Annotated in this window: 97 protein-coding genes and 1 pseudogene (2 of these 98 only partly in view); 43 read left to right on the forward strand and 55 right to left on the reverse strand. The window is 74.9% G+C overall.

From position 1 onward, the window contains the following. The 8 genes from J5Y05_RS02185 to zapE all read right to left on the reverse strand — a co-directional run. On the reverse strand, positions 1–54 hold the start of the coding sequence (locus J5Y05_RS02185; RefSeq protein ID WP_210868012.1) for an MbnB/TglH/ChrH family RiPP precursor modification enzyme. 1,314 nt of this gene lie to the left of the window's left edge; 54 of the gene's 1,368 nt are visible here — the first part of the coding sequence; it begins with the start codon at positions 52–54; the stop codon falls past the left edge of the window. 153 nt (positions 55–207) lie between these two features. After that, positions 208–936 (reverse strand): aminoacyl-tRNA hydrolase, encoded by a 729-nt coding sequence (locus J5Y05_RS02190; RefSeq protein WP_210868013.1) that lies wholly within the window; start codon positions 934–936, stop codon positions 208–210. Positions 937–1,018: 82 nt separating this feature from the next. Beyond that, positions 1,019–1,906 carry a polysaccharide deacetylase family protein gene (locus tag J5Y05_RS02195; protein ID WP_210868014.1) on the reverse strand — a complete coding sequence of 296 codons (888 nt, stop codon included), beginning with the start codon at positions 1,904–1,906 and terminating at the stop codon, positions 1,019–1,021. A gap of 88 nt (positions 1,907–1,994) precedes the next feature. Further along, complete coding sequence (locus J5Y05_RS02200; RefSeq protein ID WP_210868015.1) at positions 1,995–3,521, reverse strand: FAD-dependent oxidoreductase; 1,527 nt, start codon at positions 3,519–3,521, stop codon at positions 1,995–1,997. Between the two features lie 268 nt (positions 3,522–3,789). Further along, positions 3,790–5,004, reverse strand: coding sequence for an IS110 family RNA-guided transposase (locus J5Y05_RS02205; RefSeq protein WP_210868016.1), 1,215 nt, complete (start codon positions 5,002–5,004; stop codon positions 3,790–3,792). Positions 5,005–5,415: 411 nt separating this feature from the next. Next, complete coding sequence (locus J5Y05_RS02210) at positions 5,416–6,807, reverse strand: alkaline phosphatase PhoX (protein WP_210868017.1); 1,392 nt, start codon at positions 6,805–6,807, stop codon at positions 5,416–5,418. A 101-nt stretch (positions 6,808–6,908) separates the two neighbouring features. Next, positions 6,909–7,766 (reverse strand): slipin family protein, encoded by an 858-nt coding sequence (locus J5Y05_RS02215; protein ID WP_247613999.1) that lies wholly within the window; start codon positions 7,764–7,766, stop codon positions 6,909–6,911. A 107-nt stretch (positions 7,767–7,873) separates the two neighbouring features. Next, positions 7,874–8,992: a cell division protein ZapE gene (zapE, locus tag J5Y05_RS02220; RefSeq protein ID WP_210869626.1), complete on the reverse strand. Its 1,119-nt coding sequence runs from the start codon at positions 8,990–8,992 to the stop codon at positions 7,874–7,876. A 235-nt stretch (positions 8,993–9,227) separates the two neighbouring features. On the opposite strand from zapE, the gene J5Y05_RS02225 reads away from it, so the two are divergent. The 8 genes from J5Y05_RS02225 to J5Y05_RS02260 all read left to right on the forward strand — a co-directional run bounded on the left by J5Y05_RS02225 (position 9,228) and on the right by J5Y05_RS02260 (position 16,504). Beyond that, positions 9,228–10,034, forward strand: coding sequence for a pyrimidine reductase family protein (locus J5Y05_RS02225; protein WP_210868018.1), 807 nt, complete (start codon positions 9,228–9,230; stop codon positions 10,032–10,034). Positions 10,035–10,274: 240 nt separating this feature from the next. Then, complete coding sequence (locus J5Y05_RS02230) at positions 10,275–10,748, forward strand: indole-3-glycerol phosphate synthase (RefSeq protein ID WP_210868019.1); 474 nt, start codon at positions 10,275–10,277, stop codon at positions 10,746–10,748. Between the two features lie 102 nt (positions 10,749–10,850). Further along, positions 10,851–12,242 (forward strand): UDP-N-acetylmuramate--L-alanine ligase, encoded by a 1,392-nt coding sequence (gene murC, locus J5Y05_RS02235; protein WP_210868020.1) that lies wholly within the window; start codon positions 10,851–10,853, stop codon positions 12,240–12,242. 37 nt (positions 12,243–12,279) lie between these two features. Next, the gene (msrB, locus tag J5Y05_RS02240; RefSeq protein ID WP_210868021.1) at positions 12,280–12,687 is read left to right on the forward strand and encodes a peptide-methionine (R)-S-oxide reductase MsrB; all 408 of its coding nucleotides are present in this window, start codon (positions 12,280–12,282) and stop codon (positions 12,685–12,687) included. Between the two features lie 278 nt (positions 12,688–12,965). Beyond that, positions 12,966–14,099, forward strand: a complete 1,134-nt coding sequence (locus J5Y05_RS02245; protein WP_210868022.1) for an ABC transporter ATP-binding protein — start codon at positions 12,966–12,968, stop codon at positions 14,097–14,099. Further along, positions 14,096–14,800, forward strand: a complete 705-nt coding sequence (locus J5Y05_RS02250) for an ABC transporter permease (protein WP_210868023.1) — start codon at positions 14,096–14,098, stop codon at positions 14,798–14,800. Before J5Y05_RS02245 ends, J5Y05_RS02250 begins: the two co-directional genes overlap by 4 nt. Next, on the forward strand, positions 14,797–15,462 hold the full coding sequence (locus J5Y05_RS02255; RefSeq protein ID WP_210868024.1) for an ABC transporter permease: 666 nt from the start codon (positions 14,797–14,799) through the stop codon (positions 15,460–15,462). The genes J5Y05_RS02250 and J5Y05_RS02255 overlap by 4 nt, the downstream gene beginning before the upstream one ends. A gap of 82 nt (positions 15,463–15,544) precedes the next feature. Continuing rightward, positions 15,545–16,504, forward strand: coding sequence for an ABC transporter substrate-binding protein (locus J5Y05_RS02260; RefSeq protein WP_210868025.1), 960 nt, complete (start codon positions 15,545–15,547; stop codon positions 16,502–16,504). A 22-nt stretch (positions 16,505–16,526) separates the two neighbouring features. On the opposite strand, the gene J5Y05_RS02265 is transcribed toward J5Y05_RS02260, so the two are convergent. The 7 genes from J5Y05_RS02265 to J5Y05_RS02295 all read right to left on the reverse strand — a co-directional run bounded on the left by J5Y05_RS02265 (position 16,527) and on the right by J5Y05_RS02295 (position 23,318). Beyond that, positions 16,527–17,117 (reverse strand): GTP-binding protein, encoded by a 591-nt coding sequence (locus tag J5Y05_RS02265; protein WP_210868026.1) that lies wholly within the window; start codon positions 17,115–17,117, stop codon positions 16,527–16,529. Then, positions 17,104–17,463, reverse strand: a complete 360-nt coding sequence (locus J5Y05_RS02270; RefSeq protein WP_210868027.1) for a DUF742 domain-containing protein — start codon at positions 17,461–17,463, stop codon at positions 17,104–17,106. Before J5Y05_RS02270 ends, J5Y05_RS02265 begins: the two co-directional genes overlap by 14 nt. Before the next feature lies 1 nt (position 17,464). Continuing rightward, entirely contained in the window at positions 17,465–17,884 is a 420-nt protein-coding gene (locus tag J5Y05_RS02275) for a roadblock/LC7 domain-containing protein (RefSeq protein WP_030420739.1), read from the reverse strand. 46 nt (positions 17,885–17,930) lie between these two features. Next, entirely contained in the window at positions 17,931–20,294 is a 2,364-nt protein-coding gene (locus J5Y05_RS02280; protein WP_210868028.1) for a sensor histidine kinase, read from the reverse strand. A 213-nt stretch (positions 20,295–20,507) separates the two neighbouring features. Beyond that, positions 20,508–21,515, reverse strand: a complete 1,008-nt coding sequence (locus J5Y05_RS02285) for a substrate-binding domain-containing protein (RefSeq protein ID WP_210868029.1) — start codon at positions 21,513–21,515, stop codon at positions 20,508–20,510. A 694-nt stretch (positions 21,516–22,209) separates the two neighbouring features. Further along, complete coding sequence (locus tag J5Y05_RS02290; protein ID WP_210868030.1) at positions 22,210–22,668, reverse strand: DUF6114 domain-containing protein; 459 nt, start codon at positions 22,666–22,668, stop codon at positions 22,210–22,212. After that, positions 22,668–23,318 carry a DUF6230 family protein gene (locus J5Y05_RS02295; protein WP_210868031.1) on the reverse strand — a complete coding sequence of 217 codons (651 nt, stop codon included), beginning with the start codon at positions 23,316–23,318 and terminating at the stop codon, positions 22,668–22,670. Before J5Y05_RS02295 ends, J5Y05_RS02290 begins: the two co-directional genes overlap by 1 nt. Before the next feature lie 535 nt (positions 23,319–23,853). Between J5Y05_RS02295 and J5Y05_RS02300 the strand changes: the two genes are divergently transcribed. The 7 genes from J5Y05_RS02300 (at position 23,854) to J5Y05_RS02330 (ending at position 32,036) form a co-directional block, all read left to right on the forward strand. Next, the gene (locus tag J5Y05_RS02300; RefSeq protein ID WP_210868032.1) at positions 23,854–24,507 is read left to right on the forward strand and encodes a Tat pathway signal sequence domain protein; all 654 of its coding nucleotides are present in this window, start codon (positions 23,854–23,856) and stop codon (positions 24,505–24,507) included. Between the two features lie 183 nt (positions 24,508–24,690). Next, positions 24,691–25,338 carry a ScbR family autoregulator-binding transcription factor gene (locus J5Y05_RS02305; RefSeq protein WP_210868033.1) on the forward strand — a complete coding sequence of 216 codons (648 nt, stop codon included), beginning with the start codon at positions 24,691–24,693 and terminating at the stop codon, positions 25,336–25,338. An 82-nt stretch (positions 25,339–25,420) separates the two neighbouring features. Continuing rightward, positions 25,421–26,653 carry a damage-control phosphatase ARMT1 family protein gene (locus J5Y05_RS02310; protein ID WP_210868034.1) on the forward strand — a complete coding sequence of 411 codons (1,233 nt, stop codon included), beginning with the start codon at positions 25,421–25,423 and terminating at the stop codon, positions 26,651–26,653. Between the two features lie 107 nt (positions 26,654–26,760). Next, positions 26,761–28,989, forward strand: a complete 2,229-nt coding sequence (cyc2, locus tag J5Y05_RS02315) for a germacradienol/geosmin synthase Cyc2 (protein WP_210868035.1) — start codon at positions 26,761–26,763, stop codon at positions 28,987–28,989. Positions 28,990–29,104: 115 nt separating this feature from the next. Further along, a complete protein-coding gene (locus J5Y05_RS02320; protein ID WP_210868036.1) occupies positions 29,105–29,707 on the forward strand; it encodes a PDZ domain-containing protein in 603 nt (200 codons plus the stop codon). Between the two features lie 125 nt (positions 29,708–29,832). Next, positions 29,833–30,960, forward strand: coding sequence for a M24 family metallopeptidase (locus J5Y05_RS02325; RefSeq protein WP_210868037.1), 1,128 nt, complete (start codon positions 29,833–29,835; stop codon positions 30,958–30,960). Between the two features lie 131 nt (positions 30,961–31,091). Further along, positions 31,092–32,036 (forward strand): aminoglycoside phosphotransferase family protein, encoded by a 945-nt coding sequence (locus J5Y05_RS02330; RefSeq protein WP_210868038.1) that lies wholly within the window; start codon positions 31,092–31,094, stop codon positions 32,034–32,036. A gap of 30 nt (positions 32,037–32,066) precedes the next feature. Here the strand turns inward: J5Y05_RS02330 and treZ are convergent, their stop codons facing one another. Continuing rightward, positions 32,067–33,812 (reverse strand): malto-oligosyltrehalose trehalohydrolase, encoded by a 1,746-nt coding sequence (gene treZ / locus J5Y05_RS02335; RefSeq protein WP_210868039.1) that lies wholly within the window; start codon positions 33,810–33,812, stop codon positions 32,067–32,069. A 208-nt stretch (positions 33,813–34,020) separates the two neighbouring features. Then, positions 34,021–35,082, reverse strand: a complete 1,062-nt coding sequence (locus J5Y05_RS02340; protein WP_210868040.1) for a peptidoglycan recognition protein family protein — start codon at positions 35,080–35,082, stop codon at positions 34,021–34,023. Between the two features lie 295 nt (positions 35,083–35,377). Between J5Y05_RS02340 and J5Y05_RS02345 the strand changes: the two genes are divergently transcribed. Next, positions 35,378–35,938 carry an FHA domain-containing protein gene (locus J5Y05_RS02345; protein ID WP_210869628.1) on the forward strand — a complete coding sequence of 187 codons (561 nt, stop codon included), beginning with the start codon at positions 35,378–35,380 and terminating at the stop codon, positions 35,936–35,938. Positions 35,939–36,192: 254 nt separating this feature from the next. Continuing rightward, entirely contained in the window at positions 36,193–37,476 is a 1,284-nt protein-coding gene (locus J5Y05_RS02350; protein WP_210868041.1) for a M14 family zinc carboxypeptidase, read from the forward strand. A 43-nt stretch (positions 37,477–37,519) separates the two neighbouring features. Here the strand turns inward: J5Y05_RS02350 and treY are convergent, their stop codons facing one another. Continuing rightward, positions 37,520–39,907: a malto-oligosyltrehalose synthase gene (gene treY / locus J5Y05_RS02355; RefSeq protein WP_210868042.1), complete on the reverse strand. Its 2,388-nt coding sequence runs from the start codon at positions 39,905–39,907 to the stop codon at positions 37,520–37,522. Positions 39,908–40,021: 114 nt separating this feature from the next. Beyond that, positions 40,022–42,205: a glycogen debranching protein GlgX gene (gene glgX, locus J5Y05_RS02360; RefSeq protein ID WP_210868043.1), complete on the reverse strand. Its 2,184-nt coding sequence runs from the start codon at positions 42,203–42,205 to the stop codon at positions 40,022–40,024. A 396-nt stretch (positions 42,206–42,601) separates the two neighbouring features. Here glgX and J5Y05_RS02365 point away from each other — a divergent pair, with 396 nt between their 5' ends. Together J5Y05_RS02365 and J5Y05_RS02370 are read left to right on the forward strand one after the other, a co-directional pair. Beyond that, the gene (locus tag J5Y05_RS02365) at positions 42,602–43,849 is read left to right on the forward strand and encodes a DUF5919 domain-containing protein (protein WP_210868044.1); all 1,248 of its coding nucleotides are present in this window, start codon (positions 42,602–42,604) and stop codon (positions 43,847–43,849) included. 106 nt (positions 43,850–43,955) lie between these two features. Then, the gene (locus J5Y05_RS02370) at positions 43,956–44,684 is read left to right on the forward strand and encodes a 3'-5' exonuclease (protein WP_210868045.1); all 729 of its coding nucleotides are present in this window, start codon (positions 43,956–43,958) and stop codon (positions 44,682–44,684) included. Between the two features lie 76 nt (positions 44,685–44,760). On the opposite strand, the gene J5Y05_RS02375 is transcribed toward J5Y05_RS02370, so the two are convergent. Next, a complete protein-coding gene (locus tag J5Y05_RS02375) occupies positions 44,761–45,624 on the reverse strand; it encodes a phosphotransferase enzyme family protein (RefSeq protein ID WP_210868046.1) in 864 nt (287 codons plus the stop codon). A 218-nt stretch (positions 45,625–45,842) separates the two neighbouring features. On the opposite strand from J5Y05_RS02375, the pseudogene mgt reads away from it, so the two are divergent. Continuing rightward, positions 45,843–47,082 (forward strand): annotated as a pseudogene (gene mgt / locus J5Y05_RS02380) (macrolide-inactivating glycosyltransferase). 222 nt (positions 47,083–47,304) lie between these two features. Then, entirely contained in the window at positions 47,305–47,853 is a 549-nt protein-coding gene (locus J5Y05_RS02385; RefSeq protein WP_210868048.1) for a DUF1697 domain-containing protein, read from the forward strand. Positions 47,854–47,920: 67 nt separating this feature from the next. Here J5Y05_RS02385 and J5Y05_RS02390 read toward each other — a convergent pair whose 3' ends face one another. The 15 genes from J5Y05_RS02390 to J5Y05_RS02460 all read right to left on the reverse strand — a co-directional run bounded on the left by J5Y05_RS02390 (position 47,921) and on the right by J5Y05_RS02460 (position 63,227). Further along, positions 47,921–48,664 carry a sirohydrochlorin chelatase gene (locus J5Y05_RS02390; protein ID WP_210868049.1) on the reverse strand — a complete coding sequence of 248 codons (744 nt, stop codon included), beginning with the start codon at positions 48,662–48,664 and terminating at the stop codon, positions 47,921–47,923. A gap of 6 nt (positions 48,665–48,670) precedes the next feature. Continuing rightward, entirely contained in the window at positions 48,671–49,567 is an 897-nt protein-coding gene (locus J5Y05_RS02395; protein WP_210868050.1) for an ABC transporter permease, read from the reverse strand. Then, the gene (locus tag J5Y05_RS02400) at positions 49,554–50,366 is read right to left on the reverse strand and encodes an ABC transporter ATP-binding protein (protein ID WP_210868051.1); all 813 of its coding nucleotides are present in this window, start codon (positions 50,364–50,366) and stop codon (positions 49,554–49,556) included. The genes J5Y05_RS02395 and J5Y05_RS02400 overlap by 14 nt, the downstream gene beginning before the upstream one ends. Positions 50,367–50,402: 36 nt before the next feature. Continuing rightward, positions 50,403–51,506, reverse strand: coding sequence for an aliphatic sulfonate ABC transporter substrate-binding protein (locus J5Y05_RS02405; protein WP_210868052.1), 1,104 nt, complete (start codon positions 51,504–51,506; stop codon positions 50,403–50,405). A 239-nt stretch (positions 51,507–51,745) separates the two neighbouring features. Next, on the reverse strand, positions 51,746–53,098 hold the full coding sequence (locus tag J5Y05_RS02415; protein WP_210868054.1) for a sulfate adenylyltransferase subunit 1: 1,353 nt from the start codon (positions 53,096–53,098) through the stop codon (positions 51,746–51,748). 2 nt (positions 53,099–53,100) lie between these two features. Next, a complete protein-coding gene (cysD, locus tag J5Y05_RS02420; RefSeq protein ID WP_210868055.1) occupies positions 53,101–54,048 on the reverse strand; it encodes a sulfate adenylyltransferase subunit CysD in 948 nt (315 codons plus the stop codon). Next, positions 54,045–54,581, reverse strand: coding sequence for an adenylyl-sulfate kinase (gene cysC / locus J5Y05_RS02425; protein WP_210869629.1), 537 nt, complete (start codon positions 54,579–54,581; stop codon positions 54,045–54,047). The genes cysD and cysC overlap by 4 nt, the downstream gene beginning before the upstream one ends. Positions 54,582–54,616: 35 nt before the next feature. After that, entirely contained in the window at positions 54,617–55,327 is a 711-nt protein-coding gene (locus tag J5Y05_RS02430) for a phosphoadenylyl-sulfate reductase (RefSeq protein WP_210868056.1), read from the reverse strand. Further along, positions 55,324–55,503 carry a hypothetical protein gene (locus J5Y05_RS02435; RefSeq protein ID WP_210868057.1) on the reverse strand — a complete coding sequence of 60 codons (180 nt, stop codon included), beginning with the start codon at positions 55,501–55,503 and terminating at the stop codon, positions 55,324–55,326. The genes J5Y05_RS02430 and J5Y05_RS02435 overlap by 4 nt, the downstream gene beginning before the upstream one ends. Beyond that, positions 55,500–57,197 (reverse strand): nitrite/sulfite reductase, encoded by a 1,698-nt coding sequence (locus J5Y05_RS02440; RefSeq protein WP_210868058.1) that lies wholly within the window; start codon positions 57,195–57,197, stop codon positions 55,500–55,502. Before J5Y05_RS02440 ends, J5Y05_RS02435 begins: the two co-directional genes overlap by 4 nt. A gap of 137 nt (positions 57,198–57,334) precedes the next feature. Then, positions 57,335–57,418, reverse strand: coding sequence for a putative leader peptide (locus tag J5Y05_RS32555; protein ID WP_349817346.1), 84 nt, complete (start codon positions 57,416–57,418; stop codon positions 57,335–57,337). A gap of 151 nt (positions 57,419–57,569) precedes the next feature. After that, positions 57,570–58,142 carry a GNAT family N-acetyltransferase gene (locus tag J5Y05_RS02445; protein WP_210868059.1) on the reverse strand — a complete coding sequence of 191 codons (573 nt, stop codon included), beginning with the start codon at positions 58,140–58,142 and terminating at the stop codon, positions 57,570–57,572. Positions 58,143–58,255: 113 nt separating this feature from the next. Next, complete coding sequence (locus tag J5Y05_RS02450) at positions 58,256–59,563, reverse strand: hypothetical protein (protein WP_210868060.1); 1,308 nt, start codon at positions 59,561–59,563, stop codon at positions 58,256–58,258. Between the two features lie 313 nt (positions 59,564–59,876). After that, positions 59,877–61,166, reverse strand: coding sequence for a GAF domain-containing protein (locus J5Y05_RS02455; RefSeq protein WP_210868061.1), 1,290 nt, complete (start codon positions 61,164–61,166; stop codon positions 59,877–59,879). 297 nt (positions 61,167–61,463) lie between these two features. Further along, the gene (locus tag J5Y05_RS02460; RefSeq protein ID WP_210868062.1) at positions 61,464–63,227 is read right to left on the reverse strand and encodes an acyl-CoA dehydrogenase family protein; all 1,764 of its coding nucleotides are present in this window, start codon (positions 63,225–63,227) and stop codon (positions 61,464–61,466) included. Between the two features lie 87 nt (positions 63,228–63,314). Between J5Y05_RS02460 and J5Y05_RS02465 the strand changes: the two genes are divergently transcribed. Then, positions 63,315–64,442 carry a YihY/virulence factor BrkB family protein gene (locus J5Y05_RS02465; protein WP_210868063.1) on the forward strand — a complete coding sequence of 376 codons (1,128 nt, stop codon included), beginning with the start codon at positions 63,315–63,317 and terminating at the stop codon, positions 64,440–64,442. Positions 64,443–64,484: 42 nt separating this feature from the next. Further along, positions 64,485–65,204 carry a helix-turn-helix transcriptional regulator gene (locus J5Y05_RS02470; protein ID WP_210868064.1) on the forward strand — a complete coding sequence of 240 codons (720 nt, stop codon included), beginning with the start codon at positions 64,485–64,487 and terminating at the stop codon, positions 65,202–65,204. A 192-nt stretch (positions 65,205–65,396) separates the two neighbouring features. On the opposite strand, the gene J5Y05_RS02475 is transcribed toward J5Y05_RS02470, so the two are convergent. Beyond that, a complete protein-coding gene (locus J5Y05_RS02475; RefSeq protein WP_210868065.1) occupies positions 65,397–65,801 on the reverse strand; it encodes a VOC family protein in 405 nt (134 codons plus the stop codon). Positions 65,802–65,957: 156 nt separating this feature from the next. On the opposite strand from J5Y05_RS02475, the gene J5Y05_RS02480 reads away from it, so the two are divergent. The 3 genes from J5Y05_RS02480 (at position 65,958) to J5Y05_RS02490 (ending at position 68,662) form a co-directional block, all read left to right on the forward strand. Beyond that, positions 65,958–66,320, forward strand: a complete 363-nt coding sequence (locus J5Y05_RS02480; RefSeq protein WP_210868066.1) for a hypothetical protein — start codon at positions 65,958–65,960, stop codon at positions 66,318–66,320. 10 nt (positions 66,321–66,330) lie between these two features. Beyond that, positions 66,331–66,978 (forward strand): ThuA domain-containing protein, encoded by a 648-nt coding sequence (locus J5Y05_RS02485; protein ID WP_210868067.1) that lies wholly within the window; start codon positions 66,331–66,333, stop codon positions 66,976–66,978. A 133-nt stretch (positions 66,979–67,111) separates the two neighbouring features. After that, positions 67,112–68,662, forward strand: coding sequence for a carboxylesterase/lipase family protein (locus J5Y05_RS02490; protein WP_210868068.1), 1,551 nt, complete (start codon positions 67,112–67,114; stop codon positions 68,660–68,662). A gap of 53 nt (positions 68,663–68,715) precedes the next feature. On the opposite strand, the gene J5Y05_RS02495 is transcribed toward J5Y05_RS02490, so the two are convergent. The 3 genes from J5Y05_RS02495 to J5Y05_RS02505 form a co-directional block, all read right to left on the reverse strand. Next, positions 68,716–70,374: a thiamine pyrophosphate-dependent enzyme gene (locus J5Y05_RS02495; RefSeq protein ID WP_210868069.1), complete on the reverse strand. Its 1,659-nt coding sequence runs from the start codon at positions 70,372–70,374 to the stop codon at positions 68,716–68,718. 197 nt (positions 70,375–70,571) lie between these two features. Beyond that, on the reverse strand, positions 70,572–72,071 hold the full coding sequence (locus tag J5Y05_RS02500; RefSeq protein WP_210868070.1) for an aldehyde dehydrogenase: 1,500 nt from the start codon (positions 72,069–72,071) through the stop codon (positions 70,572–70,574). An 830-nt stretch (positions 72,072–72,901) separates the two neighbouring features. Further along, positions 72,902–73,681: an IclR family transcriptional regulator gene (locus tag J5Y05_RS02505; RefSeq protein WP_210868071.1), complete on the reverse strand. Its 780-nt coding sequence runs from the start codon at positions 73,679–73,681 to the stop codon at positions 72,902–72,904. A 256-nt stretch (positions 73,682–73,937) separates the two neighbouring features. On the opposite strand from J5Y05_RS02505, the gene J5Y05_RS02510 reads away from it, so the two are divergent. The 4 genes from J5Y05_RS02510 (at position 73,938) to J5Y05_RS02525 (ending at position 78,970) form a co-directional block, all read left to right on the forward strand. Further along, positions 73,938–75,149, forward strand: a complete 1,212-nt coding sequence (locus tag J5Y05_RS02510; protein ID WP_210868072.1) for an FAD-dependent monooxygenase — start codon at positions 73,938–73,940, stop codon at positions 75,147–75,149. A 97-nt stretch (positions 75,150–75,246) separates the two neighbouring features. Then, positions 75,247–76,302 (forward strand): maleylacetate reductase, encoded by a 1,056-nt coding sequence (locus tag J5Y05_RS02515; protein WP_210868073.1) that lies wholly within the window; start codon positions 75,247–75,249, stop codon positions 76,300–76,302. Beyond that, complete coding sequence (locus J5Y05_RS02520; protein WP_210868074.1) at positions 76,299–77,237, forward strand: hydroxyquinol 1,2-dioxygenase; 939 nt, start codon at positions 76,299–76,301, stop codon at positions 77,235–77,237. Before J5Y05_RS02515 ends, J5Y05_RS02520 begins: the two co-directional genes overlap by 4 nt. Positions 77,238–77,575: 338 nt before the next feature. Continuing rightward, positions 77,576–78,970, forward strand: a complete 1,395-nt coding sequence (locus J5Y05_RS02525) for an MFS transporter (RefSeq protein ID WP_210868075.1) — start codon at positions 77,576–77,578, stop codon at positions 78,968–78,970. 98 nt (positions 78,971–79,068) lie between these two features. Here the strand turns inward: J5Y05_RS02525 and mmuM are convergent, their stop codons facing one another. From mmuM to J5Y05_RS02565, 8 genes are all read right to left on the reverse strand, one after another. Further along, positions 79,069–79,974, reverse strand: a complete 906-nt coding sequence (gene mmuM, locus J5Y05_RS02530) for a homocysteine S-methyltransferase (RefSeq protein WP_210868076.1) — start codon at positions 79,972–79,974, stop codon at positions 79,069–79,071. 96 nt (positions 79,975–80,070) lie between these two features. Further along, complete coding sequence (locus J5Y05_RS02535; RefSeq protein ID WP_210868077.1) at positions 80,071–81,489, reverse strand: condensation domain-containing protein; 1,419 nt, start codon at positions 81,487–81,489, stop codon at positions 80,071–80,073. Next, positions 81,486–85,730: a non-ribosomal peptide synthetase gene (locus J5Y05_RS02540; RefSeq protein WP_210868078.1), complete on the reverse strand. Its 4,245-nt coding sequence runs from the start codon at positions 85,728–85,730 to the stop codon at positions 81,486–81,488. Before J5Y05_RS02540 ends, J5Y05_RS02535 begins: the two co-directional genes overlap by 4 nt. Next, the gene (locus J5Y05_RS02545; RefSeq protein ID WP_210868079.1) at positions 85,727–87,925 is read right to left on the reverse strand and encodes an AMP-binding protein; all 2,199 of its coding nucleotides are present in this window, start codon (positions 87,923–87,925) and stop codon (positions 85,727–85,729) included. Before J5Y05_RS02545 ends, J5Y05_RS02540 begins: the two co-directional genes overlap by 4 nt. Before the next feature lie 98 nt (positions 87,926–88,023). Further along, positions 88,024–88,239, reverse strand: a complete 216-nt coding sequence (locus J5Y05_RS02550; RefSeq protein ID WP_210868080.1) for an MbtH family protein — start codon at positions 88,237–88,239, stop codon at positions 88,024–88,026. Beyond that, positions 88,236–89,006 (reverse strand): FkbM family methyltransferase, encoded by a 771-nt coding sequence (locus J5Y05_RS02555; RefSeq protein WP_210868081.1) that lies wholly within the window; start codon positions 89,004–89,006, stop codon positions 88,236–88,238. The genes J5Y05_RS02550 and J5Y05_RS02555 overlap by 4 nt, the downstream gene beginning before the upstream one ends. A gap of 44 nt (positions 89,007–89,050) precedes the next feature. Beyond that, positions 89,051–89,794: an FkbM family methyltransferase gene (locus J5Y05_RS02560; protein ID WP_210868082.1), complete on the reverse strand. Its 744-nt coding sequence runs from the start codon at positions 89,792–89,794 to the stop codon at positions 89,051–89,053. A gap of 356 nt (positions 89,795–90,150) precedes the next feature. Beyond that, on the reverse strand, positions 90,151–91,404 hold the full coding sequence (locus J5Y05_RS02565; protein WP_210868083.1) for a D-arabinono-1,4-lactone oxidase: 1,254 nt from the start codon (positions 91,402–91,404) through the stop codon (positions 90,151–90,153). A gap of 207 nt (positions 91,405–91,611) precedes the next feature. On the opposite strand from J5Y05_RS02565, the gene J5Y05_RS02570 reads away from it, so the two are divergent. The 5 genes from J5Y05_RS02570 to J5Y05_RS02590 all read left to right on the forward strand — a co-directional run bounded on the left by J5Y05_RS02570 (position 91,612) and on the right by J5Y05_RS02590 (position 98,483). Then, positions 91,612–92,931: a radical SAM protein gene (locus J5Y05_RS02570; protein ID WP_210868084.1), complete on the forward strand. Its 1,320-nt coding sequence runs from the start codon at positions 91,612–91,614 to the stop codon at positions 92,929–92,931. 163 nt (positions 92,932–93,094) lie between these two features. Further along, complete coding sequence (locus tag J5Y05_RS02575) at positions 93,095–94,597, forward strand: cellulose-binding domain-containing protein (RefSeq protein WP_210868085.1); 1,503 nt, start codon at positions 93,095–93,097, stop codon at positions 94,595–94,597. A 647-nt stretch (positions 94,598–95,244) separates the two neighbouring features. Continuing rightward, complete coding sequence (gene rsgA, locus J5Y05_RS02580) at positions 95,245–96,348, forward strand: ribosome small subunit-dependent GTPase A (RefSeq protein ID WP_210868086.1); 1,104 nt, start codon at positions 95,245–95,247, stop codon at positions 96,346–96,348. 129 nt (positions 96,349–96,477) lie between these two features. Continuing rightward, positions 96,478–97,896 carry a DNA-3-methyladenine glycosylase 2 family protein gene (locus J5Y05_RS02585; protein ID WP_210868087.1) on the forward strand — a complete coding sequence of 473 codons (1,419 nt, stop codon included), beginning with the start codon at positions 96,478–96,480 and terminating at the stop codon, positions 97,894–97,896. Between the two features lie 32 nt (positions 97,897–97,928). Continuing rightward, positions 97,929–98,483: a methylated-DNA--[protein]-cysteine S-methyltransferase gene (locus tag J5Y05_RS02590; RefSeq protein WP_210869631.1), complete on the forward strand. Its 555-nt coding sequence runs from the start codon at positions 97,929–97,931 to the stop codon at positions 98,481–98,483. On the opposite strand, the gene J5Y05_RS02595 is transcribed toward J5Y05_RS02590, so the two are convergent. Continuing rightward, on the reverse strand, positions 98,446–98,928 hold the full coding sequence (locus tag J5Y05_RS02595) for a DUF456 domain-containing protein (RefSeq protein ID WP_210868088.1): 483 nt from the start codon (positions 98,926–98,928) through the stop codon (positions 98,446–98,448). The two genes, J5Y05_RS02590 and J5Y05_RS02595, sit on opposite strands and share 38 nt — an antisense overlap. A 69-nt stretch (positions 98,929–98,997) precedes the next feature. After that, the gene (locus tag J5Y05_RS02600) at positions 98,998–99,981 is read right to left on the reverse strand and encodes a helix-turn-helix transcriptional regulator (protein ID WP_210868089.1); all 984 of its coding nucleotides are present in this window, start codon (positions 99,979–99,981) and stop codon (positions 98,998–99,000) included. Between the two features lie 1,350 nt (positions 99,982–101,331). Here J5Y05_RS02600 and J5Y05_RS32405 point away from each other — a divergent pair. The 3 genes from J5Y05_RS32405 (at position 101,332) to J5Y05_RS02615 (ending at position 104,742) form a co-directional block, all read left to right on the forward strand. Further along, a complete protein-coding gene (locus J5Y05_RS32405; protein ID WP_307853666.1) occupies positions 101,332–102,255 on the forward strand; it encodes a protein phosphatase 2C domain-containing protein in 924 nt (307 codons plus the stop codon). Between the two features lie 65 nt (positions 102,256–102,320). Then, positions 102,321–104,063 carry a pyruvate dehydrogenase gene (locus J5Y05_RS02610; protein WP_210868091.1) on the forward strand — a complete coding sequence of 581 codons (1,743 nt, stop codon included), beginning with the start codon at positions 102,321–102,323 and terminating at the stop codon, positions 104,061–104,063. 226 nt (positions 104,064–104,289) lie between these two features. Beyond that, positions 104,290–104,742 (forward strand): ATP-binding protein, encoded by a 453-nt coding sequence (locus J5Y05_RS02615; protein WP_210868092.1) that lies wholly within the window; start codon positions 104,290–104,292, stop codon positions 104,740–104,742. A gap of 87 nt (positions 104,743–104,829) precedes the next feature. Here J5Y05_RS02615 and J5Y05_RS02620 read toward each other — a convergent pair whose 3' ends face one another. Together J5Y05_RS02620 and J5Y05_RS02625 are read right to left on the reverse strand one after the other, a co-directional pair. Beyond that, complete coding sequence (locus J5Y05_RS02620) at positions 104,830–105,888, reverse strand: DUF2637 domain-containing protein (RefSeq protein WP_210868093.1); 1,059 nt, start codon at positions 105,886–105,888, stop codon at positions 104,830–104,832. Between the two features lie 281 nt (positions 105,889–106,169). Continuing rightward, positions 106,170–107,015, reverse strand: coding sequence for a (2Fe-2S)-binding protein (locus J5Y05_RS02625; RefSeq protein ID WP_210868094.1), 846 nt, complete (start codon positions 107,013–107,015; stop codon positions 106,170–106,172). Positions 107,016–107,208: 193 nt separating this feature from the next. Between J5Y05_RS02625 and J5Y05_RS02630 the strand changes: the two genes are divergently transcribed. After that, positions 107,209–108,036: a GntR family transcriptional regulator gene (locus J5Y05_RS02630; protein ID WP_210868095.1), complete on the forward strand. Its 828-nt coding sequence runs from the start codon at positions 107,209–107,211 to the stop codon at positions 108,034–108,036. Between the two features lie 92 nt (positions 108,037–108,128). Here the strand turns inward: J5Y05_RS02630 and secD are convergent, their stop codons facing one another. The 4 genes from secD to J5Y05_RS02650 form a co-directional block, all read right to left on the reverse strand. After that, positions 108,129–110,393, reverse strand: a complete 2,265-nt coding sequence (secD, locus tag J5Y05_RS02635; protein WP_247614003.1) for a protein translocase subunit SecD — start codon at positions 110,391–110,393, stop codon at positions 108,129–108,131. A 180-nt stretch (positions 110,394–110,573) separates the two neighbouring features. Further along, positions 110,574–111,038 (reverse strand): hypothetical protein, encoded by a 465-nt coding sequence (locus J5Y05_RS02640; RefSeq protein WP_210868097.1) that lies wholly within the window; start codon positions 111,036–111,038, stop codon positions 110,574–110,576. Between the two features lie 266 nt (positions 111,039–111,304). Then, positions 111,305–112,042 carry a response regulator gene (locus J5Y05_RS02645; RefSeq protein ID WP_210868098.1) on the reverse strand — a complete coding sequence of 246 codons (738 nt, stop codon included), beginning with the start codon at positions 112,040–112,042 and terminating at the stop codon, positions 111,305–111,307. A gap of 2 nt (positions 112,043–112,044) precedes the next feature. Continuing rightward, entirely contained in the window at positions 112,045–112,998 is a 954-nt protein-coding gene (locus tag J5Y05_RS02650; RefSeq protein WP_210868099.1) for a HAMP domain-containing sensor histidine kinase, read from the reverse strand. A 377-nt stretch (positions 112,999–113,375) separates the two neighbouring features. Here J5Y05_RS02650 and J5Y05_RS02655 point away from each other — a divergent pair, with 377 nt between their 5' ends. The 4 genes from J5Y05_RS02655 to J5Y05_RS02670 form a co-directional block, all read left to right on the forward strand. Continuing rightward, positions 113,376–113,708 carry a TraR/DksA family transcriptional regulator gene (locus tag J5Y05_RS02655; RefSeq protein ID WP_210868100.1) on the forward strand — a complete coding sequence of 111 codons (333 nt, stop codon included), beginning with the start codon at positions 113,376–113,378 and terminating at the stop codon, positions 113,706–113,708. Between the two features lie 56 nt (positions 113,709–113,764). After that, on the forward strand, positions 113,765–114,136 hold the full coding sequence (locus tag J5Y05_RS02660; protein ID WP_210868101.1) for a TraR/DksA family transcriptional regulator: 372 nt from the start codon (positions 113,765–113,767) through the stop codon (positions 114,134–114,136). Next, positions 114,133–114,960, forward strand: coding sequence for a rod shape-determining protein (locus J5Y05_RS02665; RefSeq protein WP_210868102.1), 828 nt, complete (start codon positions 114,133–114,135; stop codon positions 114,958–114,960). Before J5Y05_RS02660 ends, J5Y05_RS02665 begins: the two co-directional genes overlap by 4 nt. Positions 114,961–115,115: 155 nt before the next feature. Beyond that, positions 115,116–115,343, forward strand: partial view of an Rv1733c family protein gene (locus J5Y05_RS02670; RefSeq protein WP_210868103.1) — the start only. Its footprint extends 405 nt past the window's final position; only the first 228 of its 633 coding nucleotides appear in the window; the start codon lies at positions 115,116–115,118; its stop codon lies off the right edge, out of view.

Raw genomic sequence — 115,343 nt, forward strand, 5'->3', positions numbered from 1 at the left:
CACGACCCCCGCGATCTCCGGCCGCCACCCGATCCCCGTCCCGAGCCGCACCATGCCGTTCCCCCCGTTCCCGTCCCTGATCCCGTCACCGTCCCGGCCCCCGGAGCCGTCCCCGTACGCCGTGCCCCGCCCCCCGGTACGAGGGCTATGTCCCGGATCTCCCGGCCGGAACCCCGAGGAGGGTGTCTTCAGAGCAACATCTGAGCTTCACGCGGGGCGGCGGCGCAGTGCCGGGTGGTCCGCGATCACCGTGCAGGAGCCGGGGGCGATCTCCGTGAAACCGGCGTCCCGGACCATGGGCAGGCCGGCCTCGGTGAGGGCGGGCCAGCCGGCGGGGTCCGCGGCGCGCACGGCGAGCGGGAAACCGGCGTCCTGCCAGGCGGTGCGCTCCGCCGGGGACAGGGCCCACCAGGCGAGCTGGGCGCCGTGCCCGGCCTGGGCCATCGCCTTGCCCGCCGTCATGTCCAGTCCGGGGTTGAGCCACAGCACGGGCACCGACGGACCGGCGGCGGCCGGGGGTTCGGGGTCGTCTAGGTCGGTGCCGGAGACCTGGAGGCGGGCCAGGTCCTTCGGCCAGCCGTCGAGCGGCACGGGCGGGAAGACCCGCACTCGCGCCGACCCCCCGGTGACGGTGATGCCGGGCAGCGCCTCGGCCCGCCGCCACTCGGCGCCCCGTGCCCGCCGCACCACCTTGCGGATGCGGGCGTCCTCCCAGCCGCGCACGGCACCGGCCCAGTCGCCATCGCCGTTCGCGCGCTCGTCGGCCAGCAGGAGCAGCACGGCTCGGGCGGTGGTCTCCAGCGCGTCCGTACGGGCCGGCGGATCGGCCCGTTCGATGCGGACGACCAGCGGCAGGACGAACTGCGGCGCGAGATCGCGGGCGCCGGGCGCGGCGCGGAAGGGGCTGTCGGGGACGGACGTCGGTTCGGTGCTCACGTCCCCAGTCTGCCAAGCCGGCCGGTCACGCCGGTGCCCGGACCGCAGCCCAGGCCGCGCGGGGCCGGCCCGGTGTCCCGCCTCAGTGCCGCCCGTTCGCGGCGCCGATCAGGTCGGAGACCTTGACCAGGGTGTATCCGCGCTCGCGCAGCGCCGGCACGATGGTCCGCACGGCTTCCTCGGTCACCGGGGCGGCGCTGTCGGTGCAGTGCATGACGACGACCGAGCCCGGCCGGACCCCGTCCAGCACCTGCCCGGCCACCGCGTCGGCGTCCGTGGCGAAGGCGTCGCCGCTCACCACGTCCCACTGCACGGCGGTGACGCCGGTCGCGGACAGCTCCTTGAGCGCGGTGCGGTCGTAACAGCCGCCGGGGAAACGGAAGTACGGCATCGGATCGGGCACCCCGGCCTTGCGGAAGGCGTCGTAGGCGCGCTCCACGTCCGTACGCATCCGCTCCCGGGACACGGTCGGCAGGCCGTAGCAGTCACCGGTGTAGGAGTAGTGGCTGTAGGAGTGGTTGGCGATCTCGAACTGGGGGTCCCGGCCGAGGGAGCGGGCCTCGTCCGGGTACTCCTCGGCCCAGCGCCCGGTCATGAACACGGTGGCGGGCACCTTCAGCTCCCGCAGGGTGGCGATCAGCTTCGGGTTGTCGAAGCGCTCGCCCGACGCCGCCCGGGGCCCCTGGTCGGCGGTCATGTCGGCGTCGAAGGTGAGGGCGACCGTCTTGCCCTGGGTGCGGGGCCCGTGTTCGAAGACGGGGGTGAGCCCGCCGGGCCCCGGGGCGAGGGTGGGCGGCTTGGCGGGGGCGGCGGACGGCGACGGGGAGGCGGAGGCGGAGGAGACGGCGGAGGGGGCCGAGGCTCCGGGCCGGGGCGCCTGCGGGGCGTCGGCGGTCCCGCAGGCGGCGAGGGCCGCGGAGGCGGCGCCCAGGGCGCACACGAGGGCGGTACGTCGTACGAGAGGATTCACCGTACGACCGTAGGAGTGTGGTGATCGGAAGATACGACGATCGGGGGCGACGTGCCCGGGGCGTCACCCTCCCGGGCCAGACGTGCCCTCAGATGTCCCGTTCCTCCAGGGGCCTGGTCGCCGGGCCCTCGATCACCGAACCGTCGACGCCGAACCGGGAGCCGTGGCAGGGGCACTCCCACGCCTTCTCGGCCGCGTTGAACGCCACCAGACAGCCCAGGTGGGTGCAGCGCGCCGAGAGCGCGTGGGCTCTCCCGTCCTCGTCCCGGTAGACGGCGAGCCGGTCGCCGCCGGCCCGGACCACGGCGCCCTCGCCCCGCGGCAGGGCCTCCACCGGCGGCGCGGGCCGCAGCCGGTCCCCGACGAAGCGGCGGGCGATGTCCGCCTGCTTGCGCAGCAGCGCCGGTGCCTCGCGCACCGCCGTCGCCAGCCGCCTCGGGTCGTACAGCCCGCCCCAGGCGCACTCCTCGCCCTCGATCTGCCGGGTGAGCAGCAGCCCCGCCATGATCCCGCCGCTCAGCCCCCAGCCGCCGAAGCCGGTGGCGACGTGGACGCGCCGGGTGCCGGGGTGCAGCGGGCCCACCATCGCCACGGTGTCGGTGGGGTCGATGTCCTGGGTGGCCCAGGCGTACTCCGGCGACACGCCCGGGAAGTTCCGGGTGGCCCACGAGGTCAGCCGGTCGAAGCGTTCGCGCGTGTCGCCGGTGCCGGGCAGGAAGTGCTCCCCGGTGACCAGGAGCAGCCGCCGCGAGGTGTCGTCCCCGAGGGGTGCCGTGCGCACCGAGCGCGTGTTCTCCTCCGGCGTGATGTACATGCCGTCCGGGTCGAGGCCGGCCGCGACCGGCCCGGCCACCACCAGCTCCCGGCGCGGGACGAGACGGGCGAAGAGCAGCGCGCGGTCGAAGACCGGGTAGTGCGTGGCCACGACCACGTCCCGCGCGGTCACCGTCGCCCCGGCCGTGGTGGAGACCCGGCACGGATCGCCCTCGGTCAGGCCGTCCACGGTGGTGTGCTCGTGAATCCGCCCGCCGCGCGCCTCCAGGTCGTCGGCGAGCGCGAGCAGGTACGACCGCGGGTGGAACTGGGCCTGCCCGGTGACCCGGACCGCGCCCGCCACCGGGAACGGCAGCCCCGTCTCCGTCACGAAGGCGGCCGGCAGCCCGGCCTGACGCGCCGCCTCCGCCTCGGCCCGCACCTCGTCGGCGCGGGCCGGGTCGCGGACGTAGGTGTACGCGTCGCGCGTCTCCCAGTCGCAGTCGATGCCCAGCTCGGCGGCGATGGAGGCGGCGCGCTCGATCGCCTCGGTCTGCGAGCGGGCGTAGAGCCGGGCGGCCTCGGGGCCGCGGGTGCGCCGCAGCCGCTCGTAGATCAGGGTGTGCAGGACGGTCAGCTTGGCGCTGGTGCGGCCGGTGACCCCGGCGGCGGTCCGGCCGGCGTCCAGCACCACCACCCGGCGGCCGGTCCGGGCCAGCTCCCAGGCCGTGCTCAGGCCGGCGATGCCCGCGCCGATCACGACGGCGTCGGCGTCGGTGTCGCCCTCCAGCGCGGGCCGTGAAGGCCCGCCGGGCGCGGTCCGGAGCCAGTACGAGTCACTGGCGTGTGTCGTGTCCGTCATACGCCCCGGGTACCCCGCGGGGCCGGGCGTCACCGGGCTCGCGGGGGAACGGCGGCGCCGGGCCCGGAGGACAGGGGGCCGGGCGCCCGGCGGGCGGATCGGCCGGGCGGGCGGATCGGCCGGGTGGGCCCCAGGCCGGGGCCCGCCGTGTCGGGCTCGCCCGGATCGGGTCCGCAATGGGCCCGCCGTGGCCGGCCCCGGGGGGGTGCCTCTATGTCTTTCGTCAAGGCACCTCTGTCGGGTTTCGGCTGGTTCGGGCTTGCTGAAGCTATGCGGCGAGCTCGACGTCCGTCGGTGTCCGGGATTCATAGAAAGTGCCGTCGCGGAGCATGGCGAACAGGACGCTGATGCGTTGGCGGGCGAGGCGGAGAAGGGCCTGAGTGTGGGTCTTGCCGCGGGCGCGTTGCTTGTCGTAGTAGGCGCGGGAGGCCGGGTCGGCGTTCATGCAGGCGAAGGCGGACAGGAACATCGCCCGTTTGAGCTGCCGGTTCCCGCCTCGGGGAGCGTGCTCGCCGTGAATCGAGGTCCCGGACTGCTTCGTGGTGGGGGCGAGGCCGGCGTAGGAGGCGAGGTGGGCGGCGGTGGGGAAGCTGGTGCCGTCGCCGACGGTGACCAGCAGGACGGCGGCGGTCCTGACGCCGACGCCGGGCATCGACGTCAGGACCGGGGAAAGAGGGTGGGCCTCCAGCAGGGTGTTGATCCGGGCTTCCATCGCCCGGCGCTGGGTGTGGACGGCGGCGAGCGAGGCGGCCAGGGAGGGGATGACGATGTCGAGGGTGCCGGTGCCTGGGACCACGACGGTCTGCTCGTCGAGCGCGTCGAAGACGTCGTCGATGAGCCGGGTGGCCATGCGCGGGGCCTTGGGGCGGATCAGCTCCACGAGTCTGCGGCGGCCTGCCTTGCGCAGGGCGGCCGGGGAGCCGTAGCGCTCCAGGAGCCAGGTGACGGCCTGGTGGTCCAGGCGCGGGCCCAGGACGCGTTCCAGGGAGGGGTGGAACTGGGTGAGCAGGCCGCGTATCCGGTTGCTGGTGCGGGTGGCCTCGGCGGCGAGGTCCTGGTCGAAGCCGACGAGCACGGTCAGCTCGGCGGTGATCTCGTCGGTCAGTTCCAGCGAGCGCAGGGTGTGCGGCATCGTCCGTGCGGCGTCCGCGATCACCGCGGCGTCCTTGGCGTCGGTCTTGGCCTCGCCCGGGTAGAGGTCGGCGATCCGGCGCATGGCCAGTCCGGGCAGGTAGGCGACCTGGCAGCCCGCATCGCGGGCGACGGTCAGCGGCAGGGCGCCGATGGAGGCGGGTTGGTCGACGATCACCAGGACGGTGCCGAACTTGTCGCGCAGCTTGTCGAAGACGGCCCGCAGCCCGGGTTCGTTGGGCAGCGGTTTGTCGAAGACCTTCTTCCCGCCCGGGGTGAGCCCGTGACCGTGGTGAGCGGTCTTGCCGACGTCCAGGCCCAGGAACATGCCCACGTCTTCGATCTCGAACATTGTGCCCCTTCCCAGGGGAATTGACAGTGCCGGCCTCGGCTCGGGTGTCGTGCTCGCGCATCCACGTTATGCAGACCTGCCGCCCGTGAACTGTCCGGCATTGCGCCGGACCGGACGGTGGCCGGACCTCTGATCAGCGTCTCCGACGAACACCCCCGGACCCGGTGACACCACCCCCCAGGTCATGCCGTCGACAGGGGGCAACAGTCATACCGGGCCCGGAGGCCAGCGGCCCCATTGCGGAGCCGCAGAAAACATAACGGGGCAGCCACGGGCCGGGCCCGGCGCCTGCCCGGCCCGGCCCGCAGCGCGCCGACCCGGCCAGGCCCCGCAGGGGCCGGCGGCCCTGCGGGGCACGCCGGGCACGCCGGGCACGCCGGGCAGGCCCGCCTGGCAAGGCACCCGTAGGGGTCAGCCGTGCCAGGGGCCGGTGACGGCGAAGGTCGTCCCGGGCGTGTAGCAGTTGACGTACATGGTGGCGCCGTCGGGGGAGAAGGTGACCCCGGCGAACTCGCCCCACTCCGGCTTCCCCGGCGTGCCGATGTCCTGCCGGCCGCGGGCCATCGCGTAGACCTCGCCGCGTGGGGTGACGCCGAAGACGTGCTGGGCGCCGTCGCCGTCCTCGCAGACCATGAGGCCGCCGCTGGGCGCCAGGCAGATGTTGTCCGGGGACTCGCCGGGCAGTTGGACGTCGGTGTCCGGGCCGAAGACGACGACCAGGGTGAGCCGACGCCGCTCGGGGTCGTAGCGCCAGATCTGGCCGTGGTGGTCGGCGGCCGACCCCTCCGCGCTGCGGGCGAAGGACGACACGAAGTACACGCTCCCGCCGCCCCAGTAGCAGCCCTCCAGTTTCTGCGCGTGGGTGATGCCGCCGCGGCCGAAGTCCTGGAAGCGGACGGGCGTGCCGGACGCGAGCGGGTCGGGCACGTCCACCCACTCGACGCCGTCGAAGCGGGTGCCGGTCTCCTGGATCGTGGACAGGTCGGGCACGCCGGGCACCCGCATCGCCTGGAGCCGGCCGCCCGCGCGCAGCGAGCCGGTGCCGCCCAGCGGCTTGGCGGGCAGGAACCGGTAGAAGAGGCCGAACGGGTGGTCGAAGGCGTCCTCGGTCTCGTAGATCACGCCCAGGCGGGGGTCCACGGCGACCGCCTCGTGCTGGAAGCGGCCCATCGCCTTCAGCGGCACCGCCCCGGTGCGGTGCGGGTCGGCCGGGTCGACCTCGAAGACGAAGCCGTGGTCCCGCTCGTACCCGTTGGTGCCGGCCCGGTCCTCGGTCTCCTCACAGGTCAGCCAGGTGTTCCAGGGGGTGGGTCCGCCCGCGCAGTTGACGGCCGTGCCGGCGACGGCGACCCGCTCGTCCCGGACGTCGCCGGCGGCGTCCAGGGTCAGGACGGTGCAGCCGCCCTTGCCGCCCCGGTCGTAGGTCAGGCCCTCGACGGTGGGGACGGGGAAGGCGGCGTCGACGCGGTTCTCGTGGTTGCGCACCAGGCGGACCCGGCCCCGGCCGCCCGGCGTGCCGACCGGGAAGGCGGCCATGCCGTCGTGGTGGGAGGGGACCGGGCCCTCGCCGGAGCGCAGCGGGTCGCCCTCGCGGGACAGGACCCGGTAGCGGAAGCCGCGCGGCAGGTCGAGCAGGCCGTCGGGGTCGGGGACGAGGGGGCCGTGACCGGCGCCGCGGGGGGTCCGCGCGGCGGCCGTGCCGGCGAAGACCTCGGAGAGGGCCCCGGTGAAGACGATGCCCGCTCCGAGGGCTCCGGAGCGGGCGAGGACTTCCCGGCGGGACGCGGGACGTGACACGGACATGGGCGGGGGCCTTCCTGCTGGGGGACAGGACAGTGACCCCGTCGTGTCTACCACCGGATCGGCACCCCTGGAACCGTACGTGCGGGGGGTGTCACCGGGCGTCACTCCCCGGCGCGGTCCCGGGAACCGGCCGCGGGAGCCGAGGGGGCCGCCCCGTCACCGTGCGGCGGGGCCGCGCGGGAGGCGACGGCGGAGGGGTCGAGCTGCGCCCGCTCCAGGAAGCGGAGCAGCTCCACCGGGAAGGGCAGGACCAGCGTCGAGTTCTTCTCGGCGGCGACGGCCACCATGGTCTGGAGCAGCCGGAGCTGGAGCGCCGCGGGCTGTTCCTCCATCTGGCGGGCGGCGTCGGCGAGCTTCTTCGACGCCTGGTACTCGGCGTCGGCGTTGATGATCCGGGCCCGCCGCTCCCGGTCGGCCTCGGCCTGCCGGGCCATCGAGCGCTTCATCGTGTCCGGCAGGGAGACGTCCTTGATCTCCACCCGGTCGATCTGCACGCCCCAGCCGACGGCCGGGCTGTCGATCATCAGCTCCAGCCCCTGGTTGAGCTTCTCCCGGTTGGAGAGCAGATCGTCCAGGTCGCTCTTTCCGATGATCGAACGCAGCGAGGTCTGCGCCATCTGCGAGACCGCGAACCGGTAGTCCTCGACCCGGACGAGGGCGTTGGCCGCGTCGACGACCTTGAAGTACACCACCGCGTCGACCCGCACGGTCACGTTGTCGCGGGTGATGCCCTCCTGGGCGGGGACCGGCAGCGTCACGATCTGCATGTTGACCTTGTGCAGGTGGTCGACGAACGGGATCACCATCGTGAACCCGGGCTCGCGGACCGTCCCCGCGAGCCGGCCGAGCCGGAAGACCACCCCGCGCTCGTACTGCTTGACGACCCGCGCCGCCGACAGTGCGTAGAGGACCGCGACGCCCGCGATGACGGCGATCACGGTGAGCAGCACCTGGACCATGGCGACCTCCTCGCCCGGGGGTCTGTTTCCACCTCTTCTGTCACGATATGCCCGGCGAGGGGGGTAGGGCATGCCCGCGACCGCGTGCGTTCCGCGGCGGGCGGGGGTCAGGCGTCGACGAGGCGTCCGGCGTCCCTGGCCAGGGCGGTGAGCCGGGAGATGGCCCGGAAGTACTTCTTCCGGTAGCCGCCGCGCAGCATCTCCTCCCCGAAGAGCCGGTCGAAGGGGAGTCCGGAGGCGAGGACGGGTATCTCGCGGTCGTAGAGCCGGTCCGCGAGCACGACGAGGCGCAGCGCCGTCGACTGGTCCGGCACCGCCCGCACCCCGGTCAGGCACACCGCCGTGAGGCCGTCGGTGAGCGCCCCGTAGCGGCTGGGGTGGACGCGGGCCAGGTGGTCCAGGAGGTCGGGGAAGGAGTCCAGGGAGGCGCCCTCGGCGGTCTCGGCGACCCGGGTCACCTGCTCGTCGGAGTAGGGCGCCGGCGCCTCGGGCAGTCCGCGGTGGCGGTAGTCCTCGCCGTCGATGCGCACCGCGCGGAAGTGCGCGGACAGGCCCTGGATCTCGCGCAGGAAGTCGGCGGAGGCGAAACGGCCCTCGCCGAGCTTGCCCGGCAGGGTGTTGGAGGTCGCGGCGAGGGCGACGCCGGCCTCCACGAGCCTGCGGAGCAGGGTGGAGACGAGGACGGTGTCGCCGGGGTCGTCCAGCTCGAACTCGTCGATGCACAGCAGGCGGTGCCCGGAGAGGGTCTGCACGGTCTGCTGGAAGCCGAGGGCGCCGACCAGGTTGGTCAGCTCGACGAAGGTGCCGAACGCCTTGCGGGAGGGGTCGGCGGGGGTGGCGTGCCACAGGGAGGCGAGCAGGTGGGTCTTGCCGACGCCGTAGCCGCCGTCGAGGTAGACGCCGCGGGGGCCGGCGGGGGCCTTGGGTGCCTTGCTCCGCCCGAAGCCGAGGAAGCCGCGTCGCGCGCCGGACGCGGGGGCCCCGTCCAGTCCGGCCGCGAAGCCCTCCAGGACGCCGACGGCCTCGCTCTGGCTCGGCTGGTTCGGGTCCGGCAGGTACGTCCCGAAGCGGACCGAGTCGAAACGCGGCGGCGGCACCATCTCGGCGACCAGCCGGTCCGCGGGGACGCGCGGCTCACGGGCGCACAGGGAGAGCGGGGCCGGGCCGGCTATCGGGGACGACGAGCCGGGAAGGGCGGAACCGGGAGCGGAGGAGGACGACACGATCCCCCATCGTAGGGCCTCCACCCCGCGCCTTCGGCCCCCGAGTGACGAGAACGACCCCGCCGGGGCGCGGGCGTGCCCGCCGCGGGCTCGGCGCGGGTGGGGGCGGTGACCCCGGGTGCGGCGCCGGTGCGGAGGGCGACCTCGGGTGCGCAGCCGGTGCGGTGGGCGACCCCGAGGGCGCCCGGTCGCCCACCCCGCGCCTGCCGAGGCCGGCCCCCGTGGAAGACTGGGCGGTATGCGACGGCTGTTCCCTGTGACCGATCGGACCGATCGGACCGATCAGAGTGTGGAGCCCGCGGCCGGGGAGGACCGGGAGTGGGATCTCGGTGAGCTGGCCGACTTCTACGCGTACCCCGGGCCGGAGGAGCGCGGCGGGGCCCCGGCGTGGCTGCGGGCCAACATGGTCACCACGCTCGACGGCGCCGGGCAGCACGACGGCCGTTCGCAGCCCATCTCCAGCGCCGCCGACATGCGGGTCTTCGGCACGCTGCGGGCCCTCGCCGACGTGGTGATCGCCGGGGCCGAGACCGTACGCCAGGAGGGGTACCGGCCGGCCCGCGCGCGGGCCGAGTTCGCCGAGCGGCGCCGGGCCGCGGGGCAGGAGCCCGCCCCCGTGATCGCCGTGGTCAGCGCCAGTCTGGACCTGGACTTCACGCTGCCGCTGTTCACCTCCCCGCTGACGCCCACCCTCGTGCTGACCGGTGCCGCCGCGGCCCCCGCCCGGATCGCCGCCGCCGAACGGTCGGGCGCCCGCGTGGTGATCGCCGGCGACGGCGTCGGCGTGGACCCCGCCCGCGCGGTCGCCGCGCTCGCCGGCCTCGGCCACACCCGGCTGCTGACCGAGGGCGGCCCGCGCCTGCTGGGACAGTTCGTCGCCGCCGGCGTCCTCGACGAGCTGTGCCTCACCGTCTCCCCGTTGCTCACCGCGGGCGACGCGCAGCGGATCGCGGGCGGACCCCCGGTGCGGGTGCCCCGGCGCCTCGCACTGGCGTCCCTTTTGGAGGAGGAAGGTTTCCTCTTCAGTCGCTACCGACGCGACTGACCACGCGACCGGACCGGGGCCCGACCGCGACCCGACCGCGACCCCACCGTGATCGGACGGGTGTTCGGGGCGTACCGCAGAGCTGGTAATCGGCGGAATCAACCGTTCCGTTTAGCCAGCGCCGGGCAGACTGAAACCGGCAGCACCCGTGCGATCACGGGGCAGGATGGTTTCCGCAGGGTCCCGTACGGCCCACGGAGGGTGGGCCCGCGAGGGCCCTCGAAGGAGAAGGGGCGCCTGGTGTTCACAAGCGTACTGATGATCGAGAAGGCCCTGACGTCCGCCGACGTGGAGTTCGTCACCACCTTGCACGGGGACGAGCCGGTCACGTTCCGCGTGCTGCTCCAGCCGCGCGGCGACCAGGCGGACCGGCTGCTGCGGGCCATCGACGACGTCGCCCTCGGCGAACTGGACGACGCCGTCCGCGAGGGCGAGACGCCCGAGGGACAGGAGGCGCAGGGCATCGGCCGCCGGGCCCTGGAGGTCTCCCTGACCGCGCTGCGCGCCGCCGGTGCCGAGGCCGAGGGACGCCTCGTCGAGGACCACCCCCTGGACGGGCTCCGCTCCCTGGTCGAGGAGACCGGCGCCGACGAGGTGATCGTGCTGACCGACCCGCACTACGTGGAGGAGTTCTTCCACCGCGACTGGGCCTCCCGGGCCCGCCACAAGGTCGGTGTGCCGGTCCTGAAACTCTTCTCCCACAGCAAGGCATAGGCTGGGCCCGCGCTCCCGGCACCGGGAGCGCGCCCACGCCGTACCCGGCCGTCGGCGCGTCCGCCGCCGACACCACCGTCGCACCTCTGGGGAGAACAGCGCATGGCACCCGGCCTTCCGTCCGCCATGGACCGACCGCACTTCATCGGCATCGGCGGCGCCGGGATGTCGGGCATCGCCAAGATCCTCGCCCAGCGCGGCGCCGCGGTGGCGGGCAGCGACGCGAAGGACTCGGCGACCGCCGAGGCCCTGCGCGCCCTCGGCGCCACGGTCCACGTCGGGCACGCCGCGGAGCACCTCGCCGACGACGCGAGCTGCGTGGTCGTCTCGTCGGCGATCCGCGAGGACAACCCCGAGCTGGTCCGCGCGGCCGAACTGGGCCTGCCCGTGATCCACCGCTCCGACGCCCTCGCCGCCCTGATGGAGGGCCTGCGCCCGCTCGCCGTCGCCGGCACGCACGGCAAGACCACCACCACCTCGATGCTGGCGGTCTCCCTGACCGAGCTGGGCCGCTCCCCCTCCTACGCCATCGGCGGCGACCTGGACGCCCCCGGCTCCAACGCCCTGGACGGCGCGGGCGAGATCTTCGTGGCCGAGGCGGACGAGAGCGACCGCAGCTTCCACCGGTACGCGCCCGAGGTCGCCATCGTCCTCAACGTGGAACTCGACCACCACGCCAACTACGCCTCCATGGACGAGATCTACGAGTCCTTCGAGACCTTCGCCGCCAGGATCGTCCCCGGCGGCACCCTGGTCATCGCCGCCGACCACGAGGGCGCCCGGGAGCTGACCCGGCGCCTGGCCGGCTCGGTGCGGACGGTGACGTACGGGGAGGCCGAGGACGCCGACGTCCGCATCCTCTCGGTCGTCCCGCAGGGGCTGAAGAGCCAGGTCACCGTCGTGATGGACGGCACCGAGCTGACCTTCGCGCTCTCCGTCCCCGGCCGCCACTACGCGCACAACGCGGTGGCCGCCCTCGCCGCCGGCGCCGCCCTCGGCATCCCCGCCGCCGAGCTGGCCCCGGCGCTCGCCGCGTACACCGGCGTCAAGCGGCGCCTCCAGCTCAAGGGCGAGGCCGCCGGGGTCCAGGTCGTCGACTCCTACGCCCACCACCCGACCGAGATGACCGCCGACCTGGAGGCGATGCGCGGCGCGGTCGGCGACGCCCGCATCCTCGTCCTCTTCCAGCCGCACCTCTTCTCCCGCACCCAGGAGCTGGGCAAGGAGATGGGGCAGGCCCTCGCGCTGGCCGACGCCTCCGTCGTCCTCGACATCTATCCCGCCCGCGAGGACCCCATCCCCGGCGTCACCAGCGAACTGATCATCGAGGCGGCCCGCGCCGCCGGCGCCGACGTCACCCCGGTCCACGACCGGGAGGAGGCCCCCGCCGTGGTCGCGGGAATGGCGAAGGCGGGCGATCTCGTTCTCACCATGGGAGCGGGCGATGTCACCGACCTCGGCCCGCGCATCCTGGACCGGTTGCCGAACCGGTAGCACGCACGCACACCGCGGAACGAGGGGCTGAGGGCTCATGCCGTACGACGTCGAGAAGCCGGACGAGCAGTGGCGCGCGGAACTGTCGCCGTCCGAGTACGCCGTCCTGCGCCAGGCCGGCACGGAACCCGCCTTCACCGGCGAGTACACCGACACCACCACCGAGGGCGTCTACTCCTGCCGCGCCTGCGGCGCGGAGCTGTTCACCTCGCGGACGAAGTTCGCCTCCCACTGCGGCTGGCCCTCCTTCTTCGACCCGAAGGAGACCGACGCGGTGGAACTGCTGGAGGACCGCTCCCACGGCATGGTCCGCACCGAGGTGCGCTGCGCCCGCTGCGGCTCCCACCTGGGGCACGTCTTCGAGGGGGAGGGCTACGCCACCCCCACCGACCAGCGGTACTGCATCAACAGCGTCTCCCTGCGGCTGACCCCCGCGGAGGGCTGACACCCCGGTCCGGGGGCCGTCGCGCCCCCGGCCGGACGCGGCCGGTGTCCCGTCGGTGCCCGGCCGGAGGCGGGCCGGCCGGTGAGCCGGGCCGGTGACGCACCGCGGCCGGGCCGGTGACGTCCGGAAATCGCCGGTATGAAAAGCCGGAGAGCGGGAACGAGTCGCCCCAGGCACCGGGCCCCGCGACACCGCCGACCGCACCCAGGACGGCAAAGGCCCCACCGACCACGGCCGGAGCGGGCAGCTTCTGCCAGACCCGAAGGGCGTTCGGCGTTTTGATACGGATGGAATCGGTCACCAAGCGGTACCCGGACGGCACGGTGGCGGTGGACCGGCTGTCGCTCGACATACCCGACCGGGCGATCACCGTCCTCGTCGGCCCCTCGGGATGCGGCAAGACGACCACGCTCCGCATGATCAACCGCATGGTCGAGCCCACCGAGGGCACCATCCTCCTCGACGGCGAGGACCTCCAGCGACTGCCCGTCACCACCCTGCGCCGCTCCATGGGCTACGTGATCCAGAACGCGGGCCTGTTCCAGCACCGCACCATCCTCGACAACATCGCCACCGTGCCCCGCCTCCTCGGCTGGGGCAAGGCGCGGTCGAGGGAGCGCGCCGCCGAGCTGATGGGACGCGTCGGACTCGACGCCTCCCTCGCCGGCCGCTACCCCTACCAGCTCTCCGGAGGACAGCAGCAGCGCGTCGGCGTGGCACGGGCACTCGCCGCCGACCCGCCGGTCCTCCTCATGGACGAGCCGTTCTCCGCCGTCGACCCGGTGGTGCGCAAGGGACTCCAGGACGAACTCCTGCGCATCCAGGACGAACTCGGCAAGACCATCGTCTTCGTCACCCACGACATCGACGAGGCCGTCAAACTCGGCACCATGGTCGCCGTGATGCGCACCGGCGGCCGGCTCGCCCAGTTCGCCTCGCCCGCCGACCTGCTCTCCGACCCCGCCGACGCCTTCGTCGAGGACTTCCTCGGCGCCGACCGCGGCGTACGTCGGCTCTCCTTCTTCCCCTCGGCCGGGCTGGAGCTGGTCACCGACGCCGTCGTCCCCCTCGACGCCCCCGCCGCGCGCCTCGCCGCCTCCGGCGCCCCGTACCTGCTCGTCACCGACCCCGACGGCCGCCCCCTCGGCTGGGGCGAGCCGCGCGACCTGATCGCCGGGGCCATCGTGCCGGAGGGGCTGCTGCCCTACGGGCGGCCCTTCGTCCCCGGCACCGACTCCCTGCGCGCCGCCCTCGACTGCGCGGTGCTCTCGCCCACCGGCTGGGCCGTCGCCGTGGACGCCGACGGCAGGGTGAGCGGCGTCGTCTCCCAGCAGGCCATCGGCGAGGCGATCCGCAGCGCCCACGCCGCCGGCCGGGGCGATGTCGCCGAGGTAGCCGAGGTCGCCCCGTGAGCGGCTTCTTCGACATCCCGAGCGACCTTCAGCACAGCTACCTCGGCCTGATCGGCCTCCACCTGCGCGAGGCCCTGCTGCCGGTCCTGGCGGGGCTGCTGCTCGCCCTGCCGACCGCCCAGCTCTGCGCCCGCCTGCGGTGGCTCTACCCGCCCGTGCTCGGCGTGACGACGGTCTTCTACGCCATCCCCTCGCTCGCCGTCTTCGTGATCCTCATCGACTACACCGGCCAGACCGAGCTGACGGTGATGATCCCCCTCGCGCTCTACAGCCTCGTGGTGCTGGTCCCCGCGATCGTGGACGGGGTCCGCTCGGTGCCGCCGGAGACCCTGGCCGCCGCCACCGCCATGGGCTTCGGACCGGCCCGCCGCTGGTTCCAGGTGCAGTTGCCGATCGCCGTGCCCGCGATCCTCGCCGGGCTCCGGGTGGCCACCGCGTCGAGCATCTCCCTGGTCAGCGTCGGCGCCCTCATCGGCAACCAGGGCGCCCTGGGCAACCTGCTCGCCGACGCCCAGCGCTACGACCGGCCCGAACTCGCCCTCAACTCCGTGCTCACCACCGCCGTCCTCGCCATCGTCTGCGACGCGCTGCTGGTCCTCGCCCGGAACCTGCTGACCCCGTGGATGCCGCGCGGCACGCGCGCCTCGGCGAAGACCGCGCGGCGCCCCGAGCCGTCCGAACCGGAAGGCGCCCTGCGGTGAACGTCCTGACCTACGTCCACGCCTTCTTCGCCGACGGCGCCCACTGGCAGGGCTACGACGGCATACCGCGGCGCCTGCTGGAACACATCGGGTACACGCTGCTGGCGCTCGGCCTCGCCGCCGCCGTCGGACTCCCGGCCGGCCTGCTCACCGGGCACACCGGCCGCGGCGGCAACGCCGTCGCCTTCGTCGCCACCGCCGCCCGCGCCCTGCCCAGCTTCGGCCTGCTGGTGCTCATCGCGGTCGGCATCGGCATCGGCCTGCTGCCCGTGATGGTGCCGCTGGTCCTCCTCGCCATCCCGCCGATCCTCGTCACCACGTACGAGGCGGTCCGCTCCGTCGACCCCTCCCCGGTGGACGCGGCGCGCGGCCTCGGCATGCCCGAGGCGGGGATACTCTTCCGCGTCGAACTCCCGGCCGCCCTGCCGCTGGTCCTCAGCGGAGTGCGCTCGGCCGCCATCCAGGTCGTCTCCACCGCCACCATCGCCGCCTACGTCAGCCTCGGCGGACTCGGCCGGTACATCATCGACGGGCTCTACCAGCGCGACTACGAGAAGGTGGCCGGCGGCGCCGCCCTGGTCGCCCTGCTGGCACTGGCCACCCTCGCCCTGTTCTGGGGCGCGGGCAGGCTGGCGGTCTCACCGGGGGTGCGGCGGCGCTGAGCGGCACGCGCCGGCAGGAGGCGAAGAAACCGTGACACGGCGGCACTTGACTGACCGACGAGCGGCGGGTTGGGATCGACGGATGACTTCTACCGCGAAGAACAGCAGGTCCAGGACGAGGCACACCGGCGTGGCGGCCGTCGCGCTCACCGCCGCGGCGGCGCTGCTCGCGGGCTGTTCCTCCTCCGGCGGGACCGCCGACAACCCCCTGGCGGAGGAGAAGGCGGAGAAGGGGACCGTCGTCGTCGGTTCCAACAACTTCGCCGAGAGCACCCTGCTCGCCGACATCTACGGCGAGGCGCTCAAGGCCAAGGGCCTCAAGGTCGCCTACAAGCACAACATCGGCAGCCGCGAGACGACGTACGGGCTGATGAAGAACGGCTCCGTCACCGTCCTGCCGGAGTACAACGGCTCGCTGCTCGCCTACCTCGACTCCGCCGCCGGACAGGAGTCCGCCGAGGCGGTGACCACCGCCGTCAAGGAGAAGCTCGACTCCCGGCTGACCCTGCTGGAGTCCTCGCCGGCCGAGAACAAGGACTCGGTCGCCGTCAACGCGGCCACCGCCAAGAAGTACCGGCTGACCGCCGACTCCACCCTCGCCGACCTCAAGGAGGCCGCGCCGGACCTGGTGATCGGCGGCTCGCCCGAGTTCCAGACCCGCCGTCAGGGCCTCGACGGGCTCCGGTCCGTGTACGGGCTGCGGTTCGACTCCTTCAAGGCGCTCGACGCGGGCGGACCGCTCACCCAGTCGGCGCTGGCCAGGAACACGGTGCAGGCGGCGGACATCTTCACCACCGACCCCACCATCGTCAAGGAGGGCTTCGTCGTCCTCCAGGACCCGGAGAACCTCTTCGGCTTCGCCAACGTCACCCCGCTGGTCGCCAAGGAGAACCTTCCCGAGGAGGGCGTCGAGGCGCTGAACGCGGTCTCCGCCAAGCTGGACACCGCGACCCTGCGCGAGCTGGACGCCCGGGTCCAGTTGGAGAAGAAGGACCCCCTGGACGTGGCCAAGGCGTGGCTCGCCTCGGCCGGACTGGACTGATCCCAGGGGGCCGGTACGCCGCTCAGGACGCCGTGGCCCCGGCCGCGGCGTCGATGAGCCGGTCGATCAGGGCGATGAGCACGTCCCGGCACGAGGCCCGCTCCCGCGCGTCGAACATCAGCACCTGGACGTGGTCCGGCAGCGCCAGGGCCTCGCGGATGTCCTCGGCCGGGTACGGGTGTTCGCCGTGGAAGCCGTTGACGCCGACGACGAAGGGGATGCCCCGCCGTTCGAAGAAGTCTATGGCGGCGAAGCTCGTCTCGGGCCGGCGCACGTCGACCAGGACCACCGCGCCGAGCGCGCCGATCGCCAGGTCGTTCCACATGAACCAGAACCGCTGCTGGCCGGGGGTGCCGAACAGGTAGAGCACCAGTTCCCGGCCGATGGTGATCCGGCCGAAGTCCAGGGCCACGGTGGTGGCGCGCTTCTCCTCGATGCCGGCCAGGTCGTCGACGTCGAGGCCGGCCGCGGTCAGCGGTTCCTCGGTGCGCAGCGGGGATATCTCGCTCACCGACCCGACCATGGTGGTCTTGCCGACGCCGAAACCCCCGGCGATCAGGATCTTGACGGTGTCGGGCGCGGGCGCCGGAGCGGCGCGGTCAGAGCCGGCCAAGGCCGTCCCTCACTTTCTGCAGCAGGTCCAGGTCCGGGGTGGTGCGCGAGACGGAGTGCGGCGGCCGGGCGGTGATCCGGCCGGCCTCCAGCAGATCGCAGAGCAGGATGACGACCACGCTCACCGGCAGGTCCAGCCGGGCCGCGACCTCGGCCACGGCGACCGGCTCGGCGCAGAGCTTCAGAATGCGCTGGTGCTCGGGTTGCGGCCGGGCCGCCCGCGCGGGCTGCGGTTCGACCGCGGTCACCGTGGTGATGAGGGTGAAGTCGGCGCGGCTGGGCCGGGTCCGTCCGCCGGTCAGGGTGAACGGCCGGACGAGCCGGCCCCCCGCGTCGCCTCCGGTCACGTCACTCGCCGGGGCCGACGGTGGCCCGCGGTGCCGCGCTCAGGTGCTCGCCGATCTTCTTCACCAGCATGTTCATCTGGTACGCCACCACACCGACGTCGGCGCCGGGCCCGGTGAGCACCACGAGGTGCGCGCCGGGCCCGGCGGTGGTGAGGATCAGGTAGCCGCCCGCCATCTCGATCAGCGCCTGGCGCACCGGCCCGCCCCGGAAGTCCATGCTGACGCCCTTGCTGAGGCTCATCAGACCGGAGGCGGTGGCCGCGAGGCGCTCGGCGTCGTCGCGCGGGAACCCGGTGGACTTGCTGACGACCAGCCCGTCCTCGGAGAGCACCACGGCCTGGTTCACATCGGCGACCCGCTCCACGAGTCCGGTGAGCAACTGGTCGAGCTGGGTGTGCGTGGCGGGGGTGGGTCGTGTCATGGAGAGTCCTTCATCTGCGGTCGTGCGGTCGGCGCGAATGTGTCGGTCAGTGGTCGGCGGAGGGGAGCGGGGGATCGGTGGGGGAGAGGGCGGCGGCCGGGGGGAGGGTGTGCTCGCCGGATTCGTCGTCGCGCGCCCGGAACGTGCCGCGCTGGAAGCCGCCCAGTGAGGAGGCGGCGTGTTCCGCGGTGAACTCGGGCCCGCCGGCCGAGGCGGCGTCCGCGGCGGTGGCCGGGACCTCCTCGCGCAGTTCGGCGGCGAGACTGGTCTGCGGCACCCGGCGGGGCAGCGGGGCCAGGCCGCCCGGCGCGGCGACGGTCGCCGCCGGGGCCGGTGCCGTGGGGGCGGGGACGGCGGGGCGGGGTGTCCGCGCCGCCTCGGGGGCCGTCGTGCCGGACCGGGCGGGCCGGGGCACGGGCGCCGGGTCGTTCCCGGCGGGCCGGTCGAGCCGGGCCGAGGTCTCCCCGGCCGGCGCGGTGGCGCGCGGCTCGCGCACCACGATGTCGTGCGGGACGAGCACGATGGCGGTGGTCCCGCCGTACGGAGAGGGGCGCAGCGTCACGGTGATGCCGTGCCGGTGCGCGAGCCGGGCCACCACGAACATGCCGAGCCGCAGGTCGTCGGCGAGGGCCACCACGTCGAACTGCGGGACCACCGCCAACTGGTCGTTGAACGAGGCGTAGTCCTCGTCGGACAGGCCCAGTCCGCGGTCCTCGATCTCGACGGCGAGGCCCCGGGCGACCATCGCGGCCCGGACGCCGACCGGCTGCGGGGCGGGGGAGTAGGCGGTCGCGTTGTCGATCAGCTCGGCCAGCAGGTGGATGACGTCGGCCACCGCGGGCGGGGCGAGCGCCACCTCCTCGTCGGTGTGCACCTCCACCCGCTGGTACTCGGCGACCTCGCCGACCGCGCTGCGCAGGATGTCCACGAGCGCGACCGGGTCCCGCCAACTGCGCCGGGGCTGCTCGCCGCTGATGATGACGAGGTTCTCCTCGTAGCGGCGCAACTGGCTCGCGGTGGAGTCCAGTTCGTACAGGCCCTTGAGCACCTCGGGGTCGGTGTGCTCGCGTTCCAGGGCGTCCAGCTTGGCGAGCTGCACGTTGACGAGGTTCTGGCTCTGCCGGGCGATGCCGAGGATGACCTTCTGGAAACCGCGCCGGGTGTCGGCGAGTTCGACGGCGGTGTGCACGGCGGTGCGCTGGGCGGTGTTGAACGCCTGGGCGACCTGGCCGAGTTCGTCGTGGCCGTAGTCGAGCGGCGGGGTCGCCGACTCCACGTCGACCTTCTCGCCGCGGTCCAGCCGGGCCACCACGTCGGGCAGCCGCTCCTCGGCCAGGCTCAGGGTGGCGAGCCGCAGCCCGCGCAGCCGGCGGGAGAGCGAGCGGGTGATCCGCCAGGACATCAGGACGCAGACCAGCAGGCCGAAGAGCCCGCCCGCGCTGACCGCGGCGGCCTTGACCAGCAGGGAGTGCGCCTCGTCGGCGCTGCGGCCGAGCAGGCCGGAGGTCTGCTCCCGGATGAGCTGCGCGTACTGCTCGGAGACCTTGTCCAGCGCGGCGGACCACCGCTTCTGGGCGTCGGGCAGGTCGATGAGCCCCTCCCCGCCCTCGGCGCGGGCCGCGAGGACCTCGTCCTCCACGGTGTGCAGGGCCTGCCACTCGGGGCTGCGCAGGATGCGCTCGGTCTGCGTCTTCGCGCTGCCGCGCAGCGAGGGCACGATCTGGTCCTGGACGAGCCAGCGCCGGGTGTGGACGAGCTGGGCGAACTGCGCCCACTCCTCCTCCTCGAACTGTCCCGAGGACCAGCCCAGGGTGAGCGCGGCGTCCTCCTGGGACACCAGTTCGGCCGCGTGCGCGAGGGCGACCAGCGGTCCGGCCTGGGAGGTGAGGTCGCCGTTGTCGACCTGGGACAGCTCCTGGAAGGCGTGGATCTGCTCGTCGATGATCGACGTGTACTGGCCGAGCGCCTGCTGCGCGGTGATGTCGGTCGGGTCGTCCACCTGGTCGCGGTAGTACTCCAGGCTGCCGACGGCGCCGAGCACCGAGTACAGCCGGTCCGAGACGCGGGCCGGGGCCTTGTTGATCGTCTCGGGGCGGCCCGCGAGCTGGGCGACGGCGACGTCCGTGCGGCGGCGCTGCGCGTCCAGCGCGTCCCGGGTCTTCTCCGGGGAGGCCAGCCAGGCGGCGGAGAGGCTGCGCTCGCGTTGCAGGGCGAGGGCGGCCTCGGTGCCCATGGCACCGGTGGACCGGCTCAGTTCGGTCTGCGAGCGCAGTTGCAGACCCTCCGAGAACATCTGGATCGTCGTCACGCCCCACACGGCGGCGAGGGTGACGCCGGGAACCAGCGCCAGGAGGATCAGCGAGAGGCGTATGGAGCCGAGACGGCGCCGGGAACCTGTCCGTGCAGACATCGTCGTCCTAGGCGGTCAGCGGGAGGGGGCGGCGGGCGCGCGCGGGATGCGCGAGCGGCGCGGAACACGCCGGTGCGCGCTCGGTGCGCGCGCCGGAGGGTGGTGCGTCCGCGTGCGGTACGGCCGTACGGGGGGTGTGCGGCGCGTCCGCGGGGGGTGCGAGGGGGGCGGGCATGTCGGGGCGGGGCCGGGGCGCGCGGCCGGGGGGCCGGGTCACCGGGTGCCGTTGGCGGCGAAGCGCGCGATGGCGTCGACGTTCGTCCGGGTCACGAAGGCGGGACCGGTCAGGACGGGGGCGACTCCGCCGCCGCTGACGTTGCCGTTGGCGTGGTAGAGCCAGAGCCCGTCCACCGCCAGGTAGCCCTGGAGGTACGGCTGCTGGTCCACCGCGAACTGCACGTCCCCGCGCTTGACGGCGGCGACCAGGTCGGCGTCGAGGTCGAAGGTGGCGACGCGGGCCCCGGTGCCCGCCGAGCGGACCGACTTGACGGCGGTGAGGGCGTACTGGGCGCCGTTCGTGACCACCCGGTCGATGCTGGAGTCCTGCCGCAGCCGCGCGGTGACGGCGGTGTCGACCGCCTTCATGTCGGTGCCCTCGACGTAGAGCATCTCGGTCTCGCCCTCGAAGGTCTTCTTCAGCCCGGCGCAGCGGGCCTCCAGGGCGACGTTGCCGCGCTCGTGGATGACGCACAGGGTGTGGGTGGCCTTGAGGTCGTTGAGCTTCTCGCCGACGGCACGGCCCGCGACGCTCTCGTCCTGCCCGAAGTACTCCAGCAGCCCGGCGGGCCGCCAGGCGTCTATCCCGGAGTTGAGGCCGACCACGGGGATGCCGGCGGCCTTCGCCTCGGCCACCGGCGCCCGCATCGCCTGCGGTTTGGCCAGGGTGACGGCGATGCCGTCGGCCTTGTCGCGGATGGCGTCCCGCACCAGGTCGGCCTGGGCGGTGCTGTCGGCGTCGCCCGCGAAGGTCAGCTCCACGCCGTCCTTGGCCGCCGCCGCCTCCGCGCCCCTGCGCACCAGGTCCCAGAAGGCGTCGCCCTTGCCGCCGTGGGTGATCACGGCGATCTTCAGGCGTCCGGAGCCGGAACCGCCCGCGGAGCCGGAGCGGTCCCCGTCCGCGCCGAACGCGGAGCAGCCCGCGGCCAGCAGGCAGAGGGCCGCGGCCAGGGCCACCGCGCGCAGACGCCCGGGGAAGTGGGAAGGCGGTGGGGTTGTCCTCATGGTGGTCGCGGCACCTCGCTGTGCGGCCCGGCGGGAGGGACCGGGGCGGGGGCGCCGGTCTGCGTGGCGCCACGCCGGCCCGGCTGAATCTCGTCTGGCCGGAGCAAACCGTGTGTGACGGCCGGTAGTCAAGTGATCGGCGACCTGGTGTGAGTTGTCGGTGCCGCATTGTGATGCGGGAGGGGCGGGCGGAAGCGTCCCGTCCGAGTGGGTGCGCGCCGGCGGAAATGCCTGTCCCAGGGCGCGTGTTGCGGTGGCGCGGGCTCCGCCGTCCGGGCCCGGCGGACGGGTGCCGGCGGGTGCCGGGGCGTGGGCGGGGCCGGGTGTCCGGGATGTGGACGGTCGGCGCCGGGGCGAGTGCCGGGCGGGGGAGTGCGCGCCGGGGCCCGCACGGAGGAGGCCGGGCGCGGTGCGTACGCCGTCCCCTGTCCGTGCCCGTCCGCGCCGGGTCCGCTCCGGTGTCACCTCGGCGGCGCACGCGGTGCGCGCCCGGATCGCGCCGGATCGCACGACAACGCGTCGGCTCACGCCGGATCACGCCGGATCACGCCGGATCGTACGGGGTTCGGGGACACGGTTGGTGACGGGGCGTGTTCTTTCCGTACCGGATTCCGTGCCGTCGCCCGGTGTGCGGCTCGCCCGCGGGGGCGAGTTCGAGCCGGACCGCGTCTCGAAGTCGCCCCCGGGCGGGAGTTCAGGCGGGTTCGCCCGCCCGGTGGCCCGGCGCCCTCGCCGGGAGCGCCGCGGCCCGCTTCTCCCGGGCGCGGCGGCGGCGCCCCACGCGCGGCTCCTGGTCGGGCAGCCACCCGAAGACCAGGCAACTGCCGACGCAGCCGAGGAACAGGCCCACGAGGAAGCCGCCCAGGTTCGAGGTGACCCAGGTCCCCAGCGAGGCGAGGACGCCGACCAGGGAGTAGAAGAGGCGCTGCGAGGGGGCGGCGAGGACGAGGACTCCGCACAGCAGCATCAGGACCGGCAGGACGTACCCGGCCACGCCCTGCATGCCGATGTGCAGCACGACCTTCAGGGACGCCTTCATGGTGAGGAGCACCTCGGCACCGCCGAGCGCGAGCAGCAGCCCGCCCCAGAAGGGCCGCCCGTGCCGCCAGCGGCGGAAGGCGGCGCGCGGGCCGGCCGGCCGGTCGCCGGACATCAGCAGGCCGATCCGCTGAAGCGCATCTTCAGTCCGGGCAGCTTGAACACCCCGGCGGTGGTGGCGTAGTTGGTCTGCCGCAGGCTCTTGATGCGCACGGTGTCGGCCTGCTGGCTGAAGACGCCCCTCGGACCGTGGCCCCGGGGTCCGGCCTTGTCCAGCGTGGAGGCGTCGTTGCCGATCTCGATGTTGTCGAAGGAGGCGTCGCCGGACAACTCGGTGGAGTCGGTGGTCAGGTCGGTCGCGGAGACCCGGGTGCCCCCGCCGCCGGCCGTGATGAGCAGGTTGGTGCCGCCCAGGTCGACGCTCTGGCACAGGCTCGTGAGCTTGGCGCTCTTGATCACGGAGGTGACGACGAGCACCTGGCCGCCGGTGTCCCCCTCGTTGGGGCTGCCCTCGGCCATGGTGTCGAGCCCGCCGAACTGGGCGAAGCCGGTGCCGTCGAGTTCGGTCGCGGTGACGGTGAAGGGCATGCCGGAGATGGCGAACTGCACGCCCAGCGCGCCCTGGGCGGTCAGGACCGCGAGAGCGGCGGTGACGGCGGCGGCCGGCACCGCCATCACCGCCGCCCGGCGCGGTCTGACCCGGCCGCGCCGGGCGGGGGCGGGGGTGGTGCCGGCGGACGGGGTGGCGTCCGGGGACGAGGCCATGTCTGCTCCCAGGGGCAAGATGCGGATGGGCTTCGGCGGCACGGTGTCCTGGCGCGGACAGCGGACGGGGCGCACGTCTCCCGGCACCTCCCGGCGGGGTTGCAGGGGGCGTTCACGTTACGCACCAGTAGCCAATTCGGAAGTTACCGGTGGTTACAGCAGGGGTCAAGCAGGTTGTGCGAAAAGTGTGACCACGGTGTGCCGCCGCTCGCCCGTCCGGCGCGTGCGGCCTTCGGCCGGTATCCGACACACCGTCATCTGCACGTGTTTCCACGGTAGTTGTGCTGACCAGCGGCTGCTGTCCGGGCCCTTGACGGCGTAGTGACAAACGGTCTACAAACGTCCCCGTTCCCCGGGTCCGTGGCGCCGGACCCGTTCTCCGCGGCACCGCCGCGTTCCCGGCCCCTGCCCCGCCCGCGTGCGGGGCACCGCCCTCTCCCGGCCCGTCCGGGACCCTCGCGCATCGGCCCGGCCGCACCCCGCGGCCGGCCCCGCACCGCTTCACCGAACCCCCCGTTTGAGAAGAGGAAGCCGCATGCGTACTCGTACCCTGCTCACCCTCACCGCGGCCGTCGCCGCCTTCGCCCTCCCCGCGGCCCTGCCCGCCGCCGCGGCCGACACCCCGGTCCTCACCACCGGTGGCGCCGGCGGCACCCCCGTCGCCACCGGTGCCACCCTGACCGCCCCCCTGGCGAGCGGCACCACCGCCACCTTCCGCTCCAGCGCCACCGGCACCTCCGGCGTCTCCTGCACCTCCTCGCGGTTCACCGTGGTCGTCAACGACAACCCGCCCGCCCCCGGCACCGCGACCGAGACGCTCACCGGCCACACCTTCGACAGCGCGAGCTGCACCAGCAACGTCACCGGCGTGCTCGGCGTCAACGGCATCGTCGTGAACAACCTCCCCTACACCACCACCGTCTCCTCCGCCGGAGCCGTCGCCGTCACCCCGCCGAGCGGCTCCGCCGTCCGCACCACGGTCACCCTGCGCACCCTCCTCGGCGGCATCTCCTGCGTCTACGAGGCCCCCGGCCTCACCGGCACCGCGAACAACGCCACCAACGGGATCTCCTTCGCCAACCAGCACTTCACCAAGGTCTCCGGCTCCGCGCTCTGCTTCTCCGACGGCTACTTCACCGCCGCCTACGCCCCGGTCACCGACGGTTCGGGGGTGGTCCACGTCAACTGACCGGGCCCGCAACCACGACGCGGCGGACCGGCCGGGGCGGCGCGCGCCCCGGCCGGCCCGCCGTGCGCCCCCGCCCGGCCCAAGCAGGGGGCAGGGCCAAGGATCTGACGGTGAGTTATCGTGTACAGGGGGTTAAGACAGACGGCATGGCCTGTTGAGTTCCAGCCCAGGAGTGTTCAGCCGATGGCGAGGCAGCTACGCGCCGAGCAGACCCGCGCGACGATCCTCGGGGCCGCCGCCGACCTGTTCGACCGGCAGGGCTACGAGTCGACCAGCCTCAGCGAGATCGTGGCGCACGCGGGGGTCACCAAGGGCGCCCTCTACTTCCACTTCGCGGCGAAGGAAGACCTCGCCCACGCCATCATGGAACTCCAGTCCAGGACCTCCCGCCGGCTGGCGACGGAACTGGACGGCCGCGGCTACACCTCGCTGGAGACGCTGATGCGGCTCACCTTCGGCATGGCCCGCCTCTCCGCCGAGGGACCGGTCCTGCGCGCCGGGCTGCGCCTGGCCACCGGGGGAGTGGCCGTCCGCCCGCCGCTGCCGCACCCCTTCACGGAGTGGCTGGACATCACCTCCGCGCGGCTGCTCGACGCCATGCGACAGTCCGACCTGCACCCGGACGTCGACGTCGACTCCGTCGCCCACACCCTCGTCTGCTCCTTCGTCGGCACCCGCGTGGTCGGCCGCACCCTGGAACCGGCCGCCCGGCAGCCGCGCCGGATGGCCGAGATGTGGCACGTCCTCATCCGCGGACTGGTCCCGGTGCCCCGCCGCGCCCGCTACCTCACCCTCGCCGCCCGGCTGGAGCGGGAGACGGGCCTGGTGTAGCGGCGGGGGCCGGGGGACGCGGGGCCCGGCCGGCCCGGCCGACCGCGCCGGGGCGGCGGGGCGGCGGGGTACGGTGAGGCGCATGCCCGACCTCCCGTCCGCGCCCGTCATCGTCGCCGACGCGCCCGGCGCCTTCCCTCACGGTGTGCTGGCCGAACGGCACCCCGCCGTCATCCGGCAGGTCCGCGACGCCTTCCCCTACGGCCCCGAGGTCCACCGCGCCCTCGACGCGCTCCTGGAGAGCTGTACGCACGGCACGATCGGCGCCCTGCCCGAGGGCGCCCACGACGCGCGGCGCTGGGCGGGCTGGGGTCTGGACGAGTACACCGGCCGCTCCTGGTTCGAGGTGCCCTGGCTGTGGGCCGAGAGCTACTTCTACCGCCTCCTCCTCGACGCCGTCGGCTACTTCGGGCCCGGCCCCTGGCAGGGCGTCGACCCCTTCCGCCCCGCCAAACTCGCCGAACTGGACGCGCCGGAGACCGCGGAGGAACTCGCCGCCCTCGACGCGCTCGACGACCTGCCGCCCGACGAGCGGACCCGGGCCCTGCTCCACGGCTCGCTGTGGGGCAACCGCGCCGACCTCGGCTTCCGCCTCTCCGGCGACGCCGAGAGCGAGGGCGGCGACGACACCGACGGCACCCGGGGCGGCGGGGGCACCGACGACGTCCCCGCCCTGGTCGCCGACGACGGCGCCCGGCTCCTCGCCCTGCTGCCGCCCGACGGCACCGGCACCCTCTGCCTGATCGCCGACAACGCCGGCCGCGAACTCGTCCCCGACCTGCTCCTCCTCTCCCACCTGCTGGAACACGGCCGCATCGGCCGCGCCGAACTCCAGCTCAAGCCGTACCCGTACTACGTCTCCGACGCCACGACCGCCGATCTGCTCGACGCGCTGCGGCGGCTGGTCTCGGCGGGCGGCGCGGCGGCCGGGCACGGCCGGCGGCTCTGGGCCGCGCTCACCGACGGCCGCGTCACCCTCCGCGCGCACCCCTTCTCCTGCGCCCCGCTGCCCTACGCCGACCTCCCCGGCGACCTGCGCGCCGCCTGCGCGGCGGCCACCGTCACCGTCCTCAAGGGCGACCTCAACTACCGCCGCCTGGTGGGCGACCGGTGGTGGCCGCCGACCACCCCCTTCGCCGACGTCACCGCCCACTTCCCCGGCCCGGTCGCCGCCCTGCGCATCCTGAAGTCCGACGTGATCACCGGCCTGGACCCGCGGACCGAGGCGGCCCTCGTCGCCCGGGAGGGGCAGCGCTGGCGGACCGGCGGCACCCGCGCCCTGATCCAGCTCGGCGGCCCACCGCACCGCACCTGAGGAGACCAAGTCGGCGAAAGGTGCCCCGAATCGGCGTGATTCACGCGATGGTGTGATCATGTCCGGGCTCGCGGATGCGCCCGGAACACCCTGGGTAGGGCCCGCGCATGACGCGACAGCCCTTCCGACTCCCGCACTTCTACCTGCCGCATCCCGCGCGGCTCAACCCCCACCTCGACGAGGCCCGGACCCACTCGACGGCGTGGGCGCGCGAGATGGGCATGCTGGAGGGCTCCGGGGTCTGGGAGCAGTCCGACCTCGACGCGCACGACTACGGACTGCTGTGCGCCTACACCCACCCCGACTGCGACGGGCCCGCGCTCTCCCTCATCACCGACTGGTACGTGTGGGTCTTCTTCTTCGACGACCACTTCCTGGAGAAGTACAAGCGCACCCAGGACCGCGTCGCCGGAAAGGCCCACCTGGACCGGCTGCCGCTCTTCATGCCGCTCAACCCGGCCGCCGAGACGCCCGAGCCGGAGAATCCGGTGGAGGCCGGACTCGCCGACCTGTGGCGGCGCACCGTGCCCGCCATGTCCGACGGCTGGCGCCGCCGCTTCGCCGTCGCCACCGAGCACCTGCTCAACGAGTCCCTGTGGGAGCTGTCCAACATCAACGAGGGCCGGATCGCCAACCCGGTCGAGTACATCGAGATGCGCCGCAAGGTCGGCGGCGCCCCCTGGTCGGCCGGGCTCGTGGAGTACGCCACCGCCGAGGTGCCCGTCTCCGTCGCCGGCACCCGGCCGCTGCGGGTGCTGATGGAGACCTTCTCCGACGCCGTCCACCTGCGCAACGACCTCTTCTCGTACCAGCGGGAGGTCGAGGACGAGGGCGAGCTGAGCAACGGCGTGCTGGTGCTGGAGACCTTCTTCGGCTGCACCACCCAGGAGGCCGCCGACCTCGTCAACGACGTCCTCACCTCCCGGCTCACCCAGTTCGAGCACACCGCCTTCACCGAGGTCCCCGCGGTCGCCCTGGAGAACGCGCTCACCCCCGCCGAGACCGCCGCCGTCGCCGCGTACGCCAAGGGCCTCCAGGACTGGCAGTCCGGCGGCCACGAATGGCACATGCGCTCCAGCCGCTACATGAACGAGGGCGCGAGCACCGACTCGCCCTGGCAGAGCCCGACCGGTCCCGGCACCGCCGCCGCCGACATCGGCGCGCTGCTCGCCGCCGGCGCCCTCGGCACCGCGCCCGCCGCCTTCCGGCAGCCCGACCGGCTGCGCGCCTACGGCCACGTGCCGTACCCGAAGGTCGGGCCCTCCCTCATCCCCGACATGCGGATGCCGTACCCGCTGGAGCTGAGCCCCCATCTCGACGGCTCACGGCGCCACCTGCTTCAGTGGTCGCACCGCATGGGCATCCTCGCCGAGGGCGTGTGGGACGAGGACAAGCTCGCCAGTTGCGACCTCCCGCTCTGCGCGGCCGGACTCGACCCCGACGCCACCCAGGAGCAACTGGACCTCGCCTCCGACTGGCTGGCCTTCGGCACCTACGGCGACGACTACTACCCCCTCGTCTACGGACACCGCCGCGACCTGGCCGCCGCCCGCCTGACCACCGCCCGGCTCTCCGCCTGCATGCCCCTGGACGGCGAGCCGGTGCCCCCGCCCGTCAACGCCATGGAGCGCTCCCTGATCGACCTGTGGGAGCGCACCACGGGGGCCATGACGCCCGAGCAGCGCCGCCCGCTCAAGGACGCCGTGGACGTCATGACCGAGTCCTGGGTGTGGGAGCTGTCCAACCAGATCCAGCACCGCGTCCCCGACCCCGTGGACTACCTGGAGATGCGGCGGGCCACCTTCGGCTCCGACCTCACCCTGGGGCTGTGCCGCGCCGGACACGGACCGGCCGTGCCGCCCGAGGTCTACCGCAGCGGGCCCGTCCGCTCCCTGGAGAACGCGGCCATCGACTACGCCTGCCTCCTCAACGACGTCTTCTCGTACCAGAAGGAGATCGAGTACGAGGGCGAGATCCACAACGCGATCCTCGTCGTGCAGAACTTCTTCGGCATCGACTACCCGTCCGGCCTCCGCGTCGTACACGACCTGATGACCCAGCGCATGCTCCAGTTCGAGCACGTCGTCGCCCACGAACTGCCCGTCGTCTACGACGACTTCCAGCTCTCGGGCGAGGCGCGCGCGGTGATGGACACCTATGTGACCGACCTCCAGAACTGGATGGCCGGCATCCTCAACTGGCACCGCAGCGTGCCCCGTTACCGGGCCGAGTACCTGGCCGGCCGCACCCACGGCTTCCTCCCGGACCACCTGCCGGCCCTGCCCGTCCCCCGGGCGCCGGGCGCGGCGGCGACGGTGGGCGGCCTGCTCGGCTGAGACCGGGCTCCCGGGCGGCGGGGGCGGCACCCGGACGCCGACGATCTCACCCGTTCGTGGCTCGTGACGTGCCGGCGGGCGGGGTAGGTCCCCCGCCGGAGGAGAGACGAGATCCATGGAACAGACAGCGTTGCGTCCCAAGCCCATGCCGGGCCGGGACCCCGGGACCGGCACCACCCCCGGCCCCGACCTGCGCCCGCCCCCGGTGCGCCGCGGCCGGCGGCGGCCGGTGACCGTGCTGCTCGCCACCGCCGGCGCCGTCGTGCTGCTGCTGGCCGGCGTCGGACTCGGCACGGTCGGCACCACCCTGCTCGGCGCGCACCGGCTCGCCGGGCAGCCGGGGCCCGCCGGCGCCGGGGCACCGGCCCAGGGCCCGGCGGCGGACGCGCGGGCCGCCCCTGCACCGCCGTCCGCCGGCACCGCCCCCGGTCCCGCCTCCGACCCGGCACCGCCCACCGCGACCCTCGGCGTGGAGGCCGTGGACGACCGGGGGCCGGGCGCCCTGGTCGTCGGCGTCCACGTGCCCGGCCCCGGGTACACGGCGGGGCTGGTCCGCGGCGACGTCCTGCTGACCTTCGGCACCACCCGCGTCGACTCGGCCGCCGACCTCGCCCGTGCCGTCGCCCGCGCCGCACCCGGCACCCCGGTCAAGGTGACGGTGCGCCACGCGGGCGGCGGGTACCAGATGCTGACGGCGGTGCCGGGAGTCGTCACCTGACCGCCCCCGGCCCGCGGAGGGGGCGTGGCCGGGGGAGGGCGGTGCGGTGGCCGGTTCGCGCCGGTCCCGCCGAACGGGCAGGATGCTGCCCATAGGCACCTTTTCCGCCCGCCCAGGAGGACCGGATGACCGGCGGCACACCCGCTGCGCGCTTCACCGCTGACGACTACCGGGCCCGCATGGCACGCGCCGTGCGGTCGGCCGCCGACGCCGGACTGGCCGGACTGCTCGTCGCCCCCGGCCCCGACCTGGTCTGGCTCACCGGCTACGCGCCCGTCGACACGGAACGGCTCACCCTGCTCGTCCTCGCCCCCGGCCGCGACCCCGTCCTCGTCGTGCCCGCCCTGGAGGCCCCGGACGCCGGGCAGGCCGCCGGAGCCCCCGCGCTGACCCTGCGCGACTGGACCGACGGCCAGGACCCCTACGCCGCCACCGCCGCCCTCCTCGACGGCACCGGACGCCTCGGCGTCAGCGACAACACCTGGGCGATGCACCTGCTCGGCCTGCAACGCGCCCTGCCCGCCACCTCGTACGCCGCCCTCACCGAGGCGCTGCCCCTGCTGCGGGCCGTCAAGGACCCGGCCGAACTGGAGCTGATGGCGGCGGCGGGCGCCGCCGCGGACGCGGCCTTCGAGGAGATCCGCGCGGTCCGCTTCGCCGGCCGCCGCGAGAGCGACGTCGCCGCCGACCTCGCCGCGCTGCTGCGCCGCTTCGGGCACTCCCGGGTCGACTTCACCATCGTCGCCTCCGGCCCCAACGGCGCCAACCCGCACCACGAGGCCGGCGACCGCGTCATCCGCGACGGCGACATGATCGTCCTCGACTTCGGCGGCCTCAAGGACGGCTACGGCTCCGACACCTCCCGCACCGTCCACGTCGGGGAACCCACCGACGAGGAGCGCCGCGTGCACGACCTGGTCCGCGAGGCGCAGGAGGCCGGCTTCCGCGCGGTGCGGCCCGGCGCCGCCTGCCAGGACGTCGACCGCGCCGCCCGCGCGGTGATCGACGGCGCGGGATACGGCCCGTACTTCATCCACCGCACCGGGCACGGCATCGGCGTCACCACCCACGAGCCGCCGTACATGATCGAGGGCGAGGAGCAGCCGCTGCTGCCCGGCATGTGCTTCTCCGTCGAACCCGGCGTCTACCTGCCCGGCCGCTTCGGGGTCCGCATCGAGGACATCGTCACCGTCACCGAGGACGGCGGCCGGCGGCTCAACGACACCACCCGGGAACTGGTCGTCGTGGAATGACCCCGGGGCAACGACCTCGTGGGGATCGACCCGGGGGGAACGACTCCCCGGGGTACGCCCCCGGGGGTACGCCCCCCACCGGCCGGCCCGGCACAGGACCGGAAGAGGACCCGGAAGACGACGGCACGACCATGACCCAGGCACCCACCCCGACCGAGGACACCGTCCGACGGCTGGTCGGCTCCCTGCTCCCGCGGGGCACCGGCCCCGACGTACGGCCCGCCACCGAGGGCGCCGGACCCGCCACCTGGTGGGTCGGCACCCGCCATGTGCTGCGCCTGGCCACCGACCGCGAGACCGCGGCCCGCCGGCGCCGCGAACCGCGCCTGCGCGACCTGGTCCGCGCCCACGTCCCCGTCACCGTGCCCGTCACGGTGGCGCACGGCGAGTGGGCGCCCGGCCTCACCTACACCCTCGACGCCCGGGTGCCCGGCGGCTCCGCCGAGGACCACTCCGTCTCCGCCGTCGGCGAGGCGGACCTCGCGGCGCTGCTCACCGGGTTGCGCGAGGTCCCGCCGCGGCAGGCCGAGACGCTGGGCGTGCCCAGGGCCCCCGCGCGCTCCCTGGAGACGCTGCGCCGGTCCGCCGAGGCCGCCGCCCGCCGGCTCGCCGTGGCCGACGAGTTCGACCCGGCCCGGCTCGCGCAGCTCACCGGGGCGGCGACGGCCCAGCTCGGCGTGGGGCCCGGCGCGGTGGCCCTCGTGCACCACACCCTGGCCGACGACCACCTCGTGGTCGGCGCCGACGGGCGGGTGCGCGGGGTGCTCGGCTGGGCGGACGCGGTCCTCGGGGACCCCGCCGAGGACATCGCCGGGCTCGCGCTCGCCGTCGGCTCCCCCGCCGCCGTCCGCGCCGCGACCCTCGCCGGATACGGGGCCCGGCCCTGCCTGCGCGGCCTGTGGCTGGCCCGCTGCGACGCGGTCGTGCACCTCGCCGGCGCCCTCTCCGGCAAGACCCCCGCGCCGCCGCTGCCGGTGCTGCGGGCCCGGCTGCGCCGTGCCTGGGAGGCGATCCTCCTGGAGCGGGTCACCGAGCTGCGCGGCGACGCCGGGGGCGGTGACACCGCGCCCTGGTAGCAGGGCCGGGCCTGGGCGTCCCCGGTGCGCTCACTCCTGGAAGAGGACCACGCTCGACTCGCCCGGCACCCGCAGCAGCCCGTCCGCGCCCGGCGGCTCCACCGGCTCCCACGCCGCGAGGACCCGCGCCGGGCGGGCGCCCAGCGGGATCAGGGCGGGCTCGGAGCCCAGGTTGACCGCGATCCGCAGGTCGCCGCGCCGGAACGCCAGCCAGCGGCTCTCCTCGTCGAAGGCGACCCGGGTGTCCGCGAGGTCGGGGTCGCTCAGGTCCGGCTCCGCGTGGCGCAGGGCGATCAGCCGGCGGTACCACTCCAGCACCCGGGCGTGCGGCTCGCGCCGCGGCTCGGACCAGTCGAGGCAGGAGCGGTCGCGGGTCGCCGGGTCCTGCGGGTCCGGTACGTCCTCCTCCTTCCAGCCGTGCGCGGCGAACTCCCGCCGCCGCCCCCGGCGCACCGCCTCCGCCAGCTCGGGGTCGGTGTGGTCGGTGAAGTACTGCCAGGGCGTGCCCGCCGCCCACTCCTCGCCCATGAACAGCATCGGCGTGAACGGGGCGGTCAGCGTCAGCGTGGCCGCGCAGGCGGCGAGCCCGGGGGAGACCAGGGCCGCGAGCCGCTCCCCCCGGGCGCGGTTGCCGATCTGGTCGTGGCTCTGGGAGTAGCAGGTCAGACGGTGCGAGGCGAGCCGGGTGCGGTCCAGCGGGCGGCCGTGGTGGCGCCCCCGGAAGGACGAGTAGGTGCCGTCGTGGAAGAAGCCCCGGGTCAGCGTCTTGGCGAACGCGGCGAGCGGGGCCCGCGCGAAGTCGGCGTAGTAGCCCTGCGCCTCGCCGGTCAGGGCGGTGTGCAGGGCGTGGTGGAAGTCGTCGTTCCACTGGGCGTGCACGCCGAGGCCGCCCTCCGCGCGCGGGGTCACGGTCCGCGGGTCGTTGCGGTCGGACTCGGCGATCAGGAACAGCGGGCGGCCCAGGTCGGCGGCGAGCGCGTCCACGGCCGCCGACAGCTCCTCCAGGAAGGGGAGGGCGCGGGTGTCGGCCAGCTCGTGCACGGCGTCCAGGCGCAGTCCGTCGAGCCGGTAGTCCCGCAGCCAGGCCAGGGCGCTCTCCCGCAGGTACGCCCGCACCTCGTCCGAGCCGGGCGCGTCCAGGTTCACCGCGGCGCCCCAGGGGGTGTGGTGGGTCTCGGTGAAGTACGGGCCGAAGGCGGGCAGGTGGTTGCCGGAGGGGCCGAGGTGGTTGTGGACCACGTCCAGGACGACGCCCAGGCCGAGCCCGTGCGCCCGGTCCACGAACCGCTTGAGCGCCTCGGGCCCGCCGTACGGCTCGTGCACGGCCCACGGGGCGACCCCGTCGTACCCCCAGCCGTGTCGGCCCGGGAAGGGGCACAGCGGCATCAGCTCGACGTGGGTGACGCCCAGGGCCGCGAGGTGGTCCAGTCGCTCCGCGGCGGCGTCGAGGGTGCCCTCGGGGGTGTACGTGCCCACGTGCAGCTCGTACAGGACCCCGCCGGGCAGCGGGCGGCCCCGCCACGGAGCCCGCCACTCGTACCGGCCGTGGTCGACGACCGCGCCGAGCCCGTCCGGGCCGTCCGGCAGGCGGCGCGAGCGCGGATCGGGCAGCACGGGCCCGCCGTCGACCGCGAAGCCGTACCGCGAGCCGTCCTGGGCCCGCGCCCGCCCGCACCACCACCCCGGGCGCTCCGGATCGCTCTCCATCGCGCTCGTGACGCCGTCGCACATCAGCGTCACCTCGCCGGCCCCCGGCGCCCACACCTCGAACTGCACGGACCGTACCCCTTCGTCTGCTCTCCGTGACGGTCCCGTCCATGGTCCAGCAAAAGCGATCACCGCGCTGGGGAATGTCACCCTTGGGAGCAGGTGTCGCCCTCCGTGCGGACACCGGACGCCGGAAGCCGGACGGCACACGGCGGTGCGGAGGGCACACGGCGGGCCGGACGGCACACGGAGGACACACGGCGGGCCGGAGGGTCCGTCACTCCTTCCACACGAGGACGGTCAGCACCGCGCTGGTGATCTTCACGGGGGCGGAGGACTGGTTGAGCAGCCGCACCCGCATCCGGCGGTTCCCGCCGATCCGTTTCGTCAGCGGGACGACGGCGAAGGAGCCGCCGGGCGTGCCGATCACCTCGTGGGCCGGGTGGTCCGCCTTGTGCGTGTCGACCTCGAACTCGGACATGCGGACCTGGACCACGTCGCCGACCGGCAGATCGGCCACGCCCAGGCTGAGGCTGCCGGTGAAGCGGGCCGGGCCCCGCGCGAACACGGCGCCGCCCGAGAGGTGGTCGCCGGTCTCGTCGCTCCACTCGGCGGTGAACTCGATCGAGTCCCAGACGCCGGGCCGCAGGGTGTAGTGCTCGGCGACGCCGAGGTTGACGTACTGGGGCATGTCGTCTCCGTCTCCTTGCCACTGTCCCGCCGGGAGCGCCAGGCAGTCGGCGAGGTCCCGGCGGAAGTCCTTCATGTCGAAGCCGCGCGGATCGGGCTTCCAGTCGCTCCATTCCAGGTGTCCGATGGCGGACTTGGCGCTCCAGCCGTGCGCCCGGCAGATCCCGGCGGTGGCCCGGACCATCGCCACGTACTGGACGCGCGGCCAGGGGTCCTTGCCGTCGCCCGCGTTCTCGCACTCCCAGCCGTAGAAGCGGGCGTTGCCGTCGACGGCGCCCGTACTGCCCTCGTGCTTGGTGGGCGCGGTCGGGCGGTCGCCGTAGGACTCGTCGACGACCTGGGTGAGCACCGCCCCGTCGCCGCCCCCGGCGTGGTTGGCGCGGCCGTTGGCGGTGAGGTGGACGGTGCCGTCCTTGGTGACGCAGCCGGTGGCCAGCGGGCCGGGCAGGGCGCTGTGCCCGTCGTAGATCAGGGCGACGACGTCCGTGCCGGGGCCGGTGACGGTGTGGTGGATCATCACCCCGTTCACCGGCCCCCAGGCGCCCTTGGAGTTCCGGTTGTGGGTCCGCCAGGCACGGACCTCGCGGACGGCGCAGCCCTCGGCCTTGAGGGCGGCGACCAGTTGGGTGGCGGTCAGGGGAGTGGCCAATGTGCTGTCCTCTCAGCCGTCGTGGTGACGAAAGACGGTCCGACCGTGGACACGACGGTGCGGGGGTCCCGGTCCGAGTCAACGTCATCTTCCGGTTTCCGGCGACACGTTCGGCTGAAACCACCCCTTCGCGCCAACCTGGGGGCGGTGCCGGGCGGGCCGCTGTGGCAGGGGAGTTACGGACATGTGGCACTGCGGGGTGTGGGCGCGGACGGCCGGGGTGTAAATATTCGGTGTGTACAGAGGAACAGGAGCAACGGGCACCTGGGGCCGCGGCGGAAAAACGGGGTAACGGATCATGTCGTCCTTCGAGTCCAACACTCCTCCTCCGGCTCTCGCCCGGCTCTCCGACGCCGAGCGGGACCGGGCGCTGAAGGTGTTGCGGGACGGTGTCGCCGCGGGCCGCCTCTCCCACGACACGTTCGTGCGCCGCATGGAACTGGCCCTGGTCGCCCGCCGGTCCGAGGAACTGGCCGTGCTCACCGCCGACCTGCGCTCCGAAGGCCGGGCCTCCCGGCTGGTGTTCGGCGCGGTGGAGGCGGTCTCCGGCTTCGGCGTACGACTGCGGCGGGCCTGGCAGGCCGAGCGGCTGCCCAAGCTGCTGCTGCCGCACCCGGGCACCGGCCACCCGCTGCGGATAGGGCGCGACCCGGCGAACGGGCTGCGGCTCAGCCACGAGACCGTCTCCCGCGTGCACGCCGAGCTGACCCGGCAGGGCGGCATGTGGGTGCTGCGCGACCTCGGCTCCACCAACGGCACCACGGTCAACGGGCGGCGGGTGATCGGCGCCGCCGTCGTCCGAGAGGGCGACCAGATCGGCTTCGGCCACACCGTGTTCCGCCTCTCCGCGAGCTGACGGCGCCCTCGCCGGGGCCCGGCGAGGACGGGCCGGGGCCCGGGGCCAGGGGGGAACGCCGGGTACGGGAAGGGCCGGCGGGACCGGGCCGGGGAGCGCCGGGGCGGGGTCGCGGGGCCCACGCCCCTTTGCCATTCCGGGTGTTGACGTACACCCCCGGGCGTGACTGACTGTGCGTACACCGCGCACGCCCCGTGACCCGGCGTCCCGATTCGTGGAGGTGTGTCCTGCCGCCCCTCCTGCGCTACCCGACCGTGGACGAACTGGGCGCCCACGCCGCCGCACTCGCCGCCCGCCACCCCGGCCGGGCCCGGCTGCGCCGCGTCGGCACCTCCCGCGCCGGCACCCCGCTGCTCCTGCTCTCCGTCGGCCGGGGCGGGCGCCAGGCCCTCGTCGTCGCCGGACCGCACGCCAACGAACCCGTCGGCGGCGCCACCGTCCTGCGCCTGGCCGAACGCGCCCTGGCCGACCCCCGGCTCACCGAGGACGCCGACGCCACCTGGAACCTGCTGCTCAGCGCCGACCCCGACGGACTGCGCCACAACGAGGGGTGGCTGACGGGCCCGTACACCCTCGGGCGCTACGCCCGGAACTTCTTCCGGCCCGGCTTCCTGGAACAGCCCGAGTGGCTGCCCGACGGCCCCGACCGCGCCACGCTCCCCGAGACCCGCGCCCTGCTCGCCCTCCAGGACGAGCTGCGCCCCTTCCTCCAGTGCTCCCTGCACGGCGTCGACGTCGGCGGCGGCTTCGCCGAGGTCACCGACGAACTGCCCGGCCTCGCCCGGCGGATGGCCCACGCCGCGACCCGCCTCGGCATCCCCCGCGAACTCGGCGCCTACGACGCCCTGTACTGGCCCGGCCTCGGACCCGCCGTCTACCGGATACCGCCGCCCCGCTCCGGCGACCTGACCGCCGCCATCACCGAGGCCGCCGTCGACTCGACCTGGTGCCACCCCCGCCGCCACGGCACCGTCACGGCGGTGGTGGAGGCGCCCATGTGGGGCGTGGCCGCCGTCGGCGACGGTTCGGCCCCGGCCGACGCGGACGCGGTGCTGCGCGCGGTGAGCCGTACGCTGCGCCACGACACGCGGCGGCTGCGCCGGCTCCTCGGCCGGGTCCGGCCGCACGCGGCGGGCCCCGACGCGGCCCGGCTGCTGGCGCCGGTCGACGACTACCTCCTCGTCTGCCCCCGGCTCGCCGACGCCTGGGACCCGGACACCGACGACGGCACGGGCCGCCCCCTGCCGCCGATGAGCACCGCCCACCTGGCCACCCTGCGCATCGCCGGGCGGCGGCTGGCGCTGCGGACGGCGGGCCTCCTGCACCAGGTGGTGACCCGCGCCGGGCGCGATCCGGCGGACGCGCTGCCCGAGCTGGACCGGCTCCTCGACGCCTGGTGCGCCGACTACCGCGAGGGCTTCGGGGCCCGCTGGATACCGGTGGCCCGGCAGGCGGAGTACCAGACCCGGGTCGTCCTCGCCGCCTTCGAGCTGGCCGCCGCCCGGCACGCCCCGCGCGGTCTGCTGCCCTCGGGCTGACGCGCGCCTCCTCAGCGGCCCGCGTCCGCGGCGCCCGGCCTCCTCAGCGGCCCGCGTCCGCCGTCCCCGGCTCCCCCTCGCGCTCCAGCAGGGCGACGGGGAGGTCCCGGAAGAGGTCGGCCACCCGGACCCGGCCGGTGTGGACGCGGCCGGGGGCCAGGACGTCGGCCCAGCGGCCGGGCGGCAGCGCCAGCTCCGTGCCGCGCCAGCCGCCCGCCTCCGCCAGCCGCAGCGACAGCCGGGTCACGGCGGTCAGCACCGCCCCGGTGCGGACGAAGGCCACGCAGTGTTCCGCCGCCGGGCCCTCGGCCGCCAGCGGCGTGTACGCCGCGCCCTCGCCGAAGACCCCGGGCCGGCGGGAGCGCAGCGCCAGCGCGGCCCGGGTCACCGCCCCCTTCTCCCCGGTGCCGGCGACGGGCGGGAAGCTCGCGGGGGCCCGGTTGTCCGGGTCCACCAGCGCCCGGTACTCGCCCTCCGTGCCCTGGTAGAGGTCCGGCACGCCCGGCATCGTCAGGTGGACCAGGGCCGTGCCGAGGACGTGGGCCCGGATGTGCGGCTCCAGCGCCTCCCGGAAGGCGGCCACCCGCTCGCCCGGCACACCGCACGGCCCCGCCGCCAGGAAGCGCGTCACCGCCTCCTCGTACTCCGGTCCCCGCTCCGTCCAGGTGGTGTGCAGGCCCGCCTCGCGGACGTGCTTCAGCAGCGCCTCGCGCACCCGGTCGCCGTCGGCCGGGCCGAGTCCGAACACCGTCTGCCACGCCGCCCAGGCCAGCGGGGCGTCCGGCGCCCGCGGAGCCTCGGCCGACGCCTTCGCCACCACCTCGGCCCAGGCCCCGGGGCACTGGGCGAGCACGGCGAGCGCGGCCCGTACGTCGGCGCTGCGCTTGGTGTCGTGCGTGGAGAGCACCGTCCCCGCCGCGGGCCGCTCCCGCTGGAGGCCGGCGCAGAAGGCGTGGAACTCCCCGGGCGGCAGCGCGGGCCGCCCCGGGTCGCCGCCGACCTCCCCGGCCGACAGCAGCGGCACGTAGCGGTAGAAGGCCCGGTCCTCCACCGACTTGGCGCGCAGCGCGGAGGAGGTCTGCGCGAACCGGGCCCGGAACTCCTCGTGTTCCGGCCCCTGCCCGGCCCGTCCGGTCAGCAGGTCCCGGACCGCGTCCACCGCGCCCGCCTCCTGCGCCACCGTGAAGGCGTGCCGCGCCTCGGCCACCGCACGCTCGGTGACCACCCTGGCCGCGTCGGCGGGCGTGTAGGGCCGGTAGACCTCCATGCGGACCAGCAGCTCGCGCAGGGCGGTGCGCAGCGCCCACGGCGCCCGGTCGCGCAGCGCGGCCAGGGGCGAGGAGGCGCACAGCCGGTGCGCCACCCGGGTCAGCCGCTCCGTCTCGGCGGCCAGCTCGTGCGCGAGCACCTCGTACGCCGAACGCCGCACCGTCGCCGCCCAGTCGCCGCCCAGGTCCGCCGGAGGGTCGGCGAAGTCGCGGTAGGCGGCGAGGAGTTCGCGGGCGCCGTCCGGGTCGGTGAAGAGCGCGTCGACGTGGCGCAGGGCCTCGTACCCGGTGGTGCCGGCGACGGGCCAGTCGGCCGGCAGCCGCTCCCCGTCCGCGAGGATCTTCTCCACCACCGTCCACCGGCCGCCGGTCGCCTCGTGCAGCCGCCGCAGGTAGCCGCCGGGGTCGGCGAGCCCGTCCGGGTGGTCGATCCGCAGCCCGTCGACCACGCCCTCGCGCAGCAGCCGCAGGACGGTGGCGTGGGTCGCCTCGAAGACCTCCGGGTCCTCCACCCGCACCCCGATCAGCTCGGAGATACTGAAGAACCGCCGGTAGTTCAGCTCGGTGCGGGCCAGCCGCCACCACACCGGGCGGTACCACTGGGCGTCCAGCAGCTCGGGCAGCGGCAGGTGCTCGGTGCCCTCCCGGAGCGGGAAGACCTGCTCCCCGTGGCGCAGCACGCCGTCCTCGGCCCGCATCCCCTCCAGCACCTCGCCGAGGGGTGCGCCGAGCACCGGCAGCAGCACCTGCCCGCCCTGCGCCTCCCAGTCGATGTCGAACCAGCGCGCGTACGGCGACCCGGGCCCCTCGCGCAGCACCTCCCACAGGGCGCGGTTGTGGCGCGGGGACATCGCCATGTGGTTCGGCACGATGTCCACCACCAGGCCGAGCCCGTGCTCGCGCGCGGTGCGCGCCAGTGCCCGCAGCCCCTCCTCGCCGCCCAGTTCTCCGCGTACGCGCCCGTGGTCCACGACGTCGTAGCCGTGCGCCGAGCCGGGGACCGACTCCAGGACGGGGGAGAGGTGCAGGTGCGACACGCCGAGCGAGGCCAGGTACGGCACGGCCGCCGCCGCGGCGGCGAAGGGGAAGGCCGGCTGGAGCTGGAGCCGGTAGGTGGCCGTGGGGGTCGCGGGTACCGGCGGGCGGGGTCGCTCAGGCGTCATGACCGGTACGTACCCGGCCCGCCCCGTTTCGTCTCACAGGCCCCCTTTACGGGCGTACGGGCGTACGGGCGTACGGGCGCATGGGCGCACAGGCGTGCGCGGGGGCGCGCGGGGCTAGGCGGGGCGGCGGAGGACGGCGAGGCTGCGGTCGGTCAGGGTCAGCCGGTCCCCGGCCTTCACCTTCGTCACCGTGCCCTCGGCCATGACCTCGGGGCGGGCGGTGTCGACCACCAGCTCCCACTGGCGGCCGTGGTCGAGGGGCACCACGAAGTCGAGGGCCTTCGGGGAGGCGTTGAACATCAGCAGGAAGGAGTCGTCGAGGACCCGTTCGCCGCGCGGTCCCGGCTCGGAGATCGCGTTGCCGTTGAGGAAGACGGTGAGCGCCGAGGCCCGTGCCGAGGTCCAGTCCCGCTGGGTCATCTCCGTGCCCTCGGGGGTGAACCAGGCGATGTCCGACAGCTCGTCGTGGGTGCCCTCCACCGGCCGCCCGTGGAAGAAGCGGCGGCGGCGGAAGACCGGGTGGTCCTTGCGCAGCCACACCATCGCGCGGGTGAACTCCAGCAGGTCGGTGTCCGCGGCCCCCTCGTCGCTGCCGCTGCCGCTGCCGCTGCCGCTGCTGCTGCCGCCGCTGTCGTCGCCGTCGTCGTCGGCGCCGGGCCAGGCCACCCAGGCCAGCTCGTTGTCCTGGCAGTAGGCGTTGTTGTTGCCGCGCTGGGTGCGGCCGAACTCGTCGCCGTGGCTGATCATCGGCACGCCCTGGGAGAGCAGCAGGGTGGCGATGATGTTCCGCATCTGGCGCCCGCGCAACGCGCGCACCCGCGGATCGTCGCTCTCGCCCTCGGCGCCGCAGTTCCAGGTCCGGTTGTGGTTCTCGCCGTCCCGGTTGTCCTCGCCGTTGGCCTCGTTGCGCTTGTGCTCGTAGGAGACCAGATCGCGCAGGGTGAAGCCGTCGTGGCAGGTGACGAAGTTGATGGAGGCCAGCGGGCGCCGCCCGTCGTTCTGGTACAGGTCGGAGGAGCCGGTCAGCCGCGAGGCGAACTCCGCGAGGGTGCGCTGCTCACCGCGCCACAGATCGCGCACCGTGTCCCGGTACTTGCCGTTCCACTCGGTCCACAGTGGCGGGAAGTTGCCCACCTGGTAGCCGCCCTCGCCCAGGTCCCACGGCTCGGCGATCAGCTTGACCTGCGAGACCACCGGGTCCTGCTGCACGAGGTCGAAGAAGGACGAGAGCCGGTCCACCTCGTGGAACTGCCGGGCCAGCGTGGCCGCCAGGTCGAAGCGGAACCCGTCGACGTGCATCTCGGTGACCCAGTACCGCAGCGAATCCATGATCATCTGGAGGACGTGCGGGGATCGCATGAGCAGTGAGTTGCCCGTGCCGGTCGTGTCCATGTAGTAGCGGCGGTCGTCCGTGAGCCGGTAGTACGACGGGTTGTCGAGGCCCTTGAGGGACAGCGTCGGGCCCAGGTGGTTGCCCTCGGCGGTGTGGTTGTAGACCACGTCGAGGATCACCTCGATCCCCGCCTCGTGCAGCGCCTTCACCGCCGACTTGAACTCCAGCACCTGCTGGCCGCGGTCGCCCCAGGAGGCGTAGGCGTTGTGCGGGGCGAAGAAGCCGATCGTGTTGTAGCCCCAGTAGTTGCCCAGGCCCATGTCGGCCAGCCGGTGGTCGTTGACGAACTGGTGGACCGGCATCAGCTCCAGCGCCGTGACGCCGAGGGTGACCAGGTGTTCGAGGACCGCCGGGTGCGCGAGGGCCGCGTAGGTGCCCCGCAGCTCCTTCGGCAGCGCCGGGTGCCGCATCGTCAGGCCCTTGACGTGCGCCTCGTAGATCACCGTGTGGTGGTACTCCGTCCGGGGGAGGCGGTCGTCGCCCCAGTCGAAGTACGGGTTCACCACGACCGACGTCATGGTGTGCGGGGCCGAGTCGAGGTCGTTGCGCCGTTCGGGTTGGCCGAAGTGGTAGCCGTAGACCTCCTCGCCCCACCGGACGGCCCCGCTGATCGCCCGCGCGTACGGGTCCAGGAGCAGCTTCGCGGAGTTGCAGCGCAGCCCGCGCTCCGGGGCGTACGGGCCGTGCACGCGGTAGCCGTAGCGCCGGCCCGGCATCACGCCGGGCACATAGGCGTGCCGGACGAACGCGTCGCTCTCCCGCAGCTCGACGGAGGTCTCCGAGCCGTCGTCGTCGAGCAGACACAGCTCCACTCGGTCGGCGGCCTCCGTGAAGACCGCGAAGTTGGTTCCGGCGCCGTCGTACGTGGCGCCGAGCGGATACGCCTCTCCAGGCCAGACCTGCATGGACACGACTCTCCCAGGTGTGCGCCGCCGGTGCGGGCGCCCTGGCTCCGAGTCTCCCCGAAAGTCGCTCCCGCCACCCGTGCGCGCGCCCGGGGCGCCCTGGTCCGCGCCGCGCCCCTTCGGCCCCCCGCGCGCCGTGCTCCGGGAGCGGGCGCCCGCGCGACGCGCCCCCGGCGGCCCGGCCCGGGGGCGTGGACGGTCCGCGCGCTGTGAACGCGTTATGAATCCGCTCACTCCCACGGCCGTCCCAGGCCGGAACGGCCCGGTGGATCACGCTCGTTGGGGCGACGAGCCTGTCCATCGGGCTGCACCGCGCACCGCTCCCGGAGTACCCTTCCTTGATCGTTGAGACAGGTGGTGCCCCGGGAGAGCCGGGGAGCGGAAGGCGGTGCGCGGGTGGGCTCGGGAGGGCTGGAACTGCCCCCTGGTGACGAGGGGCGCGAGGGGGGCTCCCCGGACGTCCGGCCCGGCGCGGTCTCCCTGGCGCGGCCGATGAGCGTGGGCGCCATCGGCCCGGAACTGGACTGGGGCGCCGAGGACTGGCACGAGGTGCGCACCCGGGCACAGCGGGCCGGCCGCGCCTACATCTGGCTGAACCTCGTCGAACAGCGGCTGCGCACGGTCGTGGCCGCCGTGCTCCGGCCCGTCTACGAACCCGTCCACGGCGACGAGTGGGTGGTCGCCGCCGCAGGTCCCGCCGGCCAGGAGTGGGTGCAGCGCGCGGTCGCCGTCCGCGAGGTCAGCCGCCGCAAGGGCTACCTCCTCGACCCCGCCGACGACAACGTGCTCAGCTTCCTCACACTGCCGCAGTTGCGGGAGCTGATGGTCCAGCACTGGCCCTGCTTCGAGCCCTACGTCGACGAGCGCCGCGACGTGGAGCTCGCCCTGGACGAGCTGGAGGTCACCCGCAACGTCGTCTCCCGCAACCGGGCCCTGTCCGAGGCGGTCCTGCGCCAGGCCGAACGGGCCTCGGCGCGGCTGCTGGACGTGCTCGGCGCGGGCAACGACGTGCCCTCCGCGCACCGGCTGCCCCTCGACGCGGTCGAGGACCTGGTCGGCGACCGCTACGCCGACGTGGTCGCCGTCCATCCCGACCGGGTCCGGCTGCTGCGCCAGTTCCCGGCCGAGGACATCTTCGGCGGCGCCCGCCGGCTGGACGCCCTCGGCATCGGCCTCAACCTGCTCGTGCAGAACTTCTCCGGGCGCCGGCTGGTGCGGCTGGCCGAGGCCGGCGGCCGGGTGCGGCTGCTCTTCCTCAACCCGGCCTCCAGCGCCGTCAAGCGCCGCGAGCGTGAACTCGGCGTCAAACGGGGCGAGCTGAGCCGTGCCGTGGAGATGAACATCCTGCACATGCGCCGGGTGCGCTCGCGGCTGCGGGACCCGGGCGCCTTCGAGATCCAGGTCTTCGACGAGACCCCCCGCTTCACCGCCTACCTCGTCGACGGCGACGGCTCCGACGGCATCGCCGTGGTCCAGTCCTACCTGGCCCGCACCCGGGGGATCGAGACGCCGGTGATGGTCCTGCGCAACGGGCGCAACGGCGGAAAGGTCGTCAAAGCGGACCCCCTGGACGAAGCGGGCCTCTTCCCCACGTACCGCGAGGAGTTCGAGCTGATGTGGGCGGATTCGCGCCCGGTGTCCTGAGCTCCCGCCCCGGGCCGGCGGCGAAAGGCGCCGCCCGGCGTTGTCAGTGCCGCGTGCGAAGGTGGGAACCACTAGGGGGACGCATCACCGAGGAGGGGGACCGCCCATGGGCTGGCACCGGGAGCCGCTGATTGGCTTCGACCTGGAGACGACGGGCACCGACCCGCACGAGGCGCGCATCGTCACGGCCGCCGTGATCGAGGTCCGCGACGGCACGCCGGCCGGACGCCGGGAGTGGCTGGCCGACCCGGGCGTGGAGATACCGGCCGACGCCGTCGCCGTGCACGGCGTGAGCAACGAGCGCGCGACGGCCGAGGGCCGCCCCGCCGACCGGGTCGCCGACGCCGTGGCGAGCGTGCTCGCCGACCACTGGAAGGCGGGCGTCCCGGTCGTCGCGTACAACGCCGCCTTCGACCTGACCCTGCTCTGTGCCGAACTGCGCCGGTACGGGCTGCCGTCGCTGCGCGAGCGCCTGGGCGGACGCGATCCGGCCCCGGTCGTCGACCCGTACGTCATCGACCGCTCCGTCGACCGGTACCGCCGCGGCAAGCGGAACCTGGAGGCGGTCTGCGCCGAGTACGGGGTGGAGCTGGACGCGGCCCACGACGCGGGGGCCGACGCGCTCGCCGCGGCCCGGCTCGCCACGGCGATAGCCGTCCGCCACCCCAAGGTCGCCGCCCTCGCCCCGGCGGAGCTGCACCGCCGTCAGATCCGGTGGTGCGCCGAGTGGGCGGCGGACTTCCAGGGGTACCTGCGCCGCAAGGGCGACCCCACGGCCGTCGTCGACGGGGCCTGGCCGCTGCGCGAGGCGGCGGACACCGGCGCGCGCGTCTGATCCGGCCGGCCCGGGGCGCCGCCGCGCCCACCCAGCGGGGCGCCGCCGCCGTGCCGCCGCGAGGCGCCGCTCAGGCTCAGAAGGGGTACCACCGCACCGTCGTGTCCCCGTCCCGCAGGGAGGCCACCCGGCGCCGGAACTCCGCCAGCGCCTTGGGATTGCTCGGCGCGTGCTGCGCCACCCACGCGCAGCTCGCCGTCTCCCGGGCGCCCCGCAGCACCGCGCAGCCGTCCCAGGCGCGCACGTCCCAGCCGTAGGTCTCGGTGAACGAGTCGTACGCCCCGGCGGGCAGCCCGTAGCGGTCCCGGCTCAGCGCCATGACGACGAGGTCGTGCTCGCGCAGGTCGGTGGAGAAGGTCTCCAGGTCCACCAGGACCGGCCCGTCGGGACCCACGTGCACATTGCGGGGGAGCGCGTCGCCGTGGATGGGGCCGGGCGGCAGGTGAGGGGTGAGCGCGGCGGCGGCCTGCGCGAAACCGTCCCGGCGCCGCCGCAGGTAGGCCGCGTCCGCCGGGTCGACCACGTCGCCCGCGAGCCGCAGCCACCGCTCCACGCCGGCCAGCAGGTCGCGCGGCGGCAGCGGGAAGTCCGGCGCGGGCAGGGCGTGCACCAGCCGCAGCAGCGCGGCCACGTCGTGGGGCTCGGCCGGCCGTACGGAGTCGGGGAGCCGGTGCCACAGGGTCACCGGGTGCCCGTCGACGAAGAGCGCCTTCGGCTCGGCCGCCCGCACCGCGGGCACCCCGGCCTCCTCCAGCCACACCGCGATGGCCAGCTCGCGTCGGGCGCGCTCCAGCAGCTCCGCGTCCCGGCCCACCTTGACCGCGAGGCCGCCCGCGGCGAACACCGCGTTCTCGCCCAGCGCGAGCAGCCTCGCCTCCCGCGCCGGGCCGGGCAGCACCCCGGCCGCGTCCAGCACCTCCCGGGCCCGTGCCTCGTCCATCCGTCCGTCCTCCGTGTCCGTCCTCGGCCGCTTCTCCGTCGACGGCGTGCCGGCGGGGGACGGCCCGTGGCTCCGGGCGCGCGGGGCGCCCGGTGTCCGCCATCCACCGGTCAGTCTCCCATTCGCACAGGTGGGGCCGTGTGCGCGGTGCCCCCTCAGCGCCGGGGTCAGGGCCGGAGGGCGGACGTGCGGACGTGCGGGCGGGTGCGGAAAGTCTTTTGCACGAGACGTCTCGTCTCGCCTAGGGTCGTCCGCATGACCAGTCCCGCGCACATCGCCATGTTCTCCGTCGCCGCCCACGGCCATGTGAACCCCAGCCTGGAGGTGATCCGCGAACTCGTCGCGCGGGGCCACCGGGTGACCTACGCGATCCCGCCGCACTTCGCCGAGAAGGTCGCCGAGACCGGTGCCGAGCCCCGGCTGTGGAACAGCACCCTGCCCGGCCCCGACGCGGACCCCTCCGCCTGGGGCACCACCCTGCTCGACAACGTGGAGCCCTTCCTCGCCGACGCGATCCAGGCGCTCCCGCAGCTCGTCGCCGCCTACGAGGGGGACACCCCGGACCTCGTCCTGCACGACATCACCTCCTACCCGGCCCGCGTCCTCGCCCACCGCTGGGGCGTGCCCGCCGTCTCCCTCTCACCGAACCTGGTCGCCTGGGAGGGGTACGAGAAGGAGGTCGGCGAGCCGATGTGGGCCGAGCCGCTGACCACCGAGCGCGGCCGGGCGTACTACGCGCGCTTCCACGCCTGGCTGGAGGAGAACGGGATCACCGAGCACCCCGACCCGTTCGTCGGCCGTCCCGCCCGCTCCCTGGTGCTGATCCCGAAGGTGCTCCAGCCGCACGCCGACCGGGTCGACGAGAGCGTGCACAGCTTCGTCGGCGCCTGCCAGGGCGACCGCTCCGGGGAGGGCGACTGGCGGCGCCCGGCCGGCGCCGACAAGGTCGTCCTCGTCTCCCTCGGCTCCTCCTTCACCCGGCAGCCCGCCTTCTACCGGGAGTGCGTCCGCGCCTTCGCCGGACTGCCCGGCTGGCACACGGTGCTCCAGGTCGGCCGGCACGTCACCGCCGGGGAACTGGGGGAGGTGCCCGACTCCGTGGAGGTGCGCTCCTGGGTCCCGCAGCTCGCGGTGCTCCGGCAGGCCGACCTCTTCGTCACCCACGCGGGCGCCGGCGGCAGCCAGGAGGGGCTGGCCACCGCCACGCCGATGATCGCCGTACCGCAGGCCGTCGACCAGTTCGGCAACGCCGACATGCTGGAGGGGCTGGGAGTCGCCCGGCGCCTGTCCACCGAGGAGGCCACCGCCGGGGCCCTGCGCACCGCCGCCCTCGGCCTGCTCGGCGACCCGGAGGTGGCCCGGCGCCTGGCGGAGGTCCGCGACGGGATGGCCCGGGAGGGCGGCACGCCCCGCGCGGCCGACCTGATCGAGGCCGGGCTGGCGGCGGCGCGGGGCTGACCGCGCCTTCGGGGGCCGCCTCCGCCGGGGTCCGGCCAGGGCCGCGCCCCGGCACGGCTGTCGCATGCGTCACACGCGTGCCCAGCGGTTGAACCGGCGGCCCCCGATGGACGAGAGTGGCCCGCGGCTCCGGCCGTCGTGCCGACCCCCACGGGGCACGACGGCCGGGCCACGCGCACGTTCCGCGCCGGCGAATGGGCCCGTCCCCCTAGGCTGGGACGCATGACGACGAGGTACGCGGCGCTCCTGCGCGGGATCAACGTGGGCGGCGGCCGGAAGGTCCCCATGGCCGACCTGCGCGCGCTCCTGACGGACCTCGGGCACACGGACGTCCGCACCCACCTCCAGAGCGGCCAGGCCGTCTTCGCCGCGGCCCACGGGGACGAGGAGTCGCTCGCCGCCGACCTGGCACATGCCCTTGAGGAACGCTTCGGCTTCCCGGTCGACGTCATCGTGCGCGACCACGCCTACCTGCGCTCCGTCGTCGAGGACTGCCCGTTCCCGGCCGCCACCCTGGAGGCCCGCCAACTGCACGTCACCTACTACTCCGGGCCCGTCGACGCCGGGCGCTACGCCGCCATCGACCGGGCCGCCCACCTCCCGGAGGAGTTCCGCCTCGGCGACCGCGCCCTCTACCTGTACGCACCGGACGGCCTCGGCCGCTCCCGGCTCGCCGACGTCCTCGCCCGGCCCCGCGTGACCAAGGGCCTGATCGCCACCAGCCGCAACTGGAACACCGTCGTCAAACTGACCGAACTGACCGCACCCTAGGCCGGGTTCGGGCCCAGGGACAGCCGTGCCCGGTGGCCGCCGTGCCGGTGCCCGCGAGGCAGCCGTGTCAGGCGCCCAGCGTGGCCGGGACTCGCTCCCGCAGCCGGGCCGCGTCGTAGCGCGTCAGGAGGAGCCGGGCCACCTCCGGTGCCGGGCCCAGCACGTCCGCGAGGACGTCCGCCTCCGCCGCGCCCCGCGCGATGCGGTCCGGCAGGAAACCGGGGGCCAGCACGTACGGGGCGACGGCCACCCGCGGGCAGCCCAGCTCCCGCAGCTCCCGGACCGCGTCCTCGGTCCGGGGAAGGGAAGCGGAGGCGAACGCGGGCCGCACGGCGCACCAGCCGGTGTGCCGCCACTCCCGCGCGATTTCTGCGATCACCGCGATCGCCTCCGGGTCGGTGGACCCCGCCGAGGCCAGCACGACCCCGGTCGAGGACTTGTCGGCGGGCGTCAGGCCCGCCTCGTACAGACGCCGCTCCAGCGCCGACACCAGCAGCGGCGACGGCCCGAGCACCTCGGCCCGCCGCACGCGCAGTCGCGCCGGCGCCTCGGCGAGGACCGCCGGGATGTCCGCCTTGGCGTGGAAGGCCCGGGTCAGCAGCAGCGGCAGGGCGATGACGTCCCGCACCCCCTCCGCCGCCAGGGACTCCAGCACCCCGGCCGCGGACGGCAGGTTGAAGTCCAGGAAGCCGGTCTCCACCCGCAGACCCGGGCGCAGCGCCCGCACCCGGCGGATCAGGGCGCGCACGGTCGCGGCGTGCCGCGGATCACGGCTGCCGTGGGCGATGACGACGAGGACCGGACGGCGCACGGCGGCTCAGCTCCTCACCAGCAGCCCGCGGCTGCGCAGCACCCACCGCTCCAGCGGACTGAAGATCAGCAGGTCGATGGCGATGCCGACGACCAGGATGAGCAGGATCGCCTCGAACACCATCGCCATGTCACTGGCGTTGCGCCCGTTCTCCAGCAACTGCCCGAGCCCCACCCCGAGATCGGGGAAGGAGGCGATGATCTCGGCGGCCATCAGCGACCGCCAGGAGAACGCCCAGCCCTGCTTCAGCCCCGCCACGTACCCGGGCAGCGCCGCCGGCAGCACGATGTGCCAGGTGCCCTTCAGCCCCGTCGCGCCCAGCGTGCGCCCGGCCCGCAGGAAGAGCGGCGGCACCTGGTCGACGCCGGAGACCAGCCCGTTGGCGATCGACGGCACCGCGCCGAGCAGGATGACCGCGTACATCATCGAGTTGTTCAGGCCCAGCCAGATCACGGCCGGCGGCACCCACGCCACCGACGGCAGCGACTGGAGCCCGGAGAGGATCGGCCCGAGCGCCGCCCGCACGAACCGCACCCGCGCCACCAGCAGCCCCAGCGGGGTGCCGATCAGCAGCGCGAAGCAGAAGCCGAGCAGACCGCGCGAGACGCTGGTCCAGATGTAGCCGAGCAGTTCGCCCTGGAGCCAGGAGCGCCGCACCACGTCCCACACGTCCAGCGGGGCGGGCAGCCGGGACGGGTCGTCGACGATCCGGAAGGAGACCAGCGCCTGCCACACGGCCAGCACCAGCAGGACCGCGAGGACCGGCGGCAGCACCTTGTCGAGCAGGGTCCGGCGCAGCGGCGTACGGCCCTCGGGCACCGTCTCCAGCGCGTCGAGCCCCGCCTCCAGTCCGGCGAGGTCGCCGCCGTCCCGCGCGGCGGGCGTCGTGTCAGTGCTGGCCATGGCGGCGGATCTCCCCACGCAGTTCTTCGGTGATCTCGACGGACAGCTCCGCCACGGCGGTGTCCTCGATGCGGCGCGGATGCGGGATGCCGACCGTCCACTCGCGCGCCACGCGCCCCGGCCGGGAGGACAGCAGGACCACGCGGTCGGCCAGGCGCACGGCCTCGCGCACGTTGTGGGTGACGAACAGCACCGACAGCCCGCCCGTGGCCGGAGCGTCCTCGTTCGCGGTCCGCCAGATCCGGGTCAGCTCGTCGTGCAGCACGTCCCGGGTGATCGCGTCCAGCGCCGCGAACGGCTCGTCCATCAGCAGCAGCCGGCTCTCCTGCGCCAGCGCGCGGGCCATCGCCACCCGCTGCCGCATCCCCCCGGACAGCTCGTGCACCCGCTTGCCGTACGCGCCGCCGAGCCGGACCAGGTCGAGCAGTTCCTCGGCCTTGCCGCGCCGCTCGGCCTTGGGCACGCCCCGCAGCCGGAGCGCCAGTTCGATGTTCTTGCCCGCGGTCAGCCACGGGAACAGGGCGTGCTCCTGGAACATCAGCGCCGGGCGCCCGTCGGTCGTGATCGCGCCGGAGCTGGGCCGGTCCAGTCCGGCGACCAGGTTGAGCAGCGTGGACTTGCCGCACCCGGAGGCCCCCAGGAGGGTGACGAACTCGCCGGGCCCGACGTCGAGGGTGATGTCGTCGAGCACCAGTTGCGTTCCGGCAGGGCCCGCGAACGACTTCGAGACGTGCTCGATCCGGGCGGCGTGGGCGGCCACCGCGGTGTCGTCGGCGGCCGTGGCGAGGGTCGTGGCCATGGTCGTCACCTCCTGGGACGGGTCGGGTGTGCGGGCTCAGCCGATGCCGAGACCGGCGTCGTCGACCGCGGGCTCGCCCTTGGCCTTGCGGACCTTGTTGAGCAGCGTGAGGTCGTAGATGCCCCGGAGGTCGGGCTTGTCGAGCAGGCCCGCCTTCACGGCGTGCGCCGCCTGGGCGTCCAGCGTCGCCGCCAGCGGGTCGTCGGTGAGCCGGATCGACTCCCACGCCGGGTCGAGCACCCCGGCCGGCAGCGCCTTGCCGGTGTCGGCCGCCAACTGCTTGTTCGCGGCGGCCTTGGCCTCGTCCGGGTGGTCGGTGATCCACTCGTTGGCGTCGACCGAGGCGCGCAGCACGGCCTCGACCGCCTTCGGGTGCTCCTTGAGGAACTTCTGCGACACGATGATGTTCGTGATCACGAACTTCTTGTCCGGCCACAGGTCGGCCTCGTCCAGCAGCACCTTGCCGCCCTCGGCGACCAGCCGGGACGCGGTCGGCTCCGGCACCCAGGCCCCGTCCAGCGAGCCGGACTTGTAGGCGTCGGGGGTGACCTTGTTGTCGCTGCGGACCACCGTCACGTCGCCCCGGCCGCTCTGCGCGTCGACCTTCCAGCCCTGCTCCGCCACCCAGTTGAGGAAGGCGACGTCCTGGGTGTTGCCGAGCTGCGGGGTGGCGATCCGCTTGCCCTTGATGTCCTTGGCCGACCGGATCTTCTCGGGGTTCACCACCAGCTTCACCCCGCCGGAGGCCGAACCGCCGATGATCCGCAGGTTCTTGCCGCCCGACTTGGTGTAGCCGTTGATCGCCGGGGACGGGCCGATCCAGCCGATGTCGATGGAGCCGGAGTTGAGCGCCTCGATCTCGGAGGGGCCCGCGTTGAAGGTGGCGTAGGTGGCCTTGGTGCCGCCCAGCTCCTTCTGGAAGAAGCCCTTCTGCCGGCCGACCAGGGCGGTGGCGTGGGTGATGTTGCCGAAGTAGCCGATCCGGACGGAGTCCAGCCCGTCGGTCTTCTCGGCGCCCGCGGCGACCTGTGCCGTGTCGTCGTCCTTCGCCTGGGAGCCGTAGCCGCAGGCCGCGAGGGTGAGCAGGGGAAGGGCGGCCAGGGCCGCGAGGGTACGGCGCAGGGCGGTGGTGGCAGGCACGGGAGGTGTTCCTCTCGGTGGCCCGGCGCTCACGCCTGACGGTCCGTCGGTGCGGTCAGGTCGTGGCCGGGGGATCGGCGGGGCTGCGGTGGTGCGGGTGGGGGGTGCGGGCGCGCGGGCGGTGCGCGTACGTCACCCCGCACATCGCGTCACTCCGCCCTGCCCGCTGCCGAGCACGCCGCTGCCCACCCGGCCGCCCTCCTTGGCGAAGGTGCCGTACACGTCCAGGGATGCCATGGTCAGAAGTCCCATCCGTCCTCGTCGGACGCCTGGGGCGCCGGCCGCGCGGTCAGGGAGGCGCCGACCATGCCCGCGGTGAGCGTGGTGCCGTCGTGCGGGTCGATCAGGATGAACGACCCGGTGCGCCGCGAGTCGGCGTACTCGTCGGCGGGCAGCGGCTCGGCGGTGCGGATGCGTACCCGGCCGATGTCGTTGGCGGCGAGCTGTCCGGGGTGCGGGTGCAGGGAGAGGTCGTCCAGGGCGAGCCGGGACGGGATCTCCTTGACGATCGCCTTGACCGTGCGGGTGCCGTGCTTGAGCAGCACCCGCTGTCCGAGGCCGAGCGGCTGGTCGGCGACGTGGCAGACGGTGGCCTCGACGTCCTGCGTGGTGGCGGGGGCGTCCGCGCTGGGCACGATCAGGTCGCCGCGCGAGACGTCGATGTCGTCCTCCAGCAGCAGCGTCACCGACTGCGGGGTCCAGGCGACGTCCACCGGCTCGCCCAGCAGGTCGATGCCGGCCAGCCGGGTCGTGCGGCCCGAGGGCAGGACGGTGACCGGGTCGCCGACGCGGAAGCTGCCGGCGGCGATCTGGCCCGCGTAGCCCCGGTAGTCGGGGTGCTCGGCGGTCTGCGGGCGGATCACGTACTGCACCGGCAGCCGGGCGTGGCAGTGCGCCAGGTCGTGGCTGACCGGGACGGTCTCCAGGTGCTCCAGCACGGTCGGGCCGCCGTACCAGTCCATGTGGGCGGACGGCTCCACCACGTTGTCGCCGGCGAGCGCCGATATCGGGATCGCGGTGACCTCGGGGATGCCCAGTTCTCCCGCGTACGCCGTGAACTCCTCGGCGATGGCGGCGAAGACGGACTCCCGGTACTCCACCAGGTCCATCTTGTTGACGGCGAGGACCACGTGCGGCACCCGCAGCAGCGCGGCGATCGCGGCGTGGCGCCGGGTCTGCTCGACGACCCCGTTGCGGGCGTCGACCAGGATCACCGTCAGCTCGGCCGTGGAGGCGCCGGTGACCATGTTGCGGGTGTACTGCACGTGGCCCGGGGTGTCGGCGAGGATGAACCGGCGCCGCGGCGTGGCGAAGTACCGGTAGGCCACGTCGATGGTGATGCCCTGCTCGCGCTCGGCGCGCAGCCCGTCGGTGAGCAGCGCCAGGTCGGGGGCGTCCTGGCCGCGGCTCGCGGAGGCCCGCTCGACGGCCTCCAACTGGTCGGCGAGGACCGACTTGGAGTCGTGCAGCAGCCGGCCGACGAGGGTGGACTTGCCGTCGTCGACGGAGCCGGCGGTAGCGAACCGCAGCAGCGTGGTCGACGACAGCGGTTCGGCCGACAGCGGCTCGGCGGGTTCGGTGGTGCGGGTCATGGCTAGAAGTACCCCTCGCGCTTGCGGTCTTCCATCGCGGCCTCGGAGAGCTTGTCGTCGGCCCGGGTGGCGCCGCGTTCGGTGAGCCGGGAGGCGGCGATCTCGGCGATCACCTTGTCGATGGTGTCGGCGTCGGAGTCGACCGCGCCGGTGCAGGACATGTCGCCGACGGTGCGGTAGCGCACGCGCCGCTTCTCCACCGTCTCGCCGTCCCTCGGACCGCCCCAGTCGCCGGCGGTCAGCCACATGCCGGAGCGGGCGAAGACCTCCCGCTCGTGGGCGTAGTAGATCGCGGGGAGTTCGATGTCCTCGCGGGCGATGTACTGCCACACGTCCAGCTCGGTCCAGTTGGAGAGCGGGAAGACGCGCACGTGCTCGCCCGGGGAGTGCCGGCCGTTGTACAGGTTCCACAGCTCGGGGCGCTGGCGGCGCGGGTCCCACTGGGAGAACTCGTCGCGCAGCGAGAAGACCCGTTCCTTGGCGCGGGCCTTCTCCTCGTCGCGGCGCCCGCCGCCGAAGACCGCGTCGAAGCGCTCCTCGCGGATCTTCTCGGTCAGCGGCACCGTCTGGAGCGGGTTGCGGGTGCCGTCCGGGCGCTCCTTGAGCGTGCCGCGGTCGATGTACTCCTGCACGGAGGCGACGTGCAGCCGCAGCCCGTGCCGCTCCACCGCGCGGTCCCGGTAGGCCAGCACCTCGGGGAAGTTGTGCCCGGTGTCGACGTGCAGCAGCGAGAACGGCACGGCGGCGGGGGCGAACGCCTTGAGCGCCAGGTGCAGCATGACGATGGAGTCCTTGCCGCCGGAGAAGAGGATCACCGGCCGTTCGAACTCGCCCGCCACCTCGCGCAGGATGTGCACCGCCTCGGACTCCAGGGCGTCCAGGTGGGAGAGGGCGTAGGGGCTGCCGGCGGCGCCCTCGCCCCCCTTGACCGTCGGCACGGTCGTCGTCATGCCACTCCCCTTTCGCTGAGCAGGGCGTACACCGCGGCGGCGGATTCCCGGACGGTCTGGTCCTGCGACGCGATGCGCAGGTCGGGCGCGACGGGCTCCTCGTAGGGGTCGTCGACGCCGGTGAGCCCCGTCAGCTCGCCCGCGGCCTGCTTGGCGTACAGGCCCTTCACGTCCCGCACCGAGCAGACCTCGACGGGGGTGGCGACGTACACCTCCAGGTAGGCGGTGCCGTTCTCCTCGTGGCGCTTGCGGACGGCGTCCCGGCTGTCCGCGTACGGGGCGATCACCGGGACCAGCGCCGTGACGCCGTTGCGGGCGAGCAGTTCGGCGACGAAGCCGATGCGCTGCACGTTGGTGTGCCGGTCCTCGCGGCCGAAGCCGAGGCCCGCGGAGAGGAACTCGCGGATCTCGTCGCCGTCGAGCACCTCGACGCGGCGGCCCTCCTCGCGCAGCCGGGCGGCCAGCTCGTACGCGATGGTGGTCTTGCCGGCGCTCGGCAGACCCGTGAGCCAGACGGTGGCTCCGGTCGTCACGTCAGTCTCCAGGATGTCGGGGGTGGTCGTCATGGTCAGCCGTGCAGTCCGCACTCGGTCTTGGAGCGGCCCGCCCAGCGGCCCGCGCGGGCGTCCTCGCCCTCCCGCACGCGCCGGGTGCAGGGCGCGCAGCCGACGGAGGCGTAGCCGTCCATCAGCAGCGGGTTGGTGAGGACCCCGTGCTCGGCGACGTAGGCGGCCACGTCCTCCTGTGACCACCGGGCGATGGGGGAGACCTTCACCTTGCGCCGGCGCGCGTCCCAGCCGACGACGGGCGTGCCCGCCCGGGTGGCGGACTCGTCGCGGCGCAGTCCGGTGGCCCAGGCGCGGTAGCCGGCGAGTCCGTCCTCCAGCGGGCGCACCTTGCGCAGCGCGCAGCACAGGTCGGGGTCGCGCTCGTAGAGCCGGGGGCCGTGCTCGGCGTCCTGCTCGGCGACGGTCCGCGCCGGCGTGAGGGTGAGGACGTTGACGTCCATCACGGCCTCCACCGCGTCCCGGGTGCCGATGGTCTCGGGGAAGTGGTAGCCGGTGTCGAGGAAGACCACGTCGACGCCGGGCAGCACCCGCGAGGCCAGATGGGCGACGACCGCGTCCTCCATCGAGGAGGTCACGCAGAAGCCGCGGCCGAAGGTCTCGGCGGCCCAGCGCAGGATCTCCAGGGCGGGGGCGTCCTCCAGGTCACGGCCGGCGCGTGCGGCGAGGGCTGCCAGCTCCTCGGCCGGCGCCTCGTCCCGTAGGGCGGTCATATCGGTTCGCCTCCCAGGGAGTCGGGGGCCGCGCCCCGGGCGAGCAGGCCCAGGAACCGGAGCTGGAAGGCGCGGTTGCAGGCGGCGCACTCCCAGGCACCGTGGCCCTGTTCGTTCGGGCGCAGGTCCTCGTCGCCGCAGTACGGGCAGTGGAAGGGGGCGGCGCGCTCGCTCACGACAGGGCCTCTTCGGAGGCGCGGGCCGCCCAGGTGGCGAAGCGTTCGCCGTCCTCGCGTTCGGCCTGGTAGCGCTTGAGGACGCGCTCGATGTAGTCGGGCAGTCCGGCGGCGGTCACCTTGAGTCCGCGCACCTTGCGGCCGAAGCCCGGGTCCAGGCCGAGGGCGCCGCCCAGGTGCACCTGGTAGCCCTCGACCTGCTTGCCGTCGTCGTCGAGGACGAGCTGTCCCTTCAGGCCGATGTCGGCGACCTGGATGCGGGCGCAGGCGTTGGGGCAGCCGTTGAGGTTGATGGTGATCGGCTCGTCGAAGTCCGGGATGCGGCGCTCCAGTTCGTCGATGAGCGAGGAGCCGCGCGCCTTGGTCTCGACGATGGCAAGCTTGCAGAACTCGATGCCGGTGCAGGCCATGGTGCCGCGCCGGAAGGAGGACGGCCGGGCGGTGAGGTCGAGCGCCTCCAGGGACTCCACCAGGGAGTCGACCTGGGCCTCCTCGACGTCCAGGATGATCATCTTCTGTTCGACGGTGGTCCGGACCCGGCCCGAGCCGTGCGCCTCGGCGAGGTCGGCGAGCTTGGTCAGGGTGGCGCCGTCGACCCGGCCGACGCGCGGGGCGAAGCCGACGTAGAAGCGGCCGTCCCGCTGCCGGTGCACGCCGATGTGGTCGCGCCAGCGGGCGGCGGGCTCGGCGGGCGCGGGCCCGTCGGCCAGCGCGCGGCCGAGGTACTCCTCCTCCAGGACGCGGCGGAACTTCTCCGCGCCCCAGTCGGCGACCAGGAACTTGAGCCGGGCGCGGTTGCGCAGCCGCCGGTAGCCGTGGTCGCGGAAGATCGACAGGACGCCCTCGTAGACGTCGGGCACGTCGTCCAGCGGCACCCAGGCGCCGAGGCGGACGCCCAGCTTGGGGTTGGTGGACAGACCGCCGCCGACCCAAAGGTCGAAGCCCGGCCCGTGCTCGGGGTGGTGGACGCCGACGAAGGCCACGTCGTTGATCTCGTGGACCACGTCGAGCACCGGGGAGCCGGAGATGGCGGTCTTGAACTTGCGCGGCAGGTTGGAGTACGCCGGGTTGCCGAGGACGCGGCGCTTCATCTCCTCCAGCGCGGGCGTGGCGTCGATGATCTCGTCCTCGGCGATGCCCGCGACCGGGGAGCCGATCATCACGCGGGGGGTGTCGCCGCAGGCGGTGACGGTGGAGAGGCCGACGCCCTCCAGGCGGTTCCAGATCTCGGGCACGTCCTCGATCCGGATCCAGTGGTACTGCACGTTCTGCCGGTCGGTGATGTCGGCGGTGCCGCGCGCGAACTCCTGCGAGATCTCGCCGACGACCCGGAGCTGACGGGTGGTCAGCGCGCCGCCGTCGACGCGGACGCGGAGCATGAAGTAGCGGTCGTCCAGCTCCTCCGGGGCGAGGATGGCCGTCTTTCCGCCGTCGATGCCCTGCTTGCGCTGGGTGTACAGACCCCACCAGCGCATCCGTCCGCGCAGGTCGTTGGGGTCGATGGAGTCGAAACCCTGCTGGGAGTAGATCGTCTCAATACGTGTCCGTACGTTGAGACCGTCGTCATCCTTCTTGAACTGCTCGTTGCCGTTGAGCGGAGTGAAGTGACCGGCGGCCCACTGACCCTCACCGCGGTGACGGCTCACCTTGCGGCGCGGAGTCGGGGCAGCGGGTTGCGGCGGCGTGGCGGTCATGGAGGACACGTCCTTCAAGGCAGGCGAAAACGGCTCTGACCAGCGCGCGCGGGCACACATGGCGGTGCGGGGGCGTGCGCGTCGGTGCGCGGGAACGAGGCGAGAAGCGGGGAAACCGGGAGTGCTGGAGAGTGCTCTCAGCGGACCGGACAGATGGCGCTGGACATGCGGCCGAGGTCGACGTGGCGTCGACTCACCAAGGCAATTCCAGTTCCAGACATGGCGGAAGCGTGGCATGGCACTCTGGACACAGTCCAGCTTCATCCATGATGCGGACACTCATGTCTCGTACGGTGAGACATGGGTGTCGTGGCTCACAGGGCGGGGGAGCCTTCCCGGGGACCGTCTCCCACGGCCCCGGGGAGGTGCGGATCAGGCGGCGAAGGCGCCGGGCCAGGGACCGGGAGTGGCCACCTCGGGCTCCTCCTCGACCTTCGTGTCGAAGAGCCGGAAGCCGCGCCGCTGGTAGTTGGCCATGGCGTGCTCGCCGTCCTTGCTGCACGTGTGCAGCCACACCCGCTTGGTCGGGGGCAGCTCCGGCCGGCGCTCGCCCAGGTCCCAGGCGCGGGCGGTGCCGTACGCCAGCAGGTGGCCGCCGATGCGCCGGCCCCGGAAGGCCGGGATCAGGCCGAAGTACTCGATCTCCACGACCCCGTCGTCCCCGGCCGCCAGCTCGACGTACCCGGCCGGCGTCCCCCGGTCGTAGGCGACCCAGGTCTCCACGCCGGGCCGCTCCAGGTGCTCCCGCCAGCGCGCGTAGCTCCAGCCCAGCCGGTCGGTCCAGCGGATGTCGGCGCCGACGGAGGCGTACAGGAAGCGGCTGAACTCGGGGGAGGGCACCTCGGAGCGGACGACGCGGACGTCGCCCTCCGGGGCGGCGGCGGGCAGCAGGTCGGTCGGCGCGGTCTGCTCCAGGGACCAAGTGGTCACGGCGATGTGGCTCATGCCGGTCAGAAAACCATCCGGCGGGGAGATCTGTCGATCCGCCCCCGGCCCCGCGCCCGTCTGGCCCCGGCCCCGGCCCCGTCCGGCCCCGGCCCCGTCCGCCGCGGGCCCGGTCAGTCGAGGGCCTTCTCCACCGCGGCCAGCGGCAGGGCGAAGAGCACCCGGCCCGTCTGGGACCAGACCTCGCCGGTCTCGGCCCAGTAGGACAGGGAGCCCGGCAGCGCGCTCCAGCACTGGTGCGAGCGGTCGGCCCCGCAGGTGGTGGCACGGGAGCCCTTCGCGTCCTGGCGCCACAGGGTGCCGCGCCCCTCCGTGCCGGTCGCGGCGCGGCCCAGGTACCAGCGCGAGCGGTCGGCGCCGGTCGGCCGGTACGACAGCACGCCGCCGACCTCCACCGCCTCGGTCTCGTACGCCTCCCGCGCGTCCACGTGCCCGGCGCGGTCGGCGGCGGGCAGTCCGGAGCGGTCCGGTTCGGTGCTGAGGGCGTAGCGCCACAGGCGGGTGGGGCGGCCCTCGTCGGCGGTGACCCACTCCCCGGCGACCAGGCTGCTGGGGAAGGTGCCCCGGTCCAGCGAGAGCACCTCGGGCCGGGCGGCGCCGGGTACCTCCGGGAGCCGGTAGGCGGCGACGGCCGGCAGCACGTACCGGCAGCCGTGGGCCGCCCAGCCGCCGGGCACCCGGCCGACGGCGTCGGTGTCGGTGGTGGCGCGCTGGACGCGGTCCACGTCGTACACGTAGAGCGCGTTGCGGTCCCCGGCGCCGGTGGTGACCAGCAGCTTGTCCTGGTACCAGACCATGCCGGTGACGGGGGAGTCGAGACCGCGGTAGTCGTCGCCGCCGTCGACGGGGACGGTGAGCAGCGCGGAGGTGTAGCTCAGGTGCTCCGGGTCGTCGGCGTCGACGAAGGAGACCCGGGCGAGCCCGGCGCCCGGCGTGTCGTCCTCGCGGCTCCAGGCGGAGAGGATGACCCGGCGCGAGCCCCAGCGGCCGTCGTCGTCGGCGTCCCCGGAGGTGGTGACCGCGCCGGCCTGCCACCCCCGCGTCTCGCCCTCGTCCCAGCAGTACGCGCGGGTGGCGGCGGGGGCGACCGGCAGCGCCTGGCGCTCGTCGTCGGTGCAGTCGGCCGCCTCGCGCAGCGGCCGGTCGGCGGTGTCGAGGACCGTGCCGACGCCCACCGGCTCGCCCATCGCCGAGGAGAGCCGGTCCAGCCAGGGCTGGGGCACCCGGTGCTCCGTCAGCCGGAGTTCGTCGCTGCGGGCGGACACGGCGAGGGGTCTGAGGGCGCCCGGGTCCTCGGCGACGCTCGCCTGCGAGACGCTGATCAGCGTGGCCGCCGCGGTCAGCCCCAGGGCCGCGCCGGTCAGGGCGGCACGCAGCGCCCTGCCCCGTCTGCGTCTGCGGTGTCTGCCCCGCTGCCTCATCGAAGAACCTCCACAGGCGACGGACCAACTGCGCTCGGCCTTCCCCGCGTTGGCCGAGGAGCGGCCGAGGCGGTCCGGTGAGGATGCTACGGCAGTGACACCCGCCCGGGGACCCGGACGCCTCAATTACCTCCGAACGGCTCTGGGCGCTCCCGGGGGCGCGGGCGGGCAGAGCCCCCGCGACCTGCGGATACGGCTCCTCCACCCCGCCCGGTCACGGTTTCGCGGCCGGTGTCCACGGGCGTGGCCCCGGTGGTCCGTCCGGTCACGGAGCGTCACGACGGCGTCGCGGTGGTCCCGTGGGGGGCGCCGCTCACGGCGGTGCCGGGGCCCCGCGCAGGCGGGATATGGCCGGCGCGGTGGAGTGGGGGAGGAGGCCGCGCGGATCGGCCGGCAGGAGCGTCTCGACCTCCGCCTCATCGCAGAAACGATACGGCCGGTGGAGGAGGTACGCCCCGAGATAGCGCCGCACCCGCGACATCTCGGCCCGTGCCGTCACCGTCCGGGCCGGATCGCCGAACAGGTCCTCCGCCAGCTCCGCCGCGCTGCGCCCACCCCGGTGGACCGCGAGCAGGTACAGCAACTCCGCGTGGCGTGGGCTCAGTTCCCGCTCCCAGGTGCCCGCGCCGCCCAGCACCCGGACCGACCAGCGGCGCGGCTGCGCGAGGTCCAGCACGATCCGGGTGACCGCCGGCCCGACCGGCTCCTCGACCGCGCGGACGAGCCACCCCTCGTCCAGCGGCTCCACCACGCACGCCCCGAGCGCCGGCAGCCACCGAGGCCCCGAACCCGCGTACTTGGGCAGCAGCACCCGCTCCGTGAAGGGCATCCCCGTCACCGCGGCCGTCCACCCGTCCCGGTCGGCCACCAGCGCCCGGCCGCCGATGCGGGCCAGCACCGGCGCCGCCACCGCCCGCAGCCGTTCCAGGGACCGCAGGTGCAGCTCCCGCAGGCGGGCCTCGGCGAGCCCCGCCACCGAGGTGACCCAGGCGAGCGTCGCCGGGTGCATCGTCTCCAGCGGCCCGCTCACGTCGACCACGCCGAGCAGCGCGCCGTTGCGCGGATCGCTGATCGGCGCCCCGGCGCAGGTCCAGGCGGTGTGCGACCGCACGAAGTGCTCGGCGGCGAAGACCTGGACCGGCCGCCGGGTGACCGCGGGGGTGCCCACCCCGTTGGTGCCGACCGTCTCCTCCCGCCAGTCCGCGCCCAGTTCGAAGCCGAGCCCGTCGGCCTTGCGCAGCACCGGCGGGCTGCCCTCCCGCCACAGCACCCGGCCGTCCGCGTCGGCGACCACCATGATGTGGTGGGCGACGTCCGCGACCGACAACAGCCCCTCGCGCAGCACCGGCAGCACGTGCCGCAGCGGCGAGGCCGACCGGCGGCGCTCCACCTCCTCCCGCGAGAGCAGCCCCGAGCGGACGTCGCGGTCCGGGTCGACCCCGCCGCGCAGCATCCGCTCCCAGGACTGCTCGATCACCGGCCGCGGCGCCATCGGGGCGGGCCGGCCGGCGAGTCTGGCCGAGCGGACCTCGCTGAGCATCCGCGCGGCGCGCTGCGCGTCGGCTGCGGCGAACTGCGTCACGTCCATCGGCGACAGCGCCACGGGTCCTCGTCCTCCTGGTGAAGCGGGCGGGCGCGGGCGTCCGCGCGGCCGGCCGGCCGCGGGACCGTGCCCGTCCCGGGGGGTTCGTCTGATGGTGGCCGGTTGCCCCTGCGGGGCGGACACACTCCGCGTCCGGGCGGCAGCGGATTGCAACCCCTTGCAACCCTGGTGGACGGCGGTGCGGTGTCCGAAACTTGAGCGGCGCCGTCCTGAACGGCGCACACGGGCCCGACCAGGCCCGGGGCGCGGGGGTGGTGCCGTGTCGGCGCAGCACCACCCCCGTACCGCAGTTCCGGATCAGGACACGGGCCGGGCCCGTCCCACCACCGCCGCCAGGTCCGGCGTCGGCGCCAGCGTGCCGAAGGCCGCGCCCCCGTCACCGCCCAGCCGCGAGGCGCAGAACACGTCGGCCACCTCGGGCGGCCCGTGCCGGACCAGCAGCGCGCCCTGGAGCACCACCGCCAGTCGTTCGGCCACCCGCCTCGCCCGGCCCTCGGCGGCCTCCAGATCGGCGAGTTCGGTCAGCAGCCCCCGGATCGCCCGGTCCAGCCGCCGGTCGGCGCCGCGCGCCCGGCCCACCTCGGTCAGGTACGCGTCCAGCGCCAGCGGCTCACGCCCGAGGACCCGCACCGCGTCCAGGGCCAGGACGTTGCCGGGGCCCGCCCACAGGGAACCGAGCGGCGCCGCGCGCACCAGCCTGGGCAGCCCCGACTCCTCCACGTACCCGTTGCCGCCCAGGCACTCGGCCGCCTCCACCACCACGGGAGCGCAGCGCCCGGTCACCCGGAACGCGGCGGCCGGCAGCGCGATCCGCAGCAGGGCCCGCTCGCCCTCCCCGCCGTCGTCCCAGGCCGCCGCGAGGCGCAGGGCGAGCACGGTGGCCGCCTCCGACTCGACGGCGAGGTCGGCGAGGACGGCGCGCATCAGCGCCCGGTCGGCCAGCTTCCCGCCGGTCACCTCCCGGTGGGCGCAGTGGTGGACGGCCTCGGCGACGGCCCGGCGCATCAGGGCGGCCGAGCCCACCACGCCGTCCAGCCGCGTCGCCGCGCGGGTCTGCGCGAGGGTGCGCGCGCCGTGGCCCTCGGGGCCGATCCGCAGGGCCCGGGCCCCGGTGAACTCGACCTCGGCGCAGGCGGCGGAGCGGTGGCCGAGGGTGTCCTTGAGGCGCTGGAGGCGGAAGGGGTTGCGGGTGCCGTCCGGCAGGACGCGCGGCACCAGGAAGCAGGTCGGCCCGGCGCCGGCCTCGTCCCCGGCGTCTCGGAAGGGCTCGGTGTCGCCGAAGTGCCCGGCGTCTCGGAAGGCCCCGGTGTCGCCGAAGTGCCCGACGTCTCCGAAGGTCCCGGTGTCGCCGAAGGCCCCGGCGTCCCCGGGGGTGCGGGCCAGGACGAGGAAGCCGTCGGCCATGGGCGCCGAGCAGAACCAGGTGTGCCCGGTCAGTTCGTACGTGCCGTCCGCGGCCGAGGGCCGGGCCGACGTGGTGACCGCCGCCGGGCCGCCGCCCTGCTTCTCGGTGAGGGCCACCCCGCACAGGGCGCCGGCCTTGTGCCGCGGGGGACGCGGGTCCGGGTCGTAGACGGGGGAGGTCAGCAGCGGCTCCCACTCGGCGGCCGGCCCCGGTTCGGCGCGCAGCGCGGGCACCGCCGCGTGCGTCGAGGACAGGGGCAGGGCGACGCCCGCGTCGGCCTGCGCCCACACCAGGAGCCCGGCCGCGCGCCGCACGTGCCCGCCCGGCCGCGTCCACGCCGAGGTCAGCCCGGCGCCCACGCCCTTGCCCAGCAGCCGGTGCCAGGCGGGGTGGGATTCCACCTCGTCGACCCGCCGGCCCCGGGGGTCGTGGGTGCGCAGGACCGGCGGGTTCCGGTCGGCCTGCTCGCCCCACTCCCGTACCTGGGCCGAACCGCAGGCCCGGCCCAGTTCCGACAGCTCCGCCAGCGCCTCCTCGCGGACCGTGGGGGCGAGATGCCGCCGGACGGCCTCCGCGAGGGCCCGGTCGGCGGTGAAGACGTCGTAGTCCACCAGCGGCGGGGCCTGGTTGGTCACGGTGTGGGTGCTGCCTGCCATGACCGCGAACCTACCTCCCCGGAGCCGGAGGGTCCGCAGGGCCGTCCACGGATGAGCGCGGCGGGGCGCGGCGGATACCTTTGGATCGTGCAGCCAGCAAGCGAATCCCCTCAACAGCCCACCGGCCGGCTCCGTCGCGCCCGCGCCCTGTACCGGAACGTCTCCAAACGCAGGACCGCCTGGCTGCTGCTCAAGGACACCGTCAACTCCTGCATGGAGTACCGCATCCTCGGCCTGGCCGCCGAGGCGGCGTTCTTCACGCTGCTGTCGGTGCCGCCCCTGCTGCTCAGCGTCCTCGGCCTGCTCGGCTACGTCGACGCCTGGACCCACGCCGACACCACGGCGTCCCTGCGCGCCAACATCCTGGACGCCTCCCGCACGGTCCTCTCCGAGCGGGGCGTACGGCAGATCACCGAACCGATCCTGAACGACGTGACGAAAGGGGGCCGGCCCGATGTCATCTCCCTCGGCTTCCTCTTCGCCGTGTGGTCCGGTTCCCGGGCCGTGAACGTCTTCGTCGACACCATCACCGTGATGTACGGACTCGACGGGGTGCGCGGCATCGTCAAGACCCGCCTCCTCGCCTTCCTCCTCTTCATCGTGGCGCTGCTCATCGGCTCGGTCGCGCTGCCGCTGATGGTGGCCGGACCGGACACGGTGGTGCGGATCGTGCCCTGGTCGACGACGGTCGTCCAAGTGCTGTACTGGCCGGTCGTCATCGTCCTGTCGGTCGTCTTCCTGACGACGCTGTACCACGTCTCCGTGCCGGTGCGCTCCCCGTGGATCGAGGACGTGCCGGGCGCGCTGGTCGCTCTCGCCATGTGGGTGCTCGGCAGCTTCCTGCTGCGCATCTACCTCACCAGCACCGTCGAGGGCCCCACCATCTACGGTTCGCTCGCCGCACCCGTCGCCGTGCTGCTGTGGATCGGTGTGTCCGCGTTCGCCGTGCTGGTCGGCGCCGCGGTCAACGCGGCCATCGACCGGGTCTGGCCGGCCGCCGCCACCGCCGCGGCCCGCGAGACCAACGAGCGGATGCGCCAGGCGCAGGTCGCCGAGTACGTGGCCCGTGCCGCCGCCAACGGGGAGGCCGATCCCGACATGCCGGCCGAGTTCCCCGAGCGCTGGTCCCGGTTCCTGCCGCCGGACGACGTCACCGCCCGGCTGCGCGGCGGCCACACCAAGCCCCCCGGACGCGACAAACCCGAGGACTCCTGACGGCCGGGCGCGGGGCGCGGCCGGGCGCGTAGCCTGGCGGACGTGTACGCGGAACGGCCCTCCCGGCTGGCCGGCGCGGTGGTCTGGACGAACGCCCCGTCCGGCTCCCCGGCGCGGCCGGTGCTCCCCGACGGCTGCATGGACCTGCTCTGGCACGAGGGCCGGCTGCTCGTCGCGGGCCCCGACACCCGCGCGTACGCCGTCGACGGCGTCCCCGGCCGCTGGGCCGGTGTCCGCTTCTTCCCCGGGACCGCGCCCACCCTCCTCGGCGTCCCCGCGCACGAGCTGCGCGACCGGCGGGTCGACCTCGCCGACCTGTGGCCGGCCCGCCGGGCCCGGTCGCTGACGGCGCGGGTGGCGGCGGCGGCCGGTCCGGCGCGGGGAGTGGAGGAAGCCGCCCTCGCGCTGGCGGCGGACAGCGGCCCGGCCGACCCCCTGGCCGCCCGGATCGTCGCCGCCCTCCAGGCGGGCCGCTCGGTCGCCGCCACCGCCGACGGGCTCGGCGTCGGGGCCCGCCGCCTGCACCGCCGTTCCCTCGCCGCCTTCGGCTACGGGCCCAAGACCCTCGCCCGTGTCCTGCGGCTCCAGCGCGCGCTGGCCCTGGCGAGGGGCGGCACACCCCTCGCCGAGACGGCCGCCCTGGCCGGCTTCGCCGACCAGGCGCATCTCACCCGGGACATACGCCGGTTGACGGGACTGCCACCCCGCGAACTGCTCGGCCCGGCCGTCCACGGGACGACCGGCGGCGGACCACGGGGGTAACCGACGGGGCCGGTGCCGCGCGGGCTGCCTGGTCCTGCCGGTGGCCGGGGGTGCCGCCGCACGGCCTGCCTGGTCCTGCCGATGGCCGGAGGGGGGTGCCGCCGCGTGGGCTGCCCGGTCCTGGCCGGTGGCTGCCGCCGTGCGGGCCGCTTCGCCCCGGCCGGTGGCGGGCGTGGCTGGTGGCCGCGCGGGCTATTCCGTGCCCGCCGGCAGCGGGGCGAACAGGTCGATCCCGTTGCCGTCCGGGTCGTGCAGGATGGCGTAGCGCTGGCCCCAGAAGGCGTCCCACGGCTTCAGCGCGCCCGGGTACCCCGCGCCGGTCAGCTCCTCGTACACGGCGTCCACCTCGCCGGGCGTCTCGCACAGCAGGGCGAGCGAGGCCCGTCCGGCGCCGGACGGGGGCCGCCAGGCGGGGTGGAAGGAGCGGACGCTCTCCTCGGTGTCGAGCAGCAGCCGGGTGCCGCCGGGCAGGGCGGCCTCGGCGTGCGGCCCTTCCTCGGCGCCCTCGGGGAAGGCGAAGCCGAGGCGGCGGTAGAAGGTCACGGAAGCGGCCATGTCGGAGACGACGAGGCCGACGGCGTCGAAGCGTACGGTCATGCAGGCCACGGTAGGGCGCCGCGCGGCAGGGGTCTTGAAGGAAACGGACACCTCGCCGTCCCCGCCCCGGACACCTGTCGGACGAGGCACGCCCCCCGGCTCAGATGCTGCTCAAGTCCCTTGCGCCGCACGGGGGTTGACCTCGACCATGGGGGGATGCTGGGACTTCGCAAGCCACCGGAAATCGCCGTCCTCGTCCTGCGGGACGCCGACGTCGTCGCCCGCGCGCTCCGGCAGGCCCTCGCCGAGGCGAGCCCCGAGGAGCGCCCCGGTCTGGAGCGCGCCGCCACCCTCGTGGAGCGGGCCGCCGAGACCTCCGACGCCGAACTGCGCGCCCGCTGGGTCCACGAACGCCTCGCCGCCGTCGGCCACGAGGGCCCCGCCGACTCCGTCCGGGCCGTCAAGGCGCTGCGCGACGCGGTCCCCGGCCTCAGCCTGCTCGCGGCCGTCCAGCTCTCCAAGGACGCCGCCGCCCACCCCGGCTCCCCGCCCCCGCCGAGCGAGGACCGAGGCCGTTAAGGTCATGAGCATGGCGCCGCGACTGCTCGTCCACACCCGCACCACCGCCTACCGGCACGACTCCATCCCGGCCGGGATCGAGGCCCTGCGCACCCTCGGCGGCTTCGCGGTGGACGCCACCGAGGACCCCGCCGCGCTCGAAGCGCCGCTCGACGGCTACGCCGCCGTCGTCTTCCTCTCCACCAGCGGCGAGATCCTCACCCCGGCCGGCCGCGCCCGGCTCGCCGCCTACGTCGAGGGCGGCGGCGGCTTCGCCGGCGTGCACGCCGCGGCCTGCACCGAGTACGACTGGCCGTACTACGGCACCCTGCTCGGCGCCCGCTTCGACCGCCACCCCGACCTCCAGCCCGGCAGGGTCCTCGTCGAGGACCGGGCACACCCGGCCACCCGGCACCTGCCGGCCGCGTGGGAGTTCACCGACGAGTGGTACGACTTCCGCACCAACCCGCGCGGCACGGTCCACGTGCTCGCCCGCGCCGACGAGACCTCGTACGAGGGCGGCGGCATGGGCGAGGACCATCCGCTGGTCTGGTGCCGGGAGCAGGGCCGGGGCCGCGTCTTCTACACCGCCCTCGGACACACCGCCGAGTCCTACGCCGACCCCGCCTTCCGGGAGCACCTGCGCGGCGGCATCGGATGGGCGGCCCGGCTCCTCTGAGCGCGCCGGGCGGCCGTCCCGGTCACGGAACGCACCCGCCCGGTCGCCGTCGGGCGCGCGGGGGAATACCCGTGGGGCCGGTGATGCTGTGGATGTCGTCGGTGCGCGAGCGCGGCGAAGGGCTGGTGGGCAGATGACGGCAACGGACCGGCCGCCCCCGGTGGCCAGGACGCCCCACGGGGTGGTACGCGGCCGGTGGGAGGACGGCGTCGCGGTCTTCCGCGGCATCCCCTACGCGGCGCCCCCCTTCGGCCCGCGCCGCTTCCTGCCCCCGCGTCCGCCCGAGCCCTGGGACGGCGTCCGTGACGCGGTCCGCTTCGGGCCGACCGCGCCGAAACCGCCGTACTCCGAGGCGTTCGCCCCCTACCTCCGCGACCCGGAGATCCCCGGCGACGACTGCCTCAACCTCAATGTCTGGACCCCCGAACCAGGCCCCGGAGCCCGCCTTCCCGTCCTCGTCTGGCTCCACGGCGGCGCGCTGACCAGGGGTTCCTCCGCCGTCCCGGTCTACGACGGGCACGGCTTCGCCCGCGACGGCGTCGTCCTGGTCTCCGTCAACTACCGCCTCGGCGTCGAGGGTTACGGCCTCTTCCCCGACGCCCCCGCCAACCCGGGACTGCGCGACCAGCTCGCCGCCCTGCTGTGGGTGCGCTCCGCCATCGCCGGCTTCGGCGGCGACCCCGGCCGGATCACCCTGGCCGGCCAGTCCGCCGGGGCCATCAGCGCCGGCGCCCTCCTCGCCGCGCCGCAGGCCGCGGGCCTGGTCCGGCGTGCCGTCCTCCAGAGCGGGCCGCCCGAGGCGTCCGACCGGGACAAGGTGCGCCGGATGGTGCGCCGCATGGCCGCCCGGCTCAAGGTCCCCGCCACCGCCGCGGCCTTCGCCGAGGTCGACCGCGGCCTGCTGCTGCGCGTCCAGGCCGAGATCGGCCGGCTCGGCAGCCCGGTGCTCGGCGGGCCCGCCTTCGGCATCGTCGTCGACGACGACCTCGTGCCCCGCGATCCGCTGGAGGCCCTGGCCGGCGGCGGCGCGGCCCCCGGCGTCGACCTGCTCATGGGCTGGACCCGCGACGAGTACCGGCTGTGGCTGGTCCCCGGCGGACTGCTGGAGCGCGTCGACCGGCTCGGACCGGTCGCCCTGGCCGGGGCCCGCGCCCGCTGCCGCTGCGGACCGGAGGTGGTGCGCGGCTACCGCGCCCTGCGCCCCGAGGCCGGCACCGCCGAGACCGTCGGACAGCTCGTCACCGACCACCTGCTGCGCGTCCCGCTGCACCGCCTGGCCGACGCCCGCGCCGAGGCGTCCTGGATGTACGAGTTCGCCTGGCCCTCCCGGCTGCCCGGCCTCGGGGCCTGCCACGCCCTGGAACTGGGCTTCGTCTTCGACAGCGGGGATGTGCCGGCCGCCCGCGCGCTGGCCGGAGAAGGCGCCCCGGCCCCACTCGCCGAGGCGATGCACGGGGCCTGGGTGCGCTTCGTGAGCGACGGCGACCCCGGCTGGCCGCGCTGGGACGCCTCCCACCCGGCCCGCGTCTTCGACGCCGGGGGGCCGGTCACCGCCCACGGCCTCAGGGACGCCGAGATCGCCCTGTGGAACGGGCCCGGCTCCGCCCCCGAGCCGCCGGAGCCGGCCGAACTCCGTTCGGTGGTACGCCGGTTCCGCCGCGCCGGTGCGCTGCGCCGGCACTGAGCCGGGCGGCGCACCCGCGCGGCGCGGGCGTCACCGCGCGGGCGCCGGGCCCGTCACGCGTAGGCCGGGTCCGCGGCGACCCGCACGTCGAGCACGAGCGGCGTGCCGCGCCGGGCGAGGTCGGGCAGCACCTCGTCGAGCGCGTCCTTCAGCTCCCCATACGTGGTGACGCGCAGCGCGGGGCAGCCGAAACCGGAGGCCAGCGTGGAGATCCGCACCTCCTCGAAGGCGGGCCAGGGCTGCTTGCCCTGCCCGGACCGCTCGGCCAGCCGGTCCATGATCGCGTAGCCGCCGTTGGAGAGGACCACGAAGAGCACGCCCACCCCGTAGTGGGCGGCGCTCCACAGGCCCTGGATGCCGTAGAGGGAGGAGCCGTCGCCGAGGACGGCGGCCACGGGCCGCTCGGGGGCGCCGAGCTTGAGCCCGACGGCCGCCGGGAGGCCGAAGCCGAGCCCGCCGGCGGCGGCGCTGACGAAGCCGAGCGGGGCGCGGGCCGGCACCCTGCGGTGCAGTTCGGGGCGGCTGGAGGGGGACTCCTCGACCAGGATCGTGTCGGCGGGCAGACCGGCGGCGAGCAGGTCGAAGACGTGTCCGGGCCGCAGCGGTTCGCCGGGCGCGGGCAGCGGCAGCGCCTCGCGCGGCGGGCGGGCGGGGGAGGTGCGGGCCGGGCGCGCGGCGATCCGTCCGGTGAGCGCGCGGCAGGTCAGCGCGACGTCCGCGACCAGCGCGAGATCGGCGATCGAGTGGTGGGTCTCGTCGGCGTACGGGGTGACCTGCGCGACGCGGGTGCCCTCCGGCACCAGGTCGCCGGGCTCCCACGGGTACTGGCGCAGCACCGGGGCGCCCAGTACGAGGAGCAGGTCGTGGCCCTCCAGCGCGGCCCGCACGCCGGACCGGCCCGGCGGGAGGTGCCCGGCGAACGCCGGGTGGTCCTGCGGGAAACCGGCGCGGGCGCCGAAGGGCTCCTGCCAGACCGGGGCGCCGGTGCGTTCGGCCAGCTCGGTCACGGCGGCCCAGCTCTCCGCGTCGTCGGCGGCGGCGCCGACCACGATCGCGGGGTGCCGGGCGCCGTCGACGAGGGCGGCCAGCTCCCCGGCCTCGGGACCGGGCACGGCGCGGCCCCGGCGCAGGTCGAGCGGGGCGGCGCCCCGGTGGGTCTCGGCGGGCCGGAGCCAGTCGTCCATGGGGACGACGACGATCGCGGGGCCGAGCGCGGTGAGCGCCTCGTGGTGGGCGCGGGCGATGGCGGCCGGCACGTCCTGGGCCCTGGCCGGGTGGCCGGTCCAGACCGGGTACTCGCCGACCAGGCCGTCGAGGCGTCCGGCGAGGAACGGATCGTGGGCGAGGTGGCGCCGGTCCTGCTGGCCGACCACGACGACCAGCGGGGCCCGGTTGGTGCGCGCGGTGGCCAGCGCGCCGGCGGCGTTGGCCAGTCCGGCGGTGGTGTGCAGGTTGACGAAGGCGGGGCGGCCGGTGGCGGTGGCCCAGCCGGTGGCCATGCCGACCACCGAGCCCTCGTGCAGCGCGAGCCGGAAGCCGAGGTCGTCGGGGAGGCCGGTCAGGAACTGGATCTCCGTCGAACCGGGGTTGGCGAAGATCGTCGTCATGCCGAAGTGGCGCATGAGGTGGAAGACGGCGTCCCGGACGGTGTGCCCGTCCGGCAGGTCGGCGCGGACGTCGGCGTCAGCGCGGTCGGCGCCCTGGGTGGTCATGGGGCTGGTTCTCCTCGGTACGGTCGGAATCCGGCGGTCGGCGGGCGTGGCCCGGGGGCCCGCGGGCGGTTCTGGGCAGGGGAGGGCGAGGGGCCGGGCCCGGCGGCCGGGTGGCGGGGCGGCCGGTCCCGGTCGCGGTCGCGGTCGCGGTCCCGACGGGCGGGTGGTACGGGTCGGGACGGGCGGGTGGCGGGGCCTCAGATGGGGTAGTGGCGGGGACCGCTTTGCAGCGTGATCCAGCGCAGCTCCGTGAACTCCTCCAGCGCGGCGCGCGAGCCGAAGCGTCCCCAGCCGCTGGCGCCGACGCCGCCGAACGGCATCTGCGGTTCGTCGTGGACGGTGGCGCCGTTGACGTGGCAGATGCCCGAACGGATGCGCCGGGCCACGTCCAGTCCCCGGGCCGCGTCACGGGTGAAGACCGCGGCGGAGAGCCCGTACTCGGTGTCGTTGGCGACCGTCACGGCCTCGTCGGCGTCGGCGACGTCGATGACGGAGACCACCGGGCCGAAGGACTCCTCCCGGTAGATCCGCATCTCGGGCGTGACACCGGCGAGCACCGTCGGCCGGACGTAGAGCCCGTCGGCGGTGCCGCCGGCCAGCACCCGCGCACCCCGCCGGACCGCGTCGTCGATCAGCGCCATGACGTGGTCACGGGCACCGGCGTGCACGAGCGGGCCGATCTGGGACGTCTCGTCGTCCGGCGGTCCGACGACGAGGGCGGTGGCCCGCCGCGCCAGCAGGGCGCCGAACGCGTCGGCGACGGACCGCTCGACGACGATCCGCTCGGTGGACATGCAGATCTCGCCCTGGTTCATGAAGGCGCCGAAGGAGGCCGCCGCCGCTGCCTCCTCCAGATCGGCGTCGTCCAGCACGAGCAGCGGCGCCTTGCCGCCCAACTCCAGCACCACCCGCGTCAGATGGCGTCCGCCCAGCTCGCCGATGACCCGGCCCACCCGGGTCGACCCGGTGAAGTTCACCCGCGCGGTCGCCGGATGCGCGACGAGCGCCTCCACCACGGCCGGGGCGTCCTCGGGGGCGTTGCTGACCAGGTTCACCACACCGTCCGGCATCCCCGCGTCGTGCAGTACGGCGACGATGGCCGCCTGCGTCAGCGGCGTCTGCTCGGAGGACTTCAGGACGACGGTGTTGCCGTAGGCCAGGGGCATCGCCACCGCGCGCACGCCGAGGATCAGCGGCGCGTTCCACGGGGCGATGCCGACCACCACCCCGGCCGGCTGGCGCACGCCGAGGGCGGTCAGGCCCGGCACGTCGGACGGGATGACCTCGCCGATGGCCGAGTAGGTCTGCGCGGCGGCCTCGGTGAGCATGCCCCGCGCCACGTGGACGTTGAAGCGGCACCACGGCGCGGTGGCGCCCATCTCACGGCCCATCACCGCGGAGAGTTCCGCGGCCCGTTCGCCGAACAGCTCGGCGGCGCGCAGCAGGATCTCGCGGCGTCGCGCGGGCGGCACGGCCGCCCACCCCGGCGCGGCCTCGGCGGCGGCGTCGACGGCGCGGCGGGCGTCCGCCGGGCTCGCCGCGGCGACCCGGGCGATGGGGGCGCCGCCGACGGCCTCGGCGGTCTCGACGTAGCGACCGCCCTCGGCCGGTACGGACCGGCCGGCGATGAACAGGTCGGATGTCGTCGCCCGGGTGGTCCCGGCCCCCTCGGCCGGTACGGCTTCGCTGGCTGGCATCGGCCTGCTCCTCACGCTCGGTGTGCCTCCGGCGCTCACCACCGGATTCCGCGGAGTATCCGAGGTCACACGGCCCGGGACAACGAGGTCGTCCGTTGGATGAACCTCGCCGGGGCGGCGCCGGGCCGGCGAGGCGGGCGCCACCGGGGCCGCCGGGATGGGGGAGACCGCCTCTCCCGGCCCAGCCGCCGGGGCCGCCGGGGCTAGCGAGGCCAGCCCTCCCGGCCTCATCCACCGGGCCCGCCGGGACGGGTGAGGCCGCCCTCCCGGACCCCGCCACCGAGCCCGCGCCGACGGCGGGCGCCAGCCCTCCAGTCCCAGCCGCCGGGCCGCTGGGGCGGCGGGCGGCAGACGTCGGCCCTCCCGGTCCCAGGTCACCAGGCTGCCGGGGCGGCGGGCGTCGGCCCTCCCGGCCCCGGCCACCGGGCCTCCGGGCCGCTGGGGCGGCGGGGCGGCGGGGCGGCGGACGTCAGCCCTCCGGCCTCCGGGCCTCCGGGCTTCCCGGTCCTGGCCTCCGGGCCTCCTGGCCTCCGGGCTTCCGGGCTTCCGGGCTTCCGGGCTTCCGGGCTTCCGGGCTTCCGGGCCTCCGGGCTTCCGGGCCTCCGGGCCTCCGGGCCTCCGGGCCTCCGGGCTTCCCGGCCCCGGCCTCCGGGCTTCCCGGCCCCGGCCTCCGGGCTTCCCGGCCCCGGCTTCCCGGCCCCGGCTTCCCGGCCCCGGCCTCCCGGCCCCGGCCTCCCGGCCCCGGCCTCCCGGCCCCGGCCTCCCGGCCCCGGCCTCCCGGTCGGCAGGGCCGCCGGTGTCAGCCCTCCCGGACGCCAGGGCCGCCGGTGTCAGCCCTCTCGGACGCGGATGCCGGGCCGCCAGCCGAGCATGCGGGAGATGCCGAGCCCGCTGGTGATCACCGACGGCAGGATGGACTGCGGCTGCACCGAGCCGGCCCGGACGACGACCGAGAGCGAGGCCACCACCCGGCCCTCGCCGTTCATGATCCGGGTGGCGATCGAGTCGGCCTCGTGGGTCAGCTCCCCGCGCACCAGGGCGCTGCCTGTGCGCCGGCAGTCGGCCAGCTCGCGGCGGAGCGCGTCCGCGTCGGTGACCGTCCGCGGCGTGTAGCGGCGCAGCTCGCCGCCGAGGACCCGGTCCGACAGCTCCGGACCGGCGTGCCCGAGCAGCACCTTGCCGACGCCCGAGCAGTGCAGCGGCAGCCGCCCGCCCACCTGGGAGACCAGACCCAGCGCCCGGCGCCCCGAGAGCCGCTCGATGATCACCGCCTCGTCGCCCTCCAGCACCGCGAGCTGCACGTGCTGGTGCAGGGCCGCGTACAGGTCCTCCATGAAGGGCTGGGCCATCGTCCGCAGCGACTCCGTCAGCGGCGCCAGCGTCCCCAGCCGCCACAGCCGCAGCCCGACCGCGAACCGGCCGTCGGGCCGCCGCTCCAGCGCCCCGGCCTTCGTCAGCTCCAGCACCAGCCGCCGCGCGGTGGCGTGCGGCAGCCCCGTCTTGCGGGCCAGTTCCGCGAGGCTCAGCTCGCTTTCGCCGGGCTGGAAGGTGAACAGCAGGTCGAGGAGGCGGGAGCTGACGCTCCGGCCCGGCTCGTTGGTACGGGGCACGTGCCCTCCTCGCGCTCGGCCGACGCAACGCCGGGATTCGTACAGGCGGCTTCGCGGTGACGCGGTGGGGGACGCCGGGGCCGATGCTCGCCCATCCGACGGGAAACCGGGACCAATGTTCGTTCAATGGTCCACCATGCCCCGCGCCGATGTGAGCCGTGCAACATGAACGGCGCCGAGCCCGGACGGCCCGGCCCCCCCGAACACCCCGCACCGGGCCGTCGTGTCGGAGCCCGTGGAACCGAGGAGCCTGAGGATGACAGCACGTACGACCGCCGCACCGAGGATCGCCGTCCTGGGCGGCGGCATCGGTGGACTCGCCACGGCGGCGTTCCTGCGCCGCGAAGGGCTGGACAGCACGGTGTACGAGCAGGCCCCCCGCCTCGCCGAGGTCGGCGCCGGGCTGGTCGTGGCCCCCAACGCCGCCCGGCAACTGCGCCGGCTCGGCGTCCTCGACGCCTTCCGCGACCGGGCCGTACGCCTCGACACCGGCTGGGAGTTCCGCCGCTGGCAGGACGGGACGGTCCTCTCCTCGGAGAACCTGGCGGACTCCTGCGAACGCCTCTACGGGGAGCAGACCTACACCGCGCACCGCGCCGACCTGCTCGCCGCCCTCCAGTCCCGGGTGCCCGCCGGGAGCGTCCGGCTCGGCCACGAGTGCGTCGGCCTGGACACCGCCGGGGAGGCGTACACGCTGCGCTTCGCCGACGGGAGCACGGCCGGGGCCGACGTCGTGATCGGCGCCGACGGCGTGCACTCCGTCGTCCGCGACACCCTCTTCGGCGCCGCGCCCGCCACCTACTCCGGACTCTGCGCCTTCCGCGCCCTCGTCCCCGCCCCGAGCGCCCCCGAGTTCGCCCGCCGCCCCGCCCAGACCCTGTGGATCGGCCCCGACCACCACCTCGTGCACTACCCGGTCTCCGGCGGCGACCTGGTCAACCTGGTCGCCTTCGCCCCGGCCGGCGCGTACACCACCGAGTCCTGGACGGCGACCGCCACCGTCGAGGAGTTCCTCGCCGAGTTCGCCGGCTGGGACCCGCGGCTCACCGGCCTCATCCGCGCCGCCGGCACCCCCGGCCGCTGGGCCCTGCTCGACCGCGACCCGCTGACCCACTGGTCCGAGGGGGGCGTGACCCTCCTCGGCGACGCCGCGCACCCCATGTTCCCGTTCTTCGCACAGGGCGCCGCCCAGGCGATCGAGGACGCCGCGGTCCTCGCCGGCTGCCTCGCCCGCGGCCTCGACGACCCGGCCGCCGCGCTGCGCCGCTACGAGGGACTGCGCGTCCCGCGCACCACCCGCCTGCAGACCGTCAGCCACGGCCGCGCCCACGTCAACCACCTCCCGGACGGCACCGAACAGCGCGCCCGCGACACGGCCTACGCCCAGGAGGACCCGCTCCTGGCCAACGGGTGGATCTACGAGTACGACCCGGAAGCGGAACTGGACCGGATGGCCGCCGCCCGGTGATCGTGCGGTGGGACCCGCGGGCCGCCCAGGCCCCGGAGTCCCGTGAGGCCCGACGTTCCGGCGCGGCCGGAAGACCTGAGAGAGACGGGAAGACGCGATGAAGTTCGCACACGAGACGCTGCCCCAGCGGGTGGTCTTCGCCCCCGGCGAGTCCGCCGCCGCGGTGGCCGCCGAGGTCGCGGCGCTCGGCGCCCGCAAGGCCATGCTGATCGCCTCCGACCGGGAGGCCGCCCTCGCCGACCCCATCGCCCGGGAGATCCCGGTCGCCGTGCGCCACGAGGAGGTGGTGATGCACGTACCGGTCGAGGTCGCCGCACGGGCCCGCGAGGCCGCCGCCGCCTGCGGCGCCGACGTGCTGGTCAGCGTCGGCGGCGGCTCCACCACCGGCCTCGCCAAGGCCGTCGCCCTCACCACCGGCCTGCCCGTCGTCGCCGTCCCGACGACCTACGCCGGTTCCGAGGCGACCAACGTGTGGGGCCTGACCGAGGGCGAGACCAAGACCACCGGCGTCGACAACGCCGTACTGCCCCGCTCCGTCGTCTACGACGCCACCCTGCTGGCGAGCCTGCCGGGCGGGCTGAGCGTGGCCTCCGGACTCAACGCGATGGCCCACTGCGTCGACTCCTTCTGGGGACCGCGCGCCGACCCGATCGACCGCGCCCTCGCCCAGGAGGGCGTCCGGGCGCTCGCCGCCGGACTGCCCGTGGTCGCCGGCGACCCGGCCGGACGGGAGGGCATCGAACAGACCCTGTACGGCTCGTACCTCGCCGCGGTCTCCTTCGCCGGCGCCGGATCGGGGCTGCACCACAAGATCTGCCACGTGCTGGGCGGCATGTTCGACCTCCCGCACGCCCAGACCCACGCCGTCGTCCTGCCCCACGTCCTCGCCTTCAACGCGCCCCACGCCCCCGACGCCGAACGGCGCATCGCGCAGGCGTTCGGCAGCGACACCGCCTCGGCCGGGCTGGCCGCGCTGCGCGCGCGGCTGGACGCCCCGACGGCGCTCAAGGAGTACGGCATGCCCGAGGACGGCATCGCCAGGGCCGTCGCCCCGATCCTCGCGGCGGCCCCCGCGGGCAACCCCGCACCCGTCACCGAGGACGCCGTCACCGGCCTGCTGCGCGCGGCCTGGGAAGGGAGCGAACCGTCATGACCGACGCCCGCGCCGAGGGGACCGGCACCGGCCCGGGGGCTACACCCCCCGCGCCCGTGGTCGGCGCCGAGCAGGCCGCCCGCGAGGAGGAACTCCTCCAGCGCGTCCTGCGCTCCTTCGACACCTGCGCCGACCCGCGCCTGAAGCGGCTCATGCGCTCCCTCGTCAGCCACCTGCACGCCTTCCTGCGGGACGTGCGCCCGACCGAGGAGGAGTGGAGCCGGGCGATCGCCTTCCTCACCGAGGCCGGCCACATCACCGACGACCGGCGCCAGGAGTTCATCCTGCTCTCCGACACCCTCGGCGCCTCCATGCAGACCATCGCCATCAACAACGAGGCGTACAAAGACGCCACCGAGGCCACCGTCTTCGGCCCCTTCTTCGTCGAGGGCTCACCGGAGATCCCGCTCGGCGGCGACATGTCCTTCGGCGCGGCGGGCGAACCCTGCTGGGTCGAGGGCACCGTCACCGACGCGGCCGGCGCCCCCGTGCCCGGCGCCCGCGTCGAGGTCTGGGAGGCCGACGAGGACGGCCTCTACGACGTCCAGTACGACGACGGCCGCACCGCGGCCCGCGCCCACCTCTTCACCGACGAGCGGGGCCGCTACCGCTTCTGGGGCATCACGCCCACGCCGTACCCGATCCCGCACGACGGGCCGGTCGGCCGGATGCTCGCGGCCGTCGGACGCTCGCCCTACCGCGCCTCGCACCTGCACTTCATGGTGAGCGCCGAGGGATGCCGCCGTCTGGTGACGCACATCTTCGTCCGCGGCGACGAACTCCTCGACCGCGACAGCGTCTTCGGCGTCAAGGAGTCCCTCGTCAAGGACTTCGTCCGGCAGGCCCCCGGCACCGCCGGGCCCGACGGCCGCCGCGTCGACGGCACCTGGTCGCGGGTGCGCTTCGACATCGTCCTGGCCCCGGCCGGGACCTGACCGACGGCCCCGTGACCACGGGCCCCGCCCGCCCGGACCGGCCCCCGGCCGCCCCCGGGCCGGGCCACCCCCTCCGCACCCGTGGCCGCCCGAGCGGCGGCCACGGCCGCGGCCCGCCGGGCCTCACCGGCCGGCCTCCCCCCACCCCACGACGCCCCGCCCGGCACCCGGCCGCGCTGCCCGGCCCACCCACCGGCCGCCGGCGCCGACGCCCATGGCGCGTGCCACCAGCCTCAGGTTCGGCCGACTCCGCCCCGCCGCCCCGGCCCGCCGGCCACCCCACGGCCCCGGACCCGGCACGGCGGACGGAGTCTCCCCAGGAGAACGGAACCCCTTCGATGTCCGCACCCGGAACCACCGCGAGACGCAGCACCCACTGGGTCCTGCTCATCTGCTGTCTCACCGTCATCTTCGACGGCTACGACCTGATCGTCTACGGGACGATCGTCCCCGACCTGCTCGCCTACAAGGAGTGGGACCTCACCCCCTCCGAGGTCGGCCACATCGGCAGCCTCACCCTCGTCGGCATGCTGATCGGCGCGCTCGGCGTCGGCACCATCACCGACGTCCTCGGGCGCCGCAAGGTCATGATCGGCTGCCTGATCTGGTTCTCGGTCGCCATGCCGATCACCGCCCTGGCACCCGACCCGGGCGTCTTCATGCTGCTGCGCTTCATCACCGGGCTCGGCCTCGGCGGCGTCGTCCCCACCGCCATCGCCCTGACGATGGAGTACTCCCCGGAGGGCCGCCGCCAGCTCAACAACTCCCTGATGTTCTCCGGCTACTCGGTCGGCGGCGTCCTCGCCGCGCTCCTCGCCCTGTGGCTGCTGCCGGTGGCCGGCTTCCGCGCCATGTTCGTGGTCGGCGTGGCCCCGCTCTTCATCGTGCTCCCGCTGGCGCTGCGCATGCTCCCCGAGTCGATCGCCTACCTGACCGCCAAGGGCCGCCTCGACGAAGCCGCCATGTACGCCCGCCGGTTCGGCGTCCCCGGCCCCGGGGTGCCCGGACCGGGAGGGGAGACGGCACCGGCCGCGCCCGCCGCTTCCGCCGCCCCCGGCAAGGCGGCCGGCGTGCTCGACATCCTCCGCACCCTCGTCGGGGGTCAGCGCCTGGTGATGACCCTCCTGGTGTGGGCGATCTCCATCATCGGCCTCCTGCTCGTCTACGGCCTCAACACCTGGCTCCCGCAGTTCATGCGCGGCGCCGGCTACTCGATGGGATCGGCGCTCACCTTCCTGCTGGTCTTCAACATCGGCGCCGTCGCGGGCGTGATCATCGCGGGCGCGCTCGCCGACAGGCTGGGGGAGAAGCTCGTCATCGCCTGCTCCTTCTGCCTCGCGGCCGTCGCCGTCTGCCTCTTCATCACCAAGCCGTCGACGCTCCCGCTGCTCATGGTGGGCGCCCTCGCCGGCTTCGGCTCCAACACGCAGACCCTGGTCAACGCCTTCGTCGGCGGCCTCTACCCGCCGACGGCCCGCGCGACCGCCCTCGGCTGGGCCCTCGGCGTCGGCCGGATCGGCGGCATCATCGGCCCCACGTACGGCGGTTACGTCCTCACCAAGGTCGAGACCGGCTCCCTCGGGGACAACTGGGTCTTCTACGCCTTCGCCATCCCGGCGGTGGTGGCCGCCGCCCTGACGGTCCTGGTGCCGCGCAGGCCCTGGGCACCCCTGCCCACCGCGGCCACCGAGCCTCCCGTACCGGCCACGCGGAGCGCCGCCACCGGCGACTGACCGAGGCTCCGGCCCCGTCCCGCGGCGCCCTCGCGGGACGGGGCGCCCTCGCGGGACGGGGCCGGAGCCCGCGGACGGGGTGGTCCCGGGCCGCGCGGTCAGGCGTCCGGCCCGGCCAGGGCACCGGCCACCCCGGCGATCTCCCCGGGACCCACCCGGCAGCACCCGCCGATCAGCCGCGCCCCCGCCTCCCGCCAGCCCCGTACCCGCCCGGCGTCGAAGACCGACGGCCCGGACCAGCCGCCCGCGCCCCAGGACTCCCCGCTGTTCGGGTAGGCCACCACCGGCTTGCCGGTCACCCGGGCCGCCGTGGCGACGGCACCGGCCACCTCCCCGGGGGCGCAGCAGTTCACGCCCACCGCCACCACCTCGTCCACGTCGGCGGCGAGGGCGAAGGCGTCCTCCAGCGGCTGCCCGGCGCGGGTCAGCCCGCCCGCCACCGAGTACGACAGCCAGGCCGGCACGCCCAGACCGCGCACCGCGCGCAGCAGGGCGGCGGCCTCGTCGGCGTCGGGCACCGTCTCCAGCGCGAGGACATCGGGCCGGGCGGCGGCCAGCACCTCCAGCCGGGGCCGGTGGAAGCGCTCCAGCGCGTCGACGCCGAGGCCGTAGCGGCCCCGGTACTCCGACCCGTCCGCGAGCATCGCCCCGTACGGTCCCGCCGACGCCGCCACCCACAGCCGGCGCCCCGCGCGCGCCCGGCGGGCCGCCTCCCGGGCCAGCTCCACGGCGCGGGCCAGCAGCCCCGCCGCCCGCTCCCGGCCGATGCCGCGCCGGGCGAAGCCCTCGAAGGTGGCCTGGTAGCTCGCGGTGACCGCCACGTCGGCCCCGGCCTCGTAGAAGGCGAGGTGCGCCGCGACGACGGCCTCCGGCCGCTCCGCGAGCAGCCGCGCCGACCACAGCGCGTCGTCCAGGTCGTACCCGTCGGCCTCCAGCCGGGTGGCCAGGCCCCCGTCGAGCACCAGCGGGCCCCCGGCGAGGGCGTCGGCGAAGTCGCTGCTCATGCCCTCGACGGTAACCCGGACGGCCGGGCGCCGAGGATGGTCCGGCCGCCCCCGCACCGTCGGCGCCCCACGCACGACACGGCTCGACCGCGGCCCTCACGCCCCCTCCGTCGCGGTCGCCCGCAGGGCCCGGTCGAGCGGGGCCCCCGGGTCCTCGGCGGCGCACGCGGCGAACCGCTCCAGGCGCCGCAGGAACGCCGCCGCGTTCGAGCCGACGAGGCGGTCGTTCTGGCGGATGTCGACGCCGACGGCGCCGGGCACCACGTCCCAGCCGCAGGCGAAGGCGAACTGCATGTCCAGGTTGACGTCGCCGCGCCGGTCCACGAGGACCTCGGTCGGCCGGGACGCGTCGACGGCCGCCGAGGCCGTCCCGGCCGGCGGAATCCCGCAGTTGAACATGGCGAAGCCGTCGGTGTCCGCGCCGATCCTCTCGGCGCACTCGTCCTGGAGGTCGACGAGGTCGCAGGTGTCGTAGTCGGCCTGGACGTACCCGGCCATGGCCGCCGCGCGACCGCGCCGGAGCAGGTCGAGCACGGTGCCGGCGGCCGGTGTCTCCAGGTGCACCAGCGCGGCGAGGGTCTGCGGGGCCACGTAGGACTCGCCCCGGGGGAACCAGTGCCGACGCTCGAACAGCACCCGGAACAGGGAGCGGCGCTCTCCGGCCCGAGCGGCCACGAGCGCCATCACCAGCGTCAGCAGGGCGGTCTGGGCGGGCAGGTGGCCGGCCTCGGCGAGCCGGTCGAGGCTCGCGCGCAGCGACCACGAGGCCGCGGTGACCTGCGAGGCGTCCAGTTCGGAGCGGGGCCGCCCGGTGGTCAGGAAGGCCCGCGGTGTCTGCCGCAGGACGGTCCGGAAGTACCGCCGCGTCGTCTCGCCGCGCCGCAGCGCCGACGCGTCGGCCTCGTCGGTCAGCAGTTCACGGGGGTGGCGTACGAGCGGCAGGTCCTCCTCCATCGGGCGGCCCGCGCGGGCGAGCCGCAGGCAGTGCCGGAACTCCCGTTCCAGGATCTTCTCGCCCACCCCGTCCACCGCCATGTGGGAGATGCCGACCGCCGCGGCCCTGACGCCGTCGTCGGTCTCGACGAGGACCGCGCTCATCGCCGAGGGCTCGGCCGGGTCGAACACGTACGTCTCCGCGAGGCCGGTCACCAGCTCCTCCAGGCGGGCGTCGACCCGGTCCACGGGGCAGCGCACCACCGAGACCGGCACCGGCCGCGGCGCCTCGACACGCTGCACCACCTCGCGCGTGGGGACCGAGGGGTCGGCCGGCGCCCCCGACGGGCCCAGGTACACCGTCCGCAGGCACTCGTGACGGCGGACCAGGAGATCCAGCACCGACCGGACCGTCTCCGCGTCGCACGGCTCCGGCAGGTGCCACAGCGACGGTACGAGCGCGCCGTACATGGCGTAGCCGTTGCAGCGCAGGTGTTCGTAGATGCCCTTCTGACCCCAGGTCAGCGCGTGGGGACCGGACCCGGCGGTCCCGGTCGGCGTCTCCGGTTCGCTGACGCTCACCTCGGGTTCCCTCCTGTGGACGCGGCGTTCTCGGCCACGAGGGCGGCGAGACCGGCTACGGTCGGTGTCTCGAACATCGCGCGCACGTCGCACTCCAGGCCCTCTTCCCGGAGGCGGTCCACCAGCCGCACGGCCAGCAGGGAGTGCCCGCCCAGGGCGAAGAAGTCGTCGTGCCGTCCGACCCGGTCCACTCCGAGCACCTGCGCCCACACCTTCGCGAGGGTCTCCTCCAGCGGGCCGACGGGGGCCTGGTAGCCGGTGACCGCGAGGTCCCCGGTCCCGGGACCGGGCAGTGCCGGCCGGTCGAGCTTGCCGTTCGGCGTCAGCGGCAGCGCGTCCAGCTCCACGAACGCGGCCGGGACCATGTACCCGGGCAGGACGCGGGCCAGATGCTCGCGCAGGGCGGTGGCGTCCGCCGCAGCGGTGCCGGCGGGGACGTAGTAGGCCACCAGCCGGCTCTCCCCGGCGGAGTGCCCGCCCGGCTCCGGGTCCCGCCGCGCGATCACCGCCGCCTCGCCGACGCCGGGGTGCTCCCGCAGCCGGGCCTCGATCTCGCCCGGCTCGACCCGGAAGCCGCGTACCTTGACCTGGAAGTCGTCGCGCCCGGCGAACTCGATGGTTCCGTCGGGCCGCCACCGCCCCAGGTCACCGGTGCGGTAGAGACGCCCCCCGGCGTCGGCGCCGGTGGCGAACGGATCGGGGACGAACCGCGCCGCGGTCTGCCCGGGACGGCCCAGGTAGCCGCGGGAGACCCCGGCCCCGCCCACGTACAGCTCGCCCGTCACGCCCACGGGTGCCGGCCGGCCCGAGGCGTCGAGGACGTACACGCGGGTGTTGCCGATCGGCCGGCCGATGGGAACCCCGGCGGGTCCCGCCTCCTCGACCGCGTGGACCGCCGCGAACGTCGTGGTCTCCGTCGGCCCGTAGCCGTTGAACAGGCGGCCCGGCGGATGCTCGCGCAGCACGCCCGCCACCGGTACCGGGTCGAGCGCGTCCCCTCCCACGATCAGGCACCGCAGGCCGCGAAACGCCTCGCCCAGCGCCTTCCAGTGGCGGTTGAACAGGCCCACCGTCAGCCACATCACGCTCACCCCCGCCGAGGTCAGCACCGTCTGGAACCGGGCCGCGTCCAGGAGGTCGCCCTCGTCGACGACCACGAGCCGGGCGCCGTGCAGCAGCGCCCCCCACACCTCGAACGTCGTCGCGTCGAAGGACGGGTTCGCGGCGAACGCCACCCGGTCGTCCGGGGTGACCGTCAGGAAGCCGTTGCCCCGCGCCAGCGCGACCACATTGCGGTGCTCGACGACCACGCCCTTGGGCGTTCCGGTCGACCCGGACGTGTAGATCACGTACGCCGCGTTCCGCTCCGTGACGCCGGTGGGGGCCGGAGCGGTGGCGGGCCGGTCGTCGAACGCGCCGTCCAGGAGGCCGTCCAGCGCCAGTACCGGCGCCTCGGTGCCCGCCTGCCGCGTGGCGTCCCGGACGGCGGTCGTGCCGGTGCCGTGGGCGAGGACCACCGCCGGTGCGCTGTCGGTGAGCAGGTGGGCGAGGCGCGCGACGGGAGAGGACGGGTCCAGGGGGACGTAGGCCCCGCCGGCCTTGAGGACGCCGAGGACCCCGGCGACCAGTTCCGGGCTCCGGCCGGCGCAGACACCGACCCGGACGTCGGGGCCGACACCGGCGGCGCGCAGCCGGTGGGCGATCCGGTTGCCCAGCGCGTCGAGCCGGCCGTACGTCAGCACACGTGCCCCGTGGACGAGGGCGACGGCGTGCGGGGTCCGGGCGGCCGTCTCCCGGAACAGCTCGTGCACCAGCGCCCCGGCGGGGAGCGGGCGGCGGGTGGCGTTGAACTCCTCGACCACCCGGCGGCGTTGCGCCGCGGGCAGCACGTCCAGGTCCCGCAGGGCCCGGTGCGGGGTCCGCGCCGAGGCCGAGGCCACCTCCCGGACCGCCGTGGCCAGCAGCTCGCGGACCTGTTCCGCGTCGACCGGCACCCGGGTGCGGACGGTCAGGGTGAACCGGTCGCCGAGGTCGTCCACCGAGGCCGTCAGCCAGGGGCCGGCGTCCGCCCCGGCGTCACCGGCCCGGAACGTACCGGCGTGCTCCCCGGAGAGCGCCTGCTCCGCGCTCCCGAGGGCGCCGTGCCGGTAGGCGAGCACGCTGGTGAACAGCGGGGTTCCCGGCGGGAGCGCGCCGCACCGCCGGGCGAGCGCCGGGGGGACGTGGCCGTGCCGGCCCAGGCCGGCCAGCGTCCGGTGGGTGGTGAGCACCCCCTCCTCCACGGAAAGCGACGCCGCGTCCACCCGTACCGGCAGCACGGCGGACAGCCCTGCCGCCGGCCCGCCGCCGTCCCCCACCGTGCCGAAGACGGGTCGCTCCGCGCCGGTCAGCCGGGCCACGACCAGCGCCCAGGACTGGTGGAAGACGCTCGCCGCGCCGACGCCCAGCCGCCGGGCCTCTTCCCGGACCGCGGCGGCGGTCCCGGCGTCGAGGTCCGCCCGTGCCACGGCCTCCCCGGTGCCGTCGCCGTGCGCGCCGACCAGGCCGTAGGGGGCGCACGGCTCCGTCACGTCCGCCAGCATCGCCCGGAAGAACGCCTCGTGCCCGGCCGGCCGGTCGCAGCAGGCCGCCGGGACGCCGGGGCCGCCGTCCTCGGCCGGCTCGTCCGCGATGAGGGCCAGCAGCGCGGTCAGTCGGCCGCACAGCCAGAGGGCGAGATCCGGACCGAACCGCGCGGACGCGTACTCCACCAGCCCGTCGAGACCGTCGCCCGCTCGGCCGAGGACCAACGACAGGTCGAACTTCGCGGTGCCGTCGACCGATCCGTCGACCCGCGCCTCGGTCTCCAGCGCGTCGACGCCGGGCACCGGACCGGCCTCGCCGTACGTGGCCGCCGGGAGGCTCTCGAACACGAACGCCGCCCGGAACAACGGGGTGAGACCGTCCGCCGCGCTCGCACCCGTGGCCGCCACCACCTCGCCGAACGGCACCTCGTGGTTGAACGCCTCCGTCGTCTCCGCGTGCAGCCGCCGCACCACCTCGCCCACGTCGGGGCCACCGGACAGATCGCACCGCAGCACCACCGTGTTGGCGAAGAAGCCCGCCACGCCCCGGAGTTCGGCCCGGTCCCGGCCACTGGTCACGGTGCCGACGGTGAAGTCCTCCTGGCCGGTGGCCCGGTGCAGCACCACCGCCCACGCCGCCAGCAGCACCGTGTAGAGCGTGGTGCCCAGCCGCCGTGCCCACCGCTCCAGCCCGGCGGTCACCTCGGGCGGCACCCGTAACGGCACCGTCGCGCCGCTGTGGTCCCCCGCCCGCGGCGCCGCCGCGCCCTCGGCGGGCAGGCGCAACGGCGCCACCCCGGCCAGGTGCCCGGTCCACCAGCTCACCCGCTCGGCGAGACCGGCCTCGCCCCGCCGCGCCCGCTCCCAGCGCACGTGGTCGGCGTACTCCGGGGACGGCGGCGGCGCCGGCCGCTCCCGGCCGTCCACCGCCGCCCCGTACGCCTCGACGAGCTGCGACAGCAGCAGCGTGACCGACCAGCCGTCGGTGATCAGGTGGTGCTGGGTCAGGGCCACCACGTGGTCGTCGGCGGTGAACGAGACGACGCCCCACCGGGTCAGCGGACCGGACGCCAGGTCGAACGGAGTCCGGCGCTGCGCGTCCAGGAAGGCGGCGGCGGCCTCCTCGGGCGGGCCGGCGCCCCGACCGTGCGCCGGGCCGGCGCCCCGACCGTGCGCCGGGCCGGGGCCGCGCAGATCGAGACGGACCAGGTCGGTCGCCTCCCGGTCCGTGACCGGCCGCACCACGGCCCGAGGGAGGCGGTCGTGCGGCGGGAACACCGTGCGCAGCGCCTGGTGGCGTGCGGTCAGGGTCCCCACGGCGGTCCGCAGGGCGCCGAGGTCGAGTCGCCCCCGCCACCGCAGGCGGAGGTGGACGTGGTGCAGGCTGCTCGGGCCGAGCCGCTGTTCGATCAGCCAGAGCCGTTCCTGCCCGCTCGACAGCGGGAAGGCGTCCGGCCCGCTCCCGTCGTCGCCCCGAGCCGCCGCCGGTACGAGGGGAGCGGCCGTCGGCGCCTCCGCGCCGCCCACGGCGGCCAGGAGTTCGTCCTCGTGGGCGGCGAGCAGGGAGCGCAGCTCCTCGCTGGTCCCGTCGGGGGCCCGGACGGTCAGTCCGTCCCGGCCGGCCGAGAGCGTCACCCCGGCGCGCAGGGCGCGCAGCAGCAGTTCGTCGACGTTCACGATGTCTCCCCTCGCTCCGTGCCGGAGACGGTGACCGGTGCCGCGGAGCCGGTCCCGGGTGGGCTGGTGGCCCAGCGCACGAGCGCACGGCGCAGGAGGACCGGACCGAGTTCGGCGGGGGTCCGGTGGGTCCTGAGCAACTCCACTCCGACCGGGAAGCCCACCGCCGAGGACAGGCGCGCGCTCAGCTCCAGGGCGTTGAGCGAGTCCAGGCCCACCGACTGCGGCGGGCTGTCGGCGGGGACGAGGTCGGCGGAGGCGAGCCCCAGGACGGCGACGATGTGCGCCCGGATCACCTCCACCATGATCCGCTCCGCCTCGGCGGCGGAACCGGACAGCAGCGACGCCGCCAGTCGGCCGGGGTCCTCCATGACCGCCTCGCCGCCCGCACCACCGGCGGGTGACGCCCCGTTGGGAGCGGCACCCGCGTGCTCCGCCGCCGGGCCCCCGCCGGACCGGGCGAACCCGTCCGACCAGCGGTAGACCTCCTTCAGCGCGCCCGTCTCCAGCAGTTCGCGCGTCCGGCGGCGCCGCACCTTCCCGCTGGTGGTCTTCGGCAGGTGGCCCGGTTTGAGGAGCGCCACCTCGCTCACGCCGACCTCGTGCGCGTCCCAGACGGCCTCGGCGATCGAGCGGGCGACGGCGTCCAGGTCGCCGTTGATCCGGCCGCCCACCACCTCGGCGGCGATCCCCACGCCCTCCGTGCCGTTCCCGGCCACCGGGAACGCCGCGACGCCCCGGGGCCGCAGCGCGTCGAGCCGTTCCACCGTCGCCTCGACGTCCTGCGGGTAGTGATTGCTCCCGCCGATCACGATGACGTCCTTGAGCCGTCCGGTCACGTACAGGCCGCCCTCGTGGAGGAAGCCCAGGTCGCCCGTCCTGCGGAAGGCGAGCCCGGGACGACCGGGCAGCGTGACCGTGGCGTCGGCCACGGCGCCGGTGGCGCTGTCCCAGTAGCCGCGGCTGACGTTCCTGCCCGCCACCCAGATCTCGCCGACCTCGCCCGAGGGGCACTCCCGGCCCGACTCGGGGTGCACGACGGCGACGGTCTGGCCCTCGCCCGGCGGCCCGCAGTCGACGACCACGTCACCCCGCTCGCCCGCGCCCGCCGGCACCGCGAAGCCCTCCCGCAGCCGGCCCCCGTCCACCACGACACCGGCCTCGCCCTCAAGGTCGCGCCCGGACACGTACAAGGTGGCTTCGGCCAGGCCGTAGCCCGGGTGGAAACTCGAACGCCGGAAGCCCATCGGGCGGAAGAACCGGGCGAAGTCCTCCATCGTCGACGCCCGGATCGGCTCGGCCCCGTTCCCCGCCGTCACCAGCGAGGAGAGGTCGATGCCCGACAGGTCGGCGCCGGGAACGGTCGCGCGCCGGAGGCAGACCTCGTAGCCGAAGTTGGGCGCCATGGTCGCCGTCGAACGGTACGTCGTGACGGCCCGCAGCCAGCGCAGCGGATCACGCAGGAAGGCCGACGGCGGCATCAGCACCGTCGTCGCGCCCGTGGACACCGGTGTGAGGATGCCGCCGATCAGCCCCATGTCGTGGAAGACCGGCAGCCAGCTCACCACGACCGCGTCGGCGTCGACCGAGAGCCGGCGCCTGAGCAGCGCGATGTTGTCCCCGAGGCTGTCGTGGGTCACCACCACGCCCTTGGGCGATCCCGTCGACCCGGACGTGTACTGGAGGAACGCGGTGTCGGCGGCGTCGGTCCGCCGGCCCCCGGGCACCACCGGCCCCCTCTCTCCGGGGTCGGCGGCGTCCACCGTCGCCCAGGGCCGGCCGAGGAAGGGTTCGCCGGGGCGCAGGCCCATCTGCCCGGCGGTCTCCGCGTCCGTCAGGAGGGCCGACGCGGCACAGTCCGCCAGGACGCCGTCCAGCCGGGCGGCCCGCCGCGCGTCCTGGGGCACCGAGACCGGTACGGCGACGATCCCCGCCGCCAGGCAGGCGAGGAAGGCCACCACGAACTCCGTACCGGACGGGAAGCACAGGACGGCCTGGCCGCCCGGTCCGACCGAGGCCGCCAGGTGGTCGGCGGTCCGCACCACGGCACGGTGCAGTTCGCCGTAGGTCATGCGTGCGCTCTCGTGCTCTCCGTCCTCCAGGAACACGAGCGCGGTGCGCTCCGGGGCCGTCTCGCCCCACCGGCGCACGGCATCGCTCAAGGTCACACCCTCGGGGGTGGAAGTGTCCGGCATCGTCCTCATTCCTCACGTACTGAGGCGCCGGCCGTTCGGACAGCGGGCACCGCCTCGTCTCGTCCGCGGCGCGCACCGCCTCCGTGGCCGCGCTCGCGTCAGTCGGTGTCCCGGGTCCGCGCCGGGCTCGCCGGCCGCATGTCCGTCCAGTGCGCGTCGACGTGGTCCACGCAGGACCGCCGGTCCGCGGGCCCGTGCACCCTCGTCCAGCCCGCCGGGAGGTCACCCCAGCCGGCGGGCCACAGCGCGTGCTGGTTCTCGTGGTTGACCACGACGGTGAAGGTGCCGTCCTCGTCGTCGAAGGGGTTGCTCACCGCGGGGTCCCGCCCTCGCCGCGGGGCGTACGGATCGCGTGGACGACGTAGGTGCGGATGTCGGGCGGGATGAGCGGGGAGAGGTCGACGGAGCACCGCATGCCCTGGCGGTCCAGGAGGGCGCGGATCGTGTCGAGCCGGCCGTCGAGGTCCTGCACCTCCATGATCACCTGGTCGATCCTCGGCCAGTCGGCGGGATCGATGCCCAGGAGCACGTCCAGTTCGGCGCCCTCGACGTCCACTTCCAGCAGGTCCACCCTCGGCTGTCCGCCGAGGAAGCTGGAGAGGCGGTCCACCCGGACGCGGTGCTCGTAGCCCGTGTGCTTCTCCTGCACGACCTCGCGCCCCTCGATGGGCGTCAGCACCGTCTTCTGCAATTCCTTCTGGGCGGGGTAGCGCGTCGAGTTCCCCGGGATCAGGGGATAGTAGGTGAACGGCACGTCCGGCTCGCGTACGGAACCCAGTGCGTGGTCGTCGACCAGCACATCCTCCAGTCCGTGCAGTGCCAGGTTCTTCCGCAGCATCTCCAGGGATTCCGGCATGGGTTCGAAGGCCATGATGGTGGCGTCCGGCCATTTCTGTTTCACGAAGACCGAGAAGAGGCCGATGTTGGCGCCCACGTCGACGACGAAGGGGCGGGGTGGGAGATCCACCTTGTCATAACAGCCGAGTTCGAATATCTCCTCGTACTGGAAGCGTGCTTCGTCCGGGCTCTGAGCGAAACACTTCAGCCCGTTGGCGAAGCTCACCAACTCGTAATCCGACATGTCCGAGCACCTCTCAGGCGGTGCACACCGGCCCGGTGACGGGGTCAGGGGCGGGTGGCGTGCACGACGTAGGTGAGCAGTTCCTCCGGCATCAAAGGGGCGGGCTCGACGACGGGAGGCAGCCCGTGGTCCCTCAGGAGGGAGGCGATGCCGTCGAGCCGTCCCTCCATGTCCTGGACCTCCAGGACCACTTGGTCGATCTTCCGCCAGTCGTCCGGGTCGAGCCCGAGGAGCACGTCGAGTTCCGCCCCCTCGACGTCCACCTTCAAGAGGTCGACGTGGTCCCGGTCGTCAAGGAAACGGGAGAGCCGCTCCACCGGGACGCGTACCTCGGTGCCTTCGTGCATCATCGTGGTGAAGGCGTGACCGAGGGTGGGAGTCAGGACCTTTTTCTGTAGCTCTTTCTCGCCGGGATGGCGGGTGGAATTGGCGGGGATGACCGGATAGTAGGTGAAGGGGACGTCCGATTCGGCTGCCGAGCCCAGGGCGCAGTTCTCCACGGTGACACCCTCCAGGCCGTGCAGTTCCAGGTTCATCCGCAGCGCGCCCAGCGATTCCGGCATCGGCTCGAAGGCCAGGATCTCGGCGTCCGGATTCCTCTGCTTCACATAGAGGGAGAACAGCCCGACATTCGCCCCCGCGTCGATGACGAAGGGGCGGGCGGGAAGGGTGACCCGGGCGTAGCACCCGTGCTCGAACATCTCTTCGTACTGAAAACGCGCTTCGGCCGGACTCTGGGTGTAGAAGCGGAACCCGTCGTCGAAACTCACCAGCTCGTATGGCGGCATGCCGGAGACCTCCCAGGGGTGGCGGATGCCGGCCGTGGTGACCCGCCCGCCGCCGGGCCTTCCCGCGCGCGCCGGCACGAGCGGGGCGGTGACCCGGCCCGCGCGGGGTGAGACGCCACGGCCCGGTCCGAACGAGGGAAGCATCGCAACGGGAGTTTGACGTTAAATGGATGAACGCTTGACGACCGGGGGTGTTCCGTCCCCGGTCGCCCGCTTCGTCCCCGGCCGTCCGCCGGAATCCGGGCCGGACGTGCCCATCGGTACGGCAGTACGGCAGTTACGGCAGTACGGCAGTACGGCAGTACGTCAATACGTCAGTACGGCAACGCGTCGGCCCGTCGGTACGCCGGGGCCGGTCAGCCCGTCAGCACCTCGCGGACGAAGGCGTTGGCGAACTTGCCCGCCGGGTCCAGCTCGCGCGTCAGCGCCCGGAAGTCGTCCAGACGGGGGTACCGCGCGCGCAGGACCGACGGCGGGGTCGTGAAGACCTTCCCCCAGTGCGGCCGGGCGTCGTAGGCGTCGAGCGCCGCCTCCACCCGCCGCACCACGGGCAGCACCGCCGCCATGTCCTCGACCCACGTGAAGTGCACGGCGAGGGTGTCCCGCCCGTGGGCCGGGCTCAGCCACTGCGCGTCGGCCGCCACCGCGCGCACCTCGCAGGTCTGGAGCACCGGCGCGACGCTCTCCCCGATCGCGTCCAGGGCGTGCAGCGCCTCCACGGCGTGGGCGCGCGGCATCAGGTACTCCGACTGCAACTCGGCACCGCTGCTGGGCACGAAGTCGGCGCGGAAGTGCGGCAGGCGCTCGTGCCAGGGCCCGGCCTCGCCGAACTGGCGGGTGCAGTTGACGCCGGGCATCCCCGGCACCGGGTGCATCGTCTCGGTGGCCGGCGTGCCCCAGCGGAACCGCGGCAGCGGCTGGTCGGTCCGCCGCTTGAACCACACCTGCCGGAAGCCCGGCCGGGACCAGTCGGTGAACAGGCTCACGCTGTACGCCGCCGACAGCACCGCCTCGACCTCGGCCGCGTCCATCCCGGCGAGCGGCACCTCGGTGAAGACGTGCTGCTCGACCCCGTAGGCCGGCTCCAGGTCCAGGGTGAGCGCGGTCACCACCCCGAGCGCGCCCAGGGAGGTGACCGCCCCGTCGAAGCGTTCCTCCCCGCGCCGCACGGTGAGTACGGAGCCGTCCGCCGTGACCAGCTCCACCTCCCGCACCGACGAGGCCAGCCCGCCGTTGCCCACCCCGGAGCCGTGCGTGCCGGTCGCCACCGACCCGGCGACGGAGATGTGCGGGAGGGACGCCATGTTGGCGAGCGCCAGCCCGTGGGCGTGGACCGTCCGGGCCAGCTCGGCGTAGCGGACGCCCCCGCCCACCCGTACGGTGCGGGCGGCCGTGTCGACGTCCGTCTCCGGCGGCAGGCCGGCCAGCGACAGCAGGACGCCCCCGGCGCCCGGTTCGGCGATCTCGTTGAAGGAGTGCCCGCTGCCCAGCACCCGCAGGCGCGCGCTCTCGGCGACCAGCGCCCGCAGCGCGCCGAGCGAGTGCGGGCGGTGCACTTCCTTCGCCGAGTAGGTGATGTTGCCCGCCCAGTTGGTCACGGTGTCGGTCATCGCGCCGCCCCTCCCTGAAAAGATCCGTTGACCGGGGAACCCCGGGGAATCCCGGCACACCGGGGGCGGCCCGGACCGGGCGGCCGGTCCGGAACCGGGAGTCCTCGCCGAACCTACCCCGGGCGGGTGAGGGCCCCCGCCCGGGTGGACGCGGCGGCGGGGGCATACCGTGAGAAGTCGAACGCAGGAGCCGGGAGGAGACACGGGATGGGCAGCCGTACCGCGCTGGTCGAGGATCTGATGGAGCGCTTTCCGCACGTACCGCGGGAGGCGGTCTTCAAGGAGGACCTGCTCCGCGGCGGGTTGGCCTTCGACTCCTCCGCGCTCAGCGACAACGAGGGCGGCGAGGTCAAGCCGAAGTCGTACTTCATCTTCTCCTTCGACCACGGCACCCTGCCGGAGCTGGGCGAGGCCGCGCTGCGCCGCCCGCCCGAGGAGATCATCCTCACCGGCGGCCCGTACGACCTGCGGCGCACCGTCGTCTCGGTCCGGGTGAACCCGTCCTCGCCCTACCGGGTCGCCGCGAACGAGGACGGCGTGCTCGGCCTCTACCTCGACGGCAAGCGCATCGCCGACGTCGGCGTGCCGCCGATGCCCGAGTACTACCGGCACACCCTCGCCAACGGGAAGTCGGTGATGGAGGTCGCCCCGACCATCCAGTGGGGGTACCTGATCTACCTGACCGTCTTCCGGGTCTGCCAGTACTTCGGCGCCAAGGAGGAGTGCCAGTACTGCGACATCAACCACAACTGGCGCCAGCACAAGGCGGCCGGCCGGCCCTACACCGGCGTCAAGGACGTCGACGAGGTGCTGGAGGCGCTGGAGATCATCGACCGGTACGACACCCAGAAGACGTCCACCGCCTACACGCTCACCGGCGGCGCCATCACCAAGACCGTCGGCGGACGCGACGAGGCCGACTTCTACGGCATGTACGCCAAGGCCATCGAGGAGCACTTCCCCGGCCGCTGGATCGGCAAGGTCGTCGCGCAGGCCCTGCCCAAGCCGGACGTGCAGCGCTTCAAGGACTACGGCGTGCAGATCTACCACCCCAACTTCGAGGTGTGGGACCGGCGCCTGTTCGAGCTGTACTGCCCCGGCAAGGAGCGGTACGTCGGGCGCGACGAGTGGCACCGCCGCGTCCTGGACTCGGCCGACGTCTTCGGCGCCCGCAACGTCATCCCGAACTTCGTGGCCGGCGTCGAGATGGCCGAGCCGTTCGGGTTCACCACGGTCGACGAGGCGATCGCGTCCACCACCGAGGGCCTGCGCTTCTTCATGTCGCACGGCATCACGCCCCGGTTCACCACCTGGTGCCCCGAGCCGACCACCCCGCTCGGCAAGGCCAACCCGCAGGGAGCGCCGCTGGAGTACCACATCCGGCTGCTGGAGGCGTACCGGGCCACGATGGACGACTTCGGCCTCTCCTCGCCCCCCGGCTACGGCCTGCCCGGCGCCGGCCGCGCGGTCTTCTCCGTCAGCTCCTTCATGGACAGCCTGCCGGCGGACGAACCCGTCGAGGCGTAGCCGCGGACGCGCCGCGCGGGCGGTCCCGGCACCGCCCGCCGGCGCACGGGCGGGGCGCTTGTCAGGCGCCCCGCGGACATGGCAAGCTCGGCGCTTGCCGCGAGGCCCCCCGCACCCTTCTCCGTGCGGTGCACCGGCCTCGTCCCGTGGACGCAGGAGTCCGATGCCCGACCTGCCGAGCCGCCCCCAGGAAGCCGCCGAGGCCGCGCTGCCGGCCGTCTGCCGCGACACCGTGCTCTCCTACGCGGGCCTGTGCGCCGCCGGCCCCGACGCCGCCGGACGGCTGGCCACCGAGGCGTTCGCGCGCGGCGCCCGCGAGATCCGCGCCGGCGGCACCGACCCGGCAGCCCGCCGCCCGCCCCGGCTGCCCGCCGCCCCGCTGCTGCTGACCGCCGTCCGCACCACCGCGGCCGACTGGGAGGCCGCCGGACGCGGCGACGAACTCGCCCCCGGATTACGGCGATGGCTCGCCTCGCGGCAGGCCGCCCGGTACACCGGACCGCCCCAGGGACGCCCCCTCGCGCTGCGCGCCCTGCGCGACATGCGCCCCGCCGACGCCGAACTGCTGTGGCTGGCCGACGTGGAGGCGCTGCCGCTGGCCGTGGTCGCCCGCCGCCTCGGCCTCGACCCGGACACCGCATCCGACGAACTCGCCGAAGCGCGCGAGCTGTTCAGGGAACGCTGCCGGCGCGGCCACGCCGACGCCCCGCCCGCCCCCGGCTGCCGCCGCTACACCGGACTGCTGGACGCCGTCACCCGCACGCCCGGCATCGACGTCCCCGACGACCTCGCCCGCCACCTGGCCGACTGCACCGGCTGCGCGGACGCCGCCGCCTGCCTGCGCCCGCCCGGCCCCGCGCTGCCCGTCGCCCTCGCCGACGGCGTCCTCGGCTGGGGCGGCCGGGCCCACGTGGAACGCCGCCGCCGCGCCGCCGAACGCCGTCCCGGCCCCGCCCTGCCCGCGCCGGGGGAGGACGGCGACCGCCGGCGCTCACGCCGGGTGCGCGCCGGGCTCCTCGCCACGGCCGTCCTGGTCTCCCTGCCGGCGCTCGCCGTCTCGCTGCGGCCCTTCGGCGGCGACGACCCCGGCACCCCCGCGCCCCGGGACGGCGACGACCGGCGTGCCGTGGCCGCCGCCCGTCCCTCCCCGCCGGACCCGGTCGCCCGGACCTCGCCCGACCTGGGCGAGGCGCCCGTGGAGGCCACCACGGCCGCGCCTGAGACCCCCGACCCGCCCACCAGCGCCGCGCCGCCCCCGCCCTCCGCGCCCTCCGCGCCCGCGCCCCGGACGACCGCCACCCCCCGCGACGCCGCACCCGACCCGGCCCCGGCACCCGGCATGACCGCGCCGCCCGCCTGCCGCGTGCGCTACCAGCTCGTCAACCAGTGGGCCGACGGCTTCCAGGCCACCGTCACCGTCACCTCCGACACGGCCCTCGACTCCTGGGACGTCGCCTGGACCTTCCCCGACGGCCAGCGCATCGGCCAGATGTGGGACGCGGTCCACGCCCAGGACGGCGACCGGGTCACGGCCGGCGCCACCAGCTACAACCAGGACGTCCCCGCCGGCGGGCGCATCGCCTTCGGCTTCGTCGCCACCTGGCACGGCGCCAACTCCCCGCCGCCCGGCTTCACCCTCAACGGCCGGGCCTGCGCGACGGGCTGACCGGCCGTCTGCCGCGGGCCAGTCTGCCGCTCTGCCTCCGGGCCGGTCCGCCGCTCTGCCCTCGGTCTGGTCCGCCGTTCCGCCTTCGGTCCGGTCCGCCGTTCCGCCTCCGGGCCGGTCCGCCGTTCCGCCCTCGGTCCGGTCCGCCGTTCCGCCTCCGGGCTGGTCCGCCGTTCCGCCTCCGGGCCGGTCCGTCGCTCTGCCCTCGGTCCGGTCCGCCGTTCCGCCTCCGGGCTGGTCCGCCGTTCCGCCTCCGGGCCGGTCCGCCGCTCTGCCCTCGGTCCGGTTCTCCGCTCCGCCTCCGGGCCGGTTCCCCGCTCTGCCCTCGGGCCGGTCCGCAGCCCGTCGCGGGCCGGTCCACCGCTTGCCGCAGCCGATCCGCCGCGCCCGGAAAACCCGTTGAGTGCCGCGGCCCCCCGTGGCTACGGTGGCGGCACGTCACACGGCGGCCCGCCGGCCGCCGTGTCCCACCGTGTGCGCAGAGGAGGTGCCGACCGATGGCCGTCGTCACGACGGGCGCTGTCGCCCGTACCCCGGAATCCGTCAACTCCACCTCCGTGGCCACCGGCTGACACCCACACACCTTTCTCGCCGCCGTACCGCCGGGTACGCGCGGGCGCCGGGGCCACCCTCGTGAAGGGTCACCCTTGACCAGCTCTTCCGCACACTCCGCTCCGTCCGCCGCGCTCGCCCCGTACGGCTGGGACGAGGACTGGGCCGACGCGTTCGCCCCGTACGCCGCCCGGGGACTGATCCCCGGCCGCGTCACCCGGGTCGACCGCGGCCGGTGCGACGTGATCACCGCCGACGGCACGGTGCACGCCGACACCGCCTTCGTCACCCCGCACGACCCGCTGCGCGTCGTCTGCACCGGCGACTGGGCCGCCGTCGACCCCGACGGCACCCCCCGTTACGTCCGGGCCTGCCTGCCGCGCCGTACCGCCTTCGTCCGCTCCACCTCCTCCAAGCGGTCGGACGGCCAGATCCTCGCCGCCAACGCCGACCACGCGGTGATCGCCGTCTCGCTCGCCGCCGACCTCGACCTCGCCCGCGTCGAACGCTTCCTGGCACTCGCCTGGGAGTCCGGCGCACAGCCCGTGGTCGTCCTCACCAAGGCCGACCTGGTCACCGACCCCGTCACCCTGGCGCACCTCGTGCGGGACGTGGAGACCAGCGCGCCCGGCGTGCCGGTGCTGCCCGTCAGCGCCGAACACGGGCAGGGCACCGACGCCCTGGCCGCGGTCGTCGCCGGCGGCAGCGCCGTCCTGCTCGGCCGGTCGGGCGCCGGCAAGTCCACCCTCGCCAACGCGCTGCTCGGCACGGAGACCCAGACCGTCCGGCACGTCCGCGACGTCGACGGCAAGGGACGGCACACCACCACCACCCGGAACCTGCTGCCCCTGCCCGGCGGGGGAGTCCTCATCGACACCCCCGGACTGCGCGGCGTCGGCCTCTGGGACGCGGGCGCCGGCGTCGGGCAGGTCTTCGCCGAGATCGAGGAGCTGGCCCGCCGCTGCCGGTTCCACGACTGCGCGCACACCGGCGAACCCGGCTGCGCGGTGCTCGCCGCCGTCGACGCCGGGCACCTGCCGCCGCGGCGGCTGGACAGCTACCGCAAGCTGGTCTGGGAGAACCGGCGCATCGTCGCCAAGACCGACGCCCGCCTGCGGGCCGAGATCCGCAAGGAGGGCAGGCGCCGGGGCGCCGAGGGCCGCGCCGCGATGGCCGCGAAGAGGGGGCGCCTGAGGTGACCGGCGAGGCGGGCCGCCTCCGGCCGGGACGGCGGTCCGCACGCCCCGGACGGCTCCGCCTCCGGTGACCCGCGACGCGATGTCCGAATCCCGCCAGCCGTGACCCCCGGGCGGGCGGAGACTGGAGGGGTGACGCAGTACGAGGACACCAGGTACGAGGCCGTACGCAGCCGGGACGCCCGCTTCGACGGGGAGTTCTTCTTCGCCGTGCGGACCACCGGCATCTACTGCCGGCCGAGCTGCCCGGCGGTCACCCCGAAACGGGACAACGTACGGTTCTACCGCACCGCCGCCGCCGCGCAGGGCTCGGGATTCCGGGCCTGCCGGCGGTGCCGGCCGGACGCCGTGCCCGGCTCCGCCGAATGGGACGCCCGCGCCGACACCGTCGGCCGGGCCATGCGGCTCATCGCGGACGGCGTCGTCGACCGCGAGGGCGTCCCCGGCCTCGCCGCCCGCCTCGGCTACAGCGCCCGCCAGGTGCAGCGCCAGCTCACCGCCGAGGTCGGCGCGGGACCCGTCGCCCTCGCCCGCGCCCAGCGGGCCCACACCGCGCGCATCCTGCTCCAGACCACCGCGCTGCCGGTCACCGAGATCGCCTTCGCCTCCGGCTTCGCCAGCGTCCGCCAGTTCAACGACACCGTCCGCGCCGTCTACGCGACCACCCCGAGCGGGCTGCGCGCCACCGCCCCGGCCCGCGACCGCGCCTGGCGCCGGGCGGGCGCCCCCGCCGCCGGTATCCCGCTGCGCCTCGCCCACCGGGGCCCCTACCAGGCAGGACCCGTCTTCGACCTGCTCCGGAGCGAGGCCGTCCCCGGCATCGAGGAGGTCACCGGCCCACCCGGCCGGCGCACCTACCGGCGCACCCTGCGCCTGCCCCACGGCACCGGCACCGCCGCCGTCGACGAACGCCCCCGCGCCGGCGCCCCCCGGACCGGCGGCTGGCTCGACGCCCGCCTCCACCTCACCGACCTGCGCGACCTGACCACCTCCGTCCGGCGGCTGCGGCGCCTGTTCGACCTGGACGCCGACCCCTACGCCGTCGACGAGCGGCTCGGCGCCGACCCCCGGCTCGCCCCGCTGGTCGCCGCCCGCCCCGGACTGCGCTCGCCCGGCACCGCCGACCCCGAGGAACTCGCCGTCCGCGCCCTCACCGGCCGGGCCGGCGCCGAACGCCTGGTCCGCCGGTACGGCAAACGGCTGGACGCCCCCGACGGCACCCTCACCCACCTCTTCCCCGAACCGGCCGCCCTCGCCGCCGGGGAGGACGGCACCCTCGGCGCGCTCGCCGCCGCCCTCGCCGACGGCACCGTCCGCCTCGACCCCGGGGCCGACCGGGAGGAGAGCGCGCGGGCCCTGCTCGCGCTGCCGGGGCTCGACGCCGCCGCCACCGCCGTCATCCGCACCCGCGCCCTCGGCGACCCGGACGTCGCCCCGCCCGGCGAGGACGCCCCCGACACCTGGCGCCCCTGGCGTTCCTACGCCGTCCGCCACCTGCGTACCGACCGGGACCGGCGGGACGCGCCCCCGGGACCGGACGCCGCACCATGAACCCGACCCATCCGACCGGAGCCGACGACACCATGACCCCCACCTTCCCTACCCTCCCCACCACGTCCCTTCCCGCGCCCCGCCCGGCGTACTGGACCGAGACCGACAGCCCCGTCGGCCGGCTCCTGCTCACCGCCGACCCCGACGGCGCCCTGACCGCGCTCGCCGTACCCGGCGGGAAGACCGTCCCCGACCTCACCGGCGCCCGCCGGGACGCCGGGCCCTTCCGCGAGGCCGAGGCACAGCTCGCCGCCTACTTCGCGGGCGACCTGAAGCGGTTCCGGCTGCCGCTGCGCAGCTTCGGCACCGACTTCCGCCGACGCGTCTGGGCCGCCCTCGACGCGGTCCCGTACGGCACGACCACCACCTACGGCGAGATCGCGGCCCGCGCCGGCGCCTCCCGCGCCGCGGTACGCGCCGTCGGCGGGGCCATCGGCGCCAACCCGCTGCTCATCCTGCGCCCCTGCCACCGGGTGATCGGCGCCGACGGCTCCCTGACCGGCTACGCGGGCGGCCTCGACCGCAAGACCCGCCTCCTGGCGCTGGAGGCTAGCCCGCCAGCACCGCCCCCAGCCACGCGCCCGTGACCAGCAGACACGCGAACAGCTCGGTCAGCAGTCTCAGGCCGCCCGAGCGCATCGCCGTCCGCAGCGCCGCCATCGCCTCCCCGTGCCCGCCCAGCCGCAGCCGCTCCGCGAGGTAGACCCCGCCCAGGAAACCCGGTACGGCCCCGAGGACCGGTACCACCACGAAACCGGCCACCGCCCCGACACCGGCGTACACCGTGACCCGGGGCGTCAGGCGCCGGCCGCGGGGCCGCCGGGGAGGCAGCGTCCAGCGCACCGCCTGCGCCAGCAGCAGCACCGCCGTCGCACCCATCAGCACCGTCCACGACAGCGTCCGCGGGTCCTTCAGCGCCCACCACAGGACCCCGGCCCACACCAGCCACGCCCCCGGCACGCCGGGCAGCAGCACGCCGCACAGCCCGAGCAGGATGACCAGGCCGGACAGCAGGAGGTCCCACGCTCCCATCAGTCCAGGGTGCCCGAGTCCGGCCCGCCCCGCAGAACTCGCCGGTGCCCGGCCGGAGGGGCCCGCGGGTCAGCGGCCCCGGGCCACCCAGCCCCGCTCGTACGCGTGCCAGCCGAGCTGGAGCCGGGTCGTCACCCCGGTCAGCTCCATCAGCCGCTTCACCCGCCGCTGCACCGTCCGCAGCCCGAGGTCGAGCTGTTTGGCCACGCTCGCGTCCGTCAGCCCGGCCAGCAGCAGCGACAGGATCTCCAGGTCCGTGCCGTCCGGGCCCTCCGGCCGCTGCTCCCGTACGCCCGAGGCGCCCAGGCGCAGCGGCAGCGCGTCCCGCCACACCACCTCGAAGAGGCCCGACAGCAGCTCCAGCAGCCCGTCGGCGTGCACGACCAGCGCCGCCGGCTCCGCCGAGTGCGTGGTGAGCGGCACCAGCGCCAGCGAACGGTCGGCCATCACCAGCTTGGTCGGCACCCGGTCCGCCACCCGTACCTGCTCCTCGCGGTCGAGCGCCGCCGTCAGCTCCGCGATGCCCGCCGGCTGGTCCAGCACCGCCCGCTCCACCACCACCCGGTAGCGCACCCCGCGCCCCACGGCCTGCTCCTCGGCGTGGTTCTCCACCCCGGTCACGGCCACCGGATCGCCCGTGACCAGCGCGCACACCTCCTCGCTCGCACCCAACTGGAGCTGGAGGAAACGCCGGGCCACCGCCGCCGTGCCGACCACCACTTCCACCAGGTCGTGCACCGCGGGCTCCGCCGCCACCGCCCGGTACTCCTCCGCCAGCAGCGCCGCCGCCAGCTCCGCCTTCTCCAGCTCGTGCCGCTGCTGGGTGAGGAGCGCGCCCAGCGCCACGCCCGGGGGAGCGGCCACCCAGCGGCCCGGCCGGGCCGGGGACTGCGCGGCGAGCCCGCTCTGCTCCAGCCCGCGCAGCGCCCGCTCGGTGTCCCGCTCGCCGAGCGCCAGCCGCCGCGCCAGATCGGACACGTCCGCCGCACCCACGGACACCAGCGCCCGGTACGCCGACTCGTGCGCGTCCTCCAGCCCCAGCACTCCCAGCATCCGGCGACGTCCCTCCGACAAGCCCCATGGTCCGTACGGGCGTGCCGGCCTCCGTGGCGGAAAACGGCCACGGCGCAAACCCGCCCGTGGACATCATCGCCGTACCGGTGGTCACTCTGCCAAGGTGGCGGGGCCGGGCGGTCCTCCCGTGGGGGGTGGGGCCGCTCGGCCCCCCGCGTGCGGCCGGCGGGTGGGGAAGTCCGGCGGGATTTCCCGATGCCGGTTTTCCGGGCGCCCCGGCGGTGGACAATCAGGGACATGAGCCAGCAGGGGGGAAGGCCCACCGGTCCGGCGGACGACTGGTGGACGCAGTTGTACGACGATTCCACCGGTGACACGGGCGCCACGCCCACACCGGACACGCTCGACGACCGCTTCACCTCGGCGGCCCACACGGTCCGCCCACCCCGGGGAACCCCCGGGGCGGCTGCGCCGTCCGGCGAGGGGGCGGCTGCGCCGTCCGGCGCGAACCCCGCCGCGGCGGAGGGCGCGAGCGCCGGTGCGGCGGACGGTGACCGGGCGGGTACGGACCCGAGGGAGCAGCCCTCACCGCCGAGCCCGCCCCGCACGGAGCCACCGCCGTCGGGGACGCCGCGTGCGGAGGTGCCCCGCGCGCAGGCGCCTTCGCCCGGAGGTGACCGGGCGGACGGGACTTCGCCGGGGGCGCCCCGCGCGCAGGCGCCTTCGCCTGGCGGCGACCGGGCGGGCGGGGGGACTTCGCCCGGCGGTGACCGTGACGATCCGGCTCCGCCTCGGGAGGACCGGCGTGACGCCGCCCCCTCTCCGACGGACCCGCGTGAGCCGGTGCCGCTCCCCGCCAACGGCTCCCGTCCCGGCCCCGTCCCGCCCGCCTCGGGCGGTGGGCGCCGGACCGGGCGCGTCGATCCTCCGCACGCGCCCGGGGCACCCGACAGCGCCCCGCCCTGGTGGGTGACGCCCGAGCCGCCCGCGTTCACCGACCCCCGCGTCCCCGGCGGCGGCGACCGGCCACCGGGCCCTGCCGCCGACCCGAGCCGCGCCGCCGTACCCCCTGCCGCCGAACCCCCGTCGGACGCACATCCCACGGACGCGCCCCGCGCCGCCGCGCCTCCTCGGGACACGCCCCCCACGGACGCCCCCCGCGCCGCCGCGCCCCCTCCGGGCGCTCCCCCCACCACCGCACCCCCCACCCCGCCCCCCGGTGCCGGGCCCACCTTGCCGCGGGTGTTCGGGGTGTGGGGCGGGCAGCCTCCGCCTCCGCCGTCCGTGGACGGGCCGCCGTTGCCGCCCCCGCCGCCTCCGTTCGTGCCCGCCCAGGCGCCCGCGCCCCCCGTCGCCGGCGGACCGGCCTCCGTCAGGGGACGGGACCACGTGGGGTCCGGCCCGCCCACCTACGACCCCGAGCCGACCGCGTTGCCGCCCGCCCACCCCGACCACCTGGACGCCCTGGTGCCGGACACGGTGCTGGACGGCGCCCGGTACGGGCCCTGCACGCTGCGGGCCGCCTCCGTGCGCGGGGACTCCGCCCGCTACCGGGGCGATCCGCGGCGCGACGCGCTGCTCGTCGCCCGGTTCGGCGCCGGCGAGCAGGGGCTGCTGCTGGTGGCGATGGCGAGCGGCACCCGCGCCTCGGGGGCCGCGCACCTCGCCGCGGCCGAGGCGTGCCGGTGGATCGGCCGGGCCGTGGGCCACAGTCAGGCCCGGCTCGCCGAGGACCTGCGGGCCGCGCGCCGCGGGGACCTGAAGTCGGGCCTGCACCGCCTCACCGACCGCAGCCTCGGCCGGCTCCGCGCGAGCGCCGCCGAACAGGGCCTGGACCCGGGGGAGTACACGGCGAGCCTGCGCTGTCTGCTGCTGCCCGCCGACCCGGCGTGCCGTACGCGGGTGTTCTTCGGCGTCGGCGACGGCGGCCTGTTCCGGCTGCGCGACGGCGCCTGGCAGGACCTGGAGCCGTACCCCGTCACCCCCGGCGGCGGCCTGCCCCGTACCGACCCGCGCCTCGCCCCGCCCCCGCCGCCACCGCCTCCGCCGCCCCCGCCGGGAGGCCCGGCCGTACCGCCGCCCCGCGCGCCCTTCCGGTTCCGCGCCTCCGTAGCCCGCCCGGGTGACGTCCTCCTGATGTGCACCGCGGGTCTGGCGGAGCCGCTGCGCGACGAGCCGGAACTTCCCGAACTCCTCGCCCGGCGATGGTCCGCGCCGACCCCGCCCGGTCTCGCCGGATTCCTCACCGACAGCGGCATACGGGTCAAGGGCCACGCCGACGACCGCACCGCCGCGGCGCTCTGGGAGGCGTGACGCCCTCCGCTGTGCCTCCATGGAGCCGGGGGATCGACGGCGACCGAAGGGGCACACGGAGAGTCATGGCCAAACAGAACGTCGCGGAACAGTTCGTCGACATCCTCACCCGCGCCGGAGTCGAACGCCTCTACGGGGTCGTCGGCGACAGCCTCAACCCGGTCGTGGACGCCGTGCGCCGCAACCCCGCCATCGACTGGGTGCACGTGCGGCACGAGGAGACCGCCGCCTTCGCCGCCGGCGCGGAGGCCCAGATCACCGGGAAGCTGACCGCGTGCGCCGGTTCCTGCGGCCCCGGCAACCTGCACCTCATCAACGGGCTCTACGACGCCCACCGTTCCATGGCCCCCGTGCTCGCCCTCGCCTCCCAGATCCCCTCCAGCGAGATCGGCCTCGGCTACTTCCAGGAGACCCACCCCGACCGGCTCTTCCGCGAGTGCAGCCACTACAGCGAGCTGATCTCCAGCCCGCAGCAGATGCCCCGGCTGCTCCAGAGCGCGATCCAGCACGCCGTCGGCCAGGGCGGCGTCAGCGTCGTCGCCCTGCCCGGCGACATCGCCGGGGAGCCCGCGCCGGAGAAGCCGGTGGAGACCGCCCTCGTCACCTCCCGGCCCACCGTCCGCCCCGGCGACGAGGAGATCGACCGGCTGGTGCGGCTCATCGACGACGCCGACAAGGTCACCCTGTTCTGCGGCAGCGGTACCGCGGGGGCCCACGCCGAGGTGATGGAGTTCGCCGGGAAGATCAAGTCCCCGGTGGGCCACGCCCTGCGCGGCAAGGAGTGGATCCAGTACGACAACCCGTACGACGTCGGCATGAGCGGACTGCTCGGCTACGGCGCCGCCTACGAGGCCACCAACGAGTGCGACCTGCTGATCCTCATCGGCACCGACTTCCCGTACAACGCCTTCCTGCCCGACGACGTGAAGATCGCCCAGATCGACGTACGGCCGGAGAACCTGGGCCGGCGTTCCCAGTTGGACCTCGCGGTGTGGGGCGACGCGAAGGAGACGCTGCGCTGCCTGATCCCCCGGGTGAAGGAGAAGAAGAACCGCCGCTTCCTCGACCGGATGCTGAAGAAGCACGCCGACGCGCTGGAGGGCGTGGTCAAGGCGTACACCCGCAAGGTCGACAAGCACGTGCCGATCCACCCGGAGTACGTGGCCTCCGTACTCGACGAGGTCGCCGCCGACGACGCGGTGTTCACCGTGGACACCGGCATGTGCAACGTGTGGGCCGCCCGGTACATCTCGCCCAACGGGCGCCGTCGGGTGATCGGTTCCTTCTCGCACGGCTCGATGGCGAACGCGCTGCCGATGGCGATCGGGGCGCAGTTCACCGACCGGCACCGGCAGGTGGTCTCGATGTCCGGCGACGGCGGATTCACCATGCTGATGGGCGACTTCCTCACCCTCGTCCAGCACGATCTGCCGGTGAAGGTCGTCCTCTTCAACAACTCCTCGCTCAGCATGGTCGAGTTGGAGATGCTGGTCGCGGGCATGCCCTCGCACGGGGTGGTCAACAAGAACCCGGACTTCGCCGCCGTCGCCGAGGCGTGCGGTGTCTTCGGCGTGCGGGTGGAGAAGCCCAAGGAGCTGGCCGGGGCGCTGAAGGCGGCGTTCAGGCACAAGGGCCCGGCCCTCGTGGACGTCGTCACCGATCCCAACGCGCTCTCCATCCCGCCGAAGATCCGCAGTGAGATGGTCACCGGGTTCGCCCTGTCCGCCTCGAAGATCGTGCTGGACGGCGGGGTCGGCCGGATGCTCCAGATGGCCCGCTCCAACCTCCGTCACGTCCCGCGTCCGTAGCCGGTCCGCCACCGCACGGAACCGGCCACTTCGCCCCGGCCGTGGCCGAGCAAACGTGTGCCGTCCCTCCGGCAGGACTGCCAGGGGCCCGTATCGGGCAGGGATCTCCCGGGTACGCGTACGAGTCCGAGAGGGACCCGAGGAGCCCCGAGGCGGAGCCGGGAGATCCGGCGGGCCGGGGCGACCGACGAGAAGGGACACCGACATCGCCACGCGGACGGGGGACATGGAGAGGCAGGCGGTACCACGACTCAGGCGCAGACTGGGCCGCGAGGACCCGCGGGCGGTGCCCGACGCCCGCCGGGCGCTGCGCGAACTGCTGCGGCACTGGGGCAAGCCGGGACGGTCGCAGACCGCGGAGCTGCTCACCAGCGAACTGGTCACCAACGCCCTGGTCCACACCGGGGACGACGCGGTGCTGACGGCCGCGCTCGGCCCGCGCGGACTGCGGGTGGAGGTACGGGACTTCGCCGTCTCGCCGCCCCGGCCCCGGCCGGCGGGACCCCACGAGGGCACGGGCGGGCGGGGACTGGTGCTGGTCCGCTCCCTCGCCGGCTCCTGGGGAGTGCGGCGGCACCCGGTCGGCAAGTCGGTCTGGTTCGAACTGGACCCGGAGGAACCGGACGGGGAAGCGGCCACGGAAGCGGCCGGGGACCCGGACGCGGAGTGGGCCGGGTGACCTGAGGCCGGGAACGCCGAAGGGGCGTGACAGGTGGTCACGCCCCTTCGTGGCGGCCGTGCGCGGCGCTGTCGCCGCCGGGTCGCCCTAACCGAACTGCTGCTCCAGGTCCTTGAGCTTGCGCTCCAGCGAGTCCAGGCGCGGCAGGGCCTGGGTGTCGTCCTCCGCGGTGAGGTCGACGGTCATGGCGTCAGCGGCTCCGCTGCGCACCGGCTGGAGGGAGGGACGCTGGGGTACGGGCGGAAGCTGCTCGGACGCCTGTATGGCAGGCTCCGCTGCGGTGCGGTCGGAGCCTCGCTCCACCGTCTGCACCTCCACCTCGACCTGTCGTCCGCCGCCGCCCCGGCCCGGCCAGCCCCGGTGACCGCGGCTGATCGCCTTGATGCGGGCCCGCTCCAGACGCTCGTGGTCGCGCCGCCGCAGCCGGTCCTCCTCCTTGCGGCGCCGGTCGTCGCGCACCTCCTCGACCGCCTCGTCCAGACTGCGCACGCCCTCCAGGAGCATCAGCGACCAGGCGCGGTAGGTCTCGCGGGGGGCCCGCAGCCAGCGCACGATGCGGATCTGCGGCAGCGGACGCGGCACCAGGCCCTGTTCGCGCAGCGCGGCCCGGCGGGTCTGCTTCAGGGCGCGGTCGAAGAGGACCGCCGCCGAGAGGGACATGCCCGCGAAGAAGTGCGGGGCGCCCGCGTGCCCGAGGCCCCTGGGCGCGTGCACCCAGTTGAACCACGCGGCGGCGAAGGCGAAGGTCCACACGAGTATGCGGGAGCCGAGCGCCGCGTCACCGTGGCTGGCCTCGCGCACCGCGAGCACGGAGCAGAACATCGCCGCCCCGTCCAGCCCGAACGGCACCAGGTACTGCCATCCGTCGCTCAGGCCGAGGTTCTGCTCGCCGAAGCCGACCAGCCCGTGGAAGGAGAGCGCGGCGGCGACCGCCGCACAGCAGAAGAGCAGGATGTAGGAGACGGTGCCGTAGAGCGCCTCCTTGCGCCGGCGCCGCTCCTCGGCGCGCTCCCACGAATCGTCCGCGCCCGCGTCCTTGCCCGAGGATCGCTTGCCGCGCGCCAGCACCGCGACCGCCGCCAGCATGCCCAGGAGCAGCACGGCGCCCGGAAGCAGCCAGTTCAGCGATATGTCGGTCAATCTCATCTGGGGGTCCCTTGCATTGGGATAGGGCGTAACGCCCGCCATGGTGGCCCAAACCCACCGGCCCTCAGGGGGTTTCGGGACAAGAGGCCGCCAAGGGAGTGCGAGGGGGTGCCCAGGGCGGCGATCTGCTCGAACTGCCGCATGAGGGGCGGGAGTTGAGTTCGGATAAGACTACCCGTACGGGTGGTTCCGCGGAAAGTTCCCGCGACACGTGGGAAATTTGTGAAACAACCCGGACGGATCTTAGCCGACCCCGGTGCCGCACCGTACCCGAGGGGCAGTCAACCCGTCACGGCGAGCAGCTTGTTGACCCGCTCGGTGTCACAGGTGCGCGGACAGGTGGCGCAGGTGTCCTCGGGGCGCACCGTGTAGAACATGCAGCAGCTCGCCCGGTCCCGGGTGTGCAGCGGCTCGCCGTCCGGCCCGGTCAGCTCCCGGAAGGCCGCCGTGCCGACGTACGGCGCGGTCGCCCCCGGCAGCAGCAGCTCCAGCTCCCGCCGGGCGCGCTCCTGCTCGCCGAGGAGATGGGCGACGTACCAGAGCCCCTCGACCACCTCGTCGGTGGCCATGCCCCACAGGGCGCGTCCGCGCCGCCGCGTCCGCGGCCCGAACCCGGCGAGCACCGGCTCCAGGTGCTCGGCGACCGCCGCGCGCACCTCGGCGCGCAGCGCCTCCTCGCCGGCGACCACCCGGGCGCCGGGCAGCGCGGCGGCCGGATCGCCGGGCAGGCAGGCGAAGCCCGCCGGGCGGGCCGCCAGCCGGCCCAGCGCGAGGCCGGGGGCGGTGCGGTCGTAGGCCACGTTCGCCACCGGGTAGCGCGGGACCCTGCGGTGCAGGAACCATGGCACGGTGATCAGCAGACAGGCCGGCCAGGCGTACCGGTGCAGACCGAAGCTCGCGACCACGTCCGGCCGGGCTCGCTGCCCGTAGTCCCGCAGCACCTGGGCGTCGTCCCAGGCCAGGAAGGACTCCAGGACCGCCCCGCCCGCCGCGAGCCCCCCGGCCGGCGTCCAGCCGCCGCCCGTCGGGAGCCCGTCCCCCGCGGCCGGCTCCGTCACGGCCAGTCCCGGCAGCACCTGCGACAGGCGCGCGTACGACTCCGCGACGGCCGAGCGGGGGCGAGGCATGGGGGACCACCGATCCACGTCAGGGCTGCGGAGCAAGGGACACCACGACGGACAGTCAGAGGTAAGCCTTACCTTACCGACAATCCGTGCGATGTGAAGAGACGGGGCCCGTGCCCTTATCGTGCTTGACGCAGGAGAGACAACCCGCCGTAATGACCCCAAGTACCGAAACGTCCGTTCACAGGAGGACGCCGTGAAGCCGAGCGCGCAGCTCCCCGCCCCGCCGGGGACCGAGCGGAGCCGCACCCCGGCACCGGCCCGGGTCCCCGCCCAGCCCGGCGCCGCGGACCGCCACCCGGTCCGCCGCCGTGAGGAGGGCGCCGAGGACCCGTCGGACGGCGCCGCCCGCGGCGAACACGTCCACGCGGAACCCCCGCTGCCCGCCCCGCGCGCCCCGGTCCGGCGCTCCTCCGTGCGCGGACAGGTCCTCGCCGCCCTGCGCACCGCGCTCACCGCCGGCGAACTGCGCCCCGGCGAGGTCTACTCGGCGCCCGCGCTCGGCGAACGGTTCGGCGTCTCGGCCACCCCCGTGCGCGAGGCGATGCAGCAACTCGCCCTGGAGGGCGCCGTCGAGGTGGTGCCCAACCGGGGCTTCCGCGTCGTCCGCCGCGGTGCCCGGGAGCTGGCCGAACTCGCCGAGGTCCGCGCCCTGATCGAGGTCCCCGTCCTGCTGCGGCTGGCCCGGACCGTGCCCGCCGAACGCTGGGCCGAACTGCGCCCGCTCGCCGAGGCCACCGTCCGGGCCGCCCTGGCCGGCTGCCCGGTCGCCTACGCCGAGTCCGACCGCGCCTTCCACCACGCCGTCCTCGCCCTGACCGGCAACGAGCAGCTCGTCCGCATCGCCGCCGACCTGCACCGCCGCGCCCAGTGGCCACCCGCGGGCACCCCCACGGCCCGCGGCCGGGCCGACCTGATCGCCGACGCCCACCAGCACACGGCCCTGCTGGACGCGCTCGTCACCGGCGACACGGAACTGGTACGCGCCCTGGCCGGCGACCACTTCGGCGCCGCCACGCCCTGACCCCTCCCGCCGGCCGGTCCCCGGCGACGGCGAAGGCCGCGGCCGGCCCCGGAGGGCACGACCGCGGCCTTCGCGTCGCGGACGCCGGTCCGCTACGAGACCTCCTGCCGCTCCGCCTGGCGCGGCGGCGTCTTCGCGGCGGCCCGGTCCCCCCGGCCGCCCGAGGCACGGCGGGCGGCCCGCTGGTCCAGCTCGACCGAGAGCGGCGCCGCCGTGAACACCGAGGAGTACGTACCGACCACCACGCCGATCAGCAGCGCGAGGGCGAAGTCGGTGAGCGAGTCCTCCGCGAGCACCGCCAGCGAGGCGAGGATCAGGATCGCGCCCATACCCGTGTTGATCGTCCGGGGCAGGGTCTGCAGGATCGCCCGGTTCATCAGCTTGTCCATCGGCGTCTTGCGCTCGGTCCCCAGCAACTCCCGGATGCGGTCGAAGAGGACCACGGAGTCGTTGACCGAGTAGCCGATGACGGTGAGCAGCGCCGCCAGGAACACGCCGTCGATCGGCTTGCCCAGCCACGCGAAGACACCGACGAGGATGACCACGTCGTGCGCGAGCGCGCTCACCGCCGAACTGCCGAACAGCCAGCGGAAGCGGAACGCGAGGTACAGCAACTGCGCGCCGAGCGCCAGGCCGAGCGCGATCAGCGCGTCCCGGCGCAGCTCGTCACCGAGGCTCGGGCCGATCAGCTCGTCGCGGATCAGCTCCGTCTTGCCGCCCAACTCGTTCACCGTCTTGGTGACGGTGGCCGCCTCCGCGTCGGTGAGCGGCTCGGTGCGCACGGTCAGGCCGTTGTCGCCCGAGGTCTGGACGACCGCGCGCGGGAAGCCCGCGTCGGTCAGGGCGCTGCGCGCCTTGCCCGGGTCGACCTGGGTGGCGGTCGAGTACTCGATGAGCCGTCCGCCGGTGAACTCGATGCCGAAGTTGAGCCCGCGCACGAAGATGCCCGCACCGGCCACCACCAGGACCACGGCGGAGACGGCCAGCCAGCGGCGCGGGTACTTCATCAGGAAGGGATCGCGGCGCAGCAGCCGCTCGCGGACCGGGCCGATGGAGGCGATGCCGGTGATCTTCGGGCGGGTGTAGACGATCGGGCGGCTCGCGGCGAAGTCGGCGAGCACCCGGGTGATGACCAGGGCGCTGACCATCGAGGCGAGGACACCGATGCCGAGGGTGACGCCGAAGCCCTTGACCGGACCGGAGGCCAGGAAGAAGAGCAGCGCCGCGGCGATCAGGGTGGTGATGTTGGAGTCCGCGATCGCGCTGAAGGCGCTGCGGAAACCGGTCGTCAGCGCCGAGCGCGGGCTCGGCCGGCTGCGGGCCGCGTGTTCCTCCCGGGCCCGTTCGAAGACCAGCACGTTGGCGTCGACCGCCATGCCGATGGCCAGCACGAAACCGGCGAGACCGGGCAGGGTCAGGGTGGCGCCGATGGCGGCCAGGGCGGCATAGGAGATGACGCCGTAGCAGATCAGGGCCAGGGTCGCCAGGACGCCCATCAGCCGGTAGATCACGATGATGAAGAGCGCGGTCAGCGCGGTGCCGATGATGCCGGCCAGGGCGCCGGCCTCGATGGCCTCCTCGCCCAGCGTGGCGCCGATGGTGCGCTGCTCGACCGTCTCGACCGGCACCGGCAGGGCGCCGCCCTTGACCAGCAGGGCCAGGTCACGGGCCTCGGTGTCGCTGAAGGAGCCGGTGATCTGCGTGGACCCGCCGGCGATGCCGGTGTTGCAGCCCACCGAGGGGTCGACCTGCGGCGAAGAGATGATCTTGTTGTCGAGGACGATGGCGACGCGGCGCTGCGGGTCGCCGGCCGGGAAGCAGGCGGCCTCGCCGGTCACCTTCGCCCAGCGGTCGCTGCCCTTGTCCTTGAAGTCGATGGTGACGAGCCAGCCGGCGCCGTTCTGCTGGTCGAAGACGGCGTCGGCGCCCTTGACGTCCTGTCCGGTCAGGCCGGCGGCCTTCAGCCGCAGGGCCAGCCCCGACTCGTCCTTGAGCACGCGCTCGGCGGCGGGGTCGGCCGGGTGCTCGGCCTCCTCCTTGCCCTCCTCGTCCACGCCGGCCACCGAGTGGACGGTGAGCTGCGCGGTACGGCCCAGCACGTCGGCGGCCTTCTTCGGGTCCTGCACGCCGGGCAGTTCGACGACGACGCGGTTGTCGCCGGAGCGGACGATGGTCGGCTCGGCCACGCCGAGCGCGTCGATCCGGCCGCGCAGCACCTCCACGGTGCGGTCGGTGGCCTCGCGGTCCGCCTTGGCGGTGGGGGTGGAGCGGGTCTCCAGCACGATCTGGGTGCCGCCGCGCAGGTCGAGCCCGAGCCGGATCGGCGTGGTCAGGGCGATGGCCACCGACACGCCCATCACGGCGAGGGCGATCAGTGCGCGGATACGGTTCGCCCGGGTCTGGGCACGGGATTGCGTACGGGGTTGCGTACGCGACTGGTTACGGGAACGGGAGCGTGTCAACACGGCCTCCGACGGCCACGCCACGGCGGCGGCCTGCGCGGCCGGGGCGGAGTTGGGGGGAAGGGACGGGGTCTCTCAGATGCCGGAGGAAACGGGAGGCGCGCGCCCGCGGTCGTGGGCGGACCGGCCGGGGGAGACCGGCGCCGGGACGGAGGCGGCCGAACTGCGGCCGTGGACGGCGCGGGTGGTGCCGCCCGGGTGGCGGGCGACGGTCGCGTGGTGCTCGGGCGGGGCCGGGCGCTCCACGAGCTGGTCGTGCCGGGGACGGGCCTGCGCGCCGCAGGTGGCGGTGCAGCCGTCGTCGGGGTGGTAGCCGCTGTCCGGGCGGGGCACCGCCGTCGACGAGTGCGCGGGAAGCGGACCGCCGGGGGCGACCCGGGCACCGGCCTGGGGCCAGGAGGGGAGCAGGGTCAGCAGGACGGCGAGCAGCGTGCCGACGGCGGCGAACACCGGCGCGGCCACGGCGAGCCCCCGGCCGCGCCCCCGCGCCCGCCCGGCCGCCGGGCGCGCGGCGGCGCCGTCCCGCCACGGGAGCGGCAAGGCGGCGTACACCACGGGCCGGCCGCCCCGAGGCGAGACCGGGGCCCCCGCCGCACCCGGTTGCGGCCCGCGCCGGGCCGCCGGAAGAGAGGCGTGCGCACCCGTCGCCGAGGGTCCCGGACGTGCCGGGATCGGGACCCTGGGTACGGGGCGCATGGTGCGTCCCCCTTCGTGGTGGGTGCGCGGGCGGGTGGCGGACGGAAACCCGGGGCTCTGGCCGGGGAGTGGAAGGCCAGGGCCCCGGGCGGTTCGGGGCGGGTGGGGGGTCAGGCCTCGATCAGGCCGGCCCGGATGGCGTAGCGGGTCAGTTCCAGCCGGTCCCGCAGCCCCAGCTTCTGGAGCAGGTTGGCGCGGTGCCGCTGGACGGTCTTGATGCTGATGAAGAGGATCTCCGCGATCTCCTTCGAGGAGTGGCCCTCCGCGACGAGCTTCAGGACTTCCTCCTCGCGGGGCGTCAGGATGTGGTCGGCGCTCTCCTCACCGTGGCGCACCCGGTCCAGGTAGTTGCGGATGAGCGCGGTGACCGCACCAGGGTAGAGGAAGGGTTCGTCGCGCATGGCGGCCCGGCAGGCGGCCACCAGATCCCGGTCGGCGACCGATTTCAGGACGTATCCGCACGCGCCCGACTTCAGCGCCTGGAAGAGGTACTGCTCGTTGTCGTGCATCGTCAGCATCAGGATGCGCAGGTCCGGTTTGAGCGCGGACAGCTCCCGCGCCGCCTGGAGGCCGGTCAGCCGGGGCATGGCGATGTCCAGGACGGCGAGGTCCACGGTGTGGGCGCGGGCCATCTCGATGGCCTCCGCGCCGTCCCCGGCCTCGGCGACCACTTCGAGGTCCGGCTCGCGGTCGAGGATGAGGCGCACGCCGCGGCGCACCAGCGCGTGGTCGTCGGCGAGCAGAATCCGGATACGGGCCGGACCGGCCGCGGACGGATCGGACGCGGACGCCTCGGGGGAGCCGGCCGCACCGGACGGGGTCGGCTCGGACAGGGACGGGTCGGGCATGGTCAGGGCTGCTTCCTCGGTACGGGTGCGGTGAGCCGGACCCGGGTGCCGGCGCCGGGTGCCGAAAGGATGTCGAGGGAGGCCCCTATGAGCAGGGCCCGTTCGCGCATGCCGCGGATTCCGGCGCCCTCGCACGCCGCCTCGATGCCGCGGCCGTCGTCGGCGATGGACAGCTCCACCCCGCCCTCGGCACGGGTGAGGCTCACCTCCAGCCGTTCGGCGTCCGCGTGACGCGCGGCGTTGGTCAGACCTTCCTGGGTCACACGGTAGAGGACCAGCTCGGTCTCGTGGTCCAGCGCGGGCAGGTCGGACGCGAAACGGCGGACCACCCTCAGCCCCGTGTGCGTGGCGAAGTCGTGCGTCAGCGAGGTCAGGGCGCTGATCAGGCCGAGGTCGTCCAGCACCCCCGGGCGCAGCCGGCGCACCAGGCGGCGGACGTCGTCCAGGCTCTCCCGGGTGATCTCCTGCGCCTGGTGGAGTTCCCCGCGCAGCGGCTCCCCGGCCTCGTCCGCGGAACGCCCCAGCACCAGCAGGATCGCGGTCATGCTCTGCCCGACCTCGTCGTGCAGCTCCTGCGCGATGCGGCGCCGTTCGGCCTCCTGCGCCAGCAGCACCCGGGCACTGCTCGTGGCCCGCTCGTGCTCCAGCCGGTCCAGCATGGCGTTGAAGGTACGGATCAGCTCCGGCACCTCGCCGCCGCCCGCGACCGGCAGCCGCTGGCCCGGACGCAGCAGGTCGACCGTGTTCATCAGCTTCGTCAGCCGGTCCAGCGGGGACAGGCCCCAGCGCAACAGGGCCGCGTTGGCCACCAGCATGATCCCCATGCCGACCACGAGGATCACGGCCTCGGTCAGCACCACCGGGACGGAGACGGTCACCGGCGCCCACAGCAGCAGGGCCGTGGCCGAGCCGAGGACCACCGCGTTGAGACCGAAGATCCGCCAGAACAGGGACACCGGGGGTACGCCTCCTTCCACGACCTGGTACGCCTCCACTGTCGGTCATCGCGCACCCCGGCGGGGAGCTGCGGTCCTCGATCACGACCGAGCCGACGACCACCTTGCACGTCCCCCCGCGCGAGGTCGATGGGGCACGGCCCCCATTTCGGGGGTGCCGCATACCCATACCACCTCGCCGCCCCGGGCGCAGTGGATGCTCCGCCCCCGCACAAATGGGGCCTGCGCCCGATGGGAATCCGCGCGGCCGTCGTCCAGGGTTGAAGATGTCCGGTCCGTATCGGCTCCGGCACCCCGACGCGTCCCCGGGCCCCCTCCCAAGAGCCCGGGGCCTGACGCGTACCCACTTTCCGTTTCTCCTGAGAGAAGGACTCACCGTGTCGCTCGACGCCTCCCGCCTCGAACCCCGCCCCGAGCGGCTGACCGCCGACGAAGCCCGCCGCCGCCTCGAACACGCGCGGGACACCCGCATGACCCAGATCCAGGCGCTCGGCGGGAACTCCGGCGCCCTGTCGGTGGACGACCAGCTCATGTCCGCCCAGCGGGACGCCATCGAGCGGGTGCTCAAGGAGATCGAGGAGGCGTTCGCGCGCGTCGAGGACGGCACCTACGGCACCTGCCTCGGCTGCGGCAAGCCGGTCCCGGGCGAGCGCCTGGAGATCCTGCCCTACACGCGGTACTGCGTCGGCTGCCAGCGCCGCGCCACCTGAGCGCGCTCCGTCCCGCCTGCCTCTCCCGCCCTGCCCTGCCCTGCCCAAGGGGTGACGTGGTGAACAACCAGATCATCGGCGACCTCGACACGCGTCTGTCGCCCGAGGACCTCGCCGCACTCCAGGAGAACCTGCACGAGCAGCGGCTGTTCCGCCGGGAACAGTTGCGGCAGATCGCGAGCCTCCCGTCCCGGGCCGACGAACTGATCCAGCGGCGCTCCGCCGCGCAGACCGAGGTCCGGGTCAAACTCGCGGCCTCCGCGCGCATGGTCCTCGCCGACGTGGAAGCGGCCCTCACCCGCCTGGCCGAGGGCCGTTACGGCGCCTGCCACCTGTGCCGGCGCCCCATCGACCGCGACCGCCTGATGATCGTGCCGCAGGCCCGCTACTGCTCCCGCTGCCAGCAGGTGCGGGAGGCCGGACGATGACCGTGATCCGCAGCCCCCGGTCCGGCCGCGCCCGGACCCGGCCCTGGCCCCTGCAACGCCAGTACACCGGGGTCGCCCTCGACATGGGCAGCGCCCGCACCCGCGCCTGGGTGGCCGGCCGCGGCATGATCCTCGACGTGCCGACGGTGACCTTCCCGGGCGCGGGGGCGGTCTATCCGATCCAGCGCGGCTCCATCGTCGACACCCAGGGCACCGCCCGCATGCTCGACCGGCTCCTCGGCCACCGCCTGCCCCGCTTCAGCCGGCCCCTGATCGTGGTGACCGCGCCCGTCCTGGACGGCTACGCCTTCCGCACCGAGGCCCGTACGGCGGTGGAGGTGCTGCGCCCGCGCACCGTGCTGACCGTGCCCAGCGCCCGCGCCGTCGCCCTCGCGGCGGGCGCGGACCTGTCCCGGCCGCTGCTCGTGATCGACATCGGCGCCCATCTGACCGAGGTGGTGCTGCTGGTGGACGGCGCCGTCTTCGACGCCCGCCGCACCGCGCTGGGCACCGGCGACCTCGACGACGCGATCACGGCCGCGCGGATCGCCGAGGCGGTCGTCGAGATGGTCACCTCGATGCGGCGCCAGGACGGCACCTCGCTCACCCTCGACGCGCTCGGCCGCGGTCCCCTGCTGGCGGGCGGGGGAGCGCTGCGGCCCGAGATCACCTGCCACCTCACCGGCGGGCTGCACGCCCCGCTGCGGGCCGTGCCCGCGCCGCACACCGCCGCGGTGCGCGGCGCCGCCAAGCTCCTGGAGGCCGTGCACACCCGCGCCATCGCCGCGGACCCGGAGCCGCCGGACCACCCCCGGCGCCGCTGACCCGCCCCGCCCGGTACGGCACCGGCGACCCGCCCGCCGTACCGGCCCGCTACCGCCCCCGTCCCCCCGCTCCGCCGTCGGCGTCCCCTCCGGGCACCGGCGGCGGAGCACCACACCCAGACCCTCCGGCTGCCCCGACCGTGAAGGAGGCGCACGTGGCCGGCGACACATCGCACGCACCGCCGCCCCCGGACCGCCGGGGAGACCGCCCGCACCCGCTGCTATGGCGGTGGCGGCGCAATCCCCTGCGCCGGCCCAGCGACCGGCTCCAGGCGTGGATCGCCCTCGGCCTGGCGCTGGCCGTGCTGGTGGCGGCGCCGCTCGCCGCCTCTGCCGCCGGCGACGCGGCCCACCGGCACTACCGGGGCACCGCCGAGCACCAG

The sequence above is a fragment of the Streptomyces tagetis genome, assembly GCF_018069565.1.
GTDB classification, from domain to species: domain Bacteria; phylum Actinomycetota; class Actinomycetes; order Streptomycetales; family Streptomycetaceae; genus Streptomyces; species Streptomyces tagetis.

Coding starts and splice junctions, on each gene's coding strand:
- J5Y05_RS02200 (WP_210868015.1), bottom strand. CDS start 3,521: ATGACGGACACGACACACGCCAGTGACTCGTACTGGCTCCGGACCGCG.
- J5Y05_RS02205 (WP_210868016.1), bottom strand. CDS start 5,004: ATGTTCGAGATCGAAGACGTGGGCATGTTCCTGGGCCTGGACGTCGGC.
- J5Y05_RS02210 (WP_210868017.1), bottom strand. CDS start 6,807: ATGTCCGTGTCACGTCCCGCGTCCCGCCGGGAAGTCCTCGCCCGCTCC.
- J5Y05_RS02215 (WP_247613999.1), bottom strand. CDS start 7,766: ATGGTCCAGGTGCTGCTCACCGTGATCGCCGTCATCGCGGGCGTCGCG.
- J5Y05_RS02225 (WP_210868018.1), top strand. CDS start 9,228: ATGCGACGGCTGTTCCCTGTGACCGATCGGACCGATCGGACCGATCAG.
- murC (WP_210868020.1), top strand. CDS start 10,851: ATGGCACCCGGCCTTCCGTCCGCCATGGACCGACCGCACTTCATCGGC.
- msrB (WP_210868021.1), top strand. CDS start 12,280: ATGCCGTACGACGTCGAGAAGCCGGACGAGCAGTGGCGCGCGGAACTG.
- J5Y05_RS02260 (WP_210868025.1), top strand. CDS start 15,545: ATGACTTCTACCGCGAAGAACAGCAGGTCCAGGACGAGGCACACCGGC.
- J5Y05_RS02275 (WP_030420739.1), bottom strand. CDS start 17,884: ATGACACGACCCACCCCCGCCACGCACACCCAGCTCGACCAGTTGCTC.
- J5Y05_RS02280 (WP_210868028.1), bottom strand. CDS start 20,294: ATGTCTGCACGGACAGGTTCCCGGCGCCGTCTCGGCTCCATACGCCTC.
- J5Y05_RS02285 (WP_210868029.1), bottom strand. CDS start 21,515: ATGAGGACAACCCCACCGCCTTCCCACTTCCCCGGGCGTCTGCGCGCG.
- J5Y05_RS02290 (WP_210868030.1), bottom strand. CDS start 22,668: ATGTCCGGCGACCGGCCGGCCGGCCCGCGCGCCGCCTTCCGCCGCTGG.
- J5Y05_RS02295 (WP_210868031.1), bottom strand. CDS start 23,318: ATGGCCTCGTCCCCGGACGCCACCCCGTCCGCCGGCACCACCCCCGCC.
- J5Y05_RS02300 (WP_210868032.1), top strand. CDS start 23,854: ATGCGTACTCGTACCCTGCTCACCCTCACCGCGGCCGTCGCCGCCTTC.
- J5Y05_RS02305 (WP_210868033.1), top strand. CDS start 24,691: ATGGCGAGGCAGCTACGCGCCGAGCAGACCCGCGCGACGATCCTCGGG.
- J5Y05_RS02310 (WP_210868034.1), top strand. CDS start 25,421: ATGCCCGACCTCCCGTCCGCGCCCGTCATCGTCGCCGACGCGCCCGGC.
- cyc2 (WP_210868035.1), top strand. CDS start 26,761: ATGACGCGACAGCCCTTCCGACTCCCGCACTTCTACCTGCCGCATCCC.
- J5Y05_RS02320 (WP_210868036.1), top strand. CDS start 29,105: ATGGAACAGACAGCGTTGCGTCCCAAGCCCATGCCGGGCCGGGACCCC.
- J5Y05_RS02325 (WP_210868037.1), top strand. CDS start 29,833: ATGACCGGCGGCACACCCGCTGCGCGCTTCACCGCTGACGACTACCGG.
- J5Y05_RS02330 (WP_210868038.1), top strand. CDS start 31,092: ATGACCCAGGCACCCACCCCGACCGAGGACACCGTCCGACGGCTGGTC.
- treY (WP_210868042.1), bottom strand. CDS start 39,907: ATGACGCCTGAGCGACCCCGCCCGCCGGTACCCGCGACCCCCACGGCC.
- glgX (WP_210868043.1), bottom strand. CDS start 42,205: ATGCAGGTCTGGCCTGGAGAGGCGTATCCGCTCGGCGCCACGTACGAC.
- J5Y05_RS02370 (WP_210868045.1), top strand. CDS start 43,956: ATGGGCTGGCACCGGGAGCCGCTGATTGGCTTCGACCTGGAGACGACG.
- J5Y05_RS02375 (WP_210868046.1), bottom strand. CDS start 45,624: ATGGACGAGGCACGGGCCCGGGAGGTGCTGGACGCGGCCGGGGTGCTG.
- J5Y05_RS02385 (WP_210868048.1), top strand. CDS start 47,305: ATGACGACGAGGTACGCGGCGCTCCTGCGCGGGATCAACGTGGGCGGC.
- J5Y05_RS02395 (WP_210868050.1), bottom strand. CDS start 49,567: ATGGCCAGCACTGACACGACGCCCGCCGCGCGGGACGGCGGCGACCTC.
- J5Y05_RS02400 (WP_210868051.1), bottom strand. CDS start 50,366: ATGGCCACGACCCTCGCCACGGCCGCCGACGACACCGCGGTGGCCGCC.
- J5Y05_RS02415 (WP_210868054.1), bottom strand. CDS start 53,098: ATGACCCGCACCACCGAACCCGCCGAGCCGCTGTCGGCCGAACCGCTG.
- cysD (WP_210868055.1), bottom strand. CDS start 54,048: ATGACGACGACCGTGCCGACGGTCAAGGGGGGCGAGGGCGCCGCCGGC.
- J5Y05_RS02430 (WP_210868056.1), bottom strand. CDS start 55,327: ATGACCGCCCTACGGGACGAGGCGCCGGCCGAGGAGCTGGCAGCCCTC.
- J5Y05_RS02440 (WP_210868058.1), bottom strand. CDS start 57,197: ATGACCGCCACGCCGCCGCAACCCGCTGCCCCGACTCCGCGCCGCAAG.
- J5Y05_RS32555 (WP_349817346.1), bottom strand. CDS start 57,418: ATGTCTGGAACTGGAATTGCCTTGGTGAGTCGACGCCACGTCGACCTC.
- J5Y05_RS02445 (WP_210868059.1), bottom strand. CDS start 58,142: ATGAGCCACATCGCCGTGACCACTTGGTCCCTGGAGCAGACCGCGCCG.
- J5Y05_RS02450 (WP_210868060.1), bottom strand. CDS start 59,563: ATGAGGCAGCGGGGCAGACACCGCAGACGCAGACGGGGCAGGGCGCTG.
- J5Y05_RS02460 (WP_210868062.1), bottom strand. CDS start 63,227: ATGGCAGGCAGCACCCACACCGTGACCAACCAGGCCCCGCCGCTGGTG.
- J5Y05_RS02475 (WP_210868065.1), bottom strand. CDS start 65,801: ATGACCGTACGCTTCGACGCCGTCGGCCTCGTCGTCTCCGACATGGCC.
- J5Y05_RS02480 (WP_210868066.1), top strand. CDS start 65,958: ATGCTGGGACTTCGCAAGCCACCGGAAATCGCCGTCCTCGTCCTGCGG.
- J5Y05_RS02485 (WP_210868067.1), top strand. CDS start 66,331: ATGGCGCCGCGACTGCTCGTCCACACCCGCACCACCGCCTACCGGCAC.
- J5Y05_RS02490 (WP_210868068.1), top strand. CDS start 67,112: ATGACGGCAACGGACCGGCCGCCCCCGGTGGCCAGGACGCCCCACGGG.
- J5Y05_RS02495 (WP_210868069.1), bottom strand. CDS start 70,374: ATGACCACCCAGGGCGCCGACCGCGCTGACGCCGACGTCCGCGCCGAC.
- J5Y05_RS02500 (WP_210868070.1), bottom strand. CDS start 72,071: ATGCCAGCCAGCGAAGCCGTACCGGCCGAGGGGGCCGGGACCACCCGG.
- J5Y05_RS02510 (WP_210868072.1), top strand. CDS start 73,938: ATGACAGCACGTACGACCGCCGCACCGAGGATCGCCGTCCTGGGCGGC.
- J5Y05_RS02515 (WP_210868073.1), top strand. CDS start 75,247: ATGAAGTTCGCACACGAGACGCTGCCCCAGCGGGTGGTCTTCGCCCCC.
- J5Y05_RS02520 (WP_210868074.1), top strand. CDS start 76,299: ATGACCGACGCCCGCGCCGAGGGGACCGGCACCGGCCCGGGGGCTACA.
- J5Y05_RS02525 (WP_210868075.1), top strand. CDS start 77,576: ATGTCCGCACCCGGAACCACCGCGAGACGCAGCACCCACTGGGTCCTG.
- mmuM (WP_210868076.1), bottom strand. CDS start 79,974: ATGAGCAGCGACTTCGCCGACGCCCTCGCCGGGGGCCCGCTGGTGCTC.
- J5Y05_RS02545 (WP_210868079.1), bottom strand. CDS start 87,925: ATGCCGGACACTTCCACCCCCGAGGGTGTGACCTTGAGCGATGCCGTG.
- J5Y05_RS02555 (WP_210868081.1), bottom strand. CDS start 89,006: ATGTCGGATTACGAGTTGGTGAGCTTCGCCAACGGGCTGAAGTGTTTC.
- J5Y05_RS02560 (WP_210868082.1), bottom strand. CDS start 89,794: ATGCCGCCATACGAGCTGGTGAGTTTCGACGACGGGTTCCGCTTCTAC.
- J5Y05_RS02565 (WP_210868083.1), bottom strand. CDS start 91,404: ATGACCGACACCGTGACCAACTGGGCGGGCAACATCACCTACTCGGCG.
- J5Y05_RS02570 (WP_210868084.1), top strand. CDS start 91,612: ATGGGCAGCCGTACCGCGCTGGTCGAGGATCTGATGGAGCGCTTTCCG.
- J5Y05_RS02575 (WP_210868085.1), top strand. CDS start 93,095: ATGCCCGACCTGCCGAGCCGCCCCCAGGAAGCCGCCGAGGCCGCGCTG.
- J5Y05_RS02590 (WP_210869631.1), top strand. CDS start 97,929: ATGACCCCCACCTTCCCTACCCTCCCCACCACGTCCCTTCCCGCGCCC.
- J5Y05_RS02595 (WP_210868088.1), bottom strand. CDS start 98,928: ATGGGAGCGTGGGACCTCCTGCTGTCCGGCCTGGTCATCCTGCTCGGG.
- J5Y05_RS02600 (WP_210868089.1), bottom strand. CDS start 99,981: ATGCTGGGAGTGCTGGGGCTGGAGGACGCGCACGAGTCGGCGTACCGG.
- J5Y05_RS02610 (WP_210868091.1), top strand. CDS start 102,321: ATGGCCAAACAGAACGTCGCGGAACAGTTCGTCGACATCCTCACCCGC.
- J5Y05_RS02615 (WP_210868092.1), top strand. CDS start 104,290: ATGGAGAGGCAGGCGGTACCACGACTCAGGCGCAGACTGGGCCGCGAG.
- J5Y05_RS02620 (WP_210868093.1), bottom strand. CDS start 105,888: ATGAGATTGACCGACATATCGCTGAACTGGCTGCTTCCGGGCGCCGTG.
- J5Y05_RS02625 (WP_210868094.1), bottom strand. CDS start 107,015: ATGCCTCGCCCCCGCTCGGCCGTCGCGGAGTCGTACGCGCGCCTGTCG.
- secD (WP_247614003.1), bottom strand. CDS start 110,393: ATGGGCGTGTCGGTGGCCATCGCCCTGACCACGCCGATCCGGCTCGGG.
- J5Y05_RS02645 (WP_210868098.1), bottom strand. CDS start 112,042: ATGCCCGACCCGTCCCTGTCCGAGCCGACCCCGTCCGGTGCGGCCGGC.
- J5Y05_RS02665 (WP_210868102.1), top strand. CDS start 114,133: ATGACCGTGATCCGCAGCCCCCGGTCCGGCCGCGCCCGGACCCGGCCC.